Genomic DNA, 115,343 nt, shown 5'->3' with positions numbered 1-115,343 from the left:
GGTCGCCGGGGGCGAGGACGGGCGCGAGCAGCGCCAGCAGTGCGAAGACGGCGAGCAGGCACAGGCCAGACAGTGCCTTCTTGCTGCCGAGGAGCTGGCGTGCCAGTCCGCGTCGTCGGCCCGGCCCCTGCGCGGTGGGCGCGGCCGGCGGGGTTGCGGCCGGGGTCTTGCCCGCGATGTCTACGGCGGTCATGTCTCGTCGGCTCCCTTCAGCGGACGCGCACGCGCGGGTCGAGGCGGACGTAGATGATGTCGACCAGGAAGTTCGCCAGGAGCACGGCTGCCGTGATGGTGAGGAAGATGCCCTGCATCAGCGGGTAGTCGAGACCCTGCACGGCTGCCAGCAGCTGGAAGCCGATGCCTGGGTAGGCAAACACGACCTCGGTGAGCAGAGCGCCGCCGACGACGAAGCCGAGGCCCATGCCGAAGTTGGTGACGGAGGGGAGCAGTGCGTTGCGGGCGGCGTAGCGGAACATGATCCGCGAGGGGCTCAGCCCCTTCGCCTCCGCCATGGTGATGTAGTCCTCGGCTGCCGTGGCGATCATGGTGTTGCGCATGCCGAGCATCCAGCTGCCGACGGTGACGGCCACGACGGTGAGGGCCGGGAGCACGAGGTGGGTGCCGGCGTTCGCCAGGAACTCGGCGTTGACGCCGGGGGTCAGACCCGCGTCGTAGGCGTGCCGCAGCGGGAACCAGCCCAGCGTCACCCCGAACAGGTACAGCGCGCCCATCGCCAGCCAGAAGTACGGGAACGAGCCGACGAAGATCAGGAGCGGTGGGAAGGCGGAGTCGAGGACGCCGCCACGCCGCCATGCGGCGACGATGCCGAGCAGGTTGCCCACGACGGCCGCGATGACGAGGGCGGTACCGCCGAGCAGCAGCGTCCAGCCGATCTGCGAGCCGATCACCTCGGTGACCGGGGTCGGGAAGCGGGAGATGGAGATGCCGAGGTCGCCGGTGAAGACGCTCTTGACGTAGGAGACGTACTGCTCCCACAAGGGACGGTCGTCGAGGCCGAAGAGTTTCCGCAACTGGGCTATCTGCTCGGGCTGCATCCCGCCTGCCTGCTGCGCGAACATCCGGGAGACCGGGTCGCCCGGCATGAATCGCGGAAGCAGGAAGTTGAGGGTGATGGAGGCCCAGAAGGCGAGTAGATAGAACCCCAGGTTGCGCAGGATGAGACGCACTGCTCGTGCTCCCTGTCGGTGGGGGTGAACGGGGATGCGGTGCGCGGGGGCGGCCGTCCAGGTCGGGGAGGAGGACGGCCACCGGTCCGCGCGGACTCGCGTCAGCTCTTGACGGGCTTCAGCGACGTGAGCACGAGGATCGTGCTGGAGTTGCGGTTGCCGAGGGTGGCGTACGGGTTGTCCGCCGACGGCCAGCCGGTGAAGCGCTTGTCGGTGTACGCGCCGAACTCGGGTCCGGTGAACAGGGGCACCGCGGGCGCGTCCTCGTTGTACAGCCTCTGCAGCGCGTCGACCTGCTCGCGCTGCTCGCTCTCGTCCGTGGCGGCGGCGAAGGCGTCGATGAGCTTGTCGGCCTTCTTGTCGGCGAAGCGGTGGTAGTTCTGGGTGGCCTTCTCGCCGACGGGCTTGAGCATGGCGCTCGACATCACGTCGCGGAAGTACTCGTACGGGGTGGCGCCGTTGTTGCTCCACACGATGCCGGTCTCGAAGGTGCCCTGCTCGTACGAGCTGACCACGGCCCCCCAGTCGGGCGTCTTCACCGTGGCGGTGATGCCGACCTTCGCGAGGTTCTGCTTGATGATGTTGGCGGCCGAGATCCAGTCGGAGGAGGCGGAGCCGACGGAGATGTCGAGCGTGAAGTCCTTGCCGTTCTTCAGCTTCCGCTTACCGCCGCTCTCCCTGTATCCGGCCTCGTCGAGGGCTTTGGCTGCCGCGTCGGTGTCGTACTTCGTCCAGGTGCAGGACGCGGCGAGGTCCTTGTCGCGCCACTTGTCGTACGTGCGGGCCAGGCCCGTGCAGTCGGCGGGCTCGGCGTAGCCGTTCATCGCGACCTTGGTGATCTGGTCGCGGTCGACGGCCATGCTGAGCGCCTTGCGCAGGGCCGGGTCGTTGAAGGGGGCCTTCGTGGTGTTCAGCTGCCAATTGATCATGGCGCCCGCGGGCGGGTTCCAGTAGTGGTTGTGCTTCTTGTCCTTGGTCACGAAAGACTTCTCGATGTCCGGGATGAACGACTGCGTCCAGTCCGCTTCACCGTTGGTGAAGGCGAGGTTGGCGCTGTCGTTGCCGGAGAAGGCGAGCATCTGGATACCGGCGATCTGCGGCTTGTCCGGCTGCCAGTAGTCGGGGTTCTTGCGCAGCTCGTACGACTGGGCCTGGAACTTCTCCAGCTTCGTGTACGGGCCGGTGCCGACCGGGTTCGGGTTGGTGAACTTCGCCGGGTCCTTGACCTTGGACCAGATGTGCTTCGGCATGATCTGCTGGCCGGCGATCTCGAAGAAGCCGGGCGAGAAGGGCTTGTTGAAGGAGAACTTCACCGTGTGCGCGTCGACCGCGGTGACCTTGTCGAGGTACTCCAGGCCGCCGAGCACCTTCTTGCGCAGCTCGAAGGTGTAGACGACGTCATCGGCGACGAGCGGCTTGCCGTCCGACCACTTGACGCCCTCGCGCAGTGTGAAGGTGAGGGACTTGCCGTCCTTCGCCTCTTCCCACTTGGTGGCCAGCCACGGCGTGTCCTTGGCGTTCGCCATGCTGTGCACGACCAGCGGCTCGTAGATGGCCTCCTTGGTCATGGGGGCGGCCTGCGGGGAGAGCGGGTTGAAGTTGCGCGTGAACGTCGCCAGATCCTCGCGCGGGATGGTGAGCAGCTGGTTGCCGGAGGTGTCCCCGGCGCCGGAGGTGCCCGAGCCACCCGTGCAGGCGGACAGGAGCAGGGCCGCGGCGGCGGTCGCGGTGACCGCTCTCAGGACGGCTCGGGGCCGCCGTGAAGGTATGCGGGAGGGTGCCATAATGGAGACTCTTTTCCTTTCTTCAACACACAGGGCGAAGACGGGATGGGATTCCTCGGCGGACTGATTAGCGGTCAGACCGACGAGCGTTCGAGCAGCGGGCAGTCGATCGTCACCTGACGGGTGTCGAGCGGCTGTCCCGCTGCGAGAGCGGCGAGCATGTCGATGCCCTTGGTGCCCATGGCCTCGAAGGGCAGGGCGAGCGTGGTCAGCTTCGGCCGCAGATAGGCGGCGATGAGTTCCTGGTTGTCGAACCCCACCACGGCCACGTCGTGCGGGATGCGCAGCCCACGTTCCTTGATCGCGTCGTACGCGCCCATCGCCATCCGGTCGTTTCCGCAGAACAGCGCGGTCGGCCGGTCGCCGGCCGGGCGGTCCAGCAGTTCGCGGGCGGCGGTATAGGCGCTGTCTGCGGTCGCCCAGCCGGGGACGACGAGGGAGGGGTCAGGGATGATCCCGGCCTCGCGCAGGGCACGTTCGTATCCTTCGCGCCTGCCGACGGCGGCCGGGATCGCCGGGTCGAGGTTGATGAACCCGATGCGGGTGTGACCTGCGTCCAGGAGCCGGCGGGTCGCCTTGTATCCGCCCGACACCTCGTCGGGCAGGATGCACGGCAGCTTCCCTTCCGCGTCGTAGCAGTTGACGAGCACCGTCGGGACCTCCCGGGCGGCCTTGGGGAGCGTGACGGCGCGGTGCCAGGTCGTGGCGTACAGGAGCCCCTCCACGCGGTGCTCCAGCATCTGGTCGAGCGCGGCAGCCTCCTGGGCGGGGTCACCCTCGCTCGCGGCGATCAGCAGGAACCTCCGGTCACCCCAGGCGCGGCTCTGCGCGCCCGTGATCACTTCCCCCGCGAAGGGACCGGTCACGATCTCGGTGATCAGTCCGAACCACCCGCTGCGGTTCGCGGCCAGCGCCCGCGCCCCGGCGTTGGGCCGGTAGCCGAGCTCGTCGATCGCCTCCAGGATCCGACGACGGGTCTCCTCGGGGATGGCCGCGCCGGGCTTGTCGTTAAGGACGAAGGAGACCGTTGTCCGTGAGACACCCGCGTGGCGGGCCACATCACTCATGGTCACGCGATGCGTCCTGTTCGTGGCCACTTCCAGTCCCTTTCGGCCGGGCTAAGGCGAGGTAACGTCTCGGGTTACGCGCTTTAATAAAGCGCGTTACTACCTTGTGGCAGGGAAGTTACGTCCGTCTTGAATGGCATGTCAATACCTGCGCAAGGACTGCATCTGGCCACCAGTCCGGTGCCGTTCCCCGGTGCGGACGCGGGGCGACCCGCCCAGCAGGAGCCACGTGAAGGCGGCAGGCCACACCCTTTTTGAGAGAGGCAGACAGCGACCATGGCCCGACCGGGTTCTCCGGGAGCGTCACCGTCCTCGGCGAGTGTGTCGCCGACGCCTTCACCGGCCCGGCCAGTAGCCGACCTGGGGCCGCGCCGGCCGCCGCATCCTTGAGCGCGTCTTAGCCTTCACGTAGCACGTAGACGTTGCGTGAGTCGGTGAGTCGGTGAGTCGGCGGGAGCGGATGGGCGGGACGCCCCGACGGGGCCCGGTGCTGGACACCGGGCTCTACCGCGACCTGCTGACCCGTGATCAGCCGGCCGGAGTGAACGTCTGGGCAGCTGAGTTGGTGCAGGGCTGCTGCGACAGGCGAGCACGGTTGGCGGTGGAGCCGTTGTCGACGGTGAGGCACTTGCCGCTGTGGCGGGCCGCGAAGGGGTACTGCCCGTTGGTGCCGCCTTCGAAGCTCCCGTGGCCGCCTGTTCCGCCCCGAAGGGAGAGGAAGGATGGGCTGTCGGTCGTGACGCTCGTTTGACGCTCTGGGTGCCGGCGAGCGGGACAGCGAGCCTAGAAACAGGCCATGACCTGGTCTTTTCCGAGTCTCGCTCAGGCGGACATCTTTCCGATGACGCACCACGTGGAGTGCGTGGCGATCCTGGAGCCGGACAAGAAGGGTGCCTGACCTGCGGTTTCGTAGTTGACCTCACGGGTTCGACGTGTTCTCGTCCCCGCAACAGGTCTATCCGCCCACATGGCCCGGCCTGCGTGTTTCCTCTGGTCGGGGGCGCTGCGGTGCGCGACGGCGCCGTCTTTTCGGAAATCTTGGCGCTCGATTGACGCTCGGATCCCGGCGGATCATGGGGCCGTTCAGGGGAGTGACCGGTGCGAGGCAGGGTCGGCTGTGGAGAGGAGTGCGCCTACGGATGCCTGCGCATCGGCACGGACAGCGGTATCTCACACTGTTGTGGCCTTGGGCCGGATAGCCGGACGTCCTCCTTAACAGGTCTGCCTGTACGGATCCTGTACAAGTAGACTTATACATCCTGCGATGCAGCGGACCTGTCCCGATGTGGGGTTTCTCTGATGAACAAGAACCTGCCGCTCAAGCCTGAAGATGTGGTCGACCGGGACCGGGAGTGGGACCTGCTGGCCGAGTTCGTCACGGATCCGGATCCGGCGATGCGCCTGGGCATCGTGTCGGGGCGCAGGAGGCACGGGAAGTCGTATCTCTTGCAGGCGTTGTGCGAGCGGGTGGGCGGCCTCTATGTCACCGCGGTGCGGGAGGAGGGTCGGCTGCCAGCAATTCGGCGGTTCGGCGACGCGGTCGCGGCCCACGCCGGTCTGCAGCCCGGCACGCTGCGGCTGTCCGACTGGCGCGAAGTCCTGACCAACGCCCTTGATGTAACCGTTCGCTCGGGTGCGCCGCTGCTGGTGATCGACGAACTGCCGTATCTGCTCCAGCACTCGCCGGAGATCCCCGGGCTGCTCCAGCAGCTCTACGACGAGCGCCAGCGCGGAAGCGGCACCGGCGTCTGCCCCGGCCCGCGGCTGATCCTCTGCGGCTCCGCTATGAGTGTCATGCACGAACTGCTCTCGGGCACCAAGCCTTTGCGGGGCCGTGCCGTGATCGACCTCCGGCTGGGTGCCTTCGACTACCGGGCCGCACGCGACTTCTGGCGGATCGACGATCCGCTGACCGCCCTGCAGGTCCACGCCGTCCTGGGCGGAGCCCCCGGCTACCGGCCGGTGGCCGCCCGCCCCCACCCGAACGACGGCTTCGCCGCCTGGTTGACCCGCACACTCCTGGACCCCGGCCGGGCCGTCTACTCGCGCACAGAGACCGAGTACCTGCTGCGGGAGGACCCGCGCATCACCCAGCACACCCTGTACTACGACATCCTCACCGCGATCGCCCAGGGTGCCTCGACCCCGACGAAGATCGGGGCAGCCCTGGAGCGTCAACGCAACGCCGTCACACATCCGTTGGACGTTCTGGAGTCCACCGGTTACATCCAGCGCGAGCAGGACATCCTGCGCCCGCGCCACCCGGTCATCACGCTTGCCGACCCCGTCATCCGCTTCAACCAACTGATCACGCTGCCGCAGGCCGCCATCGTCGAGCAGGGCTTCGCGGAACAGGCGTGGCAGGCCGCTACGACGACCTTCAACTCCAAAATCCTGGGACCGCACTTCGAGGATCTTGCCCGTACCTTCACCCGCCGCTACGCCCACACTCTCCTTCCCGGCGGTCTGCCGGGCCCCGTCGGCACCACCGAGGTCGCCGACCCGGCGGCCCGCACCAAGCACGAGGTCGACGTGCTCGCCCTCGCCCTGGGTGAGCGTCCGCAGGCGCCGCGCGCCCGGATCGCCCTGATCGGTGAGGCCAAGGCCACCGCCGCCCGCCGCGGCACCGGCGACCTGCAACGCCTCGAGCACATCCGGGGCTTGCTCACCGGCCAGGGCTACGACACCACAGGCGCCACGCTGGCCCTGTTCTCCCTGCACGGTTTCTATCCGGACCTGGTCGAATTGGCGGCCAGACGTGATGATCTCCTCCTGGTCGACCTGCCGGGTCTCTACGGGGGCGGTTGACCTCAGCAGGGATGTTGCCCGTCAAGTCGATGGTCGGCGTAGAGGGGGAAGAGATCAGGCCCTGACACTACCTCCGACCAAACTCGTGACGGGAGCACGGGAAACCCATCACGTGGAGTGTGTCGCCGTCCTCGAACCGGCCGCAAAGGACTCCTGACGCGTCATGAGGTCCGGTTCAGGGCTGTTGGGGCAGGGCCGGCTGCCCGGTGGTCGTCGAGGCCGCCGGGTACTTGGTCTGTCAGCGGTCACGCTGTGCCATCGACGGAGCTGAGGGTGACGGTGTAGCCGGGCTGGTTCAGAGCGGTGATCGCGCGGCGCGTGGCGCGTTCGGGTCGCGCTGGGTGAAGCAGGCGCCGCCGAGTTCGCGGTGGGGGACGTTGCCGGTGAGCATGTGTCAGATCGCGGTCCGGTACCTCACCGAGGCCGTCGAGACCCTGACCGCTTGCGCACCGACCCCCGCGAAGGCGCTCCGGACGGCATCGTCGAAGACGTTCGTACCGCTGGACGGGACCCTGCTGCCTCCACGCCTGTCCGGAGGCTCGGGCGTTCCCCAGGGCGTGAGCTCGGTCCGATGCCGCGGCGCCCTTCGGTGCCCACAGGGGTCGGTCGGCCGGTCGTGGGCGGTGGATCGGTCCGTCGCCGCGATGTTTCGAATGTATTGACGAGAGGGGTGCGGATCATTACGTTCGCTCCGAGCACAGATGTTCGCCCAGCGGTCACCTGAGGCTCGGTGCGAGGCGGCACCGGGCGAACACGATGCCGCCACACCCCTGTCAGCACTCCCCAAGGAGAACCTCGTGCGTCGTCTTGTCTCGTCTGCGTCGGCGGCCGTAGCCGTCGCCCTCGCGCTCACTCTCACCGCGTGCAGTGGCTCGTCAACGGACGGGGAGTCCACCTCGGCAGCCTCGGGCAAGGCGGACGGCAAGTTGACGCCCGTCAAGGTCGGCGTCATCCCGATCGTCGATGTCGCGCCCATCTACCTGGGCGTCGAGCAGGGCTTCTTCAAGGACGAGGGCCTCGACGTCAAGCTCGAGCTCGCCCAGGGCGGCGCCGCGATCGTCCCCGCCGTGATGAGCGGCCAGTACCAGTTCGGCTTCAGCAACACCACGTCGCTGCTGCTCGCCTCGAGCCAGGGGCTGCCGCTCAAGGTCCTGACCGCGGGCGCGGTGTCGACCGGCAAGGCGGGTGCCGACTTCGGCGCGGTCGTCGCGATGCCCGACTCGGGGATCAAGAACGCCGCCGACCTCGCCGGCAGGACGGTCGCGGTCAACACGCTCCAGAACATCGGCGACACCACCGTCCGGTCGGTCATCGACAAGGCCGGCGGCGACGCGGACTCGACCAAGTTCGTCGAGATGGGCTTCCCGGACATGCCGGCCGCGGTCAATGACGGCCAGGTCGAAGCCGCATGGATCGTCGAGCCGCACCTGACCCGGGCCGTCCAGGCGGGCGCCGAGGTCGTCAGCTGGAACTTCGCCGACACCGACCCCGACCTGCTGGTCGCGACGTACTTCACCTCCCAGCAGCGTATGGCCGAGGACCCGGAGACGGTGAAGAGCTTCACCGCGGCGATGAAGAAGTCGCTGGAGTACGCCCAGGCCAACCCGGACGCCGTGCGCGCCGTACTGGACAGCTACACCGAGATCGACCCCAAGGTGAAGGACGCCATGAACCTGCCGCGGTTCGTGCCGGACGCCGACCCCGCCGCGATCAAGCGCCTGGCGGACCTCGGCCTCGAGTACGGCATGTTCGACAAGGCCGTCGACACCTCGAAGCTGCTGCCGTGACGTCTTCCTCACGCCGCACCCTCCCCGGCTGGGCCCTGGGCCTGGCCGGGGTCGCGACCCTCCTCGCCGTGCTCGAACTGATACCCCGGGCCGGCCTCGTCGACCGCCGGTTCCTGCCGACGTCGTCGGAGATCATCGCGTCACTCGCGGACCGTGTCGGCACCGGAGAGTTCTGGGTCGCGCTACGGCAGACCGTGACGACCTGGGGGACCGGGCTGGTGATTGCGCTGGTCGCCGGCGTGGTGCTGGGTGTGGTGATCGGTATGGTCCCGTTTCTGCGCGCCGCGACGGCCTCGACGATCGAGTTCTTCCGCCCCGTCCCGTCGGTGGCGCTGATCCCGGTGGCGGTGGTGCTCTACGGCACGGGGATGGCGTCGACACTGCTGCTGGTGGTGTACGCGTCCTTCTGGCAGGTCCTGGTCCAGGTGCTGTCCGGGGTCCAGGACGTCGACCCGGTGGCCTCCGACACGGCTCGCTCGTACCGGTTCTCCCTGTGGACCCGGGTGCGGACCGTGATCTGGCCGACCACACTTCCCTACGCGATGACCGGCCTGCGGCTCGCGGCGTCGGTCGCGCTGATCCTGACCGTGACCGGTGAGCTCCTGATCGGCACGCCCGGCCTGGGATCGCTGATCTCACGTGCTCAGTCCTCGGGCGCGGTGACCTCGATGTACGCGCTCATCGTCGTCACGGGCCTGCTCGGGGTCGCCCTGAACCTGCTGGCCCGGGTCGTGGAGTCGAAAACCCTGTTCTGGCACCCGTCGATCCGAGGGGAGGCGGCGGCATGACCCGTGTCATCCGTCAGGTGCTGTTCGTCGTGGCGCTGCCCGCGGCCCTGCTGTCCGCGTGGTGGCTGCTGACCGTGAACAGCACGTCGTTCTACAACCCGCCGCTGGCCACGATCCTCGGAAAGTTCGACGACACGTGGTTCTCACAGCCGTTCGGTGAATCCCGCTTCGTGCACGACGTGCTGCCGTCGGTGGGCCGGCTGCTCGCAGGCTATGTGCTGGCACTCGTGGCCGGGATCACCCTCGGTGTGGCGATCGGTCTGTCGCGTGCGCTGCGTGCCTACTGCGAGCCGGTGCTGGAGTTCTTCCGGGCGATACCGCCGCCGGTGATGGTGCCGATCCTCATGCTCTTCTTCGGCATCGGCACGTCGATGCGTATCGTGGTCATCGCGACCGGATGCCTGTGGCCGATCCTGCTCAACACCATCGAGGGCGTACGGGGCATCGACCCCGTCCTGCGTGACACCGCGCGGGTCTACCGGCTCGGGCGCGTCTCGACGGTGCGCCATCTGGTGCTCCGTGCCGCGAGCCCGCAGATCGTCACCGGCGCCCGCCAGGCGCTCTCGGTCGGCATCATCCTGATGGTGATCTCCGAGATGTTCACCGCCCGCGACGGTCTCGGCTTCACCGTCGTCTCCTTCCAGCGCGGCTTCGCCATCCCCGAGATGTGGTCCGGCGTGATCATCCTCGGTCTGATCGGCCTGCTGCTGTCCCTCGTCTTCACGGCCGTCAGCAAGACGGTCCTGGCCTGGTACATGGGGTACCGGGCCGCTCAGCGCGGAGGTGCCTGACATGACCAGCCCTGCCGGCACGGCCGAGCACGGCGCACGCCTCGACGTGCGCCGCCTGCGGAAGGTGTACACCGGTCGCGGTGAGCCCGTCGAAGCCATTCGGGAACTGACCTTCGAGGTCAAGGCCGGTGAGCTGGTCTGCGTCGTCGGCCCCTCGGGTGCCGGCAAGACCACGCTGCTGCGCTGCATGGCCGGGCTGATGCCCGCCACGGACGGTCAGGTCGTCCTCGGGGATACGGCGATCTCCGGGCCGCCGCGCGGAATGGCCGTCGTGCTCCAGGAGTACGGCCGGTCGCTGTTCCCCTGGATGACGGTGGCGGAGAACGTCGAGCTGCCGCTGAAGGAGAAAGGACTGCCGAAGGGCGAGCGCAAGCAGAAGGTGAGGGACGCGCTGGAGGCCGTGGGGCTCGCCGACGTCCCCGGCTCGTACCCCTGGCAGCTCTCGGGCGGTATGCAGCAGCGGGTGGCGATCGCGCGAGCCGCGGCGTACGAGCCGCAGGTGCTGCTCATGGACGAGCCGTTCGCCGCGGTCGACGCGCAGACGCGCTTCGATCTGGAGGATCTTGTGCGGTCGCTGTGGCAGCGGCTCGGAGTCACGGTCGTTTTCGTCACGCACGACATCGACGAGGCCATCTATCTGGGCGAACGCGTGCTGGTGTTGTCCGCACGCCCCACCGTCATTCTCGAGGAGGTCCACGTCGACCTGGGGGCCGAGCGCACCCAGCTCACCACGCGCTCGGACCCGGAGTTCGCCCAGCTGCGTACGCACGTGTACGAGCTGGTCCAGGCCGCCAAGCGTGGCGTCCGGACCGTAGAGGAAGCCCACCTCACCCACCCCGCGCACATCGGCGGTGACGCGTGACGACCGAACCGGCCGAGGACGCCGGCGCCTCCCACGGCTCCGGGTTCGTTCAGTCCCTGGAACGCGGCCTCGCCGTGATCCGCGCGTTCGGCGCCGAGCGGCCCACGATGACGCTCAGCGAGGTCGCCCGCGAGACGGGGCTGTCCCGTGCCTCGGCGCGGCGGTTCCTCCACACGTTCGTCGAACTCGGCTACATGGCGTCCGACGGACGGGAGTTCCGGCTCCTGCCCTCGGTCCTCGATCTCGGCTACGCGTACCTGTCGAGCCTGACACTGCCCGAGATCGCGACCCCCTCCCTGCAGGAACTGTCGCGCGCGGTGGACGAGTCGACGTCGGTGGCCGTCCTGGACGGGTCCGACATGGTCTACATCGCCCGCGTGGCCACCCGCCGGATCATGAGTGCCGCCATCCACGTCGGCACACGCTTCCCCGCTTACGCGACATCGATGGGCCGGGTGCTTCTGGCGTACGCCGAGCCGGCTCTCCTGGACGACTATCTCGCGCGGACGCCGCTGGAGCGGCTCACCGCCCGCACGATCACCGATCCCGCCGGTCTGCGTGCGGAGCTCGTGCGCGTACGCGAGCAGGGCTGGGCGCTCGTGGACCAGGAGCTGGAAGAGGGCTTGCGTTCCGTGGCGGCGCCGCTGCGCGACGGCTCGGGCAAGGTCGTCGCCGCCGTGAACGTGTCCGCGCCGGTGCGCCGGGGTGAGGTCGAGGAAATCCTCGAGCACATCCTGCCCTCGCTGCTCAAGGCGGCCGGGGCCATCGAGGCCGACCTGGCCCGACTGCGATAGAGGGACATCATGCAACACGCGTTCGTGTACGACGCCGTCCGCACACCCTTCGGCCGGTACGGCGGCGGCCTCGCCGGCACCCGGCCCGACGACCTCGCGGCGTTGGTCGTGGGGGAACAGGTGCGGCGAGCTCCGGACCTGGACCCGGCAGCCGTCGCCGACGTCATCCTGGGCAATGCGGGCGGAGCCGGGGAGGAGAACCGCGACGTGGCCCGGATGGCCGTGCTGCTCGCCGGCCTTCCGCTCTCCGTCCCGGGGACGACGGTCAACCGGCTGTGCGGTTCGTCGCTCGAGGCCGCGGTACAGGGCGCGCGTGCGGTCGAGTCCGGTGACGCCGACCTCGTCGTGACCGGCGGTGTCGAGTCGATGTCCCGGGCGCCGTGGGTGCTGCCGAAGCCGGAGGGGCCGTATCCCACGGGCGACGCCACGCTGGTCTCGACGACACTGGGCTGGCGCCTGGTCAACCCGCGCATGGACGCCGACTGGACCGTCTCTCTCGGCGAAGCCACCGAGCGGCTTCGGGAGAAATACGGCATCACCCGTGAACGGCAGGACGACTGGGCGCTGCGCAGCCACCGACTCGCGCATCAGGCGTGGGAGGACGGGCGGTACGACGATCAGGTCGTACCCGTCCCCGGAACGACGCTGACCCGCGACGAGTCCATCCGTCCCGGCACGTCCGCCGAACGCCTCGCGGGGCTTGCCCCCTCGTTCCGCACGGATGGCACCGTCACCGCCGGCAACGCGTCACCACTCAACGACGGTGCCGCTGCGGCGCTCATCGGCTCGGAGGCGGCAGCGGCGCTCACCGGCCTCGAACCGCTCGCGCGCATCGCCGGCCGCGCCGTCGTCGCCGGGGAGCCGGTGTACTTCGGGTACGCCCCGGTCGAGGCCGCACGGATCGCGCTGGCCCGGTCGGGGATCACCTGGGCGGACGTGGCCGCCGTCGAGCTCAACGAGGCGTTCGCGGCCCAGACACTCGCGTGCACCGACGCATGGGGTGTCGACGTCGGCATCGTCAACGCGTGGGGTGGCGCACTCGCGCTCGGCCATCCGCTCGGCGCCTCCGGGACGCGTGTTCTCGGCACGCTCGCCCGGCGGCTCGTCGCCACGGGCGACCGCTGGGGCGTGGCAGCCATCTGTATCGGCGTCGGGCAGGGCATGGCCGTCGTGCTGGAGAACGTACGGAACGGAGAGGCTTCGTGACGCACACCGACTTCACGACGACACCCGCCCGGGCCCTGGGCGAGGTCGCCGACGGCTCGACGGTGATGATCGGTGGCTTCGGCCCGGCCGGTCAGCCCGTCGAGCTGGTGGAGGCGCTGCTGGAGCAGGGAACCACCAACCTGGTGATCGTCAGCAACAACGCGGGCAACGGCGACGACCCGCTGGCGCGGCTGATCCAGAAGGGCCGGGTGCGCAAGATCGTGTGCTCGTTCCCCCGACAGGCCGACTCGTGGCACTTCGACACCGCCTTCCGCGCCGGACGCATCGAGCTGGAGCTCGTGCCCCAGGGCACCCTCGCGGAGCGGATCCGCGCGGCGGGGGCGGGGATCGGCGCGTTCTACACGCCCACGGGCTTCGGCACGCCACTCGCGGCGGGCAAGGAGACCAGGAATATCGCCGGCGTCGACCACGTCCTCGAGCTTCCACTGCATGCCGATGTCGCACTCGTACGTGCCCACCGCGCGGACGGGGCCGGGAATCTCGTGTACCGCAAGACGGCGCGGAACTTCGGCCCGGTCATGGCGGCCGCGGCACGGCGCACCGTCGCTCTGGTCGACGAGGTGGTCCCGACCGGCGGGATGGATCCGGAGGCAGTGGTGACACCCGGCATCTACGTCAGCTCCGTCGTCGCCGTCGGAGCCCGTCTGTACGAGGAGGTACCCGCATGACCTCGACCACGACCGGAGCGCTGACGAAGCACCAGCTCGCCGCACGCGTTGCCGCGGACATCCCGCGAGGGTCCTACGTCAATCTCGGGATCGGCCTGCCGACGCTGGTGGCCGACCTGCTCCCCGCCGACGCCGGGATCACCCTCCACACGGAGAACGGCATGCTCGGGATGGGGCCCGCGGCCCGGCCGGAGGAGGTCGACCCCGACCTGGTCAACGCGGGCAAGATCCCGGTGACCGAACTCCCGGGGGCGTCGTACTTCCACCAGGCCGACTCGTTCGCCATGATGCGCGGCGGACACATCGACGTGTGCGTGCTGGGGGCCTTCGAGGTATCGACGACCGGCGACCTGGCGAACTGGTCGACCGGTGAGCCGGACGCCGTGCCCGCCGTCGGCGGAGCCATGGATCTCGCCGTGGGCGCACGCCGCACCGTGGTCATGATGACCCTCCTGACCAAGAAGGGCCGGCCGAAGATCGTCGAGAACTGCACCCTGCCGCTCACGGGCGTGCGGTGCGTCTCGCGCGTCTACACCGACCTGGCGGTGATCGACGTCGGCGACGAGGGGGCCCGCGCCGTCGAGACCTTCGGAATCACACCGGCCGAACTCGAGGACGTGCTCGGCCTAACCCTGGGGAGAACTGAGTGAAGACCGAGCGCACCCGCGTCGCCGTCGTCGGCGGCGGCCCGGCGGGACTACTGCTGTCCCGGCTGCTGCACCGTGACGGCATCGAGCACGTCGTGCTCGAGGCCCGTTCGCGCAAGGAGATAGAGAACACCCACCGTGCGGGCATCCTCGAGGCCGGGGCGGTCGACGCGCTCGTCGGCGCCGGGGCCGCCCGGGTACTGCGCGACGGAGACGAGCACGAGGGCATCGTGCTGCGCTTCGACGGGGAGGACCACCGCATCGACCTCGTCGGGCTGACGGGACGCAGTGTGTGGCTCTACCCCCAGACCGACGTGTTCATCGATCTCGCGGACCGGGCCGCGAGCGAGGGCGTCGACGTGCGCTGGCTGGCCACCGTCACCGACGTCCTCGACCGCGACGGCCGCAACCCGGGCGTACGCTGGACCGACGCGGACGGGGTGGAGCGTGAGCTGCGGGCCGACCTGCTGATCGGCGCGGACGGTTCACGGTCCGTACTGCGGCACACGCTGCCCGAGTCCGAGCGGCGCACCTACGCACACGCGTACCCGTACGCGTGGTTCGGCGTCATCGTCGAGGCTCCGCAGAGCGCCCCGGAGCTTGTGTACGCCGCCTCCGACCGGGGGTTCGCACTCATCAGCCAGCGCACCCCCACCCGGCAGCGCCATTACTTCCAGTGCGATCCCGACGAGAACCCGGACACGTGGGACGACGCACGGATCTGGGGGGAGCTGCAGGCCCGCGTTGCCGGACCCGACGGCTTCACACTCGCCGAGGGACCCGTCGTCGAGAAGACGGTCCTGCGGTTCCGGTCCTCCGTCGTCGAGCCCGTGCGGCACGGCCGCAGCCTGCTCGTCGGTGACGCCGCGCACACCGTCCCGCCGACCGGCGCGAAGGGTCTCAACCTGGCCATCGCCGATGTCGTCGTGCTCCACGACGTGCTGACCGACTGGTTCCGCACGGGCGACGACGCCACGCTCGCCGCGTACGGCCGGCGTGTGTCGGAGCGGGTCTGGCGGGCGCAGCACTTCTCGTCCTGGATGAGCCGCATGCTGCACTCCGCAGCGGACGAGTCACCGTTCGAGGCCCGCCGCCGGGTCGCCGAATTGCGCACGCTGTGCGCGTCGGAGGCCGGACGGCGACACCTTGCCGAGGGATACACGGGCTGGGGCCCGATCACCGTACCGAAGGACCGATGAGCGACGAGGGCGTCCCGATCAGCGCCGTGCCGGACGCCTCCGCCGACAGCCGGGACCGGATCGGCAAGGAGGTCCAGGACGGCACGAGGCGTACGCGGACGGCCGCTCGCGGGGCGAGGCCGGAGGAGCTCTCTTCGCTCGCCCGAGGGATGTCGATGCTCGCGCTTCTGCAGCGCTGTGCCACGGGCAACGCCGCGCGAACGGACAACTTCAGACGTCGTCTCAGTCGATGTGAGGGCTGCGCCGCTCGACCAGGACTACCCCGCGTCGGCGGCCGTGCTGCTTGCCGATGCGCTCACGGGTGCCCAGGACCGCGGACGCCGGCCCGCTCGTGCAGCGCAGGGCCGGCCGTGTTCTCGGGGAGGATGCCGACTGGATCGTCCGGATCCCGTGCGCCTCGGGCGACCCGATGAGCGCCTTCGGCAGCGACGACGCGACGCCACGCCCGCGGGCGCCGGGGCGGACGTGGACGTGGACGGAGTGCTCAACGATCCCGGCGTACGCGCACCGGCCGGAGACCTTCGTCGCCGCGACCCGGCCCAGCACCGTGGCGTCCTCGTCCACGCCCGGCGAAGCGGTGGGCAGGCCGCTTCGCGGCGTCGAACGCCTCCCAGCCGGGCGCGCTGGTTTTGAACGTGGTGTTGCCCTCGTCGATCCCGGCCCGGTAGATCGCCAGGACCTGTGCCGCATGCTCGGCGGTCAGCGGCACGATCGCGGCGCCGGCCGCACCGCGCTCGGTGTTCGTGCCGGTCATGCGGCGGAGCGCAGGGTCAGCAGCTGCCCCATGGCGGCGAGCACGGACGGCTCGACCCGGTAGTACACCCACGTGCCGCGCCGCTCGGAGGTGAGCAGCCCGGCCTCCTTGAGCTTCTTCAGGTGGTGGGAAACCGTCGGCTGCGACACCCCCACATCGGAGATGTCGCAGACACACGCCTCCCCGCCCTCGTGCGAGGCGACGAGCGAGAACAGACGCAGTCGCACCGGGTCACCGAGAGCCTTGAACATGCGGGCCGCCGTCTCCGCCTCCTCGGCGGAGAACGGCCGCTCGGTCAGGGGCGGGCAGCACGGCGCGGCGCCCTGTCCGGCGGGCTCGATCAGCGGCAGCGCCCTCGTGTTCGACATACATCTATGTTGGCACACGTCGAAGCAGGTCGGGGAGGTCGGTTCGCGGGAGATGCGCCGTCAGGCGGCGGGCGATCCGGGCGGCGTCCCGTCCCACTGTCTCCCCCCGGTGTCGCGGGCGACCCGAGGTGTCCAGGGTGCCGGGCGGTTGGCCGGACAGGGAGGATCGGGACCGGCTCGCGGTCGGCGACCGCGGCGCGGGTGATGATCGCGAGTTCGGTGGCGATCCGCGCAGCGGCGTTTCCCACCCCTGCGACGACCACCCGCCGACCGGCGAAGGGATCGGCGCGGTCGGTGGGTCCGTCAGGGCGGCGCGGCCGGTGGGTCCGTCAGGGCGGCGGGGTGCTCAGATGGTGACGACGAGCTTGCCCAGGGGGTGCCCCTGCCTCAGGTGGCGGATGGCCATGGGCGCCTCGGCGAGGGGGTAGGTGCGGTCGACGACCGGGGTGATCCGGGCTTTCTCGGTGAGGTCCTTCAGGGTCAGGAGGTCCTCGCGGCGGGTGAGGGAGACGAGGTTGCGGAGGTTCTGGGCGGTGAAGGGGGAGAGCAGGACGGCCCGCAGGCCACGGCTCATGCCGCCGAGGAAGCCGCTTCCGCCCTCGCCGCCGACGATGACGAGTGTGCCGCGTGGGGTGAGGGCGCGGCGAAGTACGGGCAGTGGCCGAAGTCCCGCGTTGTCGACGATGATGTCGAAGCGGTGCGGGCTGTCGGTGATGTCCTCGCGCGTGTAGTCGATGACGTGGGTGGCGCCCAGGGACCGGACGAGGTCCGCGCCGGCGGGACCGCAGACACCGGTGACCTCGGCGCCGTACATCGTGGCGAGCTGGACGGCGTACGTTCCCACGCCGCCGGACGCGCCGATGACGAGGACGCGCTGGCCGGGCCGGGGGCGGGAGGTGCCGCTGAGGGCCTGCAGGGCGGTCATGCCGGAGACGGGGAGGGCAGCGGCCTGCTCGAACGTGAGGTCGGCGGGCTTGAGTACGATCCTGTCGGCCTTGGCGCGCGCATACTCGGCGAAGGACCCCTCGCAGTTGCCGAACACCTCGTCCCCCGGCTCGAAGCCGGTCACCTTCGCCCCGACCGCTTCGACCCGCCCGGCCCCGTCCCAGCCCCGGACGGGATTCTTGGGCCTGCGCAGTCCGAGAGCGATCCGGGCCACGTACGGCTTGCCCGTCATCGTGTGCCACACCTCGGGCCCCACACCGGCGGCGCGCATCTCGACGAGCACCTCGTCGTCGCCCGGTACGGGAACGCCGATATCACGCAGGCTCAGGAGACCCTCCGACCCGTACGCGTCCTGAACGATCGCCTTCATGGTCATAGCTCCCCTTCGCGGTCCCCGACGCCGTGCAACCGGTGTTGCGCTGAGCATCCCGCTCACTCCGAGCATCCCGACGGATCGGAGGTCTGCCCAGATTCCTGAGAACGGTTGTGGGTCCGGGCGCGATGAGTTTTCCTACGGCGGACGCCCGACAGATCGACGACACGGCGTGCGTCGGCGTCGGCTGAACCCGAGTTCGACCGACGCCGGCGACGATGACGACGGGGCAGTCCGGTCTCGCCCCTGGTCAGTTGGCTCCGCGCCGAGCGTATCGGCGCTCGAAACGCTCGACTCGCCCGGCGGTGTCCAACGGGTAGGGGGTCGGGGGCGGAGCGGCGGGAGGTCAGCGTTCCTCGCGGAAGTCGACGTGGCGCCGGGCGATCGGGGCGTACGTGCTGCAGCACCCCGCGGTCGGGGTCGTTGCGGCGGTTCTTGCGGGCGACGTCCGTGCAGCCGGTTCCCGCGGTGGGGCGGAGTCTGATGATCGGGCGTACTTCGTTGCGAGCCATGAGGACCTCCGGGTGTGATCGGTGAGCGAGGCGGACGATGTAGGAAAATGGATGTCATTGAGATGGGAGCCCTCGCGCGGGCCTGCTCGGTGGTGCCGGTGCTCGCCGCGACGGATCCTGGGGGCATGGAAGACGTCCTCGCGTATGTCGCCGCCGGCCTGGTGGGGCTGTGGGGGGTTTCGCATGCGATCCCGGTCCGGGCCGTCGTCGCCGGATTCGGGGAGATCTCTGCCGACAACCGTCGCGTGCCGGGCCAGGAGTGGCTGGCTGAGGCGGTGACCATGTGGTCTCTCGCCGCGTTGGTCATCGTCGTCACCGCGGTCGGTGGCGGGACGTCCACGGCCGACTGGGCATACCGTGTGATTGCGGGAACGCTGCTCGTCCTCGTGGCCTTGACGGCGGTTACCGGCGCCCGCACGAACGTCGTCTGGTTCAAGATCTGCCCGGTGCTGCTCACCGTCTCGGCGGTACTCCTGCTGGTTGCCGGACTCGGACAGACCGCGGCCCCGCAGAACATCACGGTGGCTCGCCGTGTCACGCGCCTTGGGCTTCAGGCCCCCGCAGGGGGCGCTCCGTGCAACGGGAGCAAGGATGCGACGCATTCTCGTCATCGACAGTCACCCGGACGTCGGCAGTTGCTGCCACACGCGTACGTCGGGGTGTGGGTGACCGCTGACGGCTTCATCCGCCAGGAACTGCTGCCGAACGGCCGTTACGACGAGGCCTGGGGCGCCCCCCGACAGCCGCCGGAGCGCCTGCACCGGCCGTTACACCGTCACCGGCAGCCACCTCGACCACGTCGACGACACCGGCTTCACCGCCACCGGTGACGTCCGCGACGGTGCTCTTCCACGAGCACCTCGTGCTCTACCGCGAGGTTGACCCCCGCAGGCCAGGCGGGGGCCCGACCGTGACCGCAGCGGGCCGCAGGTGACCTGAGTGGTCACCAACAGGCCGGCTGGGCGAGCTGGTCTGCCACCAGGGGCCGTACGAGTTCGCTGTGAGCGGATCGTCGAGCGCGGACGGAGTGGGGGACGACCCGGAGGCCGGTGCGAACTGGCGCGAGAAGGTCCTCACCGAGCCGGTACGCACCCTGAGCGCCCGCATGCCCGGCCCGTCATGACGGAGGCCCGGCACGCGGGCGGGGAATCAGCCCGCACACCGTCGGCACCCGGTGCGGCAGGGCGCCTGACGTGCCTGTCGAGCGCGAGGGTCGCCGCCGTCACGGCGGCGACCCGGGAGCGTCAACGAGGTCTTCCCGGAGGGGCGGGGGACGACGCGCCGTGGGCCGTCATCGGTTCCGCCCCTCCGTTGGTGGCTGGTCCCCTCAGGCGCGGGTCCAGCGCTGGTTGCCGCCGTTCGTGCAGGAGTAGAGCTGGATCAGGGTTCCGTTGGAGGTGCCGGCTCCGACGGCGTCGAGGCAGAGGCCGGACTGGACGCCGGTGATGGATCCGTCGGAGTTGAGGCGCCACTTCTGGTTGTCGCCGCCCCAGCAGCTGTAGATCTGGACCTTGGCGCCGTTGCCGGTACCGGCGGCGTCCAGGCACTTGTTGCCGTAGACCCTGAGCTCACCGGAGTCGGTGTACGTCCACTGCTGGTTGGTGCCGGTGTGGCAGTCCCACAGCTGGACCTGGGTGCCGTCGGTGGTGCTTGCGCTGGGCACGTCCACGCAGCGGCCCGAAGCCACGCCCTTGATCGTGTCGCCGTCCCCGGGCGGCGGTGTGGTGGAGCCGCCGCCGTTGAGTGCGTCGAGGACGGCGGTGTAGGCGGCCTTCTTGCTGCCGTCGTTGTTGAACAGCAGCGGTGACTGCTCCGATCGCCAGGAGTCGCTGTCGCGCACACCCCAGACGGTGATGCCGAGGCAGCGCGGGACGGCCAGGCAGTCGTTGGTCACGTTGGCGTAGGTCGAGGCCGGGGCGCCCTGGATGTCGAGTTCGGTGATGGCCACGTCGACGCCGAGGGCGGCGAAGTTCTGCAGGGTGGTGCGGAAGTTGCTGTTGTAGGGGCTGCCGCTGTTGAAGTGCGACTGGAAGCCGACGCAGTCGATCGGCACGCCGCGCTGCTTGAAGTCACGGACCATGGAGTACATGGCCTGGGTCTTGGCCCAGGTCCAGTCCTCGACGTTGTAGTCGTTGTAGCAGAGCTTGGCCGCCGGGTCGGCGGCACGCGCGGTGCGGAAGGCGACCTCGATCCAGTCGTTGCCGGTGCGCTGCAGGTTGGAGTCCCGCCGGGCTCCCGAACTGCCGTCGGCGAAGGCCTCGTTCACGACGTCCCACTGGGCGATCTTGCCCTTGTAGTGGGCCATCACGCCGTTGATGTGGTCGATCATCGCCTGGCGCAGGGTGCTGCCGCTGAGGTTCTGCATCCAGCCGGGCTGCTGGGAGTGCCAGGCCAGGGTGTGGCCGCGCACCTGCTTGCCGTTCTGCACCGCCCAGTTGTAGACGCGGTCGGCGGCGCTGAAGTTGAACTGGCCGCGCTGTGGTTCGGTGGCGTCGATCTTCATCTCGTTCTCGGCCGTCACCGAGTTGAACTCACGGTTCGCGATCGAGGTGTACGTCGAGTCGCCCAGTCTGCCCGAGGCGATGGCAACGCCGAAGTAACGGCCGCTCTGCGCCGCCGCGGCGCCGAGCGTGCTCTCGGCGGCCTGAGCGGGTGGCGGCGCGACCAGCGCGGTGACCAGGCCGAGGACGCCGGCGACCAGCGCCAGCAGCAGGCCGCGGATCCTCCGGCGGACAACGGGTGGCCGGGGAAGGGCGTACGAGCCCATGACTGTGCCTCCAAGGTAGACATCACGGAAGGACTGATGGTGCGGGGGAGTGCGTCGTCCGCCGTCGTGCGGCAACGGACGGATGGAGCGGGCCGGAGCCCGGGCAGCACGGCATCACCGGACACCGCGGTCATGGGACCGGGACGATCTGGTTCGACATATCGATCTGTGGCCGGTTGTTCGACAGGAATGATTGAGGTGTTGAAGATGCATCGTCAATACTCGTCGCAGAAAAACTTTCTGCCTGTTATTCGAAACTTTCGCCCGCGTGGGGGGAGTTGGGCGGTAAACCGCCAGTGGCGCACCCGGCGGGCGTCGTAGGGTCGGAGCCGGGATCATGGACGTCTCGCCCTGTCTTTGGTCGGCATGAAGTGCGACGTCCGCTGCGTAGGTTCCAGTGAATGTTTCGGCATCAACATCGACGCATGCGTGAGGTATTGACGTCGTTCACCGGCTCCCTATCATTCAGGATGCTCGATACGTCGACCTTTGTTCGACATGACGAACGAGTCGCGTTGCTCCATCGCCCAGCAGGGCACCTCCAGGTCGTTCGGATCGCACCACTCGAACGCAGAGCCGCAAAGGAGTCGCATTCCAGGCATGTGTCATGAGCTCGACAATTCCTGGCGTCGACCTCTTCGACAGTCCGGGCAACCTCCGACGAGGCCGGCCGGAACCGCCACTCAAGGTTGAGGAAATTCCCATGCGCAGAGGAAGTCTCACCCGCGGGCATCCGTCCGCGGTGCTCGCCGCCGTGGTCGCGGCACTGGCCGCACTGGCGGCCATGCTCGTCGCCACCCCGGCTCAGGCAGCCACCACTGGCGCCTTGCGCGGTGTCGGTTCGGACCGGTGTCTCGACGTGTCGGGTGCCGGCCAGACCGACGGCACCTACCTGCAGATCTACGACTGCTGGAACGGAACCAACCAGCAGTGGACCTTGACGGACGCCAACCAGCTGACCGTGTACGGCAACAAGTGCCTGGACGTACCCGGCCACGCCACCACGGCCGGTACCCGGGTGCAGATCTGGTCCTGTTCCGGCGGCGCGAACCAGCAGTGGCGGGTGAACGCCGACGGCACGGTCGTCGGTGTGCAGTCCGGTCTGTGTCTGGACGTGAAGGACAACGGCACGGCCAACGGCACGGCGGTGCAGCTGTGGACGTGCAACGGCGGCAGCAATCAGAAGTGGAGCGGCCTGACCGGGACGCCGCCGACGGACGGCACCTGTGCCCTTCCGTCGACGTACCGCTGGAGCTCGACGGGTGTGCTGGCGCAGCCGGCGAACGGGTGGGCCGCGGTGAAGGACTTCACCACCGTGACGCACAACGGCAGGCACCTGGTCTACGCGTCGAACGTGTCGGGCTCGTCGTACGGCTCGATGATGTTCAGCCCCTTCACCAACTGGTCGGACATGGCGTCGGCCGGCCAGACCGGGATGAGCCAGGCCGCGGTGGCGCCCACCCTGTTCTACTTCGCGCCCAAGAACATCTGGGTGCTGGCCTACCAGTGGGGTGCGTGGCCCTTCATCTACCGCACGTCGAGCGACCCCACCAACCCCAACGGCTGGTCCTCCCCGCAGCCGCTGTTCACCGGAAGCATCTCCGGCTCCGACACCGGCCCGATCGACCAGACCCTGATCGCCGACGGCCAGAACATGTACCTGTTCTTCGCCGGTGACAACGGCAAGATCTACCGGGCGAGCATGCCGATCGGGAACTTCCCCGGGAACTTCGGCTCCTCGTACACGACGATCATGAGCGACACGAAGGCCAACCTGTTCGAGGGCGTACAGGTCTACAAGGTGCAGGGCCAGAACCAGTACCTCATGATCGTCGAGGCGATGGGCGCGAACGGGCGTTACTTCCGCTCCTTCACGGCCTCCAGCCTCAACGGGTCGTGGACCCCGCAGGCCGCCAGTGAGAGCAACCCCTTCGCGGGCAAGGCCAACAGCGGTGCCACCTGGACCAACGACATCAGCCACGGTGACCTGGTCCGTAACAACCCCGACCAGACCATGACCATCGACCCCTGCAACCTGCAGCTCCTCTACCAGGGCAAGGACCCCAACGCGGGCGGTGAGTACAACCGACTGCCGTGGCGGCCGGGTGTCCTCACCCTGCGACGCTGACCTTCCCGACACCGGTGAGCGTGAGGAGGTGCGGCCCGCAGGAGCAGCGGACGACGCGGGACGCACCTCCGGCACCCGCTTCAGGTGGACGGGCGTGGACTGTTGCGGGCATTGCCTGGCCGCATGACGGGGCCGTCCGACAAGATGTGTTCATGCCTGATGCACTTGAAGTCGAGTTGGCGGGAGCGGTGTTACGGCTGGAGCTGTCCGATGTGGGGGAGCCCGCGCCGGATGCCGGCCCGTTGGAGGACGACGAACATGCGCCGGATCTCCCGGAGGGTTTCGGCACGGTGACGCCGGTGTCCGCGCGGCGCGGTCGCGCCGCGGTGGTGGCCACCGAAGGGCTGCGGCTCATGCTCAGCCCGCTGGGGCCGTTGCTGGAGGAGGTGCACCGTGCGGTCACCTGCGTTCCCGAGCCGCCCCAGCAACTGTCGGTCACCTTCGGAGTCCAGGTGGGGCAGGACCTCAAACTGGGCATCGTGGGCGCGAACGGCCATGCCACGATGACGGTTTCGGCCACCTGGGACGCCGGCGACACCCGGGGGAACTGACGGATGGGGTGGTTCCGCCGGTCGGGAGACAGCCTGCCGACGCTGGTATCGGTGTTCGGGGCCGGAGCGTCGTCCGCCGCCGGCGCCGGAGCACTGCTCTCCCCGCACTACGTTCTGACCTGCGCACACGTGGTCACCGATGCTCTGGGAAAAGAGCAGACGGACACCGGGCCACCGGCGCGGTCCGCGCGTCTCGGCGTCGAGCTGCGTCAGGGCGCGCGATGCCACCGGAGCACCGCCCGACCGGTGGTGTGGGTGCCTCCTCGCCGGAGTCCCGGGAGCAACTGGGGGGAAGGCGACCTGGCAGTGCTGGAACTCGACGAGCCCGCCGTGCCCTCGATGCCCGCCGTGGTGTGGCAGGACATGACGGAATGGCTGGAGGTACGGGCGTACCACGGCGGTGGTGACCCCGGCACCTTCGCCGATACCAGGGTCAAAGCCCGCGACACCTGGTACTACTACGCCGACGCCGACCTGAGCGGCGCCTCCATCCAGCACGGTTACAGCGGCGGTCCGTTGTTCATGCAGCGCGATCTCACGGTGGCCGTGGGACTGGTGACCCATCACGTCATGAACGACAGACTGTCGTCGGACAGACAGGTGATGCGGCGCACCCTGACGGTGCCGTGGCAGCACATCCGCGACGAGCTGGGTCGAGCGGGAGCGCGCGATGTGGTCAACGCTCTGTCCGAATCCGTCACCGACGCGGGCAAGGTACCGGAGGGCGCGGTCGACCGCCTGCAGGAGTTGTTCGACAGCGAGGACCGACTGAGAACCGCGGCGAACCGGCTGGCGGGAAGACTCGGCCTGCACATGACCGCCGAGGAGTCGGCACCGGCCGTCCTCCAACTGGAAGAAGAACTGGCAGCCCTCCTGTTCAGCGAAGGACGCGCACTCGCCACCCTGGACGAGTTGCTCACGGACAAGGTGGACGGGAGACGCCGGACCGCACTCAAGCGACTGGTGGCGTACGGACGGGAGGGGGAGGGTGTCCGCCTCCTTTCCGTCGGGGAGCACGAGAGGCTTCTCGGGCTGTTGACAGCCGTCAACACCGCCCACCCCCGCCTCCTCTGCCAGGCGGCCCGCCAGGTACTGCAGTTGGCCGACCATCTGCCCGAATGGATCGACGACGGCACCGTGCCGGAGGAGCGTCTGGCGGCGGCGGTCGACGATCTCGACCGGGACAGCGCGGACATGATGCCGCCGTTGCTCCGGCTGGCCGTCTTCCTGTCCGCCGCCGTCACCGACAAGGCGATCAGGAGCGAACTGGACGCCTGGTGCGACGACGTCGGCCGGCGTCTGGACCGTGACCCGTCCCTCCTGGCCGAATATCGTGCGCAGGCCTCGCGGTGGGTCAGGACACGGCGTCGGCCGGTGACGCGGATCGTCGTCGACCTGTCCCGCAACGACGCGGTCGGCGAGCCGTACTCCTGCCACTTCTGGCGGGTGAGTGAGGGCCGGGCACCGGCGGCGACGGGCATGTCGGCCGGGCCGTACACCGCGGAGGAGATCGGACGGACGATCCACAGGCTGGCCGGAGAGCAGGGCGACGGGGAGCATCAGCCCTTTCCCTTGATCGACGTGGTGGTCGGAGCGCAGCATCTCCATATGCCGGTCGACGGCTGGACAGCGTCCCCCGGGCAGGAGGAGTTCGCCAGGTTCGGGATCTCGGCCGCCCGGGACTTGGTGCTGGGGGCGGAATACCAGGTGACGCTGCGACTGCGGGAGTTCTACCCGGACACGGAAAGCGAGAAGGACCGGTGCGCCACCATCGAGCGGCGTTGGGCAGCCGGTCGCACAGATCCTCTCGTCATCAAGGACGGCACCGAACTGCGCATCGTCTACCGTGCGCTGAGGGACGAACACCGTGACGCGTCATGGGTCGTTCTGCACGGTGGGCGGGAGTTCCGCGAGGACTTCCTGAAGCTCTGCGTGGCGCTGGGAGTCCCCGTGGTGCTCTGGGACCGTGAGGCCGCGCACGTGGAACACGCGCAGCGGCTCGACAGCATCGTCGGCGGCGTGGCGTTGCCCGATCTGCCGGAGGCGGTCCGAAGCTTCCGGCATGGCGTGTACTACGAGTCCCGGACGGACGCCGCACGCCCCGCCGTGGTGTGGGACGACCCCGGCGTGGTCATCCCCACGCCGCCCGACTACGACGACCCCCCCGACGCTGTGACGAACTCCGGAAGGATGGCTGCCAGGTGACCACGAAGGACGTCGGAGACGACTGGCGGCTGTTCCGGGGCGACGGCCGGGTACGCGAGGCGAACCTCCCGGCGGCACCGCCATGGCGCCGGTTCGGCGGCGCCGCGCCAGGGGCGGGACGGCGCCGTGAGCGTCCGTATCTCATCGGGTCCGACGAGGCGGACGTGGTCAGCGCGGCCCTGATGCTGCGGCGGCCCCTCCTGGTCACGGGGCAACCGGGAACCGGCAAGTCGTCGATGGCGCACGCGGTCGCCCACGAGCTGGGTCTGGGCCGCGTGCTGCACTGGCCGGTCAACAGCCGGACCACGCTGCAGGACGGCCTCTACCACTACGACGCCATCGGCAGGTTGCGCGAGGCGAGCCTACGGCGTGACCGGCACGACGAGCGGGGCGCGGCGCCCGGGGAACCGGACATGGGCTCCTACATCCGCCTGGGACCGCTGGGGACGGCTCTGCTCCCAGGAACCCGGCCGCGGGTTCTGCTGATCGACGAACTCGACAAGGGGGACATCGATCTGCCCAACGACCTGCTGACCATCTTCGAGGACGGCGAGTTCGAGATCCCCGAGCTGGCCCGGCTGACCGGGGAGCAGGACCGGGTCCGGGTGGTGACGGCGGACCCGGAGGGCCGGGCGGACGTCGAGCGCGGCTGGGTCCGCTGCGAGGAGTTCCCGGTCGTCGTCATCACCAGCAACGGCGAACGGGACTTCCCCCCGGCGTTCCTGCGCCGCTGTGTCCGACTCGACCTGCCCGAGCCGGACGAGGAACGACTGCGGGCGATCGTACGGGCGCATCTGGGCGGCGACGGGCCGGAGGCCGAAGGGCTCGAAGAGGCCGATGAGCTCGTGCGCGCCTTCCTGGCCCGGCGCGCGAGCGGCGAGCTGGCCACCGACCAGCTGCTCAACGCCGTCTTCCTGCGCCTCGGCGGTGTCGGTCTGGATTCCGAAGGCCTCCTGGACGCCGTACTGCACCGCCTCAGCGGGACGGTGTAGCCGAGCGTGTTCGAGCGGGTGCGGAATGCCCTGGCCGACTGCGGAGCGGAACTGTCGACCGAGGAGTTCCTCGACGCCCTCTGGCTGGCCACCCGGCTGCCGCCGGCCCCCGCCGCCGCGCCGGCGTCCGGGACACTGCCGGACGACGGCCCCGAGGAGGGCGACGAGGGTGAATCGACGGAGCCGACGACCGCCGGCGGTCCCGCCCCGTACGCCCGGTCGGCCGGCCCGTTCCGGCGCCCCCGGCGCGGGCGAGGCGCCCTGCGGGGCGGCGCGGCTCCCGCAGCGGACCCCGACCGGGCGTTCGCCGTGCCCCCGGGAGCCCCGGCCGTATCGGTGCGGCCTCCCGGCGAGAAGGCCCTCGGCGCGGCGGAACTCGCCCTCGGGCGCGCGCTGCGCCCGCTCCGTATGCCCCGGCCGGATCCGCGCCGCCTGGAGCTGGACATTCCGCGGACCGTGGCAGCCATGGCCGAGACCGGGCTGCCCGACGTCGTGCTGCGGCCGGCCGGCGGGCACGGGCTGGAGCTCGCGATCCTCGTGGACGACGGAGTGTCCATGCTGCCCTGGCAGCGCCTCGCCACCGAGGTACGACTTCTCATGGAACGCAGCGGTGCGTTCGGCGTCGTCCACACCTTCAGCCTGGACACCCGGAGCCCGGACGGACCGCTGCTGGGCCACCGCCCGTTCGGCACGGCTCCCGCGACGCTCCCGCCCTCCGCCGTCGCCGACCCTTCGGGCCGCACGCTGCTGATCGTGGTCAGCGACGGAGTGGGCCGGGCGTGGCGGGACGGCCGCATGCACCATCTGCTCGACCGGCTGGCGAAGGTGAGCCCGGTCGCCGTGCTGCACACCCTTCCCCGTCGGATGTGGGCCGGCACCGGCATCCGGGCGGAGCGCTGGCAGGTGACCACGCGCCGCCAGGCGGCGGCCAACGCGACGTGGGACATCGCGGATCCCGTACTGCCGTCCGACCTGCGGCCGTTCGACGGCACACCCGTCCCCGTCCTCACCCCCACCCCCGAGGCGGTGACGGCCTGGACCCGCCTGGTCGGCTCGGCGGGTACCACCGCGCTGCTCCCGCTGCTGGGGCCCGCGCCGCGGAGCATCCCGTCCGACGCGCCGAGCGCCGCACGTCCCCGTCCTCCTCAGGAGCCGGAGTCCGAGGTCCTGCGGTTCCGCTCCTTCGCGTCGACGGAGGCGTACCGGGTCGCGGTGCACCTGGCGGCGGTCGCGCCCCTGCCCGTGCCCGCGATGCAACTCGTCCGGCAGGCACTGGGCGCCTCGGTGGACTCCGGACACCTCGCGGAGGTCTTCCTGAGCGGCCTGCTCCGCCGGGTCGGCGACATCGACCGGCCACCCCAGCAGTGGCAGTTCGACTTCGCCGAAGGGACGCGCCGGATCCTCCTTGGAGCGATCCCGCCGCCCCAGCTCCTGCGGACCACCCGCGCGATCTCCAGCCGCCTGGCCGAGTTGAGTGGCAGCGCGCCCAGCTTCCTCGCCTGGCTGCCCCACCCGGACGGCCAGGACCACATCGACACAGGTCAACGCGCGCTCAGCTGGGTGGACGAACGGGTCATGCGCCGACTGGGCGTTCCGCTGCCGGACACGACCGCCGCCCCACCGCCGCGGTACGACCTCGCCATCCGGACCACCCAGTCGCCGCCGGTGCCGCCCGGCCTGGCGGCGAAGGAGGTGCTGATCCCGTGGGACACCGGGGCGGAAGCGAACCCGAACCCGGAGACGGCGGACGCGCTGCGGGCGGGTGGTCTGTCGGCGAGTGACGTGGCCACGAGGATCGTCTTCATCGCTCCACCGGGACGGGCGGCCGCCCTGCCGGTCTACACCGCGGTGGTCGGATTCACCCACCGGTGGGTGGACGCCCACGCCGATGGCGGCACGCTGGACATGGCCGGCCTCCAGCTCTTCACGGAGCACATCGGTGACGTGGCACGGCCGGAGGCGCATCTGCCCTGGGCCCAGGCGGGCGGACCACCCGCGGACGGCATGCCCACCGTGCCCTTCGCCGCCGACCCGGACGCGCGACTGGACGAGACCACCCTGCGGGCGGTGCGCTTCGCGGCAAGGCTGCGCATGGTTCCGCCGGACTCGGCGGCGGCTGCCCTGACCATGCTGGCCAGGGTCGCGGCTCTGCGGGCCAGGGGGGACACCGAGTGGCGCCTGCCGGTCCTGTCCACCGGAACCGAGCCGCCGCCGGTGGGCAAGTCGACCGAAGACCAGGGCATCGACCTGGAGTTGATCAGGAAGGCGGCGGACCGGTTCCGCAAGGAGGCCGTGAAGGGACGGGAGACGACGGAGGTGATGCCGGTGCCCGCGTTGTCGCCGCTCAACCGGCGTATCGCGGAGGCGAACGCGGCGGATCCGACCGTGCTGCTGCGCCGGCTCGGGGGCACGACGGAGGACGGGGCGGTGTGGACGTGCCCCCGTGACCGGGGTGACCACGGGGACGCGGTCATGAAGGTCACCTCTCAGGGGCAGGTCTCGTGCAAGCACTGTTATCCGAGCAAGGTCGGGTTGGTGCGGCTCGCCGCGGACACTCTCGGCCTGACGCCGGACGAGGGGGCCGCGTTCATCCTGAACGACTCCGGCGGCCGCCTCCCGGGACCCGGTACGGCGGTGACCGCGCGGATCACCGGCCGGACGCCGGAGACGTACCGGTGCACCGTCCACGATCCCGTCACCGGGCAGGCGCATCAGGCGGTCCTTTCGACGCGCGAATTCCGGGAGTCCCCCAGGGACCAGCCGTTCTCGCGCCTGACGAAGGGCGACCACGTGGTCGCGCTGGTCCTCGACGAGCCGTGGGACGGAGCCCTCGCGCTCTCCCTCACCTCCCCGGAGCTGGTGGAGCGCGTTCTGGCCGGGTTCGTGCCCGAGCTGACGACCGGCGATGTCGTGATCACCCGGATCGCCCGGGTCGCCGGAGCGCTGACGAAGATCGCCGCCGCCCCCACCCGGGCGGCCTCCAGCGTCAGGGGAGCCTTCGTGGGAAGGGACGCCGAGCGGATCAGGGGTGCCCAGCGCCTGCTGTCAGGGGGGAGGACCAAGGAGAAGTTCGAGGTCATCGCCCATTCCAGCGATCAGCGCACCCTCCTGGTCAACGCGCTCGTCTACGCGGAGCCGACGGGCATCCTCATCGATCGGCAGCGGGCCGTCGTCGCCGTTCCGCGCCACCAGGTCCGCAGCGCCATCGGACGCGGTGGTCTGAACGCCGAGCTCGCCGGACGGCTCACCGGTCTGTACGTCCGGATCGTTCCCGCCGGAAGCGACCTCAGGCTGGAGATGGACTCGGCGTTCGGCGGGTAGGCGCTCTCCCGGCCCCGGCCCCGGCACGACGGCTCACGCGCCGCCCGGCTCGCCGGCGACCGCGTCGAGCACCGGGGGTCCGGTCCTGGCCCTGACCTCCTCGGCGGTGACGTCCGGGGCGAGCTCGACCAGGCGCAGGCCGTCGGGGGTGACGTCCAGGACGCACAGGTCGGTGATGATCCGCTGGACGACTCCTCTGCCGGTGTAGGGCAGGGAGCACTCCTCGACGATCTTGAAGCTGCCGTCCCGGGCCACGTGCTCCATGAGGACCACGACCTTCCTGGCGCCGTGCACCAGGTCCATGGCCCCGCCCATGCCCTTGACCATCTTGCCGGGGATCATCCAGTTGGCGATGTCCCCGGTGGCGGAGACCTGCATCGCGCCGAGGACGGCAGCGTCGATCTTGCCGCCGCGGATCATCCCGAAGGACGTCGCTGAGTCGAAGAAGCTCGCGCCGCGCCGTACGGTCACCGTTTCCTTGCCGGCGTTGATCAGGTCGGGGTCGACCTCGTCCTCGGTCGGGTAGCGGCCCGTGCCGAGGATGCCGTTCTCCGACTGGAGCACCAACTCCACGTCGTCGGGGACATGGTTGGGGACGAGGGTCGGCAGACCGATGCCGAGGTTGACGTAGTCGCCGTCCTTGAGTTCCCGGGCCGCGCGCGCGGCCATCTGCTCACGCGTCCAGCTCATGCGCGTACACCTGCCGTGGTCATGGCCGTACGGTCCTCTTCTCGATGCGCTTGTCTGCGGCCTGTTCCGGGGTGAGGGCGACGACCCGGTGGACGTAGACGCCCGGCACATGGACCTCGTTGGGGTCAATGTCGCCGGGGTCGACCAGGTGCTCGACCTCGGCGACGGTGGTCCTGCCGCACATCGCCGCGAGCGGGTTGAAGTTGCGGGCCGCGTCCTTGAGGACGAGGTTGCCGTGCCGGTCGCCCTTCCAGGCCCGCACCAGCCCGAAGTCGGCCACGATGGCACGTTCGAGCACATGGTCGAGGCCGTCGAAGGTCTCCACCGGCTTGGCCGGGGACGCCAGTTCGACGGTGCCGTCGGCCGCGTACTTCCAGGGGATGCCGCCCTCGGCGACCTGGGTCCCCACGCCGGTGCGGGTGTAGAACGCCGCGATGCCGGAGCCGCCGGCCCGCATCCGCTCCGCGAGCGTGCCCTGCGGGGTCAGTTCCACCTCCAGCTCCCCGGCCAGGTACTGCCGGGCGAACTCCTTGTTCTCCCCGACGTACGAGGCCACCACGCGCCGCAGCCGGCCCGCGCCGAGCAGGATGCCCAGGCCCCAGTCGTCGACGCCGGCGTTGTTGGACACCGTCTCGAGCCGGTCGGCACCGGCCTCCAGCAGGGCCTGGATCAGCACCGCCGGGATACCGCACAGACCGAAGCCGCCCACCGCGAGCGTGCTGCCCGAGAGGATGTCGGCGACCGCCTCGGCGGCCGAGGCCACGACCTTGTCCATCACGCCACCCCCGTGGCCGGGGCCAGACGTTCCCGCAGCGCCCCGGGGACCGGTGCCGGGCGGCCGTCGGCGTCGACGTGCACGACGGTGTGCTCCCCGCGTACGCAGACACCGGCCGGGCCGGTGACCGTCCAGGCGTAGGTGATCGAGCTGTTCCCGATCCGGTCGAGTCCGAGGTCGACCGTGTACGTGTCCCCGGCCGTGAGCGGCCGCTCGTACGTGGCCGACGTGGCACGGCGGGGGAACCTGCCGATGTCGATGCCCGGCAGCACCGAGCGGTGGAACGCGTGCTCGGTGTTCTCCGCCCACCGGTACGCGGCGGTGAAGTGGAAGCGGCCGGAGGCGTCGGTGTCGGAGAAGGCGACGACGCCGGACATGCTGTGGACGCTCATGCCGGCACCTCGTCGAGCTGCTTCAGCCCCAGCATCTCGCGCGCCTCGCTCGGGGTGGCGATCTCGTACCCGAGTTCGCGGATGATCCGCACGGCGCGCTCGGCGAGCTCCAGGTTGGTCGCGAGCCGGCCACGGGAGTAGTAGAGGTTGTCCTCCAGACCGACCCGCATGTGGCCGCCGAGGAGCAGGCCGTGGGTCGTGGCCGGGAGCTGGGTCGGCCCGATGCCCGACACCCCCCACACGGTTCCCTCGGGAAGGTGCTCCACAAGCAGCTGAAGGATCTTGGGGGTGTACGGCAGGCCGCCCTGGAAGCCGCGCTGGCCGCCGAGCACGATGTTGCAGTAGTACGGCCGGGAGTCCAGGCCCTCGGCGGTCAGGGAGGTGAAGTCGGACAGGATGTGCCCGAGGTTGAACACCTCCCACTCCGGCTTGATGCCGCGCCTGGTCATCTCCTCCAGCAGCCAGCGGGAGCGCTTCGGCGTCGTGGTGACGAGGTACTCCCGTTCCGGGGTGCTGGCCGTGATCGTGTGCGAGTCGAGGGTGGCCATCTCGCAGCCCACGCCCTCGATGCCCTTGATCCGCTCGGTCCAGTCGAGTTCCCAGAGCTCGTCGGTGAGCCGCACCGGCAGGTCGCCGTGGATGCCGCCGCCGGTGGAGTTGTTGATGACGATGTCGGTACGGGCCCGGATCAGCGCGTTGATCTCGGAGTAGACCTCGGGGTCGCAGGTGGCCAGGCCGTCCGCGCGGCGGGCGTGGACGGCCACCACACTGGCGCCGACCTCCCAGCAACGGGCCACGTCGTCGGCGATCTCCCGCGGGGTGACCGGCAGGTGGGGGCTGTGCTCCTTGGTGGCCATGCCGCCGGTCGGGGCGATGGTCAGGATGATCTTGCGGCTCATCGGGTGCCTCCCGTGGTCGTGCCGGTGTGGTCGAGCGAGGCCAGGTCGAGGTCGAGGTCGTGGAACGGCTCCTGATCGCTCAGGTGGACGTCGACCGCGAGCAGGGACCCTGTCCGCGGGCAGGCCCAGCCGGTGACCGTCAGATCGGAGTGGAGGGGCGCGCCGACGGACGGCGGCAGGGTCAGGGCGAAGCGATGGGCGCCCTCGCGCCACCGGGTGGAGCCGGAGGAGAGCACCACGCCCTCGGGGGTGCGCACCTGGAAGTGCCCGGTGTCCGCGTCCCGGACGAGGAGGAGCCGGTCGCCCAGCCGCACCGCGTCGTCGGGAACCGCCCCGGTGACCGCCACCGGGTCCACGACGGCGGCCGGGTCGACGCCCAGCCGGGCGGCGCGCAGGTTCCGGCGGGCGGTGGCGGTGGCGGCCGCGTTGACCGACGCGCCGTTCCCGACGGCTCCGGAGAGGACCACGCCGTAGGTCTCCTCGGCCTCCTCCGGCGTGACCAGCCCGTAGTCGACGTCCTCCAGGACGTCGGCGGGGTCCCGGTCGAGCGGGTCGCCGATGCCGCCGCCGCCCTGCCAGGTCACCTCGAACAGGTCCGCGGGGGTGATCGGGAAGGAGCCCGGCTTGGGCCCGAGGTCCCGGGGCTGTTCCCCGCCCGCCCGGAAGCGCTGGCTGACCATGGCACCGGGCAGGCCGCCGCCGAGTCCGACGGAGTTCGGCACCTCGGCGCCGTGCGTCATCACCAGCGCCTCGGCCCGCGGCACGGAGACGGTGATGCCGACCTCGGCCGCGAGACCGCCGCGGCGGCGGCCGGCGCCGCCGGTGCCGGGGGCGAGGCGACGGTAGTGGTAGAAGAGCGGGGTCTTCTGCTCGTTGACCTCCACGTCGGCGATCGACGGACACGGGGCGTTGATCGGTCCGGCGGCGTTCTGCCCGTCGTGGTCGGCGAAGGCGCCGAAGCCGCCGGCCAGCGGGTCCATCAGGTGCAGGCCGAACACCTTCCCGTGCCGGTCGCGTCCGGAGAGGTTGAACGTGGCCATCGTGCCGCTGCTGACGGCCTGGGCGCGGTGCGCGTACGCCGGCGAGGCGAGCAGCAGCCGGTTCAGCGCCGCGGAGACGACGTTGCTGACCGTCCAGACGGCCTCGACGGTGGCGGACCCGACCGGGGCCGGGGGGACGGCGGTGCAGACGAGTCCGTCCGGCGCCGAGATCTCCACGGGGCGCAACAGGCCCTCGTTCCACGGGATGCCGAAGCCCAGGGTGGGGATCACCGCTCCCGCGACACCGCCGGCGAGGCCCGCGCGGGAGGAGTTCACGAAACCGTTCGCCTGCGGCGAGGAACCGGAGAAGTCGAAGTGCAGACGGTCACCGCGCTTCGTCAGTACGCAGTCGATGACGAAGAGGAGGTTCTTCTTGCCGTCGTGCTCGAGGAAGTCGCGGGTGTGGACGACTCCGTCGGGCAGTTCACGCAGACGCGCCCGCATCAGGGCCTCGGCGTCGTCGACCATGGTGTGCATCACCGACAGCACCGTGGCCTTGCCGTAGCGGCGGGAGAGTTCGGTGAGCCGCTCGGCCGCGACGTTCAGGGTGGCGATGAAGGCCCGGATGTCCAGGCCCACCTCGGCCGGCAGGCGCGAGGCGGTGAGGATCATCTGGAGGACGTCCTCCCGCAGTTCACCGCCGTCGACCAGCTTGACGGCCGGGATGCGCAGACCCTCCTGCCACACCTCCGTGGCCTTGGGCGACCACGAGGCGAAGTCCATGCCGCCGATGTCGGTCTCGTGCGCCATCACACCGGCCCAGCCGAGCAGTTCGCCGTCCACGATCAGCGGCGCGCACATCTGGACGTCGTTCTGGTGCAGCGCCCCGATGAAGGGGTCGTTGCCGATGATGCGGTCGCCGTCCTTGAGCCGGGTGCCGTTGCCCAGCAGATGCCGGATGAGCGATCCCACGGGGGGTGCCTCGAAGGTCACCTGGTGCCCCATCGTGACGAAGGAGCCGTCGGGCAGGTAGATGCCGGTGAAGAAGTCGCTCGCCTCGGTCACGGTCGGGCTGCCGCTCACCGACTGCAGGGCGAGCCGCATCTGGTCGGTGATGGCGACGAGGCGGCTGCGGACGACCTGGCGGATCACCGGGTCCGTGCTCGCGCCCTCCAGGGAGACGGGGGCGACATCGATTGCGGTGGCCATGTCAGTTCACCTTCACGTGGATGAGGCCGAGCTCGTCGGTGGTGGCGACCCCGTCCGGGGGAATCACCACGACGCACCCGGGGAGCTGGACGAGCGCGGGACCGGCGATCTCCTGACCGGCCGCGGGCCGGCGGACGGCGTACACGGCGGTCTCGTCGGGCTGCTCGGGGTCGTCGAACACGACCGGACGCGTCCCGATCCGGGTGAAGAGCTCGCCCGTGCCGCGGCCCTCCACCCCGGCCGCGGGCAGTGCCGCCACCGAGCGGACCGAGAGGATCTCGAATCCGGCTTCCCGGAAACCGGATCCCTTGCCCCACAACTGCTCGTACTCCTTCTCGAAGACGCGGAGGAGTTCCGCGAGGGCGTCCTGGTCGGGTGCGGCGGCCACGGTGACGTCGACGTGGTGGGCCTGGCCGAAGTAGCGGATGGACGCCGTGTGGGTGACCGTGCCGAGTTCGGCGTCGGGAAGGGCCGCGAGGGCACGCGCGCGGGTGTCGTCGAGCGCGTCGGCGACGACCCGCGCGTCCTGGGCGCTCGGGTCGGCCTCGGCGAGCACACGCCGGTAACACGTGCGGGAGGACGTGGTCTTGAGGTCCGAGGTGCCGGCGCCGAAGGCGGACTGCGCCGTCGCGGTGGGCGGCACGATGAAGCCCGCGAGACCGGCCTCACGGCACAGGGCCCACGCGTGCGACGGACCCGAACCGCCACCGGCGACCAGGGTGAACTCCCGCGGGTCGTGGCCGCGTTCGATGGTGACGGCGCGCAGCAGGTCGGCCATGGCGTTGTCGAAGACGACCCGGATCGCGCGGGCCGCCTCGACGGCGTTCAGCCCCAGCGGAGTTCCCACCTTGTCCGCGATGGCCCGCATCGCGGCGTCGCGGTCGAGGACGATGCCGCCGCTGCCGAACTGCTCCGGGTCGAGCACCCCGAGGACGAGATCCGCGTCGGTGGTGGTCGGCTCGGTGCCGCCCTTGCCGTAGCAGACCGGACCGGGATCGGCACCGGCGCTGCGCGGCCCGACGCCGAGCACACCCCCATCGACCGCCGCGATCGAGCCGCCGCCGGCGCCGATCGAGGCGATGTCGATGCTCGGCACCCGCATGTCGGCGCCGCCGAAGGTGACCTCGTCGCTCATCAGCGCGACGCCGCCCGCGATGACGCCGACGTCGAAGCTGGTGCCGCCGACGTCCATGGTCAGCACGTTCGGGGTGCCGAGTTCCGCGCCGAGCTTCTGGCCGGCCACGACGCAGGACGCCGGACCGGAGAGCAGGTTCGACACCGGCCGCTCGGTGACCGTCCGCGCCGGGACCACACCGCCGGCGCTCGTCGTCATCATGATGGGGGCGGTCATGCCGAGGGCGGCCAGCCGCTCTTCGAGCAGGGTGAGGTAGCGCCCCTGGACGGGCCCGAGTGCCGCGTTGGCCACCGTGGTCGAGGCACGGGCGTACTCGCCGACCGAGGGCGCGATCTCGTGGGAGAGGGAGAGGAAGACACCGGGCAGCTCCCGCTCGACCAGGTGAGCGACGGCGAGTTCGTGGGCCGGGTTCTCGGTCGCCCACAGCAGGCAGACGGCGACGGCCTCGACATCGATGTCCCGCAGCCGGCCGATCGCGCCGAGCACGCCGGCCTCGTCCAGCGGCGTGCGTACGACACCGTCCGCGTCGATCCGCTCCGGGATCTCGACGACCTGGGTGCGGGGCACCAACGGCGGTACCTGGCCGCGCAGATGGTAGTCGCCCAGGTCCAGACCCTGGAGGCCGGCCGTGCCGCGGCGCAGCCTGCCGATCTCCAGGACGTCGCCGAAGCCGGCGGTCGTGATCAGCCCGGTCCTCGCCGAGCGTCCGGTGAGCAGGGCGTTCAGGCCGACGGTGGTGCCGTGCCCGAACCGGGTGACCCGGGAGCACAGCTCGCCGGTGTCCATACCGACGGTCCCGGCGGCCAGGTGCACGGCGTCGATCACGCCCGTCACCACGTCGGACGTGGTCGGGGACTTGCACACCCAGGACTCGCCCTCCGGGGACCGCAGCCACAGGTCGGTGAACGTGCCACCGACGTCGGTGCCGATCGCCCAGCCGGAAGTGGGGGATGGAGTGGTCATGGCTCCCTTTCAGAGTCGGTCGGCGACCCAGTCGGCGATGTAGTGCGCGGGAACGGCTTCGTTGTCGGCGCCGGCGTGCGACGATCCGCCCTCGGCGCGGGTGAACACCTTGAAGTGGCGGTCGGGACTGCCCACGGCGTTCTCGTACTGGGGCACGGCGAACTCCATCGGGATCTGCCGGTCGTCCTCCCCGTGCGTGACGAGGAAGGGGACGGTGATCCGCTCGACCACGCCGTCCAGCGTCATGCTCGGGGCGAAGGCCATGAAGTCCTCCAGGCTGTCCTTGCCGAACACCCACTGGACGTGGTCCCAGTAGTGCGGCACCGGGTTCTCGCCCTCGCGCTGCAGGCGGCGCTTCTGGAGTTCGCCCCAGTTGTAGTTGGCCCCCCAGACGGCGCAGATCTTGAAGCGCTTCTCGAAGGCGGCCGCGCGCGGGGCGTAGTAGCCGCCGAGCGACACCCCGCTCATCCCGATGCGCGTCGCGTCGACGTCCGGCCGGGTCTCCAGGTAGTCGACCGCGGCACTCGCCCAGCGCTCGCTGTCGTGGACCGCGTGCAGTCCGCGCTCGCGCAGCGAGGCGCCGGTGCCCGGCTGGTCGACGCAGAGCGTCGCGATGCCGCGCCGCGCCAACTGATGTGGCAGGCCCAGCCGGAACAGCATCTCCTTCATCGAGTCCAGCCCGTTGCAGAACACCATCACCGGGTAGCCCCCCGCCGGGGGCTCGCCCTCGGCCGGGACGAACAGCGCCGGGTACGAGGCACCCTCGTAGGGGACCTCGACGAACTCGGCGCGCTCACCGCCGTGTTCGATCGCGAGCCGGCACGCCTCCACGGACTTGCGGTAGGCGGCCTCGCGGGGCGTGTAGTGGCGGCTCTGCATGCGCTCGGCGACCAGGTAGTAGACCGAGGCGCGGGAGTAGCGCGCGGCGGCCGACAGCGGGTGCCCCTCGGCGACATCCTGTTCGGCCTGCCGGACGAGTCCGTCGGCGAAGTCGCACCAGGACCGGAAGAACTTCTCGGTGCCGGCGTCGTCGCCGTCCCTGGCCGCGTCCACGAGCGGAGCGCAGATCTGGTCGATCTCGCCGATCTGGCCACCGCAGTTCATGGCGATGCCGACCGACAGGCTCCAGACGTAGTTGGTCGGGAAGTAGCGGAACACGGTCACTTCCCCACGCGGTCGGCGGCACCGTTGCTGATCACGGCCCGGTTGAACACGCCCTGGTCGGCGATGACCGTCTGGCCGGTCATGGTGGTGTTCTTGCGGGACGCGAGGTACGCGTAGAGCGGCGCGTAGTCCTCCGGCGTCGGCAGGGTGGGGAGCAGGGCGAGGGTGAGGAACTGCGACTCGAAGTCCTCCTTGGGTATGTCGGACTGCTTGTTGTTCTCCAGGCCGAGCGCCCGCGGTCCGCGCAGCTGGCTGTTGGCGATGCCCGACGGGGCGACACCGTTGACCCGCACCTTCGGCGCGAACTCGAACGCGAGCTGGTTGACCACGCTGCGCACCGCGCCCTTGGCCGCGGTGTAGAAGAGCCCGCCGCCGTCGGCGGCGTAGGCCGCCGTGGAGGAGGTCAGCACGATGGAGCCGCTCGTCTTCTCCAGATCGTCGAGGAAGACCTTGGCGGACAGGATGTAGCCGAGGGTGTCCACATGGAACACCTCGTCGAACAGCGAGGTGACCCGGTCGAGGGGGACGTCGCGCAGCGGGATGTTGCCGTCGAAGATGCCGTGGGCGCCGACGAGGGAGTCGAGGCGGCCGAAGCGGTCCAGGACCGCCTGGCGGCAGGCGAGGAGATCCTCGGTACTGGTGACGTCACCCTGGACGAGCAGCACATCGTCGCCGAACTCTGCCTTGAGATCGGCGAGTTTGTCCGCGGAGATCTCCAGGATGGCGACCTGCGCGCCCTCGCCGATGAAGTGGCGGGCGATCCCGAGGCCGAGGCCGGAGCCGCCGCCGGTGATGAGGACGACGTGGTTGTCGAGCAACTGCATGGTGGTTCCTTGGTGGGGGAGTCGGCGGAAGGGTCAGGCGGACGCCGCCGCGCCCAGGGCGTCCTTCAACGAGGCGCGGGCACGCAGCAGCTTCCGGTACGTCCGCAGGGCGCGGACGCGTCCGCAGACGGTGACACCGTGCAGCTCGTCGCCGGAGCCGTGGACGACGACGAACTCGCCGGTGCCGAGGGAGCCCTCGACGACGGTGTCGGTGTCGCCGGCCCGGCGCTCGCCGAGCATGTGGAGGGTGATTCCGTACTGTTCGGTCCACACATAGGGCACGGCCTCGTGGGCGACGGCTTCGCCCCGGGCGATGTTGAGCCCGACCTGCCGGCCCTGCTCGATGGCGTGCGTCCAGTGCTCGAAGCGCCGGGGCCGGCCGGGGAGCGGGCCCCGGCGGGCGGCGATGTCACCGGCGGCCCACACCCCCTCGACGTTCGTCCGCCCGGCCGCGTCGACGACGACGCCCTGGTCGAGCTCGACGCCGGAACCGATCAGCCAGTCGGTGGCCGGCTGCGTACCGACCCCGGCGAGCACGCTCGTGGCCGGCCGTGTCCGCCCGTCGGCCAGCCGGATGTCGTAGCCGTGTGCGGTCTCCTCGACGGTGGTGACGGCGTCGCCGAGGCCGAAGGAGACCCCGTGGGTGACGTGCAGGTGGTTCAGCCAGCCGGCGACCTCGTCCCCGACGACCGTCGCCAGGGGCAGTTCGGTCGCGCACAGCAGGGTCACCTCGACGCCGTGCGAGCGGAGGGCGGCGGCCGCCTCCAGACCGATGAACCCCCCTCCGATCAGCGTCACCGGACGGCCGCTCGTGGCGAGGCGCCGGGCGGTGGCCAGATCGGCACGGGTGCGCAGGGTCGGCAGGGCGGTGCCGCCGGCCGTCACGACCGGGCGGGCCGTGACGCCGGTCGCGATGACGACGTGCCGCCACCCGATCGCCTCACCCCAGTTGGTCACCACGAGACGGCGGTCGATGTCCAGACCCATGGCTCCGTGGCCGGCGAGGAGATCGATGTTCTTGGCGGCCAGTTGCTCCTCGCTCCGCAGCGGAGCCGGCCCGGCGTGCTCCTCGGTGGCCAGCAGGCTCTTGGAGAGCATCGGCCGGTCGTACCCCGGCTCGAACTCCTCGTCGAGCACGGTGAGGGGTCCTGTGTAGCCGCCCTCGCGCAGGCCGTCGGCGGCGGAGAGGCCCGCCGCCGACGCGCCGACGATCACGACACCGTCGTTGACACGAGCCACCGGTCAGCCCTCGACCAGACGCAGGGCCTGGGCGGGACAGGCCCGGACGGCCTCCCGGACGTCTTCCAGGTCGTCCTCGGTCAGCACGTCGCGGGTGACGACCGCGAACGGGCTGCCGGCCGGAATGGCGAAGACCTCGGGATGGATGCCGACACAGATGCCGTAGGCGGTGCAACGCCCGGGGTCGACGGTCACGCTGGTCACAGGAAAACCCCCAGGTTGGCGGTCTTGAGGCTGGTCTCGGTCAGGATCACTTCGCGGGACAGGAGCCGCGGGCCGGCGTCCGTGAGCCGGACCCGGTCGTTGCGGCGGCACGGGACGAGGTCGAAGTGGACGTCGATCCCGCGCTGCCGGTAGAGCAGCAGCGAGCTGTACGCCTCGACGACGCCGGGCTCGTCCGTGGTCCGTACCTCGACGCCGCCGACCAGCCGCATGGTGCGCGACGGCGGCACCTCGGAGTAGGCGTGCCCGGTGTTCGTCCGGGCGATCCGGGTCCGTATGTGCGCCTTGGTGTCCCGGATGCGCCACGCGGTGCGGTCGACCTCCATGCTGCGCGGTTCGGTCGACCGGCGCGCCGGCACGGTGTAGAGCAGTTCGTCGTCGAGCAGGGCGAACCACTCCTCCTCGCGTCCCTCGTCCAGCAGACGCGCCTCGTGCGCCAGGAACTGCGCGACCAGGGTGTACGTCGCGGGGTCCACCGCGAGGGTGTCCGGGGCTTCGGCGGCGGTCATGACTGCGTCCCTTCGGTGGCCTGGTCGTCGGTGGCGGTGCCGTTCTTCATCTGGCGCAGCCACTGGCGGAGGAAGTTGAACTGCACGTGTTCGCCGTAGCCGGTGTTGCGGTGGACGCCGGGTCCCCGCCAGTCGGGGTCCGGAGCGTCGTCCACGGGCGAGTTGAGACCCTGCTGGTAGTGGAACTTCAGGTCTTCCTTGCGCATCCACGGGCTGGCGGCGGCGCGGGCCACGCCCTCCCAGGCGACGGTGTCGTCCTGCTCGTAGAGCCCGGCCGAACCGAAGCAGTACTGGCCGCCGACGTAGTCGCGCTGTGCAGACTCCTCGTCCTGGAAGTTCCACACGAACTGCCAGTTCCACAGCTCCAGCTTGCCCGGGGCGACGGGCTGCCACTGGCGGAAGCTGGTCATGACGGCCGGCGGGCCGTCCGGGAGCGGTGAGAAGATCCGGATGAAGCTGAAGTTGGGGAAGATCGTTCCCACGGTGGGAGGCTGGTGGTCGACCACGAAGCGCTGGGTCTCGTCCAGGCCGCTGAGGTCGAACTTCTCCTTGTACTCGTCCGGGTAGCCCCACAGCGTGAAGCCGGGGTGGATGGCCTGGGTCCAGGCGTGGCCGATGAAGGTGTGCCCGTTCTCGAACTCGTAGGTCCGGCCGATCTCGCAGGTGCCCTGGATGCCCTGGATCAGGTCGACCTCCTGGATGCTGGCGTGCAGGGTCGGCAGGTGGTAGACGTCGCCGGAGAAGTTCTCCGCGGCCGTCTTCCAGTCGCCGTTGACCGTGTAGCGCTCGGGGGGTCCGGCCACGCGCATGCCGTCGGGGTGGAGCTGGGTGATCAGGTCGAGCATCCAGCCGCCGCCGCCGAGCCACTCCTCCAGCTCGGGCACGTCCTCGGACAGCGAGGCGAAGATGAAGCCCTTGCGGTTCTCGACCCGGGGGGCGCGCTTGAGGCTCCACTGATTCGGGTCCAGCGGCTCGCCGTACGCGCGGTGCATCAGCGGCGTACCGACCAGCCGCCCGTCGTTGGCGTAGGTCCAGCCGTGGTAGGGGCAGGTGAAGAAGCGGGAGTTGCCCGCGTCGGTCTGGCAGACCTGGGTGCCGCGGTGCCGGCAGTAGTTGGAGAGGACGTTGACGCCGCCCTTGCCGTCGCGGGTCACGATGACCGGGTCGAGCCCGATTCTGCGCTGGACGAAATCGCCGGCCTCGGGGATCTCGCTCTCATGGGCGACGAAGACCCATGTGTTGGTGAAGATCCGCTCCATCTCGGCGCGGAAGACCTCGTCGCTGTTGAAGATCTCGGCGGGGACGAGATCCTCCCGCATGTCCTGCTCGACACGGTCGAGCAGCACGTTCAGCGGGGTCGAGAACGGCGCCGACGACTGGGGTCCGTTGGTGAGAGTCATCGTTGACTTCCTGTCCACGAGTGGTTAGAGCGGGGGCGCGACGAACACGCCGCGGTCGGGGTCGTTGAACTGCTGCTTGGCCACGAACTCGTTCATCTGGTTCGCGGTGCCCCACTGGTCGATGAAGTCGGGCTTGGTGACGTCGTAGACGGACGGGTGGTGCCGGTCCCAGTCGACGGTCTCGAGTTCGGTGGTGTACTCGACGCAGTTCCCGACCCGGTCCAGGAAGTAGGAGTAGGTGTTGTCGCCGGCCTTGTGACGGCCGGGACCCCAGATCTTCTGGGCGCCCTCACGCAGCATCCGGCCGGTGGCGCGCATGTACTCGTCGATCCCGCGCATCTCGAAGGAGATGTGGTTGACCGCGACGTGCGGAGCGCGGGAGACCGCGAAGGAGTGGTGCCAGTCGTTGCAGCGCAGGAACCACATGAAGTCACCGCGGGCGCCGAGGCAGAGGGTGTCGGAGAGCTTGAAACCGAGGTGCTTGACGTACCAGTCGACGGTCGCCTCGGGGTGGTCGGAGTTCACCACGAAGTGCGAGAGGCGGACGGGGATCGACTCACGGGCCTCGATCACCCGGTGCTCCCGGGTGGAGACGTCCGCGGAGACCTCGACCACGCGTCCGTCGCCGTCGAAGAACCGGAAGCCGTAGCCGCCGCCGGGGGTGTCGAGCGTCCGCGGGTCGTGCACGATCCGAACGTCCTGCCCGCCCAGCCGCGCCGCGAGGGTGTCGACGTCCGCCGGGGAGCCGGCTCCGAAGGAGACCAGGTCGAGCCGCTTCTGATCGTCCTTGCGCAGCCGCACGATGTACTGCTCGGGCGATCCCTCGGCGGCCAGGAAGTGCACGCCGGTCTCGGAGGCGACGGAGGTGAGGCCCCAGAGGTCACGGTAGAAGGCCAGCTGGCGGTCGAGGTCGGGGGCCGCGATCGCCACGTGGCGCAAGTGGGTGATCAGTGGCTTCGTCACGTTTTCTCCTCGTTGAGTGCGACGACAGCGAGAGGGAGGAATGGGCGCCTTCATCCGCTGTTCAGGTGAACGTAATGACGTTTGACACCGCGCACAAACAATTCCTGGCAATGCCTGGCATCGACGAAATCAATTACTGTGGCGCCATGGACCTTCGCCGTGTCGACCTCAACCTGCTGGTCGCTTTCGACATGCTCATGACCGAGCGGAGTGTGACGCGTGCGGCGGAGCGGCTCTCGATCGGACAGTCGGCGATGTCGTCGACACTGTCCCGCCTGCGCAGACTCTTCGACGACCCGCTGCTGACCCGGGAAGGGCGTGGGCTCGTCGCCACACCGCTGGCCGAATCGCTCGCCGGGCCCGTGCGCGAGATCCTCACCGGCATCGAGATCGTGCTCGCCCAGCGCGAGGCGTTCGACCCGTCCACGGCCGAACGCACCTTCTCGGTGATAGCCAATGACTACTTGACGATGACGTTCCTTCAGCCGCTCATCGCCCGGCTGTCCGTCGAGGCGCCCGGCATCCGGCTGAACATCTTCCCGACCGGCGACGACTTCGCCGACCAACTCCGCAGCCACCGGGCCGACCTGCTGGTGATGCCGAGGGAAGCCTTCGAGGAGCACGAGCAGTTCCCGCACCGGGTGCTCTTCCGGGACCGCTATCTGGTCGCCGTCGACAAAAACCATCCAGAGGTGGGCGACGAGATCACCCTGGAGCAGTTCACGACCCTCCCGTACCTGGCCGCGTCCTCGGGGCATCTGCGCGGGCTGTCGGAGATGCAGCTCGACTTCCTGGGCGTGCCGCGCAACGTCGAGATCACCGCGGGGTTCGGTATGGCGCCCTTCCTGCTGAGCGGTACGCGACTGATCACGCTGGTCCACGAACGGCTCGCCCGCAAGATCGGCGAGGCCGCGGGGATCCGCCTGCTCGAGCCGCCGATCCCGCGGCTCCAGCCCATCACCGAGATCATGGCGTGGACCAATCGGACCGACCGCGATCCCGGACACCGCTGGTTCCGCCAGTGCCTGACCGACCTGGCCGAGGAGGAACCGGCGAGCCGGACCTGACCACCCGGGCGGAACCTGTCGACGGACAGGGCCGTCGACAGGCAGGGCGTTGTCGCGCTCCGTGGCGACCGGACGGTCAGCGGCGGGGCCTCCGCCCGGCCGGACGCACGCCCTCGCGTTCACGGGCGCCGATACGCGAGTGGTGACGCCGGGCGGGAATCGATCGAGCGGCTCCGGCAGGTCCGTGCCGCGGCTGCCCGGGCGGGCGAGAGGTGGGCAGGCCCCGTGCGGGACGGGCGGCGGTACGGACCCGTGGGCTGCGGCAGGGCTCGGCAAGGCGCGCTGAGTCGCTGGTCAGGAAGGCGCGCGGCAGCGGGAGTGAGCAACCCTTCGCCGGACAGCGACCCGCGCCGGTCGGCGTAGTGCCCTCAGACGTCGTGTGCCGGCCCGGTGGGCTCGGTGTCGTGCTGGGCGAGGCCGGCCTGCAGGAGGAGCAGGCGGGCCAGGTCACGTGCCTCGCCGGGAGTGAGTGCCGCCCATGTGCCCGGTTCGCCGCCCTGGTCCCGGCCGACGTCCAGGGCGATCCGGTTGATGGGCCGGTCCGTGGACGCGAGCCGTAGACGCCGTACGGCGATCCTGCGCCCGCACCTGGTGACCATGTCGCCGCCCTCATGTGCGGTGGGCCGGTTGAATCCTGCCGTCGTCATCGCTCTCACGCTCCTTCGCCGGGGGCCGGTGACGGTCGTCGCCACGGGTGTCGGCCGCGGCCCTCGACCCGGCCGGGTACACGGAACAGCATTCCGCGAGGCCGTCTTGTTCCGCGCCGCCGATGTCGTCTCCGGACGGCCCGGACGAGCGCCGCCCACCGATGCCGCGTGGCGCCCGGCCGCTGACCGGCGTCACCGGTGCGGCCGGACCGACCGGGGCCACGCTCGCCGGGGTCACCACGGCCTGACCGGCGTCACCGGTACGGCTGGACCGACCGGGGCCGCCGTGGTCACCGCGGGGCTGCTCGCCGCACCTCCACCGCGTACGCGGTGGAGTCGCACGGCCCGTCTGGCCGATCGGCCGCGGCTTCATACTCCTCGTCACCTGGGGCCGCCGCGCGTATGCGGTCAAGCGGCCCAGCACGTCGGCGCGGCACCACCGGGCCGGATCGTCCAGGTGGACGAGCCGCACCCGGACGCCGAGGTGCGCACCGCACCATGCGTGCACGGTGTCGGCCGGCTACGAGGCGATGCGGCCCGCGGCCGGCACGGTCACCGCGCGGCCGTGTTCCACGGGCGTCGGCGACGGCGAGGGGGTGTGGTCCGCTGGAGCAGTGGACGACGCGGGGCGCACCTCCGGCACCCGCTCCACGTGGGCAGCCCTGGCCTGTTGTGGCATTGCGTGGCCGCATGACGGGACGGTCGGACAAGATGTGTTCATGGCTGAGTCGCTTGAAGTCGAGTTGGCGGGAACGGTGTTACGGCTGGAGCCGGTCCGTGCCGGGAGCAGCGTGACGATGTGACATGAGCACCCTCCGTGACGGTTGTGGTCCGACCACATGACATGTGTGACATAGTCGTTCCAGGGCCTTTGATCCGGAGGGAAGTGCGTCATGTCCGTCGAGTGGGAGCCCGTCCGGCAGTCCCGCACCCATGAACTCGTGCTGGAGACCATCGAGGCACGGGTGCTGGCCGGCGAGCTCAAGGCCGGTGACCGGCTGCCGCCCGAGCGGGAGCTGGCGCCCGTGCTCGGCGTCAGCAGGTCCGCTCTGCGTGAGGCGCTGCGCGTGCTGGAGACGATCGGCGTGCTGGTCGCCCAGTCCGGCAGGGGACCGGACGCCGGGGCGCGGATCGTGCGGCACCCCGACGACGCCCTCGGCAGACTGCTGCGGCTGCACTTCGCGCTGGGCAGCTACAGCCTGGAGGACATCCTGGAGGCTCGGGTCACGCTGGAACGTTCCAGCTTCCAGGCCGCCGCCGGGCACGCCTCGCCGGAGGAGATCGAGGAGGCGGAGACTCTCCTGTGGCGGATGCGGGAGCCCGGTGTGGAGGTGGCGGAGTTCAACGACCTCGACACCCGGTTCCACGTCCTGATCGCCCGCAGCTCCGGCAACCGGCTGACGTCCACCCTCACGTCGGCGGTGCGCGAGTCCGTGCGGCCCCTGATCCTTCGCGCCCTGGAGGCGGTCGACGACTGGCCGGCCGCGGCCGGTTCCCTGAACAACGAACACGCCGAACTGCTGCGTCTGGTCCGGGCCGGCGAGGGCACGGCAGCGGCCGACCTGGTCGAGAAGCACATCCGAGGATTCCACGGCACCCTGGTCGACGACCAGCAGCCGGGGCCCACCGGGCAGTAGCCGCGGCCCTGCGGCAGCATTCAGGAGAGCGCGACCGTGGCTATGGCCGTGCGCATGTTCTTCAGGGTGCGGCCCGCGGCGAGCAGGCCGGTGCGGGCGGACATCGGGAAACGGTCGCCGTCGCTCGTGAGGCTGTAGATGAGCGTCACCAGCAGGCCGGAGTCGATCAGCAGGGTGCCGGGATTGCCGAGGATCTCCAGTTTGTAGATCGCACTGGCGGACGGGGAGCCGTCGCCGGCGACCAGGTTGCCGTACAGACCGGGCCACTGGAGCTCGATCTTGAACCGGCCGAGCAGCGCGGGGACGTCGAGTCCGCCGGCCTTGAGCTCGGCCAGCGCGAAGACCGCGATCACCAGCACGTACGGCAGGACGGCCAGGCTGACCCGGCGCGGGGTCAGCGGCTCTGCCTCGACCTGGGAGCGCTGGTCGGCGGGGGTCTTCGGCGCCCAGAACCGCAGCATGATCACGGCGGCTGCGAAGCCTGCCAACGCGGAGACCACGTCGGTGAGTTCGTACGCGAAGTGGGACGCGCACCAGAACTGGGCCACGGCGAAGACGAGTCCGGTGACCAGGGCGATGGGCCACAGCTGCCGGAAGCCGCGGGCGCCGTCGACGAGGAAGAGCGGCAGCATCGGGACGAAGAGCGCGATCAGCGGTGTCTGCCGGCCGACGACGGCGGCGATGTCCTCGGGCGCGATGCCGGTGAGGTTGCCGGCCGTGGTGATCGGGATGGCCATGGCGCCGAAGGCGACGGGGGCCGTGTTGGCGACCAGCACGGTCACGGCCGCCTTGAGTGGCGGCAGGCCGATCGCCATGAGCATCGCGGCGGTGATGGCGACGGGTGCGCCGAAGCCGGCCAGTGCCTCCAGGAGGCCGCCGAAGCAGAAGGCGATGAGCATCGCCTGGATGCGCAGGTCGCCGCGGCCGACGGCGCTCTGAAGCGGGCATCAGTAGGACACCGATGACCTCACATGTCAATAAGGTCGGACCGAACTCTGGTGGTCGAATCGGTCGATGCCTAATATGGTCCGACCGAATAAGGGAGGCTCCATGCGCATCGGACTCTTCGCCACCTGTCTGGGGGACACGCTGTTCCCTGACGCGGTGAAGGCGACCGCCGTGCTGCTCACCCGGCTGGGCCACGACGTGGTGTTTCCGCCTGAGCAGACGTGCTGCGGTCAGATGCACGTCAATACCGGCTACCAGCGCGAACCGGTCCCACTGGTGCGCGGCTTCGCCGAACAGTTCGGCGACCCGTCGATCGAGGCCGTGGTCATGCCGTCCGGTTCCTGTGCGGGCTCGGTGCGCCACCAGCACCGGATCGTCGCCGAACGGTACGGGGACGCGGCCCTGGTCGACGCCGTCACCACCGTCAAGGCCAAGACCTACGAGCTGTCGGAGTTCCTCGTCGACGTGCTCGGCGTGACCGACGTCGGCGCCTGGTTCCCGTACCGGGTGACCTACCACCCGACCTGCCACTCGCTGCGCATGCTGCGGGTGGGGGACAAGCCGTTGCGCCTGCTGAACGCGGTCGACGGCATCGACCTGGTGGAGCTGCCGGAGGCCGACGCCTGCTGCGGTTTCGGCGGCACGTTCGCGGTCAAGAACGCGGACACGTCCACCGCCATGCTCCAGGACAAGGTGCGCGATGTGCTGTCCACGGGGGCGGACGTGTGCACGGCCGGCGACTCGTCCTGCCTGATGCACATCGGCGGGGGCCTGTCCCGCATCAAGGCCGGGACCCGCACCCTGCACCTCGCGCAGATCCTCGCCTCCACCCGCACCTCACCCTGCGTCCTTCCGGAGACGGAGGCCACCGCCCGATGAGCAGCACCTTCCTCGGCCTGCCTGCCCTCCCGCCCCGCTCCCCGTACGGGACCGGCAACCTGCGCGGCGAGCGCACGTTCCCCGCGGCCGCCCATGACGAACTGCGCAACGAGCAGCTGCGCGGCAACCTCCGCAAGGCCACCCACACCATCCGCGCCAAGCGGCTCGCCGTCACCGGTGAACTGCCCGACTGGGAGCGGCTGCGCGACGCCGGCTCGGCGATCAAGACGGACACCATGAACCGGCTGCCCGAGCTGCTCGAACAGCTGGAACGCAAGGTCACCGAGCACGGCGGCACCGTCCACTGGGCGCGCGACGGCGCCGAGGCCAACGCGATCGTCACCCGGCTCGTCGAGGAGACCGGAAGCGACGAGGTCATCAAGGTCAAGTCGATGGCCACCCAGGAGATCGGCCTCAACGAACACCTCGCGACCCGGGGCATCACCGCGTACGAGACCGACCTCGCCGAGCTGATCGTGCAGCTCGCGGACGACAAGCCCTCGCACATCCTGGTCCCGGCGATCCACCGCAACCGGCACGAGGTCAGGGACATCTTCCGCGCCGCCATCCCGGGCGTCGACCCCGGTCTCGACTCCGTGCCGGCCCATCTGGCGGCCGCGGCCCGGGTCTATCTCCGGGAGAAGTTCATGACGGTCCCGGTGGCCGTCTCCGGCGCCAACTTCGGCATCGCCGAGACCGGCACGCTGTCGGTCGTCGAGTCCGAGGGCAACGGCCGCATGTGCCTGACCATGCCGGACACCCTGATCACCGTCATGGGCATCGAGAAGGTGCTGCCGCGCTACCGGGACCTGGAAGTCTTCCTGCAACTGCTGCCGCGCTCCTCCACCGGTGAGCGGATGAACCCGTACACGTCGCTGTGGACCGGCGTGACCCCGGGGGACGGCCCGCAGACCTTCCACCTGGTGCTCCTCGACAACGGGCGCACGGCGGCGCTCGCCGACCGGATCGGCCGCGAGGCGCTCAACTGCATCCGCTGCTCCGCCTGCCTCAACGTCTGTCCGGTGTACGAGCGGGCCGGCGGCCACGCCTACGGGTCGACGTATCCCGGACCCATCGGCGCCGTGCTCACCCCACAGCTCGCCGGGATGCACGCCGCGAAGAACGACCCGAACAGCTCGCTGCCGTTCGCCTCCAGTCTGTGCGGCGCCTGCTTCGACGCCTGCCCGGTGAAGATCGACATCCCGTCGCTCCTGGTGGAGCTGCGGCACCAGCACACCGAGCAGGCCGGCACCACCGCGGAGAAGCTGGCGATGAAGGCGGCCGCGACGGTGATGAAGCGGCCCAGGCTGTTCACGGCCGCGCAGAAGACCGCCGGCCCCGGCGGCCGGCTGGTGGCCGGGCGGGACCGGAAGATCTCCCGCCTCCCGGCCCCGTTCGACGGCTGGACCGACAGCCGGGACGTCCCGGCCCCGCCCAGGCGGACCTTCCGCGACTGGCTGGCGTCCGAGGAGGGCGAGGCCACCCTGCGGGCCGCCGCCGAGGAGGGCGAGGCCACCCTGCGGGCCGCCGCCGAGGAGGGCGAGGCCACCCTGCGGGCCGCCGCCGAGGAGGGCGCCCGGACCGCAGACCACCCCCACGAGGAGGAGAACCGGTGACCGCGACCGCACGCGAGGCGGTGCTCGGACGTGTCCGGGACGCCCTCGCCCTCGCCCGCCCGGCGGAGGTGACGATCCCCCGCGCCTACCGCACCGGCCGTACGCTGCACGATGACGAACGGCTGGCGCTCTTCGTGGACCGCCTGGTCGACTACAAGGCCCAGGTGCGCACCTGCACCGCCGACCGCGCCCCGGCCATGATCGCCGAGGCGCTCCACGAGCACGGGGCGCGCCGGGCCGGCGCGCCCGCCGACCTCGACCCGGCCTGGCTCGCCGCCTACGACGGCGAGGTCCAGTGGGACTCCCCGGACATCCCGGCCCGCCGGCTCGGCGAACTGGACGGCGTGGTCACCGCGTCCGCGGCCGGCTGCGCCGAGACCGGCACGATCTTCCTCGACGGAGGCCCCGGACAGGGCCGGCGCGCCCTGTCCCTCGTCCCCGACCTGCACGTCTGCGTCGTCGACCTGTCGTCGGTGGTACCCGGAGTGCCGGAGGCGGTCGCCCGGCTGATCCCGGAACGCCCGACCACGCTGATCAGCGGCCCGTCGGCCACCTCCGACATCGAACTGGAGCGCGTCGAGGGGGTGCACGGTCCGCGCACCCTGGTCGTGGTGATCCGCACGGACTCCTGAGCGGCACCCGTTCCCGCGCCCGCGCCGGGTCCCCGCCCGCGCGGTGGCGGAGGCGGGGAACAGGGCCCGCACGCCGAGCGGGACCGTCGCGTTGCTCCGGTCCGAACGGCCACCGAACGGTCTTGGGCGAGCTGCTCCCCGGCGTACTCGAGCGTCAGGCGTCACCCACCCCCTGGGACATCTTCCCCGGGGGTGGTTCCCGTCGCGGCGGCGGCGCCGGGAGCGGACCGGGTCGCCCGCGGTGCGGCCCTGGGCAGCCGGACGGTCATCCGGACCCCGCCCTCCGGCCCGGAGTCCACGGCGACCGTGCCTCCGTGGGCGGTGACCAGCTCCTTGACGACGGCCAGGCCGATGCCGCTGCCGCCGCCCGCACGCGCACGCGCCCCGCGCCACAGCCGGTCGAAGACGTGCGGCAGCTCCTCGGCGGGGATGCCGGGCCCGGTGTCGGCCACCTCGACGAGCGCCTCGGAGGACGTGGCGGACGTCGTGACGGTGACGGAGTCGCCGGGACGGCAGTGGCGGGCGGTGTTGCTCAGCAGATTGCCGAGCGCCTGGTGCAGCCGGTCCGCGTCCGCGCGGACCAGCAGGGGAGCCGGACCCGGGACGGTGCGCACGGTCAGCCCGGCGGTGTGCAGCTCGGCCTCCCGCTCGGCCACGGCGGCCCCGGCCAGCTCGGTCAGATCCACCTCGGCCAGGTGCAGGGCGAAGCGGGCCGACTCGGCCTCCGCGAGTTCCCCGAGGTCGTCGACGACACGGCCCAGCCGCAGCGCCTGGTCGTGCAGGGAGGCGAGACGCCGGGCCGACGGATCGGCGAGGCCGTCCCGCAGTTCCTCCAGACCTGCCCGCAGCGAGGCCAGAGGCGTGCGCAGCTCATGTGCGACGTCCGCGGCGAGCCGGTGACGCGCCTGCTCGGCGCGGCCGACGTCGTCGGCCATGGCGTCGAAGGCGCGGGCGAGGTCGCCCAGCTCGCCGGGTGCCTCGACCCGGGCCCGCGCCGAGCGGTCACCGGCGGCCAGCGCACGGGCGGAGGCCGCGACACGGACCACGGGAGCGGTCAGGCGCCGGGTGACGTACCAGCTCACGGCCAGAGCCAGGGCCAGCGCACCGGCGGTGGCCGCCGCGATCCACCCCCAGGCGACCGACAGTCCCGCCGACCCGGAGCCGGGGGAGAAGACCAGGCGGACGGAGCCGACGGTGCCACCGTCGACGACCACGGGCGCCTGCGCTCCGGGCCCCGTGCCGGCACCCCGCTCACGACGTTCGCGATCCGGGCCGCCGCCGTTCTCGTTCGGTCTCGCGAATGCACCGGACACCACCTCGCCGTCCGCGTTCCGCACGGTGAGCACCGCGTCGGCACCGGCGGCGACGGAACGCGCCGTCGAGAGGTCGGCGGCCGACCAGCCGTCCGCGGCGCGATAGGCGTCGGCGGCCGCCGCGGCCACCCGAGCAACGGTGCGCTGCCGGTCGGCCCGGTGGGCACTGCTGAGCCCGCGGTCGGTGCCGACGAGCGCCGCGGCCGTCAGCAGCGCCACGGACGCCAGCACGACCACGGCGAACGCGGCGAACAGCCGCCGGCCCAGCGGGCCCAGCCCGCCGGGGCGTGCGGCACGGGGCTCAGGGGTCACGGGACCACCCCAGCCGGTAGCCCACGCCCAGCACCGTCTCGACCAGCTCGGGGCCGACGTCCCCGAGCTTGTGCCGCAGGTTCTTCACATGCGAGTCGATCGTCCGCTCGTACCCGGCGAACTCGTAGCCGCGCACCCGGTTGACCAGCTCGTAGCGCGAGTACGCACGGCCCGGCACCGAGGCGAGCGCGGTCAGCAGACCCCACTCGGTGGGTGTCAGTTCCACCGGCACCCCCGCCAGGGTCACCTCGTGCCGGGTCTCGTCGATCCGCAGCCGTCCCCCGCCGTACGACACGACCGGCGCCGCCCCCGCCGACGCGCCCCGGGCCCGCTCCAGCACCGCACCCACCCGCAGCACCACCTCGGTGGGACTGAACGGCTTGGTCACATAGTCGTCGGCCCCCAGCCGGAGCCCGTGGATCCGGTCCTCGACGCCCGTGCGCGCGGTCAGCACCACCACCGGCACCCGTCCGTGTTCGCGGGCCTCCCGCAGCACCTCCTCCCCGTCCACGTCGGGCAGGCCGAGGTCGAGCAGGGCCAGGTCGACGCCACCCTCGCCGAGCAGCCGTACGGCCTCGGCGCCCGACCCGGTGGTGAGCACCCCGTACCCCGCGCGCTCCAGATAGCGGCGCAACAGCTCGCGGATCTCCTTCTCGTCCTCGACGACGAGCACCGTGGCGGCCATATTCCACTCCTACCCGCCGGAGCGGGTCCCGGCGAGGGCCGAACGGGCCGAACCCGCCCGTCGGGTCCATCTCCATCCCGTCTCCACACGCGGCCCACGGCGACTGCAGGGCCCGGCGCGAGGGTGACGGTGCGGGAACAGAGAAGGTTCCCGCGGTCCCGAGGAGGTTCATCATGAGGCGCAACATCAAGATCGCGACGGCGGTCACCGCGAGTGCTCTCGCCATCGGTGGCGTGCTGGCCGCCGGCCCGGTGGCCGCGGACCCGGGCGGTGCCGCCGGGACGGTGGCCGCACAGACCACGTCCCGCAGCGCGCCGCCGAGCGCAGAGGACCTGCAGCGCCAGGGAGACCGAGGGCACCAGCAGGGCCAGGGGCATCAAGGGGGACAAGGAGAACAAGGGCAGCACCGCGGCGGCGACGCGGGCCCCCGGCAGGGCGGCGGCGGGGACTGCGACGGGGGCGTCCTGGCCGAACAGGGCACCCTGACGGCCGAGCAGAAGGACACCCTGGCGGGCATGGCCGAGGAGGAGAAGCTCGCACACGACCTCTACACGGCGTTCGGCGAGCGCTACGACGTCCGGATCTTCGAGCGGATCGCGGAGTCCGAGACCCAGCACCTGACCGCTGTCCGCACTCTGCTGGACCGCTACGACGTCACCGACCCGACCGCCGGGAAGCCGGCCGGCGAGTTCGCCGATCCCGACGTCCAGGCCTCCTACGACCGGCTTCTGGCGCAGGGCGAGGAGAGTCTGTCCGAAGCCCTGAAGGTGGGGCGCACGTTCGAGGCCGATGACATCGACGCACTGACCGAGGCCCTGTCCGGACTCACCGCCCCGGACGCGCGCCAGGTCTACGGCAACCTGCTCGCCGGCTCGGAACGGCACCAGGAGGCGTTCGACCGCTGGATCACCGGCGAGTAGACCAGGCCCGTACCGGCCGGCGCAGGCCCGGGACCGTCGGAGCGTCGGCCGGCCCGGCTCGGGCGGCCGGGGGCCGCCGCCGGGGATCCTCTCCAGGCCCCGCGCCGGCCACCCGCCCACCTCCGGGCGGCGCCGGCTGCCGACGGCGCACCCGGCCCGGCATCCGTCGAGTGCTCCTGCGGGCCGGGCAGGTCCGTCCCGTCGGCGCTACCCTGCCGGACATCACCGGAGACCAGGCGGCGCTCCCTCCCACCGCACGCCGTGACCAGCCGGAACGTCGTACGCAGCACGATCGAACTGCCGTGCGCGGATCCCACCTGGACAATGGAAGAGGTGCTCGGCCGCCGGTGACCGGCGGACGAGCCGGTTCCGCAGCCGTGCGGCACGCCGGGGCCGCCTCCTCGCATGCGGCGGCGGCCGGGCGAGCGAGGAGGTCACCATGGCCGGCATCACCCAGCGCATCACCACCCTGTTCCGGGTCAAGGCGGACAAGGCACTGGACAGGGCCGAGGATCCCCGCGAGATCCTGGACTACTCCTACGGGCAGCAGCAGCAACTGCTCCAGCGGGTCCGGCGCGGGGTCGCCGATGTGGCGACCAGCCGCAAGCGGGTCGAACTGCAGCTCAGCCGGCTCCAGCAGTCCACCGACAAGCTGCGGGACCAGGCGGAGCGGGCGCTGGCCGCGGGGCGCGAGGACCTGGCCCGCGAGGCGCTCACCCGCCGTACGGCCGTGGCCGCGCAGATCACCGATCTGCAGGCCCAGCACGCCTCGCTGAAGGACCAGGAGGACAAGCTCACGCTGGGCGCGCAGCGTCTGGAAGGGAAGGTGGACGCCTTCCGGACCCGCAAGGAGACCATCAAGGCCGGGTACACGGCGGCCGAGGCGCAGACCCGCATCACCGAGGCCGTGACCGGCATCGGCGAGGAGATGGGCGATGTGGGCCTGGCCATGCAGCGCGCCCAGGACCGGACCGAGCAGTTGCAGGCACGCGCCGGCGCGCTGGACGAACTCATCGACTCCGGTGCGCTGGACGACGCCACCCTGCCGCCCGGCCGGGACGACATCCAGGCCGAGCTGGAGCGGGTCACCGCGGACCAGGACGTGGAGCTCGAACTGGCCAGGATGAAGGAGGGGCTTCCCGCGGGGGCCGCTCCGCCGGCGGTGGACGCCGCGCAGGCCCGCCCGGAACAGGAGGAGAAGTCATGATCATGCGCATCCTGGGCGAAGGCCAGTACGACGTCGCGGACGAGCACGTTCCCCGGCTCAACCAGCTCGACTCCACCCTGCAGGCAGCCGCCGACGCGGGCGACGAGACGGCGTTCGCCGCCGCGCTGTCGGCCCTGCTGGATGCCGTACGCAGCCTGGGCACACCGTTGCCGGCCGAGCGGATCACCCCGTCGGACCTGGTGCTGCCCGACGAGACGACCGGCCTCCCGCAGGTGCGGGAGCTGCTGTCCGACGAGGGCCTGATCCCGGGCTGACGGGGGGACGACGATGCGTAGCCGTTTCGCACCCGACCGGGGGCTGACCACCCGCATGGCGGTCACGATGTTCCTGCTCGGCCTGCTGTACGTGGCGTTCGTCGCCGCGCTGATCGCCCTGCTGAAGTCCGTCGTCCTGGTGATCGTCATCGCCGCCGCCCTGCTGGCCGCCCAGTACTGGTACTCCGACCGGATCGCGCTGTACGCCATGCGCGGCCGCATCGTCACGCCCGAGGAACAGCCCCTGTTGCACGGGGTGGTCGACCGGCTGTGCGCCACCGCGGACATGCCCAAGCCCCGGGTCGCCGTCTCGGACATGGACCTGCCCAACGCGTTCGCCACCGGCCGCAACGCCGACCACGCCGTGGTCTGTGTGACCACCGGGCTCATGCGCCGTCTGGAGACGGAGGAGCTCGAAGGCGTCATCGCGCACGAGCTCTCCCATGTCGCCCACCGCGACGTGGCGGTGATCACCATCGCCTCGTTCCTGGGGGTGATCGCCGGGCTGGTCGTCCGCTTCGCCTTCTACTCCCAGTTGCTCGGCGGACGCAGCCGGGACCAGAACGCCGCTGTTGTGTTCATGGCGGTCATCGGCGTCTCCGCCCTCGTGTACGCGATCAGCTTCCTGCTGATCCGGGCCCTGTCCCGCTACCGGGAGCTGGCCGCCGACCGGGCCGCGGCCATGCTGACCGCCAAGCCCTCCGTCCTGGCCTCGGCACTGACCAAGGTCACCGGCGACATCGCCCGCATCCCCACGAAGGACCTGCGGACCGCCCAGGCGTTCAACGCGTTCTTCTTCTCCCCCGCCCTCGGGCCCGGTACGACGATGGCGAAGCTGTTCTCCACCCATCCCACCCTGGAACGCCGGCTGGAGGCGCTCGCGGATCTCTCCGCGGAGCTCGGCGACACGGGCGGGGCGTGAGGAAGGAGGTGGGACCGTGGGCTTCTGGGACACCCTGCTGGGCCGCAGCACACCGGCCCGGCCCGACCTGGACCAGCTCTTCGCCCTGCCCTCGGCGGCGATCACCCTCCAGGCCGGCCTCGGCCTCACCCCGACCGGTGCGGGCTCGGTCTGCTTCGCCGCGATCGAAGGCGGCGCCTTCGCGCAGGTCCAGCAGGAGGTGCGGGCCCTTCTGGAAGCCGACACGGAACGCGGTGACGCTCCCGTGGAGTTCAGCCGCGACAGCTACGGCTACGCCTGGCTGCTCTCCCGCCGCCCCCCGGACGATCTGCCCGCTCTCGTGAGCGACCTGCACGCGGTCAACACCGCCCTGCAGGACGGGGGCTTCGGCCCGCATCTCCTCTGCTCGCTGGTCACCTTCCAGGCCGGCCGGCAGTCCCTCGCACTCGTCTACCTCTACAAGCGCGGCAGCTTCTACCCGTTCGCCCCGCTGCCCGGCAACAAGCGCGACAATCCGCTGGAATTCCAGGTCAGGGCCGCACTCAGGGACGACCTCCGGGTCGAGCAGGACCTGGGCCGCTGGTTCCCGCTCTGGGGCGCCCCGGGCCTGTGACCCGGCACGACCGCCGGGCCGGCGGCCGGCCGTCCGGCATCCGGCACGGACGACGCGACGACGTGGCCGGCCCGCGGGTCGTGCCGCTCGCCGGACCGCTCGGCCCCCTGGCCGCGACTCCGAGGCGCTGACACCGGTCGGCGCCACACGCGGAGCCGCTCTCCGTGACCTCCGGGCCCGGCTGATCTTCCAGCCGGGCCCGGAAGGTGATCCCCCCGCCAAGGCCCCTGGTCGGGAGGTTCTGGTGGCCGGGGCGGCTCCGGTCCGGTCTCCGGTGCCGGAGCCGCCCCTTCTGTCACGGGTGGGTCAGTTGGCGTCCACCAGGTGGTGCGGCGGGACCGTCACCGTGCGGGCGCCCTTCTCGCCGCCCAGGACGACCTTCCGCAGCGCGCTGTTGTTGCTGTGGTCGGTCTCCTTGAGCCGGTTCTCCGGGTTGGCGAGGACCTGGATGTAGTACGTGCCGTTCGGCAGGTCCGTGATGTCGAAGGACTGGCCGGGCAGGTCCTGGGTGTAGGTGTCACCCGAGCCGACGTCGAGCACCTCGCGGACGGAGATGGAGTTCTCCTCGCCGCACGAGGTGGACAGGTCCGTGCTGTCCGGGTGCCAGTCCGCGTTCTTCACCGTGTAGTCGACGGCGTCGGTGTTGGCCAGGCAGAAGGCCTCCTTGCCGCTGCGCACCGTCTCCTTCTGGTCGGCCGTCAGCAGCCGGTAACTGGCGAAGTCCAGGAAGTGCCAGTGCTCGTGGCCGGGACGCGGGTCCCACTCCATGTTTCCGGTCGGGGTGTATCCGACCTGTGTGCCGTCGGCGTCGTAGAAGTACTGGTAGGCGTCCATCTGCTCCTTGCCCGGGGAGCGGAAGCCGTCCACGACGAGCCTGGCCGGGCCCGCGTTCCACACGTTGGCGCTGAAGGCGAGGTAGTCCTTGCCGGGTACCTCCTCGTAGCCGTCGCTGACGGTGATGCCGAACGCGGGAAGCGAGCGCAGGTCGGGCTTCGGTACGTCGGGCACGGTCGCCTTGCCGGTGGGCCGCTTGGCGTTGGGCGCGGCGCCCGGCGCCTGCCGCGAACCGTCGGTCTGCCCGGTGCCGTCACCGACCTCGGCGGTGGTGAAGGCCTGCCGCCCCAGCGCCTTCCTCTTCAGCGCCCACGGCAGGGCGGGCGGAGCCGACGGGTAGGGTCCGTGGCCGGCGTTGTACGAGGGGCCGGCGCCGCTCGTCGTGGGGGCGGGGGCGTCGGTGCCCGCCGCGGCCCCGTGCTCCGCGTGCGCGTTGTGCTCGGCGTGCGCGTTGTGCTCCGCGTGGGCCCCGTGACCGGAGGTGGCGGTCTTGGCCGCGCTGCGCGAGGCGACGCCCGAGTCGTCCTCCCAACTGCGTTCGCGGACGACCACCTTGACCGTCCGGGGCTCGTCGGCGATGCCGAAGATCTCGCGGTACTTCTCGGTCACGTTGATCTTCGCGGTGTAGGTGCCGGCGTCCAGCTGGACCGGTTCGCTGTAGAACCCGGCGTAGGTGTTGGAGGCCCAGCCGTTCTCGACGCCCCACACCGAGCCGAGGGTGAAGGGGTTCGTCGGGCAGCTCTCCGGATACTTGGAGTTGGCGGGGGCGTCCGGCCGGACCCGCCCGGAGGCGTTGTTCGGGCAGAACGCCTCGGTCTTGTCCAGTACCGTCTCGCCCGCCGCGTCGGTGACGGTGATGTGGGTGAAGTCCGGCAGTCCGGTGAAGTCCTTCACCAGCCCGGCGGGTAGCGTCCTGGTCCGGGTCTTCTCCCCGTCCCGGAGGATCTGCTCGGCGACGACCGGGTGGCGGTAGGACTTGCGGGTCACCTTGAGTTCCAGGGCGCCGTCCTCGGAGGTGAGGTACGTCCCGAGGTCCAGATAGACGCCGGGATCTTCCTTCCACGAGTCGAGCGTGACCGACGTGGAGGCGGCGATCAGGCTGAGCTTCGGCTTCGGCTCCTCGGACCTCGCGTCGGGCGCGGCGGCGACGATGCCCGCGGTCACGGCGAGGGCCGCGGCGGCGGCGACGGAAGGGCGGATCAGACGGTGGGGAAGGCCCTGCTGGAGTCTGGTCATCAGTCCTCGTGCTTTCGGCTTTCGAGTGCGTGAGAGAACGTGGACGATCAGCACGACCCCGACCGGTCTGTGGGGGCGCTGTGTCCGGCGTATGAGAGACCAGCGACGCACTCCGGGTTGTCTGTGCCCACCCGGACGGGCCTCAGTTTGTCCGAAAAGTGCCCACCGGCTTCCGGACTTGGCTCACGTCCCCACCACTCGGCCGAGACCCCGAAACGGTGTCGCCGCCGCTCGGGACCGTTGTCGCCGTGGCTCTGACGCTGCCAACTGCCGTTGACCGAAAAGGGAGTGGGGAACCCCGCGCCCGCTTCGGCTCGGCAGCCAATGCGGGGAGGAAGTGACACCGGGCGTCGACGGCCGGTCGCGGTCCGCGCCGGAGCGGGCGGGGCCGCCCGGTGCGGGCGGGGCCGCCCGGTGCGGGCTTCAGGTCGTGCAGGGCGTCTCGGGCGTCGGTGAACCGGGCACGTGGGGAGCGCTCACCGTCGCCCGGGCGCGTGACCTACGGGTGACCCGGTGCGGCGAGTGTGACGGGGCCCCGGCCGGCGACGCCGGGCCCGCCCCGCGTGCGGCCGCGCCGGTGGTGTCAGGTCCGTACGGCGTGGACGAGCGCGTCCAGTGCGGTGTGGCTGTCGCCGTCGGGGCCGGTCACCGGACGGGTGACCGTCTCGGCCCGCAGGATGTCGGCGTGCGGCCGCCAGAGGGCGGCGACCTGCTCGGCGGTGTAGAGCACGCCGGGGTCCTGCGGGCCGCCGTGGCCGTGGTCGAGGTTGGCGGCGTCGTGGCCGACGAGCAGCAGGGTTCCGCCCGTCCGTACGGAGGTGGCGGCGCGGGTGAGCACCTCGGCCATCCGCGGCCACGGCAGCTGGAGATAGGCGATCAGCGCCAGGTCGTACGTCGCGGCCGGGGGCGCCCAGTCCATGAGGTCGGCGCGGACGGTGTGCAGCCGCGCTTCCACCCCGCGTTCGGCGGCCAGCCGCGCGGCCTTCTCCAGGGCCACGGCGGAGAAGTCGACGGCGTCCACCTCCCAGCCCCGTTCCGCGAGCCAGACCGCGTTGCGTCCTTCCCCGGCGGCGATGTCCACCGCCCTCCCCGACGGCTCGGGCCCGGCCAGCTCCTGCGCGACGAACCGGTTGGGTTCGGCCTTCCAGACCAGTTCGCTGCCGCGGTACCGCTCGTCCCAGTCCGCTGAGTCCATCGTGCGTACCTCATTTCCTCGGGTGCGTGGCTGCCGAAGGGATGGCCCTCACCCGTCGGGCCGAGTGGATTCCCCTCACCCATCAGACAGCACCGGGGCGGGCGGCGGCCGGTATCGCGGCCGCCGCCCGCCCCGGTGTGTGCGGCCGGCTCAGACGTCGGCGGCCGCGGGCAGGGCGAGCCAGGCGCCGTAGCCGCCGAGCAGGTCGGAGACGTCGGCGCGGCCCTTGTGGCGGAGCAGGGCGGCGGCGATGGAGGAGCGGTGGCCGCCCGCGCAGTGCACGACCAGCGAGCGGTCGGCGGGGACCTCGTCCATACGGCGGGCGAGTTCGGCCAGCGGGATGTGCAGCGAGCCCTCGATGAAGCCCTCCTCGCGCTCGGAGGTGTTCCGCACGTCCAGGACCAGCGGCGGCTCGTCGCCGTCCATCAGCCGGCGCAGCTCGTCGGCCGTCAGGCGGCTGGCCTGTGCCATCTCGTCGGCCAGGCCCGGGAAGGCGCCCTCGGGCTCGCGCAGGTAGCCGCTGACCTTGTCGAAGCCGATCCGGGCGAGCCGGGTGACGACCTCCTCCTCGCGGTCCTGCGGCGCCACCACGACGATCTCCTGCTCGGGACCGACGACGGTGCCCGCCTGCTCGGCGAACCGGCCGTCCGCGGGCACGTTGAGCGAGCCGCGCAGATGACCGGGCGCGAAGTCCTGCGGCGAGCGGGCGTCGACCACGACCGCTCCCGCCGCGCGCCGCTGCATGAACTCCTCGACCGACAGCGGCCGGTGCCGGGTGGCGTCGAAGAGCCCGTGCTCCTTGCGGTTGAGGATGGCGTCGTAGACGAAGTACGCGGGCGCGGAGGGCTGCCCCGCGGTCACCAGCTCCACGAACTTCTCCTCGCTCATGGGCCGGCAGGCGTAGTTGGTGGCCCGCTGCTCGCCGATGGTGGACTGGCGCTGGGTGGAGAGGTTCTTGCCACAGGCGGAGCCGGCCCCGTGGGCGGGGAAGACGCGGACCTGGTCGGGCAGGGCCATCAGCTTGTGCTGGACGGTGTCGTAGAGCATCTTGCCGAGTTCGTCGGCGGTCACGCCGATCGAGGCCAGCAGGTCGGGGCGGCCCACGTCGCCGATGAACAGCGCGTCGCCGGTCAGGACTCCGTAGGGGACGGTGTCCGCCGCGTGCTCGTACACCAGGACGCTGACCGACTCGGGGGTGTGCCCGGGGGTCTCGAGGATCTGCAGCTGGACGTCGCCCAGGCTGATCCGCTCGCCGTCGGTCAGTTTGCGGATGGGGTACTCGGCCTCGGCCCGCTGCCCGTAGCCGATCCAGGCTCCGGTGCGGTCGGCGAGCTCCAGGTGGCCGGCCAGGAAGTCGGCGTGGAAGTGGGTGTTGATGACCCCTTCGATGGTGAAACCGTGGGTCTCGGCGTCGGCGAGGTACTCGGAGACGTCACGGCGGGGGTCGACGACGACGGCCCGGCCGGTGCTCGGGTCGGCGATCATGTAGGACGCGTGGGACAGGCAGTCGAGGTAGTACTGGGCGAAGAACATGGCGGGTGGCCTCCATATCGAGGAGTGGGGGTAATACCTCAGGGGGTATATAGGCGGTTCTGCTCCGCCCTGGCCGGAGGACGAGGGCGGGGCCGGGGGGCCGGCCCGGGCCGGGGGAAGCCCGGGCCGGCGGTCAGAGGCGGCCGGTGAGCATGCCGTGCCAGTACACCGGCGGGAGCCCGTACCGCTTGAACGCCCACATCGTGCGCCGCTCCTTGAAGGGGTCGATCAGCGGGAAACTGGGCGTGGGGTTGAGGTCGTAGTCGAACTCGGCGAGCAGCATCCGGTCGCGGGCCGTCACCAGCGGGCAGGAGGTGTAGCCGTCGTAGCGGTGCGACGGAGCGCGCCCGCTCATGACGTCCAGCAGATTCGCCGCGACCACCGGTGCCTGCTTGCGGACGGCCGCCCCGGTCTTGGAGGTGGGCAGGTTGGCCACGTCACCGACCGCGAAGACGTTGTCGTACGTGGGGTGCTGCAGGGTGTGCTTGTCCGCGGCCACGAAGCCCTGCGGGCTGGCCGGGTCGGCGAGCGGGCTCGCCTTGACCCAGTCGGGGGCGCTCTGTGGCGGCACGGCGTGCAGGAGGTCGAAGCCGACGGTCTCCTTCGTGCCGTTCGCGTGATCGGTGATCGTGACCTCGCGGCCGGCGCCGTCGACGGCGGTCATCTCGGAACGCAGCCGCACCTCGATGCCGTACCGGGCGACCACCTGTTCCAGCACCCGCGTCCAGGCGGGCACCTTGAACAGGGTCGGATCGGGGATGACGAAGATGATCCGGATGTCGTCGAGGACCTTTTCCCGGCGCCAGTAGTCGGCGGCCAGATAGGCGATCTTCTGCGGGGCGCCGCCGCACTTCAGCGGGGACGCCGGGTGGGTGAAGACGGCCGTGCCCGAGCGCATCCGCCGGATCAGCTCCCAGGTGCGCGGGGCGTACTCGGGCGCGTAGTTGCTGCTCACCCGGTCGTGCCCGACCGCCTCGGCCAGTCCGGGAACGCCGTCCCAGTCGAGCTGGATGCCGGGCGCCATCACGAGGTGTTCGTAGGTGAGTGCCTCGCCGCCGGACAGCTCCACCGTGCGGGCCTCGGGGTCGACGGCCAGGGCGCGGCGGCGGATCCAGCGCACCCCGTCCGGTATGACCGACCCCTCGGGGCGGCGGGTGGTGCGCAGGGGCGCCTGGCCGCCGCCGACCAGGGTCCACAGCGGCTGGTACCAGTGGGTGTCGGAGGGCTCGATCAGGGAGATGTCGGTGACGCCGGCGCGGCGCAGGCGCGCCGCCACACTGATGCCGGCGCTGCCGCCGCCGATGACGGCGACCCGGTGACGGCCGGAGATCGGGGTGTTGGCGGGGGATGGGGTGGCGACCACTTCGGAGTTCCTTTCCGGTGGGGGGGGTGCGGCTCTCGGTGGGGATCAGCCGGAGTGCGGCTGCATCCCGGCCGTGACGGGGCGGCCCCCGCGGACCCAGCCGCCGGTGCCGCCGGTCACGGAGTAGGCGTCGATGCCGCGGGAGTTCATCCAGTCGGCGGCCGTCTTGCTGCGGTTCCCGCTGGCGCAGATCACGTACACGGCCCGGTCGGTGGGCAACTCGTCGCAGCCTGCGGGCACGGTGCGCAGGGGCATCAGCCGTGCGCCGGGCACATGTCCGGCCGCGTACTCGTCCGGCTCCCGCACGTCGACGACCGGGGCGCCGTCGGCCCAGTCCACCGCGAACGCGTCCAGCGTCACTTCACGGGCCATCTCGTTGCCTCCTCAATTACCCTGGGGGGTATCCATGAGGCGAGAGTACGGCTGCTCGACGGGTTGCGTCAAATACCCCAGGGGGTATGTATTGCGAGGTTCGCCGGGTGCAGACGCCCCGCGATGGGCCCGGGCCCGGGCCGGGGCGGAGAGGCTGTGACGTAGTACACGTCCCTGCCGCCCATCAATCCGTGCGGGCCGCCACGATGACGGCCTGGACCCTGCGGGCCGTCGTGGTCACGGTGGGGATCCTGCGGGCCGTCGTGGTCACGGTGGGGATCCTGCGGGCCGTCGTGGTCACGGCCCGGTCCGCACGGACCGCCATGGTCACGGCCCGGAGCATGCCGGCCGACCAGGACCCCGAACACCGACCGCCTCGACGATGGCCTGTATGGCCGAGGCGCTCGGCATGCAGCTGCCGGGCCCGGCGGCCTGGCCCGCAGTCGGCTCCCGGCGGATGGAGACCGCGCAGGCGGCGGGGCAGCACCGGTCCCGGCCGTACCCGCCGGCCTGACCGGCCTGACCGGCCTGACCGGCCTGACCGGCCTGACCGGCCTGACCGGCCTGACCGGCCTGACCGGTCAGGCCGAGGAGGGGCCGGTGAGTCGGGTCCGGCCCTTCTCGGTCCGCTGTCGGTGCATGTCAGCTCGTCGGGCCCGGTGGGCGGGGGAAGCCCGCCGGCTCGGCCGGCGAGTTCCCGGGCCCGGTGTTGCGGACGGCCAGGAGCGCCGCGCCGATGTGGGCCACCGCTCGCGGATCGGACAGGGAGCGCTGTGTCAGTTCCTCGACACGGCGCAGCCGGTAGCGGACGGTGTTGGGATGGACGAACAGGCGCCCGGCCGCGTCCTTGGCGGAGCCGGAGGTGGCGAACCACTGCTCCAGGGTTTCCAGGAGGCGGGCACGCTCCGCGGCCGGGAGGCCGAGGACCGGCCGGAGTGTCACGTCCACCAGGTGCGCGGCTTCCGCGGGCGCGGCGGCGACGACCATGGCCAGCGGGTCGTCGTCGAACCGCGCGACACCGGGCCCGGTGTGCCGCAGACCGGCCAGGGCCAGCCGCGCGAAGCGCAGGGCCTGCGGGGTGTCCCGTAGCGACTCGAAACAGGGGCTGACGCCCACGCGGGCGGTTCGGGCGCGGTTCAGGACGCGCAGCAGGGCGGCCTCGGCAGCCGGTGTGGACAGGGCCACAAGGCCGATCTGCTGGTCAGGCAACAGCCGCCAGGCAGAGGGGAGTTGTGCCTGGCGCAGTGCCGACTCGATACCGGTGAGCGGTTCCTCGCCCGGTGCGTCGGCGACCGCCGCGGCGACGGCGTAGGGGCCGCGTTCGGGCAGGCCGAGCTCACGGGCGGCGTCCCGCAGGGTGGTGCGGTCGGCGATGACGCCGGTGAACAGCGCCTCCGCCAGCGCCGAGCGCCGGGCCTCGCGCTGCGAGGTCAGCTCGGCGGAAGCCTCCCGGTGGGCCGCCGCCACCGACTGGGCGTACTGGCCGAACAGCGCCCAGATCTCCGCCGACCGCGACACCAACTCGGCGTCCGAGACCTCGGGACGGGCCCGTGCCTCCGCGAGGATCTCCGACCACAGGAACGCGAAGCCGATCCGGTACGCGTGCAGGGTGTCCGCCAGCGGCATGCCCTGCTCGGCACGGGCGCGGCCGGTCTCACGTGACGGGCTCGGGTCCGGATCCGCGGCGTCCGCACGGCCGAGGCGGTCCAGCACCAGGGTCGCGTTGGAGGTGGTCGAGTGCACCAGTGAGTCGAACGGGGTCAGGGAGTCGTCCTTGTAGGCGTCGACCTGCGCCCGGATGTGCAGCGCCATCTGCTCACCCAGCTCCGGCACCCGTGCCCGCAACGCCGCAACCACGTCCGACATGTCCATTTTCCCAGCGTAACGCGCCGGTTTTGTTCCCCGGAACAAACCGCCCGCCGATTCGCTGTCCCGCCGGCCATAGGACCTCGCCCCGGTACGGCAGCACCATGGCGTCCACATGAACAGCGGATTTCGACGATGACATGCGTGGAGGCAGGCCATGGCCAATCTGGCACAGTTCCTGGTCGAGACGGCACGACGGCAGCCGGAGCGGCCCGCCCTTCGTCTCGGTGAGCAGGTCACCGGCTATGCGGAACTGGACGAGCGCAGTGCCCGCGCCGCCGCGCTGCTGCGCGCCGAGGGGGTACGGCCCGGTGACCGGGTCGCCCTGATGCTTCCCAACGTTCCCGAGTTCGTCGTCCTCTACTACGGTGCACTGCGTGCCGGAGCGGTCGTCGTACCGCTGAACCCGCTGCTGAAGGCGCGGGAGACCGCCTTCCACCTGAGCGACTCCGGAGCGGTGCTGCTGTGCGAATGGCACCAGGCGCCGGGCGAGGGCGCGAAGGGTGCGGCCACCGCCGGGGTGCGGCACCTGGCTGTGGAGCCCGGCGACCTCGCCGCCCGGCTGTCCGGGCACGAGCCGCTCGCCGAGGTGGCGGACACCGGCGACGAGGACGTGGCGGTGCTGCTGTACACCTCCGGCACCACGGGCCGCCCCAAGGGCGCCTCCCTCACCCACGGCGGGCTGCGGCACAACACCGAGGTCAACATGGTGTCCGTGCAGCGGATGACCCCGGACGACGTGGTGGTCGGCTGTCTGCCGCTGTTCCACATCTTCGGCCAGATCTGCACCATGAGTGTGGCCGTTCTCAGCGGTGCCTCGCTCACCCTGATCCCGCGCTTCGACCCGCAGGCCGTCCTGGACGCCATCGCCCGCGACCGTGCCACGGTCTTCGAGGGCGTCCCCACCATGTACGCGGCACTGCTCCAGCACCCCTCGGACGCCGACATGTCGACCCTGCGGATGTGCATCTCCGGCGGGGCGTCGCTGCCGGTGGAGATTCTGCACGGCTTCGAGCGGCGCTTCGGCTGCGTGGTACTGGAGGGTTTCGGTATGTCCGAAACCAGCCCGGTCGTCACCTTCAACCACCCCGACCGGCCGCGCAAGCCCGGCTCCATCGGCACCCCGATCCAGGACGTGGAGGTGCGGGTCCTGGACGACAACGGCCGGGACGTGCCGCGCGGCGAGGTCGGCGAGCTGGCCGTCCGCGGCCCCAACGTGATGAAGGGGTACTGGAACCTCCCCGAGGAGACCGCGGCCGCCATCCCGGACGGCTGGCTGCGCACCGGGGACCTGGCACGGCAGGACGAGGACGGCTACTTCTACGTCGTCGACCGCAAGAAGGACATGATCATCCGGGGTGGTTACAACGTCTACCCGCGCGAGATCGAGGAGGTGCTGCACGAGCACCCCGCCGTCGCGCTGGCCGCCGTGGTGGGCGTCGGACATGCCCACCTCGGGGAGGAGATCGGCGCCGCGGTGGTGCTGCGCCCGGGTGCCGAGGTCACGCCGGACGAACTGCGGGAGTTCGTCAAGGAGCGGGTGGCGGCGTACAAGTACCCGCGCGAGGTGTGGATCACGGACACCCTGCCGACGGGCCCCAGCGGCAAGATCCTCAAGCGGGAGATCACGGCGCCGGCGGAATGAACCGGCGGGTCCGACCTTCGCGCGGCGCCCTGCACCGGACGGTTCCGGTACAGGGCGCCGCGCGCGCAGGACGGTCCCGGACGGCGTGGACGACGAATGCGTGTATGCCCGGCCGGACGTGCGAGGTACTGCGGGTGACGGGTACCTCCACACACGACGGGGATGGCGTCGACATGACCGTCCGTCGGACCCCGTCAGCCCTGGGCGGTGTGGGTGACGAAGCCGGTCCAGGCGGTGGGGGAGAGGGCGAGCTCGGCGCCGTTGTGGTCCTTGGAGTCCCGGACGTGGACCGCCCCCGTGCCCTGTGTGCCCCACGCGACCTCGACGCAGTCGTCGCCGTCGGAACCGCTGTAGCTGCTCTTGAACCAGACCCGTTCGTCGATGCCGCTCATGGCGCTCCTCGCAGTCGCTTCAACAGGCTCCGGGAGTCGTCGGAGGTGAGAGCCTGCGAGCGCAGTCTCGCATACCGCTGAAGCATGATGCTGACCTCTTTCGGGGTCATGACCAGCATCCCGCCACGCTGCCCCTCCGCATAGCCGAACCACTTGTGCTCCGGGGACTCCAGGAGCCTCAGCGGCCCGTCGAACCCGGCATGGTCCGGCTGATGGGTCGGCATGATCTGCAACTCGACGTTGAACTGCGACGACCGTTCCAGAAGGCTGTCGAGCAACTCCCGCGTCACGTCCGGGCCTCCGGTGCCGCGCTCCAGCAACGCCTGCTCGACGATGAAGCTGAACGTGATCGCCGGCCTGCGGTCGAACAGCCGCTGACGCTCCAGGCGGGCCGTGACCTGCTGGGTCACCTGGTCCTCGTCCTTGACCGGTGGGACGCTTTCCGTCACCGCCCGCGCGTAGCGTTCCGTCTGCAACAGGCCGGGAACCACCCGGCAGTCGTAGGTCCACAGCGTCACCGACCGGGTCTCCAGCCGCGCCCACTGCCGGAACCAGCTCGCCAGCCCCACCTGCCGCGACAGATGCGGCGCTGCCCTGCGCAGCGCGCCGGTGTTGCCGGTCGCCTCCTCCGCGCGTTCCACGAAGCCCCGGTCGGGCATGCGGCGGCCCAGTTCCACCGAGGCCACCGTGTGCCTGGAGAAGCAGACCAGGGTGGCGAAATCCTCCCGGCTGAGGCCCGCGTGCTCCCGTAAGGCCTGGACGACCGCGCCGAAGGTGCGCATGCTGTCCGAGACCCCGGGCTCACCACAACTCCCGGTGCGCGCCCCGTCGTCCATGTTCTCATCGGCCACCGTCGGCCACCTTCCCGCGCACATACCGCGCCGTACCGCTTCTTACCGGGCACCATCGTCACCCGGCGCGGGGCGTACCGTCCACAGAGTGTGTGCGTACGCTGACATTGCGTACACGTACCGGAGTTGGTGATCCGGCGCAATTCCGGTCGCCGGCGAGGGGAGGGGCCGCGTCGCACCCGTCTGCACCGGCTGAGGGATCGGCGCAATGCGATGTTGGTCATGCCGTCGCCACGTCGACTACGGCGGGAAGTGGACCTACCGTACTGCCACGGCTGCTGGTTGACCGCCGGGGATCGCCGCGGAGTGGGGGACGCCGGGGTTCTTCCCGGAACGAGTGGCCGGGGCGCACGCGGGACCATCGCGTCCCTGCACACCCCTATGGCTGACCACGAGACGAAAGAGCCGAGCATGCTCATTGGAGTGACCCGGGAGACCAGACCCGGGGAGACCCGGGTCGCGGCCACGCCCGCGACCGTCAGGCAACTGACCGCACTGGGCTACGACGTGGTGATCGAGACCGGGGCGGGTACGGGTTCGAGCATCACCGACGAGGCGTTCACCGAGGCCGGTGCCACGATCGGCACCGCGGAGGAGGCGTGGCGTGCCGACCTGGTCTTCCGGGTGAACGCCCCCGAGATCACGGAGGTGGAGCGGCTCAAGGAGGGCGCGACGCTGGTCGCCCCGCTCGCGCCGGCGGCCAACGGCGACCTGCTCACGGCGCTGGCCGGGCGCAAGGTCGACGCCTTCGCGATGGACGCCGTTCCGCGCATCTCCCGGGCGCAGTCGCTGGACATCCTCTCCAGCCAGGCCAACATCGCGGGGTACCGCGCGGTGATCGAGGCGGCGCACCACTTCGGCCGGTTCTTCACCGGCCAGGTGACCGCGGCGGGCAAGGTGCCGCCGGCCAAGGTGCTCGTCGCCGGTGTCGGCGTGGCGGGTCTGGCGGCGATCGGCGCGGCCGCCTCCCTGGGCGCCGTCGTCCGTGCCACCGATCCCCGGCCCGAGGTCGCCGACCAGGTGAAGTCGCTCGGCGGCGCGTACCTGCCGGTGGACGTCGAGGTCGAGCAGTCGACCGACGGCTACGCGAAGGCCACCTCCGAGGCGTACGACCGGCGGGCCGCCGAGATCTACTCCGAGCAGGCCGCGGACGTGGACATCATCATCACCACGGCCCTGATCCCGGGCCGGCCGGCGCCGAGGCTGATCACGGCCGCCGACATCGCCGCCATGAAGCCCGGCAGCGTCGTCGTCGACATGGCCACCGCCCAGGGCGGGAACGTCGAGGGATCGGTCAAGGACCAGGTCGTCACGACCGCCAACGGCGTGACGATCATCGGCTACACCGACCTGCCGGCGCGTCTGCCGGCGCAGTCGTCACAGCTGTACGGCACCAACCTGGTCAACCTGATGAAGCTGGTCACCCCCGCCAAGGACGGGCGGCTCGCCCTCGATCTCGAGGACGCCGTGCAGCGCGGACTGACCGTGGTCCACCAGGGCGACGTGCTCTGGCCACCACCCCCGGTGCAGGTGTCCTCGGCCCCCGCCACGACCACTCCCGCCACCCAGCCGGGGAAGACGGGCGAGAAGGCGGCCACGGCGGAGAAGAAGCTCACCGCGACCGCCAGACTGGCCCTCGTCGGCACCGGATCGCTGGCGCTGTTCCTGCTCAACGCCGTCGCCCCCTCACAGATCACCCAGCACTTCACCGTGCTGACCCTGGCGATCGTGGTCGGCTTCTACGTGATCGGCCACGTGCACCACGCGCTGCACACGCCGCTGATGTCGGTCACCAACGCCATCTCGGGGATCGTCGTGGTGGGAGCGCTGCTCCAGCTGACCGGCAGCGACAACGTGGTGCTGGTGCTGGCCGGAGTCGCCACGCTGCTCGCCTCGATCAACATCTTCGGAGGCTTCGCCGTCACCCGCCGCATGCTCTCGATGTTCCGGAAGGCGTGACGTGACCATGGACATCCTCTCGATCTCCGGCGCGGCCTACCTGGTCGCCGCCCTGCTGTTCATCCTGGCGCTCGCCGGGCTCTCCAAGCACGAAACCGCCTCCCAGGGCTGGCTCTACGGCGTCGTGGGCATGACGCTCGCGCTCGTGGCCACGGTCCTCCGGGTCACCGACGCCGGTTCGGCCACCTCCGTCATCGTCCTCGTGGCCGCGGTCGCGGTCGGGGCGGTCGTCGGGCTCTGGTGCGCGAAGCGGGTGCAGATGACCGGCATGCCCGAACTGATCGCGCTGCTGCACTCCTTCGTCGGTCTCGCCGCGGTGCTGATCGGCTGGAACGGTCACCTGGAGGCGGGTGCGCACGCCGACGGCATCCACTACGCCGAGGTCTTCATCGGTGTCTTCATCGGCGCGGTCACCTTCACCGGCTCCATCGTCGCCTTCCTGAAGCTCTCGGCGCGGATGAAGTCCGCACCGCTGATGCTGCCGGGCAAGAACGCCATCAACGTCGGGGCCCTGGCCGGCTTCGTGATCCTCACGGTGGTCTACGTCATCACGCCGTCCCTCGGACTGCTGACCGCGGTCACCGTGCTGGCGCTGGCCCTCGGCTGGCACCTGGTCGCCTCCATCGGCGGCGGCGACATGCCCGTCGTCGTCTCCATGCTCAACAGCTACTCGGGCTGGGCGGCCGCCGCCTCGGGGTTCCTGCTGGGCAACGACCTCCTGATCGTCACGGGCGCGCTGGTCGGTTCCTCCGGTGCGTACCTCTCGTACATCATGTGCAAGGCGATGAACCGCTCCTTCTTCTCCGTCATCGCGGGCGGCTTCGGTATTGAGGCGGGTCCGTCGGGTGACCGGGACTACGGCGAGCACCGTGAGATCTCCGCCTCGGACACCGCCGACCTGCTCCTGTCGGCCTCGTCCGTCGTCATCACCCCCGGCTACGGCATGGCGGTGGCGCAGGCGCAGTACCCGGTCGCGGAGATGGCCCGGCTGCTGCGCGAGAAGGGCGTCGAGGTGCGTTTCGCCATCCACCCGGTCGCCGGGCGGCTGCCCGGGCACATGAACGTCCTGCTGGCCGAGGCGAAGGTGCCGTACGACATCGTCCTGGAGATGGACGAGATCAACGACGAACTCGCCGACACGGACGTGGTGCTGGTCATCGGCGCCAACGACACCGTCAACCCGGCGGCGGCCGAGGACCCGGACTCGCCGATCGCGGGAATGCCGGTGCTCCGGGTGTGGGAGGCCGGGAACGTGGTGGTCTTCAAGCGGTCGATGGCCGTCGGCTACGCCGGCGTACAGAACCCGCTCTTCTTCCGGGAGAACTCCCAGATGCTCTTCGGCGACGCCAAGACACGCGTCGACGAGATCGTGGGAGCCCTGGCCCGGGTGCCGGCCTGAGACGGACGCCGGTGCGGTGGTGGTGACACCGCACCGGCACACCGCCGTCCCTGCGGGAGATCAGCGTCGGGGCCTTGACGAGGCCGTGCGTGCCAGGGGAGTCGATCCGGGAGCGTGCCGTAGGAGCCGCGAGGCTCCTTTTCGCCTTCTCTGATGCGCCCGGCCCGCCGGAGGGGCGCGAGCCCTGCCGCCCGGTGGTCGGAGGCATCCGTACCGGCTGCGGAATGTGTGCATGGCTGATATTCCGTACGCGAATCGTCGTCGCGGGTGAGTTGTCCACAGGCCCCGGCGGACGGCGGGCGGGGCGGTGATGATGGAGCCATGGTGGAAGAACTGACCCGCGTCTCCCGCGGTGAGCGGTCGGCCGGGAGGCCGGGGCGTGCGGTGCTGCCCCCGGCGCTGCGGGCGTGGCTGGGGACGGTCGCGGTGCTTGCCGCGCTGGTGACCGGCGCACTCGGAGTCGTGTACGCCGGCGGCGGCGAGCCGGGGGGAGTGGACGCGTGGGTCCCGGTGGGGTCCTCGGGGCGGGATGCCGCTCTGGCCGTGGACTTCCTGGGGGAGCCCGTGGGAGCGGCGGTGCTGGTCCTGGTCGCCGTGACCGGCTGTCTGCTGGGCCGGTGGGCTCGTGCGGCGGTGCTCGTCGTCGCCGGGACCGGTCTGGCCGTGGGGATCACCAAGCTGCTCAAGCCGCTGGTGGGGCGCACCATCCACGGTGACGCCAACCTGTCCTACCCGAGCGGGCACACCGCCTTCCTCACCGCGTTCGCCCTCGTGGGGGCACTGGTCGTGACGGGCCGGCTCGGCCTCGGCAGGACGGCCGGTCTGTCACTCGTGCTCGCCGCCGCGCTGGTCGCCGGGGGAGCCATGGGCTGGGCGCAGGTCACCCTGGGCGCGCACTACCCGACGGACGTCCTCGGCGGCTGGTGCACCGCGCTGGCGGTGATACCGGTGACCGCGTGGGCGGTCGACGCGGGGTGGCGAAGACGGCTCTGACGTCACGTCACGCCCGGGGGCGGAACACCGGCTTCACCGGACGGCCGCCCAGCCACGGGGTCGGGTCACCGGCGTCCAGTGCCTTCCGGTACACCGCGCACGCCTGGGCCACCACGCCGACGGTGTGCTCGATGTCCGCGTCGTCGAGCGCGGCGCTCACCACGAACGACGGGGCCAGCACCCCGCCCGCCAGGAGGTGGCGCAGGAACAGGGTGCGGTACTCCTGCGAGGGCCGGCCCTCCTCGTCCAGGGTGGCGAAGACCAGATTGCTGGCCCGGCCCCGGACGACCACGTGGTCGCCGACGCCCATGCTCGCCGCCGCGTCACGGACCCCGGCGGCCAGCCGCTCGCCGAGGGCGTGCAGGCGCGCGGTGACCCCCTCCTCGACGTAGGTGGTCTGTACGGCCATCGCGGCGGCCAGGGAGTGGGTCTCCGCGCCGTGCGTCGTGGAGAGGAGGAACACCCGGTCGCCGGAGTGGCGCAGCCCGCCCCGTTCCATCAGCTCGCGGCGCCCGGCCAGCGCGGAGACGGCGAACCCGTTGCCCAGCGCCTTGCCGAACGTGGAGAGGTCGGGGACGACGCCGTACAGGCCCTGGGCGCCCGCCTCGGACCAGCGGAAGCCCGTGATCATCTCGTCGAAGACCAGGACGCAGCCGTGCCGGTCGGCCAGTTCGCGCAGACCGGCGAGATAGCCGGGCGGCGGCTCGGTGTGGGTGGCGGGTTCGAGGATGAGGCAGGCGATCTCGTCCTGGTGCCGGGTGAGGAGTTCTTCCGTGGCGGCCAGGTCGCCGTAAGGGAACCCCACGGTGAGGTCGGTGGTCGCCGCCGGGATGCCGGCGGACATCGGAGTGGTGCCGATGAACCAGTCGTCGACGGAGAAGAACGGATGGTCGGCGCAGAGGGCCACCCGGGGGCGCCCCGTGACGGCGCGGGCCAGGCGCACCGCCGCGGTGGTGGCGTCGGAGCCGTTCTTCGCGAACTTCACCATCTCGGCGGTGGGCACCGTGGCCAGGAAGCGCTCCGCGGCCTCGGCCTCCAGGAGGGACGGGCGGACGAAGTTGCTGCCGCGGTCCAGTTCGCGTCGTACCGCTTCGAGTACGCGGGGGTGGGCGTGGCCGAGGCTGACCGAGCGCAGGCCGGAGCCGTACTCGATGTAGCGGTTGCCGTCGACGTCCCATACGTGGGCGCCGCGGCCGTGGCTGATGACCGGGGCCAGGAGTTCGGGGTACTGGTCGTCGCCCTTGGCGTAGGTGTGCGCGCCGCCGGGGATCAGGGCGTGCAGCCGCTCGTTCGCCTCCCGTGAGCGGGGCAGGCGGAATTCCTCGGTGGTCACGCCTCAGCTCTCCCTCTGCTTCAGAACCTCGGCCAGGCTCGGCGCCTCCCGGTCCCGCCGGGACATCGAGGTGACGGGCAGGGGCCAGTCGACGGCCAGCTCCGGGTCGTCGAAGGCGATCGTCACGTCCTCGGCCGGGTCGTGCGGGCGGTCAATCCGGTACGAGGTGTCGGCGGTGTCGGTCAGCGCCTGAAAGCCGTGTGCGCACCCCGCCGGGATGTACAGGGTCGCCTGTGTCTCGCCGGACAGTTCGAAGGTGGCCCGGCCCAGGTAGGTCGGCGAGTCCGGCCGCAGGTCCACGACCACGTCGAAGATCCGCCCGTACGAGCACCGCACCAGCTTCGCCTCCCCGGCGCCGGAGCGCAGGTGCAGGCCGCGCAGTACGCCCTTGACCGAACGGGACAGGCTGTCCTGGACGAAGGCGTCCGGGTCGAGACCCACCGAGCGGATCACGTCGGCGTCGAAGGTGCGGCAGAAGAAGCCGCGCTCGTCGGCGTACGGCGTCGGCTCGAAGAGGTACGCCCCGGCGATCTCCGGGACTTCGGTCGCTTTCATGAGGTCTCCCGCAGGGCGTGGTCGGTCGCAGGGAACAGGGCCGCCGTCAAGGCGGTGAACGCGTCGTCGAGTCGTGCGGCGGTGACCCGGTTCCGCTCGGCCAGGATCTGCCGCAGCTCCGCCGAACGCTTCTCCAACTCCCGGAACTGCTGCAGGAGTCGGTCGGCGTCGATGTCCCGCGCCGGGTGGCTGTAGCCCTCCAGGCCCATGCCGGCCATCAGCGCGTCGCTCTTCGCCGCGTAGCTGAGCGCCAGCGTCGGTGTGCCGGTCCGCAGCGCGCAGACCAGGTTGTGGTACCGGGTCGCCACCACGGCGTCGGCCGCCGCCGTCTCCCTCATCAGGTCGGCCAGCGAGGCGACTTCGGCGGCGGTGACCAGCGGCGAGTCCACCGCGTCGATGATCGCCGCGGCCACCGGGGCGTCGCACGCGTCGCCGGTGAGCAGCCGGACCGGCCTGCCCTCCCCGGCCAGCGCGCGCACGAAGCGGATCACGCCGTCGAGGTAGCGCCGGTGGATCTCCCCGGCCCGGGCGCGGTCGTCGTCGCCGCCGTGGAAGTCCATGACGCCGACGCAGACCGGGCCCGGCCGCCGGCCCTCGCCGGCCGGCGGTACCGGCAGGGCGAACGCGAGGTCCGGGTGGACCTCGTCGCGCGCGGTGTCCACGCCCATCGACCGCATCGCGTCCCGGGACAGGGCGTCCCGGTACGACCGGTACGCGGCCAGCCGCGCCGACCGGCGCACCAGGGCCCGGGTCGGCCGGCTGCCGATCGGGGCGGCGCCGACGCCGACCAGCGCGACCTTGGTGCGCAGCAGCCTGCCGCTCGCGCAGAGCAGGAACAGCGCGTACGGGAAGCCCCACGGCCGCAGCGGCAGCGTGGCCTCCAGCACGCCCATGCCCGGCACGATCACCACGTCGTGCCGGCGCACCCAGGCGGCGGTGCGGACGACGTCGACGAGTTTGCCCACGCCCTTCCCCGCGACCGTGCCCGCACGCGACGCCGTCCGGTACTCCCCCCGGTACCAGTGCAGCCGCGTCGCGGGGATCCCGTAGCGGGCCGTGACGACCTCGGGCCCGCCGCACAGCGCGTCCACGGCCGCCTCCGGGTGGGCGGTGCGCAGATATCCGAGCACGGCCTCCAGCGACCCGTCGTTGCCGAGGTTGCCCGAGCCGAGCAGCCCGAACACCCCGACCCGCACCGCGCTCACCCCCGCCGTCCCTCACGGCCGGCGACCAGCGCGTCGACGGACACGGTGAGCAGGTCCGGGTCGGCCGGGGCGCGGTCCTCGACCCGCTCGCCGGCGCCCGGCCGGACCCGGCTGGTCATCCACGCGGCCAGGTGGCGGTAGCACGCGCGCCGGTCGGCCGGGGACAGCGGCGCCCGCCGGATCGCCGAGACGAAGCCCCACACGTACTCGGCGAGCAGCCGGGGCGTCGGATGCAGCGGGCCGGCCCGGCGCGGGTCCAGGTTGACGCACCGGGAGCGCTTGGAGGGGTTCGCCCGCTCGGCGCGGGTGGGGTGGTCGCGGCGGAAGTACAGCAGCTCCGGCACCTGGTGGAAGGGCCCGTGCAGGGTGATCTCGGCGACGAACACGCGGTCCGCGTGGTGGTAGCTGTCGTGCGGCTTCACCTTGCGCAGTACGTCGGCCCGCATCACCCCGTAGAAGTCGTCGCCGCCGGGCTCGAACAGCAGGCTGCGGAAGCGCTCCGGCGCGTGCGGGGAGTCGGTGGCGAGCCCGTACGCGTAGGGGACCTTCACCGCGCCGTCGCCGTCGATGACCGCCTGGCCGCTGTGCGCGAGGATCACGTCAGGACGCTCGTCCAGTGCCTCGACGCACGCCCGCAGCAGGTCCCGGGCGTACAGGTCGTCGTGCGAGGCCCACTTGAACAGCTCGCTGCGGCACTCGGTGAACACATGGTTGTGGTTCGGCGCGGCGCCGATGTTCCGGGCCAGCCGGACGTACCGGATGCGCGAGTCGCGCGCCGCGTACTTCCGGCAGATGTCCTGGGTGCCGTCGGTCGAGGCGTTGTCGGAGATGACCAGTTCGAAATCCTCGTACGTCTGGCCGAGCAGGGCGTCGAGCGACTCGGCGAGGTACTCCTCGCCGTTGTAGACGGGCAGGCCGATGCTCAGCCTGGGCTGCGCGGTCATGGTGTCCTCACTTCGGGGATGGTGTTCCGGTGGTGCTCGCGCAGGGCGGAGCGCAGCTGCAGCCACCACACGGCCGAGCTGCAGACGGTCGCGGCGGCGACGCCCCAGGCCGAGCCGGCGGTGCCGGCCCAGACCGCGCCGCCGAGACCGCCGGTGACGTAACAGGCGGAGGCGAACAGCTGGCTGCGCAGGCTGCGCCGGGCCGCGCCGAGCGCGCGCAGCCCGGCCGCCGCGCCGGTGCCGAGCCCCGCGCCCGCGACGCCGAGCGTGACGGGCACCACGAGCTCCGCGGCGGCGCTCCAGACGCCGCCGAGCATGAGTTCGCCGAGCCGGTCCGGCACCAGCAGCAGGGCGCCGCCCCAGAGCAGCGCGGCGAGGGCCTGTCCGCCGCCGAGGAGGAGGCAGAACGCGCCGAGGCGGTGCGGGGCCCGCCGCAGTATCCGCGCCGCCTCCGCGACGGTGACCAGGGACAGCCCCATCAGCAGGGCGAGGAACGGGCCGAGCAGCAACTCGGCCCCCCGGATCACGCCCACCGCGCCGATCCCGACGATCACGCCGAGCCCGTACGCCCGCAGCTGACTCGCGCCGCTGTTGCTGACGTTCTCGACCAGGTAGCGGTAGCCGAGGTCGCGGTGCGCGCGGATCCACACGCGCGCACCGGACAGGTGGGGCCGGATCCCGGACTGGAGGCAGCCGTACAGGGCGGCCACCGCGGCGGACCCGCCCCAGGCGAGCACGAAGGCGGACACGCTGCCCACGCGGGCCGCCACCACCATGGCGGGGACGAGGGCCACGCCCCACACGACGTCGTTGACGAACGCCTTCCGCCCGGTGCCGGCGGCGAAGAATGCGAACCGCCACGCGTCCTGCAGCAGCAGCCCCGGCAGGACGACGCCGAGGCAGACGAACGCGGGGCCCAGGCGGCCGCCGAGCGCGAGGCCGGCCCCCACGGACGCCGCCCCGAGAGCGGCCCCGACGCCGAGCGCGGTACCCGACGACCGGGCCACCGCGCCCCGCCAGGACGCCTCCGGTACTCCGCTGAAGCGCACCACGAGCGGGTCGGTGGCCAGTCCGCGGGAGACGTTGAGCACCACGCCGTAGGTCACCCAGGCCAGGCTGAACACGCCGAACGCGGTCACTCCCAGCGAGCGGGCGACGTAGACGCCCACCACGAAGTTGGACACGCTGGAGGCCGCCTGGTCGGCCAGTCCCCACGACAGCCGCCCGGCGAGGGCCCGCCGGGCGGACCCGGCCGGCGCCCTCGTCTCCTTCGTCTCCCCCTCGGTGGGCACCGGCGTCACGCCTTGATCAGTCCGGCGCCGCGCAGGGCTCCGGCCGCGTCGGCGACGGTGTCGAACGGCAGCCCGGCCCGCTCGGCGACGTCCAGCAGGCTGTGCTCCCCGTCGGAGAGGCTGAGGACCCAGAGCATGGCCAGCTGGGCCTGCTTCGCGTCGCTGCGGCCCCCGAGCGAGTCGTACAGTCCCCGCCGCCCCAACTGCGGTTCGCCGTAGGGGCTGAGGTTGACGTACCGCCGGTTGCGGTCGAGGACGCCGAACGCCTCGCGGCAGACCGCGAGGGTGTCCGCCATCGCCTCCGGGGACACGAAGTCCGGGTTGTCCGCCGAGGTGTGGTACTCGGGGTACCCGGCGTACGGGGTCCGGGTGAGCGAGCCCACGCCGAGGTCGAACCCGGGGGAACAGTACTGCCGCTCGTCGTAGCCGTACGGGGTGAACTCCGTGATGCGGTGCGGGCGTCCGGACGCGGTCAGGACATGCCGCAGCACCCGGTCGATCTCCGCGTCACCGCGCCTGCTCCGCTTGTACGTCAACTGCCCCCGGTCGCCGGCGCAGGCCAGCACCAGGCCGTGCTTGACCCGGTCGACCCGCTCGGCGTTGCAGGCCAGCCAGGTGATCGCCCCGATGGTGCCGGGGGCGAAGATGAACCGGTAGGTGTAGTGGGGCTGTCGCTCCGCCAGCTCCCGGGCCAGGAAGACCGCCACCGCGATGCCCGCCAGGTTGTCGTTGGCCAGTGACGGATGGCAGACATGACAGGAGACGATCACCTCGTCGGGGACCTGCCCGGGGACCACGTGCTCGGCGTAGGTGAGATGGCCGTCGGCGAGCGTGGAGTCGATCCGCACCTCGTACGGGCCGTCCGGCATCGCGTCCAGGGTCTCCTGGGCCAGGCAGAACCCCCACGCCGGCTCGTAGTAGCTGGTGCGGTACGGCACCCAGGACGGACGGTCCGGCAGGGTGTGCAGGTGCGGGCGCAGCTCGGCCAGGGACATGGTCGCCGACACCGGCACGCTGTAGCCGAGCACGTGCAGACTGGACGCGGCGAAGTCGACGACCCGCCGGCCGGAGGCGTCGGCGATGTACGCATCCCGGATGTTCCACTCCTGCGGCACCGTCCAGTCGAGCACCTGGGTGCCGGTCGGCACCTCGTGCACCCGCAGCGGGAGGTGACCGCCGACGATGTCCAGGGTGGCGCGCACCCCGTCGCCGGTGATGCTCCGGCACAACGGGTACAACCGCTCCACCAGCGCGTGCATCTCCTCGCCGACCTCGGTCACCGGCGCCACCGCAGGGTGTCGTCGACGGCCCCGGCCTCGGACGCGGCGCGCAGGACGGCGAGCCGGGTGAAGCGGCGCTCGAAGTCCTCCCGGGTCAGCCCGTGCGCGCGGTAGGCGTCGGCGAGTTCGAGCGCGCCCCGCTTCACCGTCCACTCGCAGTCGAAGCCGGGTATCGCGGCGCGGAACCGGGAGAAGTCCACCCGGTACGACCGCGGATCGGCGCCGGTCTCCCCGGTGATCACCACCTTGGAGCCGGACACCGCCTCGGCGACCTGCCCGGCGATCTCCGCGACCGTGACGTTGTTGATCTCGCTGCCGATGTTGAACGCCCGGTCGTGCACCGCCGTGCGCGGAGCGACCAGCGCGGCCGCGAACGCGCGGGCGATGTCGGCGGCGTGCACCAGCGGGCGCCACGGGGTGCCGTCGGAGAGCACCAGGACCTCGCCGGACAGCAGCGCGTGGCCCACCAGGTTGTTCAGCACGATGTCGGCGCGCAGCCGGGGCGAGAATCCGAAGGCGGTGGCGTTGCGCAGGTACACCGGGCTGAAGTCGCCGTCGGACAGCGCGTGCAGATCGTCCTCCACCCGCACCTTGGACTCGGCGTACGGCGTCACCGGGCGCAGCGGGGCGTCCTCGCCCACCAGTTCGTCTCCGCCGGCGGCCCCGTAGACCGAGCAGGTCGACGCGTACAGGAACCGCTGGACCCCGGCGTCACGGGCCAGCCGGGCGAGGCGCACGGACGCGTGGTGGTTGATGTCGTAGGTGAGTTCCGGGGCCAGCGATCCCAGCGGGTCGTTGGACAGGGCGGCCAGATGGATCACGGCGTCCACCCCGGCCACGTGGTCGGCCGTGATGTCGCGCAGGTCCACCCGGTGCCCGGGCGGGTCCGCGGGCGCCGGTCCCAGCACGCAGTCGGCGAACAGGCCGGCGTCCAGTCCGACGACCTCGTGCCCGGCGGCGGCGAGCACCGGGGCCATCACGGTGCCGAGGTAGCCCTGGTGTCCGGTGAGCAGTACGCGCAAGGTTCAATCCCCCAGGTCGAGAGTGAGTTTGGTGACGGCGAACGCCTCGGCGTAGCGCGCGTGGCATTCGATACCGCGGATCCGGGCCAGCCCGAGGAAGGCCTCCCGGTCGTACCAGGGCCGGTGCCGCTGCGAGGGGTAGTGCTCCTGCAGCAGCCGCACCTTCCGTTCGGCGAGGTCCGGCGACAGCGGCTGGTAGGCCACCGGGCGGCCCAGATCGCCGTCCCACTTGACGATCTCGTAGCCGAGCACGAGGTGGTCGCGGAACGCGGTGGTCATCAGCTCCGCCAGGCCGCGGTGGTCCTGGTGGGCGTCCTCGGTGCGCGGGGCCAGGACGAGATCCGGCTCGGTCCGCGTCCGCAGTTCCTCGACCGCGTCCTTGGCCTCCTCCCAGTGCGCCGGTATCCGGCCGTCCGGCAGCTTGAGCACGGTGAGCCGCAGGTCGGCGTTCGGGCAGAAGGCGGCGAGCGCGGCCCGCTCCTCCTGCTCCCGCTCGCCGCCACCGCCGGAGAGCACCAGCGCGTCGACGCGGATGCCCGGCTGGGCGAGGCACAGCGTCAGCAGGGTGCCGCCGGCGCCGATGGCGATGTCGTCGCAGTGCGCGCCCACCGCGACGACCCGGTCCAGGGGCCCGGTGCCGAGCCGGATCACGCGTCGGCTCCGACGCTGTCCCGTTCCCACACGGCCCAGGGGCGCTCGCCCCGTGCGTAGGCCTCGTCGAGCGCGGCCCGCTCCTTCACGGTGTCGGTCGGCTTCCAGAAACCGCGGTGCCGGTGCGCCACCAGACGTCCCCGCTTGGCCAGGTGGGCGCATCCGTCGGCGACCAGGTCACCGCCCTCGGGAATGTGGTCGAAGACCTCCTGGCGGAGCACGAAGTAGCCACCGTTCTCCCACAGCGGCAGCTCACTCACCGGAGTGATGCCGCCCACCAGACCGTCCTGGCCCAACTCCACACAGTGGAACGAGGACTGCGGCGGCACCACCATCATCGACGCACCGGCGTCCCGCCGCGCGAACCGGTCGATCATCTCCGGCAGCGGGGCGTCGGTGAGCACGTCGGCGTAGTTGGCGAGGAACATCTCGTCGCCGTCCAGGTGGTGCCGTACCCGGCGCAGCCGTTCCCCGATCGGTGACTCGATGCCGGTCTGCGCGAAGGTGATCGTCCAGTCCGAGATGTCGGTGGACAGCAACTCGGTCCGCCCGCCGCGCAGCACGAAGTCGTTGGACGTCGTCTCCTCGTAGTTGAGGAAGAAGTCCTTGATGTGGTGCGCCCCGTAGCCGAGGCACAGGATGAAGTCCGTGTGCCCGTAGTACGCGTAGTAGCGCATGACGTGCCAGATCAGCGGGCGCGGGCCGACCATCGCCATCGGCTTGGGCACGTCGTCGGAGGTGCCGCTGCGCATCCGCAGCCCGTAACCGCCGCAGAACAGTACGACCTTCATCGCTCGACCTCGACTCGCTCGGCCCCGACAATGCTCAGTTCCGGTATGGGGAAGACCAGCCGGCCGCCCCACTCGTGCACGAAGGACAACTGCTCGGTCAGCTCGGCCCGCAGGTTCCACGGGAGGACGAGGACGTAGTCCGGCCGGTCCGCCTCGATCTGCTCGGGCGGCAGGATCGGGATGCGGGTGCCGGGGGTGAACCGGCCGTGCTTGTAGGGATTGCGGTCGACCGTGTACGGGAGCAGGTCGGGCCGGATGCCGCAGTGGTTGAGCAGGGTGTTGCCCTTGCCCGGGGCGCCGTAGCCGACGACCGTCTCACCGCGCTCGGCCGCCTCGATGAGGAACCGCAGCAGGTCCCGGCGGACCTTGGCGACCCGGGCCGAGAACTCGGTGTACCCGGACAGTTCCTGGAGCCCGGCGGCCTTCTCCCGGTCCAGTACCTCGGCCACCCTCCGGGACGGCTCACCGGCCACCCCGTCCGGCCGGGCCCACAGCCGGATGGAGCCGCCGTGCGTGGGCAGCAACTCGACGTCCACCAGCGTGAGTCCGCCGCTCGCCAGCGCCCGCGCGGCGGACGCCACCGTGTAGTACTGGAAGTGCTCGTGGTAGATCGTGTCGTACTGGTTCTCCTCGATCAGCGTCAGCAGGTGCTGCACCTCGACGGAGACCCAGCCGTCGTCGGCGACCAGGGCGCGCAGCCCCCGGGTGAAGCCGACCACGTCGGGGATGTGCGCGTACACGTTGTTGGCCACCACCAGGTCCGCCGGGCCGTGCTCGGCGCGGACGTCCGCGCCGGTGGCCGGGTCCAGGAACGCCGTCCGCGTGGGCACGCCCGCCTCCCGCGCGGCGGCGCCGACGTTCACCGAGGGCTCGATGCCCAGGCAGCGGATCCCGCGGTCCACCACATGCCGCAGCAGATACCCGTCGTTGCTCGCGACCTCGACCACGAAGGAGTCGGCGCCCAGGCCCAGCCGCGCCGCGGTGTCGGCGACGAACGTGCGCGCGTGCTCCACCCAGGAGGTCGAGTAGGAGGAGAAGTACGCGTACTGCGTGAACGTCTCCTCCGGCGTGATCAGCGGCGGGATCTGCGCGAGCCAGCAGTCGGTGCAGACCCGCAGATGCAGCGGGTACGCCGGTTCCGGCCGGTCCAGTTCGTCCGCCGCGAGGAAACTCTCGCAGGGCGGGGTCGCCCCGAGATCGACGACGCTCTCCATCGCCGTCGAGCCGCAGAGCCGGCATCGTGTCGTCAACTGCCCCATCAACTGCCCCCATCCCGCCCGCGCGGGTGCCCCCGCCGCGGGCCAGTGTGTTCGTCCCCTGCCGGCGGCGGGCCGTCCCCGCCGCCGGACCGTCCCGCGATCGCGTCGCGGTACCCCTCCACCAGGCGCTCCAGCCCGACGGCCGGGCTGAAGCCCTGTTCGTAGCGGCGCCGGGCCGCCCGGCCCATCTCCCGGCCCAGGGCCCGCCCGGCCGTGATCCGGCGCAGGCAGGACGCGAGTGAGGCGGCGTCGCCCGGCCGGTGCAGCAGTCCGGTCCTCCCGTCCTCGACGAGTTCGGTGAAGGCGCCGTGACCGGCGGCGACGGCCGGGACCCCGGCCGCCATGGCCTCCACGACCACCAGACCGAACGCCTCCAGCCAGGTGGAGGGGGCCACCACGGCGACCGCCCGCGCGACGGCCCGGCGGCACTCCGCCCGGTCGTAGAGGCCGACGTACCGTACGTCGTCCCGGCCGGACGCCCACGCGGCCACCTCCCGCTCCAGCGGTCCCGTGCCGGCGACCACGAGCGGCACGCCCACACCCCCGCCGGCGGCGATCTCGTCCCACGCGGCCATCAGCAGCCGTACACCCTTGGCCTCGGCGAGCCGGCCGAGATACAGCAGATGTTCGCCGTCACCCGCCCGGCGGACCTCCGGATCGGGCACGAAGTTGTGCTTCACCGCCAGCCGTTCGGCCGGCATGCCGGCCCCCACCAGGACGTCGCGCTGTGCGGCGGAGATGCAGAAGAACCGTTCCACGCCGGTCCACCACCGCCGCCGGTTGACCGCCAGGCTGACCGCGAGCGGCACCGTCGCCAGCCGGGAGTTCCGGTAGCAGCCGTGCCGGACGGCGGGCAGCGGCGCCGTCCCGACGCACTCGGTGCACGGCCGGCCGTCGCGCTGCAGCGTGCCGGGCGGGCAGACCTGGGTGTAGTTGTGCAGCGTGGCGACGGCGGGCACCCCGGCGTCGGCGCAGGCGGCCAGCACGGCGGGCGACAGCAGCGGGAAGACGTTGTGGATGTGCACCACGTCCGGCCGCTCGCCGCGCAGCCGGGCGGCGAGCTCCCTGCGGACCGCCGGATTCCACGGCACCAGCAGCGGCAGCGCGGCCTTGCCGGGCAGGGACCGGCCGGCGATGTCGTCGCTGCGCCGCTCGAACAGCCCGACCCGGTGGCCGGCCCCGCGCAGCAGCGCCACCTCCTGGTCGACGACGCTGTTCTCCCCACTCGGCTGCGCCGAGGCGTAGCGGTTGTGCACCACGAGGATGTGCATGCTCAGGTCACCTCCGGGGTCCGGGCCCATCGCGGGACGCGCCGCCGGGGGGCGTCGGGCGCCGGGAGGGCGGGCGCGGCGGCGGGTGCCGCGAGGAGCGAGGCCGCCACGGTCAGATGCAGCAGATACGGCGAGGCGTCGCCAAGACCGGCCTCGGTGTACGAGGCGATCGCGCAGTAGCTGATCAGGAAGAGCGCGCAGGCCCTCGACAGGGACGGCGGCCGCAGCAGCGCGACCCCGCCAAGGATCGTGATCATCACCGCGACCAGGACGACGCCGGTCGCCCCCTGTTCGTGGTAGACGGCCAGCCAGCTGTTGTCGATGGGCAGCCCGCCGAACGACTTGTCTCCCAGGCCCACCCCGAACAGGTGCTCGAACGTCGTTCGGGGGGCCGCCAGCAACGCGTCCCAGACCTTGGCCCGGCCGGTGAGACTGGTGAAGTGCTCCTGACTCTGCCCGCGCAGGAACCAAGCCCGCAGCACGGAGCCGAAGCCCACCGCGGCGACGGCCGCGCACAGCATGGCCCAGGTGAAGAACCGGCGGGCGGCGGCGCTGGTCAGGACGAGCGAGCCGATCGCCACCGTCAGCCCGGCGATCAGTCCGATCGTGGCCGTACGGGTATGGGTCAGCGCGAGCAGGACGAGGGACGGCACGACGACCAGCGCCGCGCTGCGCCCATCGGTCCGGCCGCCCAGCAGAAGCAGCACGGCAAGACCGATGATCACCGCCGCGTACTGCCCGATCTGCGGCGGGGTGAGCGGCCACAACGCGCCGACCAGCCGCCCCCCGTAGAGCTCGGGCAGGGCGGTACCCGGCGCGACGACCAGGCCGGCGGCCACCGAGCAGAGCACCAGGAAGTACATCCGGATGTGGTACCGGACGAACGCCGTATCGCCGTCCCACCAGCGGCTGAGCAGCCACAGCGTGCCGACGAAGAGAGCCAGCCGGGCGCAGCGGAACAGCGCCCCGAACCCGGACTCCAGGCTCGCGCTGGAGAGCACGCTCGGCACCAGCAGCAGGGTGAGCAGGAACAGGAAGGCACTCGGCCGGACGCGCAGCCGGGGATTGACCGCGAGCGCCAGCGCGAACGCGGCGACCAGCGCGCCCATGGTGACCATCTGGATCAGCGAGCGGGGCAGCACCACGATGGTCTCCGCCCCGGCGGAGCCGAGCGTGTTGAGGACCAGCAGTCCCCAGGCCGTTGCGACGATCTTCGGCGGGCGGTCCGTGCCCGTCCCAACCACCGTGCCCATCTCAGCCACCTTTCCGTGCGCGGAAGGTGCTGCCCGCGTCCTGCCGGTACGGCGCGCCCTGCCACTGCCCGGCGTCCAGCACCCGGCTGGGGTCGTGGGCGACGAACGTCCACGGCCCGACGTAGACGTTGTCGTACCAGCGGTTGTGCTGCCGGAGGGTGATCGCCTCGGCGACTCGCTCGCCCTGGTACGGCGACCAGTCCGGGTAGGTGCCGTAGTTGGCCAGCACCGCCATGCGGGCGCACTGCGCCGCGCAGCCGACGACGGACCTGTCCAGCACGAAGCGGTTGTCGTGGATGTCCACCCGCTGGGTCTTCCACCGGCAGTCGCCGTAGAGCGGGGCGGTGGCGATCCCCGGCCGCGCGCAGCGGTCGGTGTCCTCGACCAGCAAGGTGCAGTCGCCGGACGAGGTGTTGGCCGGGCTGTTGCAGAACCGGTCGGCGTTCTCCCACAGGGTGATGCCGGACCAGTTGTTCTCCAGCACGTTGCGGTAGATCTCGATCCGGTCCGTGCGGGCCGGGACCCGCGGTTCACCGCCGGACTCGGAGAGGTAGACGGTCGCGAACGGGAAGGTGTCGCCGCGGTCGGCGTACTTGCGGCCCTCGACCCAGTTGTTGCGCCGGATCGTGTTCTCGCGGACCACCGCGTTGTAGCTGGTCTCGTAGATCAGCGCGGCCCCGTCGTTGGCCTCGATCACATTGCGCTCGACGCGGAAGTCGTTGTTGTTGGTGTCCGCCCACAACCCCGGCCCGCGATTGTCGTGCACCCAGTTGCCGCGGACGTCCGCGCCGTCGACGGACCAGAACTTGATGCCTCCGGTGCAGCCGCAGCCCGGCCGCTTCCGCTCCCAGTCGCCGGTGTTGTTGCCCGTGATCTCGTTGCCCTCGACCACCAGGTCCCGCAGGGGGCCGCCGGCCTTGTACGCGTTCATGCCGTACTGGCCGTTGTCACGCAGGCAGTTGGCGCGGACCTGCTGGCGGGCACCGGCCATCAGACCGGCGCCGGAGTTGTTCTGGATCACCGCGTGCTCGATCACCCATCCGTCGGCCGAGTCGTGGTTGACCACGCCCTCGTTGTGGGGTGCGACGAAGTTCTGCACGGTCAGATGGCGGAGGGTGACGTCAGGGGCGGTGCCGCCGAACGCGTACTGGTTGGTCCCGCGGCCGTCGAGCACCGCGCCCGGCGCGCCGAGATAGGTGTTGCCCTTCTTGGGGAGTATCTGGGCGTAGCGGTCAGGGGCGAGGGTGTGCCTGCCGGGCCGGAGCCAGAACGTGGTGTTCGGCGGGCTGCTCTTGGTCTTGGTGGCCAGGTCACCGGCCACCGCGGGGTCGACCGTCACCGCGCCCGCCGGCGCCGTGGCCGGACCGGCCTCGGGCTCGGCGCACACCCGGGCGACGGTCGTGGACGGCGACCCGGTCGGCTCCGGCCGCGCGTCCGACGGGCCCTCACAGCCGGTCACCGCCAGCAGGACCAGCGCAGGCGGTAACGCCCGGCGCCGCCACGTGCTCCCCACGTACCCTTCCTCCCCTCAGCCCTTGAAGCCGAGCACGGTGGTGAAGCCCTCCGTGCCGTCGGTGAGGCCGGTGCCGACCAGCGTGGTGGCGGGTTCCTTGCGGCCGAAGCCGGGGGAGTACCAGCCCAGCGGCGGTTCGCTCTCGCCGCGATGCGCCCGCCAGGACAGCTGCCCGGGCAGATCGAGCTCCGCCGAGCGGTCCTCGCCGTCCCGGGTCCAGGTGAGCACCGCCCGGTTCGCCACCAGGTCCGCGGTGATCGCCGGGCCGAGGTGGAAGGCCAGGCGCACGGTCCGGCGCGGGCCGCGCACCTCGTCGACCACCCGCAACGTCCGCTCGGCGTGGTGCAGTTCGACCCGGCGGCGGTGCACGGAGCGCCCGTAACCGTCGTGCTCGGCGGACCAGCGGGCCACCCCCTCGCCGGAGGTGTCCACGGCAAGCACCCGGCTGCGGGCGTGCCGGGTCCACAGGAACGGGCCACCGGAGACGGACTGGTCCTCGCCGTCCAGTTCCAGCGTGTTGTGGCCCAGCGTCGACCGGAAGTACCGCCGCCACTCGGGCTGCCCGTGGTAGCAGTACGTCCCCGGGTCGGCGAGCACGTCGACCCCGTCGTGCCGGACCTCCACGGACAGCGCGTCCGCGTGGGCGTGCGCGGCGATGGACAGGAACCCGTGCGGACCGCCGTCGCAGCGGCACCAGATGCCCTCCGGGCCGCGCAGGACGGTGAGCCCCGCGTCGGCGAAGTGGCCGGGCCGGCTCGCCGGGCGGGACACGGCCGGGGGCGAGGCCGACGGGACCTCCCCGCCGTCCGGGAGACGGGCGGGCGCCGCGGGGTCCGGTGCCAGCCCTCGGCGGGCGGTACCGCCGGTCATGCGGCGGAGCCGGCTGTTCAGTGCGGCCGTTGGGCGAGGGCGCGTGCCGGTCACCGGGCGGGACACGGCCGGGGTGGAGGCCGGCGGGACCTTCCCGCCGTCCGGGAGACGGGCGGGCGTCGCGTCGTCCCTGAGACGGGTGGGCGCCGTGTCGTCCGTGAGACGGGTGGGCGCCGTGTCGTCCGTGAGACGGGTGGGCGCCGTGTCGTCCGGGAGACGGGCGGGCGTCGCGTCGTCCCTGAGACGGGTGGGCGCCGTGTCGTCCGTGAGACGGGTGGGCGCCGTGTCGTCCGGAACCTGCTCCCGGCGGGTGGCGTCACCCCTCACACGGCGGAGCCAAAGGGCCGGTGCCGCCATGCGGCGAGGGTGTGTGCCGGGGGCCGGGTGGAGCCGTTGGTCCTGCGGTGCGGTGCGGCCGGGGATCGCCCCGGGCACGGCGCGGAACCACCCGCTCAGGGACGCCGTGCGGCGAGGGCGTGTGCCCGGCGCCGGGGTTCGGGCGGGAGGCAGCGCATCGGCCCCGGGCCGGATGAGGGCGGCCAGCAGCGGGGTGCGCACATCGATGCCGGTCACCTCCGGCCACCAGTCGAGCCGGCCGAACACGGCGTCCCCGGTGGCCAGCAGCGAGCCCCAGCGGTCGGTGCCGGCACCGTCCACGACCAGACCGTGCCCGTCGTCCGCGTCCCCCTGGCGCGGCGGCCGCAGCCGGTCGTCCACCACGGCGGCCAGCGCGTCGGTCATCCGCAGCAGCACCAGCCGGACGGACCGGGGGACCGGCACGCCCGCAGCGTCCGCCTCGGCCACCGCGGCCAGACCGAGCTCCAGCACCAGTCCGTGGTACTCGGTGGCCAGCTCACGGTTGAGCCCGGAGCCGAACGTGTTGTTCCGCAGCTCCCGCTCCAGCGACCGCAGCGCGCCGGCCCGCAGCCGCGCCGACCCGGGGAACCACCCGAACGCGCAGGCCGCGGCCAGCTGCCCGGCGGCCTCGGCGATGACGTGGTTGTTCGCCGAGGACCCCCGGCTGGGGAACGCGGCCAGCCAGCGCTGGTGGTGCCAGATCTGGTTCAGCGCCACCGGGTTGTCCTCGAACAGCGCGGCCGCGCCCGGCCAGCCGTCGAGCAGCCGGCGGATCCACACCCAGGACAGCAGCCGGATCCCCAGCTCGATGCCGCTGGTCCAGTGCACCCCGCGCAGCGGCCCGTTGGCCGCCCACCACGACCGCAGATGCCCGGCCACGCGCTCGGCGTACCGCTCGTCCCCGGTGACCGCGTAGGCGGCGGCGAGCACGGTGAGGTACTGGTGCCGGGACGGCTCCCAGATCTGCTTGATGTCCCCGACCGCGTCCTCGTCCCGGTACGGCACGTCGAAGGCGTAGCCGCCCGGCGCCCGGCGCCCGGTCTTCGGGTCGTACCACCAGTCCGGGTCGGTCAGATCGTCCCGCTCCACCCCGAAGAACACGGCGTGCCCGGCCATCAGCCGGTCCGCCTCGGCCACGAGACGTTTCGCGGCGTCCGGCGGCACCGCGGCGATCGCCCCCGCGGGCAGGACGGCGGTGAACCGGGCGCCGGTCACGTCCGGGCAGGTGGGTGGCGGCGCCGACCGCCACCGCCGCCTGCGCACCGCGTCGCCCGCCCGGCCGCCGATCTCCCGCGGCCCCATCCGGGACAGTCGGCGCAGGTACCAGCCCGGACTCCCCGAGCTCGCCGTCATCGCGCCCCCGCCAGCGTCACCGGCACGCCGCCGGCCGCCCCGGCCCGCACCGCGAGGGTGGCCGCCGTGGTGGCCACCAGCGACTCCAGCGGCACCGGCATCGCTCCGCCGGTCCGTACCGCCTTGACGAACGCGGCCAGTTGGGCTTCCTGGCCCTTGTCCCGGGCCTTGGGCAGCCGCGAACTGACCCACCGCTTGCGGCCGTCGTACACCGAGGCACGGACGAAGTCGTCGAGGCGCAGCGCACGGCCGTCCGCGACCAGGTCCAGGGTCTCCTTCGGGAAACCGGACGGGCCGTTGGTGACGTAACCGATCGTGGCGGTGGACCCGTCCGGGTAGCGCAGGACGACCTGGAGGTCCTCGTCACCGGGGGTGGTGAGCGCGTACACCGAGACCGGATCGGCCCCGAGCAGCCGGCTCGCCGTGTCGATGAAGTGCCCTCCCTCGCCGGTGAACCGGGACCCCTCGGTGCCCTGCCGGAGGTACCAGCTGCCGTGGTCGAGACGCCCCGCGTTGACCAGGTAGCGGACGTGCCCCGGCCCGCTCCGGGGGCCGAACCGCTCCGCGGCCTCCCTCAGCAGCGGGGCGAACCGACGGTTGAAGCCCACCTGGAGCCGGTCGTTGCCGGACTCCTCCACCGCGGCGAGCACACCGGCCAGCTCGTCCTCGGTGAGCGCCAGCGGCTTCTCCACGAACACCGCCTTGCCGGCCAGCAGCGCCTTCCGGGTCAGTGCGGCGTGCGAGCTGTGGCGGGTGACCACGAACACGGCGTCGACGGCCGGGTCGCCGAGCACGGCGTCGAGATCGGTGGTCGCCCCGGCGAAGCCGAACTTCCGCTGCGCGTTGGCCGCGGACAGCGCCGTCGTGGTGACGACCGTGGACAACTCGACGCCGTCGCGCCCGGCCAGGTGCGGCAGCAGCATCGACGTCGCGTAGTTCCCCGCGCCGACGAACGCGAGCCGCACCGGCGTCCCCGCGGCCCGGACCGGGGCGGACGCCCGCGCGTCGCGCCGTACCGCGGGCACCGCCACCACCGGCGCCTCCGCCTCCGTCTCCGCCCCGGCCTCCTGCTCGGGGTAACGGAACAGCACGGCCACGGCCTTCAGGCCACCGTCCTTCAGGCTCCGGTAGGTCTCCACGGCGTCGGTGAAGTCGGCCGTGTGGGAGATCAGGGGCTCCACGTCGACGCGGCCCCGGGCGACGAGATCCAGGAAGCACGCCAGATTGCGGCGCTCGGTCCAGCGCACATGGCCGATCGGGTAGTCGCGGCCCTCCAGTTCGTACTCCGGGTCGTAGCGCCCGGGACCGTACGACCGGGAGAACCGGACGTCGAGCTCCTTCTCGTAGTACGCGTTCCACGGCAGGTCCAGACGGCACTTGCCGATGTCGATCACCCGGCCCCGGTCCCGGCTCAGCCGGGCGGCCAGCTCGACGGGCTGGTTGCTGTCGCCGCCGGCGGCCAGATACACCTGGTCCACGCCATGGCCGCCGGTGAGTTCGGCGACGGCCTGCTCCACGGCAGGGGAGGCGGGATCGCCCCAGGCCGCCGCGCCCAGCCGCTCGGCGAGCTCGCAGCGCACCGGATCGGGGTCGACGCCGACCACCCGGACCCCCGACGCGGCCAGCAGTTGCACCACCAGCTGCCCGATCAGCCCCAGGCCGATGACCAGCGCCACCTCGCCGAGCCGCGACTCGCCCTGGCGGACACCCTGCAAGGCGATCGACCCGACGGTCCCGAAGGCCGCGTGCCGGGGCGCGAGCCCGTCCGGCACCGGGGTGAAGAGGTTCTTCGGCACCCAGTTCAACTCGGCGTGCAGCGCGTGCTCGTTGCCGGCGCAGGCCACCAGGTCGCCGACCTTCACCTCGTCGATCCCGGCGCCGACCTGCTCGACCACCCCGCACAGCGAATAGCCCAGCGGCGTATAGGAGTCCAGCTTGCCCATCACCTTGCGGTAGGTGGCGGGCACCCCGTTGACGGCCACGCTCTGCACGACCTTCGCCACCTGGTCCGGCCGCGAACGGGCCTTGCCCAGCATCGACATGCCGGCCTCGGACACCTTCATCAGCTCGGTGCCGGTGGAGATCAGCGAGTAGGAGCTGCGGACCAGCACACCGCCCGGCTTGCACCCCGGCACCGGCACGTCGAGCAGTGCCAGCTCGCCGCTCTTGTAGTTCTGTACGACCTGTTTCACCCGAAGTCCTCTTGCTTTCTACGCCGTCGGTTCACGCCGTCGGTCTACGCCGTCGATGAGTTCTGGCCGGACCCGGAGGTCGCGCCGCGGTACCAGTACTCGAGGGTCAGCACATGCCACAGATGCTTGGAGAAGTCCTGCTGCCCGGCGGCGTCCTCGGCGACGAGCCGCTGGAGCGCGTCACGGCGCAGGAACCCGGAACGGACGAGCTCGCCGTCGTTGACCACCTCGCGCACCAGCGGTGCCAGATCCCGGCTCATCCAGGCCCGTAGCGGGGCACTGAACAGACCCTTGGGCCGGTGGACGATCTCCCGCGGCAGAACCGAGGTGGCCGCCTCCTTGAGGACGGCCTTGCCCTGCCGCCCGACGATCTTGCGGTCGCCGGGCACCGCGAACGCCGCCTTCACCACCTCCACGTCCACGTACGGCACCCGTACCTCGGTCGACGCGGCCATGCTGGAGCGGTCCGTGTACGTGAGGTTCAGGCCCGGCAGGAACATCCGGGAGTCGGCCAGACACATCCGGTTGACGAAGTCGTCGAGGTCGTTGTCCCGGTAGACGTCGGCGTGCTCGGTCAGCACGTCCTCGACGGTTCCGGCCAGGTCCGGGTCGACCAAAGCGAGCAGTTCCGCCCGGTCGTACATGGTGTAGCTGCGCCGGAACGCGGTCTCCTCCGGCAGCTCGGCGAAGGACAGGAACCGCTTCGCGAAACGCACCGACCGGTACCCCCGGCGGGCCGTGGCCACCGGCAGCAGACCCACGGCGCCCGCCACCCCGCGCCGCAGGGGCCGCGGCACGCGCTGATAGCGCAGCGCGAGCGTGTTGGCCAGGTGCTTGCGGTATCCGGCGAACAGCTCGTCGGCGCCCATCCCCGACAGCATCACCTTGACCCCGGCCTCCCGGGCGGCCGAGCAGATCAGGAACGTGTTGATCGCGGCGGGGTCGCCGATGGGCTCGTCCAGGTGGTACGTCATCCGCGGCAGCAGGTCGAGCACGTCCGGGGCGATCTCGATCTCGCGCAGGTCGACACCGAACCGTTCGGCCACCTGCCGGGCGTAGCGCAGGTCGTCCGGCATCGCCTCGAACCGTGCGTCCTCGGCACGGAACCCGATCGTGTACGCGGAGATCCCGGGCCGGTCGCGGGCCGCCAGCGCGGTCAGGTAGCTGGAGTCCAGACCGCCGGAGAGGAACGTCGCCACGGGTACGTCGGACAGCAGATGGCGCCGGGTCGACTCCTCCACGACGGCGGCGATGTCCGGTAGTTCGCCCGCCAGGGCCCGCTCCCGGCCCTCGGCGGCGACATCCCTCAGGTGCCAGTACCGGCCGCGCTCCACCGAGCCGTCCGGCCGGCACCTCAGCCAGCTCCCCGGCGGCAGCTTCTCCGCCTCGCGGAACGCGCACCGTGAGTCCGGCACCCAGTAGTACAGCAGCGAGGCCACCAGCGCCGCGTGGTCCACCTCCAGCGACCCGCCGGTCACGGCGGCGAGCGCCTTGAGCTCGGAGGCGAACACCAGACCCTCGCCGCGCCGCAGCAGGAACAGCGGTTTGATGCCCAGCTGGTCCCGGGCGAGCACCAGTTCACCGGTCCGTTCGTCGAAGATCCCGAACGCGAACATGCCGCGCAGCCGGGGCAGGCAGTCCGTGCCCCAGCGCCGCCACGCCTCCAGCAGCACCTCGGTGTCGGAGGTACCGCGGAAGCGCACCCCGGCGGCGGCCAGTTCGGCGCGCAGCTCGGGCGCGTTGTACAGCTCGCCGTTGTACGTCAGGGCGAGGCCGCCCGAGACCATCGGCTGGGCGCCGGTCCCCGACAGGTCGATGATCGCCAGCCGGCGGTGCCCGAGCTGCACCTCGCCGTCACCGACGCCGTGGCTGTACCGGCCCGCCCCGTCCGGGCCGCGGTGCGCGAGGATGTCGGTGAGCCGGTCGGTGACGGCCTTTCCGTCCGGCCATCGGTAGGTGCCTGCGATGCCACACATGTGCTAGCGCGCCTCCTGGTCGCTGTCCGGGACCCGTGCCGCCGGCGTGGGCGGCCGCTCCGTCCGGCGTGGTCCTGTCCCGTTCCGCCCTGCCGGCCGCCCGCCCTGGCCGCGCCGCGCGGTGTGCGGCCCGTCCCACAGCGTGCCGTCGGTCCGGTCACGCGGGTCGGGGTCGATCAGCACCACGCCGATCACCTCGACGCGCTGGTCCGCGAGCTGCCGCGCCACGGTGTGCAGCCATGCGGCGCTGCCGTGCCCGGCCCGTACCACGAGCACGGTCCGGGTGCCGAGGTGGCGCAGGTCGGTCCAGGCGGTACCGGGCGCCACCGAGCCGACACCCAGCCGGAGCCCGCCGGGTGACACGCCCGGAGCATGCTCACGGCCCGCCACGGCGGGACTCCGTGCGCCGCCGGCCGTGGCCGGGTCTCCCGGTTGCGGGCGAGGGCCGCGCGGTTGCGGACCCGTCGGATCGTCGGCGACGGCCGCGATCTGTTCACGGCCGGCCGTGGCCTGGTCTCCCGGTTGCGGGCGAGGCCCGCGCGGTTGCGGGGCGGGCAGGCCGTCGAGGAGCGCAGGGGTCCGTTCGCCGCCGGCGGCGGCGGGGTCTCCCGGTTGCAGGCGAGCGCCGCGAGGCCCCGGACCGGGCAGATCGTCGGCGACGGCCGCGACCTGTTCGACGCCGACCACGGTCGGCTCCCCGGGCTTCGCGCGGCGGCGCCCGAGCTGCGGGCCCGGCAGACCGTCGACGACGACCACGGGCTCCTCCTCGGCCAGAACCCGGGCGAGGTCCAGGGCGAGCACGCTCGCGGCGCGCGCACAGCCCAGTTCCAGCAGCGACACGGGTTCGGCGGAGCCGCGCACGGTACGGGCCAGGGACGTGGTGAGCCGTGCCCGCGCCGCCCGGCTCCGCCGGCGCCGCCACAGCCGGGCCGGCCGGCGGGGCAGCTCCGCGAGCACCGACGCGCCGAGGTGCGCCGCGATGTCCCGGCGCAGCACGGGACGGTCCGCCACCACCGAGACGACCGCGGCCGCCGCGAGCCCGAGGGCGAGTCCGAGGACGAGACCGATCGCGCCGTCGGTGACGGCGGTCCTGGGCAGCGAGTGCCGCACCACGCGCGGCGCGTCCACGATCTGCGTGCCGGCGACGAGCTGGGGCGTGCCCACCCGCGCCTCCGCGGCACGCTGCGCGAAATCGGTGATCCGCGAGGTGAGTTCGGCCCGGCGGGCGAAGAGCGACTCCATGCTCGCCGAGTCCTCCGGAGCGGCCTGCGACGAGCCGTCGCCGATCGCCTCGTTGACCCGGTCGAGTTCCTCCCGCATGCGTTCACGCTGTTCGAGCAGGGTCTCGGCCTCGGCGTCCGCGGCTTCCCGTATCCGCCGTACATGGTCCGCGACGAACGCGTCGGCCAGTGCCCCGGCGCGGGCCACCGCCTCCGTGTCGCTGTCACCGGTCACCGTGATCTGCAGCAGATTGTTGGTCAGTCCGAGGCCCTCGTAGTCCTCCATGAAGTCCTCGGGTTTCTCCGGGGAGTTCAGCGACCGCAGGGCCGCACCGGCGATCCGCGTGGTGTGCAGCAGCGCGGCATCGGTGCGGATCAGTGTCCCGGGGTCGTTCGGCTGGTCCTGCTGATGCGCGACCAGCACCTTGGTCACCGCGGTCGGTGGCGGGGGCAGCAGGACGGCCACCGCCGTGCCGAGGAGCAGCCCCAGCACCGCCATGGAGGCCCACAGGCGGCGTCGCCTGCGCACCGCCACCACCAGTGCCTGCAGGTCCAGCAGGGGCGCGGCGGCCGGAGACGGCGATGTCGCGGATGTCGTCATGCCGGACCTCCCTTCGCGGTGCCGCCCACGAGCGCCGGCGCGGCAGCATCCCGCGGACGGCCGGCGGACCGCGCCGGACGGTCCGGGACCGGCGCGGCGAGAACGACCCCGACGATCTCGTGGCCCGCGTCCCGGCACGCCCCGGCGATGCCGGTGAGCTCCTCCGCGGTCCGGCTGCCGGTGCCGAGCACGACCAGGACGCCGGACTCGTCCTCGCGGTCCGGGACCAGCGGCCGGGACACCGAAACCCCCACCATCCGCAGCCGCGGATCGTCCCCGGCCTCGACCGCCTCGGCGACGAGCCGCTCGGCGGCCCCGCGGGCGGTCCCGTCGTCGTCCGGGACGACGACCAGCAGCCGCCGGGGGGCGGGCAGCCGGTCCCGGAGACGGGCGCACACCCGCCGGTAGCGGATCCGCCGGCCGGCCTCGTCGCCGGACGCCCGCGGGGCGGGGACGTCCCACCGGACCCCGAGACCCAGCAGCCGGCGGATCCGGGCCCGCGGACCCCGGTCCCGCGGCCGGATCGCGGACGGTTCACCCGGTACCTCGACCGTCCCCAGCAGCGCCGAGCCCAGCGCCGCCGCGATCTCCGGTTCACCACGCAGCCGGCGGCTCCTGCGCGCCGCGGCGAGCTGACCGACGACCGTGAGCAGGAAGAACAACAGCGCCCCCGCGCCGACGAGTTGCGCCCTGGTCGGCGGTGCCTCGCCGTCCGGCCGGGCCGCCGGGCCCAGGACGACCATGCCGGCCCGGCCCGCGGCCGGGTCGGCCCGGTCCAGCTTGGCGATGGCCTCCTGCAGCGCGGTGCGCAACTTCGCGAGCTCGGTGCGGGTCTGCACGCTCTCCACGGTCTGCCCCGGATCGGCCGCGTCGGCCAGCTCGGTGATACGGCGGCTGGTCCGCACCACCAGCTGCCGCAGTTCCTCGGGCCGCGTCGCCGCCTCGGAGTCGGCGGTGTCGCCCACGATCTGCGCGGCGAAGGTGACGAACTGCTCGACCATCCGGTCGGAGAGCCGCTGTGCGCGTTCCGGGGTGCCGGCCGTGCCCGAGATCTCGATGATGTTCCCCTCGGCGGCCCGGGCGCTCACCCGGTCCCGCAGGTCCCTGCCGTCGACCCCGTCCCAGCCGAGCTCGGCGGCCGCGCGGTCGAGCACCACGGAACTGGTCGCGAGCTCCACCTGGGTCAGCAGTTCCCGGTCCTCCCACGCCCCCGGCAGGAGGACCGAGGCGGACGTCGTGTAGCGCGGCGGGAACAGGAAGGAGGCGCCGAGGCCGGCCAGCGCGCCCACCAGTGTGAGGACGGTGAGCAGCCGTCGGCGCCGACGGATCAGCCGGCCGATCGTGACCAGACGTATCGTGTCCTCGCTCAACGGCGCGGCCTCTTCCCTGCCCGGTACGGTCCGCGCGCCGCCACCGGCGGCCGGTCACGGCAGGCGGCGGCATAGGCGGCGAGCAGTGACGCCTGCGAGTTGCGCCAGGCGAGCGGCCCGTTGATCCTCTCCTGGCCGATCCTGCCCATCCGGGCCCGCCGCTCCGGGTCGTCCAGCAGCAGGGCGATGAGCCGGGCGAACTCGGACTCGTCGTTGGCGGGCGCGTACAGGGCGGCGTCACCGGCGGAGACGCGCGCCTCCCGGAGATCGAACGAGACGAGCGGCCGGCCCATCACCATGTACTCCAGGACCTTGTTCATGGTCGACACGTCGTTGAGCGGATTGTGCGGATCGGGGGAGAGGCACACGTCCGCGGTGGACAGATAGCGCACCAGATCGGCGTCCGGGATGCGCCCGGTGAACTGCACCTGGTCGGAGAGCCCGAGCCGCCCCGACAGTTCCACCATCGCGTCGAAGGTGTCGCCGCCGCCGACGAACACCGCGTGCCAGTCGGTCCGCCCGACCTCGTCGCGCAGCTTCGCCAGCGACCGCAGGGCGTAGTCGACGCCGTCCTGCGGTCCCATGACGCCGAGATAGCACAGCAGATGGGGCTTGCCGCGCTTCAACTCCGGCTCCGGCGGCACGGGATGGAACCGGCCGGTGTCGGGTGCGCTGCGCACCACGAAGACGTCCTCCGGTTTGCGGCCGCCGCGGCGCACCGCGACGTCCCGGTAGCTCTCGTTCGTGGCGAGCACGATGTCGGCGGCCCGGTAGGTCATCCGTTCCAGCGCGCACACGGCGCGGTACAGCAGGTCCTCGCCGCGGCCGAACCGGGAGAGGTACAGCTCGGGCACCAGGTCGTGCTGGTCGAAGACGAACCGCGCCCCGCGCCGCTTCAGCCACCGGGCCGGCAGGAACAGCAGGTCGGGCGGATTGCAGGCGTGGACCACGTCGACCGGGCCGACCTTCCGGGCCAGCCGGGCCGTGTGCCACAACGCCGATCCGTACTCCCGCAGATAGCCGGCCGGGCCCCCGGTGGCCGCGCGCAACGGGTAGCGGTGGATCCGCACCCCGTCGATCTCCGCCTCCGGCTCCGTGTCCCGTTTGCTCCCCTGCGGGCAGATGACGTGCACCTCCCAGCCCGCGTCGCGCAGCGTCGTGCACTCCTGCCACACCCGCCGGTCGAACGGCACCGACAGGTTCTCCACGAGGATCAGCGCACGCCGTCCCGGCCGGTCGCCGCTTGCCGTGTCACCGGACGACGCGTCCGAGGACGACGCGTCACCGAACGTGTCGTCACCAAGCAAGGCCCACGTACCCTGGTTCGGCCCGGCGCGCCTCGGCGTCGGGAAGGCGGACGAGGTCGACGATCACCGGGCCGCCGGCACCATGGGGCAGCGCCGACAGCACGGCCGGGTCCCTGGTTCCGACCAGGCACACCTCGGCGTGTTCGAGTACGTCCTCGACGGAGTCCGCGAGCAGCTGCGCGAGGTGCGGCAGCCGGGTCTCGATGTACTCGCGGTTGGCGCCGAGCAGCCGGGAGAGGCTCACATTGGCGTCGTGGATCCTCAGGTCGTACCCCTTGCCGAAGAGCCGCTCCGCCAGTTCGACGAGCGGGCTCTCACGGAGGTCGTCGGTACCTGGCTTGAACGACAGCCCGAACATCCCCACCCGGCGCTTCCCGGTGCGCTCCACCAGTTCCACCGCCCGTTGCAGATGGTCGGCGTTGGAGGGCAGAACATGGGAGAGGATGGGCACCGAGACATCGGCCCGCTGTGCCGCGTACACCAGGCTGCGCAGGTCCTTGGGCAGGCAGGAACCACCGAAGGCGAAGCCGGGCCGCAGATAGGCGGGGCTGATGTTCAGCTTGCGGTCGGCCAGGAACACGTCCATCACCTGGTGCGAGTCCACCCCGAGCGCCTGGCACACCGCGCCCAGTTCGTTCGCGAAGCCGATCTTGAGGCCGTGGAACGCGTTGTCCGCGTACTTGATCGCCTCGGCCGTCGGGACCGGCACCCGGAACACCTCACCGGGCAGGTCCTCGTACAGCGCCGCCACGACGTCACCGCTCGCCGCGTCGAGTTCGCCGATGACGGTCTTGGGCGGATCGAAGAAGTCCCGCACGCTGGTGCCCTCGCGCAGGAACTCCGGGTTGACCGCGACCCCGACGTCCACCCCGGCCGTGCCGCCGACGTACTTCTCCAGGATCGGCACCAGCAGGTTCAGACAGGTGCCGGGGAGCATGGTGCTGCGGAACACGACGGTGTGCCGCCCGCCCCGCTCGGCGAGCGCGGCGCCGATCTCCTCCGTGACCCGCTCCAAGTACGTGGTGCACAGGCTGCCGTTGGGCTCCGAGGGGGTACCCACGCAGACCAGCGACACCTCGCTCTCCCTGATCGCCTCGCGGACGTCGACGGTGGCGCGTAACGCCCCGCTCCGTACGGCCCCGGCGACGAGCTCGCCGATCCGCTCCTCGACCACCGGGGCCTTGCCGTCGTTGACCAGGTCGACCTTCACCCGGTTCACGTCCACCCCGACGACCTCGTGCCCCATGTCGGCCAGGCACGCCGCCGACACACAGCCCACATAACCGAGCCCGAACACGCTGACTCTCACAACCTGTTCCTCCCCCCAGGCAGGCCCTCCCGGCCCGCGGTCCGCGCGCCGGCCGGTGTGCGGCCCCAGCGCATCAGTAGGCCCCCTGCCCGTGGAGCACCGCACGCAGCGTCTTCCACAGGATCACCGTGTCCAGGGCGAGCGACCAGTCCTCCACGTACCGCAGGTCGAGCCGGACCGCCTCCTCCCACGACAGGTCGCTGCGTCCGCTGATCTGCCACAGTCCGGTGAGACCGGGCTTGACCAGCAGCCGCCGCCGGATGTCCGGGCCGTAGGCGGCCGACTCCTCCGGTAACGGAGGCCGCGGACCGACGAGCGACATCGATCCGGTGAGTACGTTGAAAAGCTGCGGGAGTTCGTCGAGCGAGTACCGGCGCAGCACCGCTCCCACCCGGGTCACCCGCGGGTCCCTGCGGAGCTTGAACAGCAGCCCGGCGCCCTCGTTGCGGTCGGCCAGCGCGTCCCGCGCCCGGTCCGCCCCGGCGACCATGGTGCGGAATTTCAGAATGGTGAACTCGCGGCCGTCCTTGCCGACCCTGCGCTGGCGGTAGAAGGCTCCGCCCCGGCTGTCCGCCACCACCAGCAGCCCGACGAGCACCATCAGCGGCGCGAACAGCACCAGCAGGAGCGCCGCCCCCAACCGGTCGACCACCCCCTTGACCGCCCGGCGCCCCCCGGAGAAGGCCGGCATGCTGACCCGCAGCAGCGGGATCCCGAGCACCGCGTCGATGTGCAGCCGCGGGCCGGCCACCTCCATCAGCACCGGGGCCACCACCATCTCGGTGTCGCCGCCCTCCAGACTCCAGGCCAGCCGCTGCAGCCGGTCCGGTGACCAGTGCGGGTCCGGTGTGACCGCGACGACCCGGTAACCGTCGCGGTGGACGTGGACGGCGACGTCCGCCAGCCTGCCGACCACCGGCACCCCGTCCAGCCGGTCACCGTCGAGTTCGGCACCGTGCGTCGTGCACACCGCGTCCACCCGCCAGCCGAGATGCGGGAACTTGCGGGTCCGGGTGATCAGGTCGCGCACGGTGTCCGGGCTCCCGGCGGCGAGCACCGGTCTCAGACAGCGACCCTCCTTGCGCTGCCGGTGCAGCCACAGGCGCAGCAGATACCGCTCGGTCATGGTGACGACCGCGATCGCGGGGACCGCCACGAAGATCCAGAGTTTGATGTTGCGCGAGGTGAGGGCGATTCCGCCGAGCGCGAGGACGACGGTCGCCATGAACAGTGAGCGTCCGAGCCGGCGGAACTCCTCCGCGCCCTGGCCGAGTACGGCCGGTGCCCAGGCCCGGCTCACCGCGAGTGCCCCCAGCACCAGCAGCCAGGTGCCGAAGGCGAGAATCCCCCATTTCTCATGCCAGTTGGCCGCGTCTCGCGCCCCGAAGAAGTTACCGATCGCCGCCACCACGACGGCCGTGGCCACGGTGTCGCCGGTGATCACGGTACGGCGGTACCGATGCTCCCAGTCGGCCGCCGACTGGCCGTCCCCCCCGTTCGCCACCCGTCCGCGCTCGGACGGGAACGGACGTAACAATCCCCCCTGCTGCACAGAACCCCCCAGGTCCCCAGCGGTTCGACGTGTTCGCCTAGCACTGTTCCGCCCACCCTCGGGAGGCCCCCGCCTCCCGTGCCGCGCTGTTCCTCCCGCGGAAGGCCCCCGCCTTCCGCGCATGACTGTTCGGCTGTTTCCGCGGTGCTCGTTCTGTGGTGCTCGTTCCGTGGTGCTCGTACAACTCGCCCTGGCGACGGGGTGCTTCACGCACCCCCCGCACCCCCCGGGGCCCTTCTCGGGCCCCTGGAACCGATCGTCCCCACGTCTGGTGCAGGGGACGCGACTGCTGGCTTTCCGTAGCGCCGGACCTATAGATCGTTAACGGTCGCCTCGTGTTCGAACAGCTGAAGCACGGTCAATCTAGACCATCGAGGCCGGTATGTAGAGGGCGTGTGTGTAATTCGTGTTCACGGTTGAGGCGGGATCCATCCATCGGTGGCCGTTTTCGGACGCGCGGCCCCGTCGCGCGCACCAACGGGCCGTCTGCGGGGGCGAACGGCGTGCGCGCCGGACCTACGAGCCAGGTCTTCGCTGGATGTAGCGTGCGGAAATGACAAGGAGTGAGCGACTCGCGGACCAGTTGGACCGGCACTGGCACAAGAACCTGCGGCCGCGGCTGCACGGTCTTGCCGATGAGGAGTACTTCTGGGAGCCGGTGCGCGGCTGCTGGAGCATCCGCCCACGTGGCACGTCGGCCGCACCGATGTCGGCAGGTTCGGGAGCGTGGACGATGGACTCCGCGTCCCCCGCCCCGGTCCCGGCGCCGGTGACCACGATCGCCTGGCGGCTGGCGCACATCGTCGTCTCCTGCCTGGGCTATCGGGTCGGATGGCACTTCGGCGGCCAGGACGTCGACTCCCGGACCTTCGCCTACGCGGGGACCGCTGACGAGGCGCTGAAACAGCTCGATGAGATGTACGGGAGATGGAACGCGGGGGTCCGCGCGCTCTCGGACGCCGACCTGGAGAATCCGCCCACGGTGGGTCCCGAGCGGTTTCCCATGGAGGGCATCGTTCTGCACGTCAACAGGGAGCTGATCCATCACGGCGCCGAGATCTCCCTGCTCCGCGACCTCTACCACCGGCAGGACGAAGCCGTACCGCGCCGGACGTGACGTCCCGCCAACCGGCGATGGAGCTCCGGAAACCCGCGGGGGACCCCGTGACGCTCCGTGGCTGGCCCGCAAGGCCATCACCCGCGATCTCACCCACCTCACCACGCCCTCTACCGCCAGGTGATGCGGGTCAGGGAGCGGGGTGATCGGACGGCGTGGCCGGGACCGCCCGCGCGTTACGAGGGAACGGGTTCCAGCTTGCAGCGGAAGTGGCGCAGGAGCGGGGGCTGTTCGATCACGCGGTAGCCGGGGATCCGTTCCTTGGCCTTCACGGTCGCCGCCAGGACCTCACCCACGTGATTCAGGTGGCCGAGACCGTAGGTCCTGCGGGGGAGTGCGAGCCGGACCAGTTCGTAGGGGGCTGTGGTGACCGGTGCGCCGTTCTCGTCCTCACGGCCGAGGTAGAGCGAACCCAGTTCCACCGAGCGGATGCCGCCTTCGAGGTAGAGCTGACAGGCGAGCGCATGGCCGGGGAAACGATGCGCGGCGATGTGCGGGAGCAGACGGCCTGCGTTGAGATAGAGAGCGTGCAGGCCGGGGGGTTCGACGATGCCGATGCCCGCCTCGCGGGTGAGGCGGGCGAGGTGCTGGGCGTCGTCGGCGCGGGACCGGAGGTAGGAGGGGTCGGTGACTTCGGTCAGGCCTTGGGCGACCATGTCCAGATCCCGGCCGGCCAGACCACCGTAGGTGGGGAAACCCTCCGTGGCGATGAGCAGCAGCTCGCACCGCTCGGCGAGGGCGCGGTCGCGCAGGCCGAGGAAGCCGCCGATGTGGACGATGCCGTCCTTCTTCGCGCTCATCAGGCAACCGTCCGCCAGCCGGAACGCCTGCTCGGCGACCTGCCGCGGACTCCGGTCGCGGAAGGCCGGCTCCCGCCGGGTGACCAGCCACGCGTTCTCCGCGAAGCGCGCGGCGTCGAGGAAGAGCGGCACCGAGTGCTTCCGGCACAGGGCGGCGGCCCGGGTGAGATTGTCCATGGACACCGGCTGGCCGGCCGCGCCGTTGTTGGTCAGCGTCATGAGGACCAGGGCGATCCGGGAGGCGTCGGGGCCCCGCAGGGCTTCCTCCAGCCGGTGCAGGTCGATGTCGCCCTTGAACGGCTCGTCGCTGTCGAGGTCCCCGGCCTGCGGACAGGGAAGATCCACCGCCTGGCAGCCGGCCAGTTCCACGTTGGCGCGCGTGGTGTCGAAGTGGGTGTTGCTCAGCGTGATCCGGCCCGGAGTGAGCAGGGCGGAGAAGAGGATGCGCTCCGCCGCCCGGCCTTGGTGGACGGGCAGGACACAGGGGTACGAGGTCAGTTCGCGCACCACGTCCCGGAAGCGGTGGAAGGACCGTGACCCGGCGTAGGACTCGTCGCCGGTGATGCCCGCGGCCCACTGCGCCGCCGACAGAGCACCCGTCCCCGAGTCGGTGAGCAGGTCGATCGTGACCTCGTCGGCGCGCAGCCCGAACAGGTTGTAGTGCACGCGCCGCAGGGCCCGCTCACGCTCCGCTCTCGTGGTCACCGGAATCGGCTCGACGACCTTGATCCTGTACGGCTCCACAACCCTCACTCCTCCTGCCGCGCGGTCTGCGCGGTCTGCGTGGTCTGTTCGGTACCGGCTGTCATCGGGTGGTACGAAGTCGGCGCGCACCGTGCGGAGGACGGACCTCGTAGGCCTCCGGTGAGAAGTACACGTTCACGCGAGGCGGCTGCCAGGCGCTCCGCACGAGGGATACATAGGCGATCAGGCCGACCCCGTCGGACGGCTGACGGGACGTCACTGCGGCCAGCGCGCGGTCGATGACGGCGGCGTCCATGCCGTAGCGCCGGAGAACGGCCACCGCGCGGTCCCGGGCGACCCCGTCGTCCCGTGCGTAGTCGCGTACGGGTACGTGGACGGTGTAGCCACTGGGGTGCTCCCTGTCGCGCTCGGTGTAGGAGAGGCAGGACACCAGGGGCCGGTGGGCGAAGCGCCCGGGGTTGCCTCCGACCATGCGGCAGAACTCGCCCACCCGCCCGGCACGGTCGTCCGGCAGCAGGCGGGAGACGGCGTGCGTGTCCGTGGCGGTGATGTCGTGGTGAGCGACGTAGACCTTCACCCGTGGCGTGTGCCACCGGCCCAGGTCCAGGGCGAAGAACAGGATCCTGTCCCTCTCGGGGCCGCGTGACATGGCTCGTGCCCGAAGCGCGGGCCATGCCCGGCCGAATCCGAACCGGCTCAGTGCCTCCTCCACGACCGGGGCGGCCCGTTCCGGCCCGTGGGCCCGCGGATTGACGTACACCTTGATGCCCGGGGGCCGGCCCTGCCGCAGGTCCATGGCGCACCACAGGGCGAAGGAGCCGTGGATCGTCGCCGGGAAGAAGAGGTCGTCCACCCGGCGCAACGGTTCGGTCGAGAAGTCCTGGCGCGAGGCCAGTGCCTCCAGGGCCCGCAGGCCCAGGCGGCCGTTCTCCTCCAGCGTGGCCGCCGTGCAGCCGGGTTCGGCCAGCACGCGTACGGCCGTCTCGCTCCCCGCGGTGAACGCGAGGGAGAACTCCACCGGGGAGTGGTCGTCGCAGACGAACGAGAGGGAAGGCGGGCCGGCGTCCAGGGGACGCCGAGCCGCGGGACCGAGCAGCTCCAGCAGATCGCGGAGCGGGTCCCCGCCGGCGGCGTCCGGGTCCGCGAATCCGGCCGCACGGCACACTCCGCGCAGTTGCTCCCCGATGCGCTCGCCCAGGGTCACGCCGGTGACGGCCTGTGCGGACGTCGTCTTCGCGGCAGCGGAGTTCGGCTGCCGGCGGTTGCTCAGAACCATGTGCGGACTCCAGGACGGTGTGCCGTGACTACCGGGCTCACCGTCCCCGCCATGGACGTCGCACCGGTCACTTCCGGCTCACGCGGTGGCTACAATGGGTGCCTGGACGGTCACTCCGAGTTCTCCTGTCGTGGTCGTCCGGCGTCGGCGACCGGGGGAGCGGTGAGTACGCGGTACGAGTTCAAGGTCCTGGGACCCCTCGAAGTCCGGCGCGACGGGCGGCCGGTGCACATCGACGCGGCCAAGGTCCGGCTGCTGCTGGCGGCTCTGCTCGCCCAGGCCAACCACGTGGTCACCGTGGAGACGCTGGTGCACCGGCTGTGGGGCGAGCATCCGCCCGGCCGCGCGCGCAACACGCTGCAGAACTACGTTCTGCGCCTGCGGCGCGCGCTCGGCAGTCCGCCGGGCGGCGCGCCCGTCCTCACCCGCCCTCACGGGTACGTGGTCGAGGTCGCGCCGGACGCCCTGGACGTGCACCGTTTCACCGCCCTGGTCCGCCAGGGCCGCACGGCCCTCGACGAAGGCGCGGCGGTGCGTGCGGCCCCTCTGCTGCGCGAGGCCCTGGCGCTGTGGCGGGGGGACCCCCTGTCCGACCTGCCCGCGCACCTCCTCCAGGGCGTCGTACCGGCGCTGTCCGAACAGCGCCTGGACGCCTTGGAGTCGCGGATCGACGCGGACCTGGCCCTCGGCAGGGCGGCCGACGTACTCCCGGAACTCCGGGGCCTGGTGGAGGAGTACCCGCTGCGTGAACGCTTCTGGGCTCAGCGGATGCTCGCGCTGTTCCACTGCGGGCGGCAGGGCGAGGCGTTGGAGAGCTACCGTGTGGTCGCCGCGTTGCTCGCCGACGAACTGGGTGTCGCGCCCGGGGCCGGGCTGCGCCAGGTTCACCAGCGGCTGCTGGCCGCCGCCCCGAACCTGGACGAGGTGCGGGGAGTGAGGGCGGCGTCACCGTCCCGGGAAGGTGAGCTGCCGGTCGAGATGACGACGTTCGTCGGCCGCGAGGCCCAACTGGCCGAGTTGCGACGCCTGTTGGGGGCCGCCCGGATCGTCACCCTCACCGGAGCGGGAGGTGTCGGCAAGACGCGGCTCGCCCTGCGGGTCGCCGCGGAGGTCGCGCCGCCCTTCGCCGACGGTGTCCGGCTCGCGGACCTCGCCCCGCTGAGCGACGCGGACCTCCTCGACCGGGCCGTCTCCGAGGCGCTCGGACTACGGGACCAGTCCGCACGGCCCGCCGCGGACGCCATCGTCGGCCATGTGCGCGACCGGTGCCTGCTGCTCGTCCTGGACAACTGCGAGCACCTGGTGGAGCACGTCGCCGCCCTCGTACTGAGGCTGGCGCGCGCGGCACCGGGACTGCGCGTCCTGGCCACCAGCCGGCAACGTCTGGGCGTGCCCGGAGAGCACATGCTGACGGTACCGTCGCTCACGCTGCCCGGCGCGGAAGGGCAAGGGGGCGACACGGACCGGCTGGAGAACGCCGCCGGGGCCGACGATCCGCTGCTTCGCTCCGAGGCCGTGAGACTGCTCGTGGACCGTGCCGCCGGCTCCGCCCCGGCCTTCCGGCTCACCGCCCGCAACCGTGACGCCGTCACCCAGCTGTGCCGACGGCTCGACGGCATGCCGCTCGCCATCGAACTCGCGGCGGTACGGCTGAGCACGATGACGGCCGAAGAGATGCTGGAGCGCCTCGATGACAGGTTCCGTCTGCTGTCCGTGCCGCGGCCGCGGACGTCGGCCCGCTACAGCCATACGCTGCGGGGCGTCGTCGACTGGAGCTACGACCTGTGCACCGAAGGGGAACGACGGCTCTGGAACCGGTTGTCCGTGTTCTGCGGCGGCTTCGACCTGGAGGCGGCGGAAACGGTCTGCGCGGGCGAGGGCGTGGCGCGCGAGGACGTGCTCGACCTGCTGGCGGGGCTGGTGGACAAGTCGATCGTCGTGGTCAACAGCTCGGGGGGCCGTGCCCGGTACACCATGCTGGAGACCATCCGCCAGTACGGCCGGCAGCGGCTCCGGGAGGAAGGCCGTACGACACCGCTACAGGTCCGGCACAGTGACTTCTACCGGATGACGGCGGTCCGGGCCGGCCAGGAGTGGTGCGGGCCACGTGAGGTCGACTGGCTGATCCGGCTGCGCACCGAACTGCCCAACCTGCGGGCCGCCCTGGCCTACTGCGCGACCCGGCAGGACCAGGTCGCGGCCGGCGTCGAGATCGCCGTCAATCTGACGCGTACCCGGTGCTGGTTCTTCTGCAGCACGCTGGGGGAGGGGCGGCACTGGCTGGAACGCCTGTCGGCCTCCGGCCCGGACGGGGCCCGCGCGACGGTGGTGCCGGACGCGTCGGGTACCGCGACCGCGGGGACACCGGGGCTGGTCGTCGGGGCGCTGGTGATGAAGGCGTGGATCGCGCTCTGCCAGGGTGACAACCCGGCGTCCGAGAGGTTCCTGGCGGAATGCCGTGCTGTGGCCCGGGAGTTGCCGGACGACCCGTCGGCGGCGCCGGTGACGTACATCGAGGGAGCGCACGCGATGCTGGTACGGGGCGACCCGGCCGGCATCGCGCTGCTGGCCGAGGCGCGGGACGGGTTCCGTGCGGCCGGGCAGGCGGGCGACGCCCATATGGCGACGATGCTGTGGGCGATGGCGGAGGCGTTCTTCGGTGATCGTCTCTCGGCCTGTGCGGCGCGTGACGTGTACGTCGCCGAGGCGGAGGCGAGCGCGGCCGAATGGGCCCGCACCTGGGCCCAGTGGTGTGCGGGGCTCGTGGAGCTGAGACACGGCGAGGCGGAGCGTGCCCTGGCCCCCTTGCGTGAGGCGCTGGCGCGGCAACGGGCCATCGGGGACAGCTGGGGACCGGTGTGGGGCCTGGAGACGCTCGCCTGGGCGGTGGCGGCCACCGGCGACTGCGGCTGGGCGGCATGGCTCCTGGGCGCCGCCCATCGCCTGCGGCAGGACACGGGGGTGGCGCTGACCGGTCTGCGGCCGTTCCACGAGGCGCACCTCCTCGTCGAAGGCCGGGTGCGCGCGTCCCTGGACGCCGACGCGTACGAGGCGGCATGGTCCCGGGGGGCGTCCGCCGAGGACGGTTTGCGACTCGCGCTGGAGGAGGGGGAATTCCGGGGGTGAGGCGTGTGAGGCGGGGGAGGGAGGACACGGGCGGTCGTCCTGTGGGACGCGGCCGGGTACGAGGGCTCACTCCGGCGGGGCGGGGCGGCTCCAGGCGGTGACGTAGCCCTTGTACGTCGGGAGTCCGTCGGGGCCCTCTCCCGGGATGATCCGGGTGATCTCCGCCTCCGCGACGTTGTCGTTGCTGGTGATGGCACACAGGACGGTGCCCACCTTCACCTGTCGGCCCAGGCGGAGTTCGGCGGCGGGCAGCGGATGGGACAGCACGGCGGTCTGCTGCTCCTCCGTGCAGACGGTCTCGCGTTCCCCGACGACCACGAGGAGGCTGCCCAGCCAGCCGTCGGAGTTGTACACGAGTTCCGCCGGCCCGGGGAGGGCGTCGCGTTCCAGGTACGTGGACCGGGGGATGTCGAGGTCCAGGTGGTTGGCCTGGCCGTCGCCCGGGGGCGGGGTGAAGGTGAAGGGTTTGTTGGCGAAGATCAGTCGGTAGTCCTGGGGGGCGTACGGCACGGGACGGTCCGTGCCGCCGTCGTTGTCGTCGCTGTCGTCGCTGTCGTCGTTCTTCGGCGAACGCGGCTGTGCGGTCGACGGGGAGCCGGTGCCGGTCCCCGTGGGGTCCTTCGCGCGGTCGGCCCCCTCCGGCCACATCGAGGCGACGGCGCCGGCCACGGCCCCCACGGCGAGGGCGGCGAGCACGGCGGTCAGCACCCGTCTGCGCCGTACCGTCCGCGCGGGGTGGGGCACCGTGGGCATGAGCGGTGGCGGTCCGAAGCCGGCGGGCACGGGGGGCGGCGGCGGGACGGGTGTCCCCGTCCCCGCGGGCGGGGTGGCCGCCGTCATGCGTGCCGTCACCTCCGCCACCTCCCTCTCCACCGTCGCCACGGCCGAGGCGACGGGATCGGGCAGCCAGCTGTCGAAGTCGGTCAGCGGCCGCCCGGCCGTCTCCTCGCACAGCGCCGCCAGCCCGGCCGCGTCCGGCCGCCGGCCGGGGTCGGCGGCGAGAGCGGCCCGCAGGATGTGCCGCAGCGGGGCCGGGTAGCCGTCGAGGACGGGCGGACAGGTGTCCGTACCGGCGATCGCCGCGGCGATGCCCATGCCGTCGCCGTCCCCGTAGGGATGGCGTCCGGTCGCCGTGACCGCGGCCAGCAGACCGAGGGAGAACACGTCGCTGGGCGGCCCGGGTTCCCGGCCGCGTGCGTGTTCCGGTGACATGAAGCGGAGCGTGCCGACGATCCCGCCGGTGCCCGTCAGATCGGTGGAGTCGGCGGAGCGCGCGATACCGAAGTCGATCAGCCACGGGCCGTCCGCCCCGATCAGGACGTTGCCGGGCTTGACGTCCCGGTGCACGTATCCGGCGGAGTGCACGGCGTGCAGCGCCCGCGCCACGCATCCCGTGATCTGCAGAGCGGTCGCGACCGGGAGCGGACCGTGCGACTCCAGTACGGAGCCCAGGGACGGGCCCGGCTGGTACGCGGTGGCGATCCAGGGCTGCTCGGCATCGGTGTCGAAGTCCAGCACCGGGACCAGGTGGTACCCGGCGACCTTCCGGGCCGCCTGCGCCTCCCGTGCGAAACGCCGCCGGTAGTGCGGGTCCTCCGCGTACTCCCGGCGGATGACCTTGAGCGCGACCGGACGGTTCCCGCGCGTGCGCGACAGATAGACCGTCCCCATGCCGCCCTCACCGATACGGGCGTACAGCGGGTAGCCGCTGATCTCCCGGGGATCGCCTGCCCCGAGCTCCCCCAGCACGCCCGCCCTGCCGACCGGCCGCATACCGCCCCGCCTCCCCTGACCGCCGTGACCGTCTCCTGCGGCGGCAGCCTAACCACGGTCCCGGCGCGGCACATGGGTACGGAAACTCATTTCGCACGCTCATCGCCCCGGCCCCGCTGGGCACCGGCACGGGGCGATCACCTGGTCGCCGGCTCACCGCCGTCGGCGGCCCGCCGGGCGGAACGCGGGGCAGCGCGAGAGCGGTGTCCCGGGCCGGTCGTCCGCGCGGGCGTGACACCGGCCCCGGGCCACCCACGCCGGGGTACCGCGCCCGGACGCCCTGCGGGTGCGGTCCGGCTCGCCGGGCGATTGGCTGAGGTTAACCTTCCCGGTTCCGTGGACGGAGAAGGCACCGCCCTGGTTGAGAGCGTTCGAGGAGGGCACTCGGCCGCGCATGAGTCGTACGGTCACCGGTCCCGGCGAAGAGGAGGCACGCCCATGAGCGTCATCGAAGGCGCGGCCGACATCGACGTCCCGGTCCATATGGCCTACAACCAGTGGACCCAGTTCGAGTGCTTCCCCCGGTTCATGCGCGGCGTGCGCCGGGTGGACCGGTCGCGCTCCGCCATGACGCACTGGGTGACCAGGTTCGGCGGTGTGACCCGGGAGTTCGATGCGGAGATCATCGAACAGCGCCCCGACGACCGTGTGGTGTGGCGCGCCGTGGGGGCGCCCCGGCTGACCGGTGAGGTGAGCTTCCGGGCGCTGGACGAGACCCGTTGCCGCGTCACCTTCCGTGTCGATTTCACCCCGCGTGGCGCGGCCGAGCGGGTGGGGGACGCCCTGGGACTGGTCCGCAGACAGGTCCAGGCGGACTTCGCGCGCTTCAAGGAGTACATCGAGGGCCAGGGCCGGGAGAGCGGGCAGTGGCGCGGAACGATCCGTGGCGGCCACGTCGAACCGGACTCCGAGCGGCTGCCGCGGCAGGTGCCGAACTGGCCGGTCGGCTGAGAAGCCGCCGCGAAGCCAGATCGTCCGTAGGCTGATATGTCATGGAAGACCCTTATATGCCCGCTCCCTCGCTCGGAGCGGTAACAGCCGAGGGGAACAGAGCGGAAGGCGGACGCGGTGCGAGAGTCATCGAACGGTGATCCGGGCGGCGAGCAGGCGAAGATCACCCCGCCGAAGACATGGGCGGCCGGCGTCCCGGCGGTGGCCCACGCGGTGCGGTACTCCCTCGCCGAGACGTCGCCCCGCCGTACGGCACTGAACCTGCACGACCTCAACCAGACCGAGGGCTTCGACTGCCCGGGCTGCGCCTGGCCGGACCCCGCGCCGGGCCGGCGCAGCAAGAACGAGTACTGCGAGAACGGCGCCAAGCACGCCAACGACGACGCCACCACGCGACGCGTCACCCCCGAGTTCTTCCGGCGGCACCCGGTCTCCGAACTGGCCCGCTGCTCGGACCGGTGGCTGAACCAGCAGGGGCGGCTCACCCAGCCCATGGTGAAGCGGCCGGGCGCGGACCACTACGAGCCGATCAGCTGGCACGACGCCCTCGGCCTGATCGTCGGCGAACTGCGCGCCATGGACTCACCCGACGAGGCGGTCTTCTACACCTCGGGCCGGGCCGGCAACGAGCCCGCCTTCGTCCTCCAGCTCTTCGCCCGGGCCCTGGGGACCAACAACCTGCCCGACTGCTCCAACCTGTGCCACGAGTCGAGCGGCGCGGCCCTGTACGAGACGCTGGGCACCGGCAAGGGCAGTGTGAGCCTCCTCGACTTCCACCACGCCGACCTCGTGCTCACCCTGGGGCAGAACCCGGGCAGCAACCACCCCCGCATGCTGTCCGCGCTGGAGGAGACCAAGCGCGGAGGCGGGCAGATCGTCGCCGTCAACCCGCTTCCCGAGGCCGGCCTCATCCGCTTCAAGAACCCGCAGAAACCCCGCGGGGTCGTCGGCCGGGGCACGAACATCGCCGACCAGTTCCTCCAGATCCGGCTCGGCGGCGATCTCGCCCTCTTCCAGGCCCTGAACCTGCTCCTGCTGGAGGCCGAGGACGCAGCGCCCGGGACGGTGCTGGACCGGGAGTTCATCGACCGCCACACCAGCGGGTTCGAGGAGTTCGCCCACCACATCCGCACCACCGTCTCCTGGCCGGACGTCCTGGCGGCCACCGGCCTGACCCGCGGCCAGATCGAGGAACTGCGCGACCGGGTCCTGGCCAGCGAGCGGATCATCGTCTGCTGGGCGATGGGACTCACCCAGCACAAGCACGCCGTGCCCACCATCCGTGAGCTGGTGAACTTCCAGCTCCTGAGGGGCAACATCGGCAGGCCCGGAGCCGGCGTCTGCCCCGTGCGCGGGCACAGCAACGTCCAGGGAGACCGGACCATGGGCATCTGGGAGCGGATGCCCCAGCGGTTCCTGGACGCCCTCGAACGCGAGTTCTCCTTCACCCCGCCCTCCCACCACGGCCTGGACACGGTGAACTCCATCCGCGCCATGCTCGACGACCGCGTCAAGGTCTTCCTCGGCCTCGCAGGCAACTTCGTACGGGCCACCCCCGACAGCGACCTGACCGAGAAGGCACTGCGCCGCTGCCGCCTCACCGCGCACATCTCCACCAAGCTGAACCGCTCCCACACCGTCTGCGGCGACACCGCGCTGATCCTCCCCACCCTCGGCCGTAGCGAGCGGGACTGCCAGAACGGAGAGGAGCAGTTCATCACCGTCGAGGACTCCATGAGTCAGGTGCACGCCTCGTCCGGCCGCCTGGACCCGGCCTCCGAGCACCTGCTCAGCGAAGTCGCGATCCTCAGCAGGCTGGCCCGCCGGACCCTGGCCGACAAGGTGCCCGTGCCCTGGGAGGACTTCGAGGCGGACTACGGCACCGTCCGGGACCGCATCGCACGGGTGGTCCCCGGCTTCGAGAACTTCAACAGCAGGGTGCGCAAGCCGGGCGGCTTCACCCTGCCGAACCCGGTGAACGAGGGCGTCTTCCCCACCCCCGCCGGCAAGGCGCTGTTCACCGTCAACCGCTTCGACGCGCTGAGCGCCCCCCGCGGGCACCTCCTCCTGCAGACCCTGCGCTCCCACGACCAGTGGAACACGGTGCCCTACACCACCCACGACCGCTACCGGGGCATCCACGGCTCGCGTCGCGTCGTGCTCGTCCACCCCGCCGACCTGCGCGCCCTCGGACTCGAGGACGGCTCCCAGGCGGACGTGGTCAGCGTCTGGCCGGACGGCACCGAACGCCGCGCCGAGGACTTCCGGCTCGTCTCCTACCCCACCACCGCCGGATGCGCCGCCGCCTACTACCCGGAGGCCAACGTCCTGGTACCACTGGACAGCGTGGCCGAGACCAGCAACACGCCGACATACAAGGGCATCGTCGTACGCCTGGAGCCCCGCCCGGGCGGCCATGCCCCCCGTTGAACTTCCGTGACGATCCGCTGATGCCCCGGGCCGACGACATAGACCGCCGCAACTCTTTGACTCTGCTGCGCAATTCGCTGTGTAGGCCAGCGGCTGGTACCCCGTCCGGCAACACGGCCGCGACGCAAATCGTCGTCGACTTCGCCCGCAGCGACTGCCGCCCCTGCCCCGCGCGCAAGCAGTGCACCACCTCCCGCCGCAGCGCCCGCATACTCACCCTCCAGCCCCGCGAACTCCACCAGGCCCCCACCGCCGCCCGCACGGAGCAGAAGTCCGAGACCTGGCAGGCCAAGTACGCTCTGCGCGCCGGAATCGAGGGCACCATCAACTAGGCTAGGCCCTCGACGTCACCGGGATCTGCCGCGCCCGCTACCGCGGCCTGCCCAAGGTCCGTCTCCAGCACGCCTTCTCCGCCGCAGCGCTCAACGTCATCCGCCTCGACGCCCACTGGAGCACCGAAGACACCCACCCGCCCTGTCACGCACCAGTCGACTCACCCGACTCAGCTACCGACTCACCGCATGAACGAATAGCGCAGTAGAGTAACCCGGGCCCGGTTGGCGTTGTCCTCGCGGTGGCAGATGTGCACATGCGGCCCGCGGCATTGACCGCACGCGGCCTGCTCGCGCAGGTGCAGGTCGACCAGGCGCAGCCCGCGCAGCTCACCGATCCGGAAACCGCCGTCGGCCAGACACGTGACCACTATCCGGTCCCGCGCGCACGACACCGCCCCCAGCAGCAGCTCCCGGGCGCCCTCGGGCAGCATCTTCGGATGCCGGCGCACCCGCTCCGCCGGGGCCAGAGGGTTCGCGGGTCTGGACACAGGGGCGGTGTCGCTTGAGGATCTGCGGCATTACATGTTCGCTGGTTTTGCTGGGGGCGCACTTTGCGGTGCATCGATTGTCTGCGGTGTGGCAGTCGGTATCGGCGCAGCCGTTACTGCCTATGTGGTCGCGAATGGAAAGCAGTCGACAGCGGAGGGTGCATTGTGGGCGGGCGGGACTGGAGCAGTTGGGGGTGCGGTCGCGGCCAAGATGGGCGGTAGCCCCTACGCCATGCAACTCAAATCCACCCTCAGGATGAAGTTCAGGCTCTGGAAAGTCGACAGGAAGCTGCAGGGCATCAAGCGGGACATCTATGAGTAATGCAGACCGGCGCGCAAGACTGTTGACTCCTTCAAACTGCGAAAGGGGGTAGGAGTGGGCATCTGGAAAATCCTCATGTCTATCGTGTTGATCATCGTCGCTTTCTGGCTGTGTATCGATTTGAGTCCTCCATGGAATACAAGCCTTCCCGTACTTTTTGCTGTCGCTCTGGGGATCACTTTGAGCCCTAAGGGCAAGAGTACGAGGGATAAGCGAAGGGATGGCAGTTGACGTGAAGTGACCTGGATGCACCACGCCGTAGCTGGTCCAGGGAGCTGCCGAAAAATAACTCCTCGATCTTGGTGAGGATCACGGGGGTGTGAGGTCGTGCCCGGCGATCTCGGCGAGCTGTTGGGCCGTGGTCA

Annotated in this window: 93 protein-coding genes and 6 pseudogenes (1 of these 99 running past the window's edge); 38 read left to right on the top strand and 61 right to left on the bottom strand. The window is 71.5% G+C overall.

The window, feature by feature from the left end:
* From ACIF9R_RS28240 to ACIF9R_RS28220, 5 genes and pseudogenes are all read right to left on the bottom strand, one after another.
* Nucleotides 1–193 carry the 5' end (the start) of an ABC transporter permease gene (locus ACIF9R_RS28240; protein WP_125503746.1) on the bottom strand. Its footprint begins 749 nt before the window's first position, so only the first 193 of its 942 coding nucleotides appear in the window; it begins with the start codon at nt 191–193; its stop codon lies off the left edge, out of view.
* A gap of 16 nt (nt 194–209) precedes the next feature.
* Complete coding sequence (locus ACIF9R_RS28235) at nt 210–1,187, bottom strand: ABC transporter permease (protein ID WP_125503745.1); 978 nt, start codon at nt 1,185–1,187, stop codon at nt 210–212.
* A 101-nt stretch (nt 1,188–1,288) separates the two neighbouring features.
* Complete coding sequence (locus ACIF9R_RS28230; RefSeq protein WP_125503743.1) at nt 1,289–2,971, bottom strand: ABC transporter substrate-binding protein; 1,683 nt, start codon at nt 2,969–2,971, stop codon at nt 1,289–1,291.
* Nucleotides 2,972–3,045: 74 nt separating this feature from the next.
* A complete protein-coding gene (locus tag ACIF9R_RS28225) occupies nt 3,046–4,038 on the bottom strand; it encodes a LacI family DNA-binding transcriptional regulator (RefSeq protein WP_164555817.1) in 993 nt (330 codons plus the stop codon).
* Nucleotides 4,039–4,566: 528 nt separating this feature from the next.
* Nucleotides 4,567–4,698, bottom strand: a pseudogene (locus ACIF9R_RS28220) (RICIN domain-containing protein); the annotation flags it as partial.
* A gap of 639 nt (nt 4,699–5,337) precedes the next feature.
* On the opposite strand from ACIF9R_RS28220, the gene ACIF9R_RS28215 reads away from it, so the two are divergent.
* The 10 genes from ACIF9R_RS28215 to ACIF9R_RS28170 all read left to right on the top strand — a co-directional run bounded on the left by ACIF9R_RS28215 (nt 5,338) and on the right by ACIF9R_RS28170 (nt 15,609).
* Nucleotides 5,338–6,846 (top strand): ATP-binding protein, encoded by a 1,509-nt coding sequence (locus ACIF9R_RS28215; RefSeq protein ID WP_399985195.1) that lies wholly within the window; start codon nt 5,338–5,340, stop codon nt 6,844–6,846.
* 797 nt (nt 6,847–7,643) lie between these two features.
* Nucleotides 7,644–8,633 carry an ABC transporter substrate-binding protein gene (locus ACIF9R_RS28210; protein WP_399985194.1) on the top strand — a complete coding sequence of 330 codons (990 nt, stop codon included), beginning with the start codon at nt 7,644–7,646 and terminating at the stop codon, nt 8,631–8,633.
* Complete coding sequence (locus tag ACIF9R_RS28205) at nt 8,630–9,421, top strand: ABC transporter permease (protein WP_399985193.1); 792 nt, start codon at nt 8,630–8,632, stop codon at nt 9,419–9,421. The genes ACIF9R_RS28210 and ACIF9R_RS28205 overlap by 4 nt, the downstream gene beginning before the upstream one ends.
* Nucleotides 9,418–10,212 (top strand): ABC transporter permease, encoded by a 795-nt coding sequence (locus ACIF9R_RS28200; RefSeq protein WP_399985192.1) that lies wholly within the window; start codon nt 9,418–9,420, stop codon nt 10,210–10,212. Before ACIF9R_RS28205 ends, ACIF9R_RS28200 begins: the two co-directional genes overlap by 4 nt.
* 1 nt (nt 10,213) lies before the next feature.
* On the top strand, nt 10,214–11,074 hold the full coding sequence (locus tag ACIF9R_RS28195; protein ID WP_399985191.1) for an ABC transporter ATP-binding protein: 861 nt from the start codon (nt 10,214–10,216) through the stop codon (nt 11,072–11,074).
* Nucleotides 11,071–11,868 (top strand): IclR family transcriptional regulator C-terminal domain-containing protein, encoded by a 798-nt coding sequence (locus ACIF9R_RS28190; protein ID WP_399985190.1) that lies wholly within the window; start codon nt 11,071–11,073, stop codon nt 11,866–11,868. The genes ACIF9R_RS28195 and ACIF9R_RS28190 overlap by 4 nt, the downstream gene beginning before the upstream one ends.
* Nucleotides 11,869–11,877: 9 nt before the next feature.
* Complete coding sequence (locus tag ACIF9R_RS28185; RefSeq protein WP_399985189.1) at nt 11,878–13,074, top strand: thiolase family protein; 1,197 nt, start codon at nt 11,878–11,880, stop codon at nt 13,072–13,074.
* Nucleotides 13,071–13,763 (top strand): 3-oxoacid CoA-transferase subunit A, encoded by a 693-nt coding sequence (locus tag ACIF9R_RS28180; protein ID WP_399985188.1) that lies wholly within the window; start codon nt 13,071–13,073, stop codon nt 13,761–13,763. The genes ACIF9R_RS28185 and ACIF9R_RS28180 overlap by 4 nt, the downstream gene beginning before the upstream one ends.
* A complete protein-coding gene (locus tag ACIF9R_RS28175; protein WP_399985187.1) occupies nt 13,760–14,413 on the top strand; it encodes a 3-oxoacid CoA-transferase subunit B in 654 nt (217 codons plus the stop codon). The genes ACIF9R_RS28180 and ACIF9R_RS28175 overlap by 4 nt, the downstream gene beginning before the upstream one ends.
* Complete coding sequence (locus ACIF9R_RS28170) at nt 14,410–15,609, top strand: 4-hydroxybenzoate 3-monooxygenase (RefSeq protein WP_399985186.1); 1,200 nt, start codon at nt 14,410–14,412, stop codon at nt 15,607–15,609. Before ACIF9R_RS28175 ends, ACIF9R_RS28170 begins: the two co-directional genes overlap by 4 nt.
* A 222-nt stretch (nt 15,610–15,831) precedes the next feature.
* Here the strand turns inward: ACIF9R_RS28170 and ACIF9R_RS28165 are convergent.
* The 4 genes and pseudogenes from ACIF9R_RS28165 to rpmG all read right to left on the bottom strand — a co-directional run bounded on the left by ACIF9R_RS28165 (nt 15,832) and on the right by rpmG (nt 18,561).
* A pseudogene (locus ACIF9R_RS28165) lies at nt 15,832–16,363 on the bottom strand (GNAT family N-acetyltransferase).
* On the bottom strand, nt 16,360–16,731 hold the full coding sequence (locus ACIF9R_RS28160; RefSeq protein ID WP_399985185.1) for an ArsR/SmtB family transcription factor: 372 nt from the start codon (nt 16,729–16,731) through the stop codon (nt 16,360–16,362). The pseudogene ACIF9R_RS28165 and the gene ACIF9R_RS28160 overlap by 4 nt, the downstream one beginning before the upstream one ends.
* A gap of 346 nt (nt 16,732–17,077) precedes the next feature.
* A complete protein-coding gene (locus tag ACIF9R_RS28155; protein WP_399985184.1) occupies nt 17,078–18,046 on the bottom strand; it encodes an NAD(P)-dependent alcohol dehydrogenase in 969 nt (322 codons plus the stop codon).
* Between the two features lie 349 nt (nt 18,047–18,395).
* Nucleotides 18,396–18,561 (bottom strand): annotated as a pseudogene (gene rpmG, locus ACIF9R_RS28150) (50S ribosomal protein L33).
* Between the two features lie 635 nt (nt 18,562–19,196).
* On the opposite strand from rpmG, the pseudogene ACIF9R_RS28145 reads away from it, so the two are divergent.
* Together ACIF9R_RS28145 and ACIF9R_RS28140 are read left to right on the top strand one after the other, a co-directional pair.
* A pseudogene (locus tag ACIF9R_RS28145) lies at nt 19,197–19,495 on the top strand (Atu4866 domain-containing protein).
* Nucleotides 19,496–19,561: 66 nt separating this feature from the next.
* Entirely contained in the window at nt 19,562–19,684 is a 123-nt protein-coding gene (locus ACIF9R_RS28140) for a hypothetical protein (protein WP_399985183.1), read from the top strand.
* Between the two features lie 204 nt (nt 19,685–19,888).
* On the opposite strand, the gene ACIF9R_RS28135 is transcribed toward ACIF9R_RS28140, so the two are convergent.
* Nucleotides 19,889–21,328, bottom strand: a complete 1,440-nt coding sequence (locus ACIF9R_RS28135) for an endo-1,4-beta-xylanase (protein WP_399985182.1) — start codon at nt 21,326–21,328, stop codon at nt 19,889–19,891.
* 703 nt (nt 21,329–22,031) lie between these two features.
* Here ACIF9R_RS28135 and ACIF9R_RS28130 point away from each other — a divergent pair.
* From ACIF9R_RS28130 to ACIF9R_RS28110, 5 genes are all read left to right on the top strand, one after another.
* Nucleotides 22,032–23,456 (top strand): non-reducing end alpha-L-arabinofuranosidase family hydrolase, encoded by a 1,425-nt coding sequence (locus ACIF9R_RS28130; RefSeq protein ID WP_399985181.1) that lies wholly within the window; start codon nt 22,032–22,034, stop codon nt 23,454–23,456.
* A 152-nt stretch (nt 23,457–23,608) separates the two neighbouring features.
* A complete protein-coding gene (locus ACIF9R_RS28125; protein WP_399985180.1) occupies nt 23,609–24,007 on the top strand; it encodes a CU044_2847 family protein in 399 nt (132 codons plus the stop codon).
* Between the two features lie 3 nt (nt 24,008–24,010).
* A complete protein-coding gene (locus ACIF9R_RS28120; protein WP_399985179.1) occupies nt 24,011–26,212 on the top strand; it encodes a trypsin-like peptidase domain-containing protein in 2,202 nt (733 codons plus the stop codon).
* Nucleotides 26,209–27,204: an AAA family ATPase gene (locus tag ACIF9R_RS28115; RefSeq protein WP_399985178.1), complete on the top strand. Its 996-nt coding sequence runs from the start codon at nt 26,209–26,211 to the stop codon at nt 27,202–27,204. Before ACIF9R_RS28120 ends, ACIF9R_RS28115 begins: the two co-directional genes overlap by 4 nt.
* Before the next feature lie 6 nt (nt 27,205–27,210).
* Nucleotides 27,211–30,525 carry an SAV_2336 N-terminal domain-related protein gene (locus tag ACIF9R_RS28110; protein ID WP_399985177.1) on the top strand — a complete coding sequence of 1,105 codons (3,315 nt, stop codon included), beginning with the start codon at nt 27,211–27,213 and terminating at the stop codon, nt 30,523–30,525.
* Between the two features lie 33 nt (nt 30,526–30,558).
* On the opposite strand, the gene ACIF9R_RS28105 is transcribed toward ACIF9R_RS28110, so the two are convergent.
* The 13 genes from ACIF9R_RS28105 to ACIF9R_RS28045 are packed head-to-tail and all read right to left on the bottom strand — an operon-like array spanning nt 30,559 to nt 43,889.
* Nucleotides 30,559–31,215: a CoA transferase subunit B gene (locus ACIF9R_RS28105; RefSeq protein ID WP_399985176.1), complete on the bottom strand. Its 657-nt coding sequence runs from the start codon at nt 31,213–31,215 to the stop codon at nt 30,559–30,561.
* A gap of 19 nt (nt 31,216–31,234) precedes the next feature.
* Nucleotides 31,235–31,990 carry a CoA transferase subunit A gene (locus tag ACIF9R_RS28100; RefSeq protein ID WP_399985175.1) on the bottom strand — a complete coding sequence of 252 codons (756 nt, stop codon included), beginning with the start codon at nt 31,988–31,990 and terminating at the stop codon, nt 31,235–31,237.
* Entirely contained in the window at nt 31,990–32,382 is a 393-nt protein-coding gene (locus ACIF9R_RS28095; protein WP_399985174.1) for an acyl-CoA thioesterase, read from the bottom strand. Before ACIF9R_RS28095 ends, ACIF9R_RS28100 begins: the two co-directional genes overlap by 1 nt.
* The gene (locus ACIF9R_RS28090) at nt 32,379–33,281 is read right to left on the bottom strand and encodes a 3-keto-5-aminohexanoate cleavage protein (protein ID WP_399985173.1); all 903 of its coding nucleotides are present in this window, start codon (nt 33,279–33,281) and stop codon (nt 32,379–32,381) included. Before ACIF9R_RS28090 ends, ACIF9R_RS28095 begins: the two co-directional genes overlap by 4 nt.
* Nucleotides 33,278–35,470 carry a hydantoinase B/oxoprolinase family protein gene (locus ACIF9R_RS28085; protein WP_399985172.1) on the bottom strand — a complete coding sequence of 731 codons (2,193 nt, stop codon included), beginning with the start codon at nt 35,468–35,470 and terminating at the stop codon, nt 33,278–33,280. The genes ACIF9R_RS28090 and ACIF9R_RS28085 overlap by 4 nt, the downstream gene beginning before the upstream one ends.
* 1 nt (nt 35,471) lies before the next feature.
* The gene (locus ACIF9R_RS28080) at nt 35,472–37,568 is read right to left on the bottom strand and encodes a hydantoinase/oxoprolinase family protein (RefSeq protein ID WP_399985171.1); all 2,097 of its coding nucleotides are present in this window, start codon (nt 37,566–37,568) and stop codon (nt 35,472–35,474) included.
* A 9-nt stretch (nt 37,569–37,577) separates the two neighbouring features.
* A complete protein-coding gene (locus tag ACIF9R_RS28075; protein WP_399985170.1) occupies nt 37,578–38,726 on the bottom strand; it encodes an alpha/beta hydrolase family protein in 1,149 nt (382 codons plus the stop codon).
* Between the two features lie 2 nt (nt 38,727–38,728).
* Complete coding sequence (locus ACIF9R_RS28070) at nt 38,729–39,556, bottom strand: SDR family oxidoreductase (RefSeq protein ID WP_399985169.1); 828 nt, start codon at nt 39,554–39,556, stop codon at nt 38,729–38,731.
* A 33-nt stretch (nt 39,557–39,589) separates the two neighbouring features.
* Nucleotides 39,590–40,795 (bottom strand): NAD(P)/FAD-dependent oxidoreductase, encoded by a 1,206-nt coding sequence (locus ACIF9R_RS28065; protein WP_399985168.1) that lies wholly within the window; start codon nt 40,793–40,795, stop codon nt 39,590–39,592.
* A gap of 3 nt (nt 40,796–40,798) precedes the next feature.
* Entirely contained in the window at nt 40,799–40,999 is a 201-nt protein-coding gene (locus tag ACIF9R_RS28060; protein ID WP_399985167.1) for a ferredoxin, read from the bottom strand.
* The gene (locus tag ACIF9R_RS28055) at nt 40,996–41,526 is read right to left on the bottom strand and encodes an aromatic-ring-hydroxylating dioxygenase subunit beta (protein WP_399985166.1); all 531 of its coding nucleotides are present in this window, start codon (nt 41,524–41,526) and stop codon (nt 40,996–40,998) included. The genes ACIF9R_RS28060 and ACIF9R_RS28055 overlap by 4 nt, the downstream gene beginning before the upstream one ends.
* Entirely contained in the window at nt 41,523–42,926 is a 1,404-nt protein-coding gene (locus ACIF9R_RS28050) for a Rieske 2Fe-2S domain-containing protein (RefSeq protein ID WP_399985165.1), read from the bottom strand. Before ACIF9R_RS28050 ends, ACIF9R_RS28055 begins: the two co-directional genes overlap by 4 nt.
* 24 nt (nt 42,927–42,950) lie before the next feature.
* Entirely contained in the window at nt 42,951–43,889 is a 939-nt protein-coding gene (locus ACIF9R_RS28045; protein ID WP_399985164.1) for a VOC family protein, read from the bottom strand.
* Nucleotides 43,890–44,035: 146 nt separating this feature from the next.
* On the opposite strand from ACIF9R_RS28045, the gene ACIF9R_RS28040 reads away from it, so the two are divergent.
* Nucleotides 44,036–44,956 carry a LysR family transcriptional regulator gene (locus ACIF9R_RS28040; protein ID WP_399985163.1) on the top strand — a complete coding sequence of 307 codons (921 nt, stop codon included), beginning with the start codon at nt 44,036–44,038 and terminating at the stop codon, nt 44,954–44,956.
* A gap of 368 nt (nt 44,957–45,324) precedes the next feature.
* Here the strand turns inward: ACIF9R_RS28040 and ACIF9R_RS28035 are convergent, their stop codons facing one another.
* Nucleotides 45,325–45,603 (bottom strand): hypothetical protein, encoded by a 279-nt coding sequence (locus tag ACIF9R_RS28035; protein WP_399985162.1) that lies wholly within the window; start codon nt 45,601–45,603, stop codon nt 45,325–45,327.
* Between the two features lie 893 nt (nt 45,604–46,496).
* Here ACIF9R_RS28035 and ACIF9R_RS28030 point away from each other — a divergent pair.
* Nucleotides 46,497–47,240: a FadR/GntR family transcriptional regulator gene (locus ACIF9R_RS28030; protein WP_399985161.1), complete on the top strand. Its 744-nt coding sequence runs from the start codon at nt 46,497–46,499 to the stop codon at nt 47,238–47,240.
* A 29-nt stretch (nt 47,241–47,269) separates the two neighbouring features.
* On the opposite strand, the pseudogene ACIF9R_RS28025 reads toward ACIF9R_RS28030, so the two are convergent.
* Nucleotides 47,270–48,175: pseudogene (locus tag ACIF9R_RS28025) on the bottom strand (L-lactate permease); the annotation flags it as partial.
* 115 nt (nt 48,176–48,290) lie between these two features.
* On the opposite strand from ACIF9R_RS28025, the gene ACIF9R_RS28020 reads away from it, so the two are divergent.
* The 3 genes from ACIF9R_RS28020 to ACIF9R_RS28010 are packed head-to-tail and all read left to right on the top strand — an operon-like array spanning nt 48,291 to nt 51,315.
* The gene (locus ACIF9R_RS28020; protein ID WP_399985160.1) at nt 48,291–49,067 is read left to right on the top strand and encodes a (Fe-S)-binding protein; all 777 of its coding nucleotides are present in this window, start codon (nt 48,291–48,293) and stop codon (nt 49,065–49,067) included.
* Nucleotides 49,064–50,683 carry a lactate utilization protein B gene (locus tag ACIF9R_RS28015; RefSeq protein ID WP_399985159.1) on the top strand — a complete coding sequence of 540 codons (1,620 nt, stop codon included), beginning with the start codon at nt 49,064–49,066 and terminating at the stop codon, nt 50,681–50,683. Before ACIF9R_RS28020 ends, ACIF9R_RS28015 begins: the two co-directional genes overlap by 4 nt.
* Nucleotides 50,680–51,315 carry a lactate utilization protein C gene (locus ACIF9R_RS28010; protein WP_399985158.1) on the top strand — a complete coding sequence of 212 codons (636 nt, stop codon included), beginning with the start codon at nt 50,680–50,682 and terminating at the stop codon, nt 51,313–51,315. Before ACIF9R_RS28015 ends, ACIF9R_RS28010 begins: the two co-directional genes overlap by 4 nt.
* Nucleotides 51,316–51,476: 161 nt before the next feature.
* Here the strand turns inward: ACIF9R_RS28010 and ACIF9R_RS28005 are convergent, their stop codons facing one another.
* Entirely contained in the window at nt 51,477–52,940 is a 1,464-nt protein-coding gene (locus ACIF9R_RS28005) for an ATP-binding protein (RefSeq protein ID WP_399985157.1), read from the bottom strand.
* The gene (locus tag ACIF9R_RS28000) at nt 52,930–53,625 is read right to left on the bottom strand and encodes a response regulator transcription factor (RefSeq protein ID WP_399985156.1); all 696 of its coding nucleotides are present in this window, start codon (nt 53,623–53,625) and stop codon (nt 52,930–52,932) included. The genes ACIF9R_RS28005 and ACIF9R_RS28000 overlap by 11 nt, the downstream gene beginning before the upstream one ends.
* A gap of 173 nt (nt 53,626–53,798) precedes the next feature.
* Here ACIF9R_RS28000 and ACIF9R_RS27995 point away from each other — a divergent pair, with 173 nt between their 5' ends.
* The 5 genes from ACIF9R_RS27995 (at nt 53,799) to ACIF9R_RS27975 (ending at nt 57,541) form a co-directional block, all read left to right on the top strand.
* On the top strand, nt 53,799–54,545 hold the full coding sequence (locus ACIF9R_RS27995; RefSeq protein ID WP_399985155.1) for a DUF2202 domain-containing protein: 747 nt from the start codon (nt 53,799–53,801) through the stop codon (nt 54,543–54,545).
* 439 nt (nt 54,546–54,984) lie between these two features.
* A complete protein-coding gene (locus ACIF9R_RS27990; protein ID WP_399985154.1) occupies nt 54,985–55,752 on the top strand; it encodes a PspA/IM30 family protein in 768 nt (255 codons plus the stop codon).
* Entirely contained in the window at nt 55,749–56,027 is a 279-nt protein-coding gene (locus tag ACIF9R_RS27985; RefSeq protein ID WP_399985153.1) for a hypothetical protein, read from the top strand. Before ACIF9R_RS27990 ends, ACIF9R_RS27985 begins: the two co-directional genes overlap by 4 nt.
* A gap of 13 nt (nt 56,028–56,040) precedes the next feature.
* Entirely contained in the window at nt 56,041–56,949 is a 909-nt protein-coding gene (htpX, locus tag ACIF9R_RS27980; RefSeq protein ID WP_399985152.1) for a zinc metalloprotease HtpX, read from the top strand.
* Between the two features lie 16 nt (nt 56,950–56,965).
* On the top strand, nt 56,966–57,541 hold the full coding sequence (locus tag ACIF9R_RS27975; RefSeq protein ID WP_399985151.1) for a hypothetical protein: 576 nt from the start codon (nt 56,966–56,968) through the stop codon (nt 57,539–57,541).
* 306 nt (nt 57,542–57,847) lie between these two features.
* Here the strand turns inward: ACIF9R_RS27975 and ACIF9R_RS27970 are convergent, their stop codons facing one another.
* The 6 genes from ACIF9R_RS27970 to ACIF9R_RS27945 all read right to left on the bottom strand — a co-directional run bounded on the left by ACIF9R_RS27970 (nt 57,848) and on the right by ACIF9R_RS27945 (nt 64,405).
* A complete protein-coding gene (locus tag ACIF9R_RS27970; protein WP_399985150.1) occupies nt 57,848–59,611 on the bottom strand; it encodes a lysyl oxidase family protein in 1,764 nt (587 codons plus the stop codon).
* 583 nt (nt 59,612–60,194) lie between these two features.
* On the bottom strand, nt 60,195–60,806 hold the full coding sequence (locus ACIF9R_RS27965) for a class I SAM-dependent methyltransferase (RefSeq protein WP_399985149.1): 612 nt from the start codon (nt 60,804–60,806) through the stop codon (nt 60,195–60,197).
* A 150-nt stretch (nt 60,807–60,956) separates the two neighbouring features.
* On the bottom strand, nt 60,957–62,339 hold the full coding sequence (locus ACIF9R_RS27960) for a rhodanese-like domain-containing protein (protein ID WP_399985148.1): 1,383 nt from the start codon (nt 62,337–62,339) through the stop codon (nt 60,957–60,959).
* A 133-nt stretch (nt 62,340–62,472) separates the two neighbouring features.
* Nucleotides 62,473–63,702 (bottom strand): FAD-dependent oxidoreductase, encoded by a 1,230-nt coding sequence (locus ACIF9R_RS27955; RefSeq protein ID WP_399985147.1) that lies wholly within the window; start codon nt 63,700–63,702, stop codon nt 62,473–62,475.
* A gap of 45 nt (nt 63,703–63,747) precedes the next feature.
* Complete coding sequence (locus ACIF9R_RS27950; RefSeq protein ID WP_399985146.1) at nt 63,748–64,074, bottom strand: rhodanese-like domain-containing protein; 327 nt, start codon at nt 64,072–64,074, stop codon at nt 63,748–63,750.
* A gap of 184 nt (nt 64,075–64,258) precedes the next feature.
* Entirely contained in the window at nt 64,259–64,405 is a 147-nt protein-coding gene (locus ACIF9R_RS27945; protein WP_399985145.1) for a hypothetical protein, read from the bottom strand.
* A 39-nt stretch (nt 64,406–64,444) separates the two neighbouring features.
* Between ACIF9R_RS27945 and ACIF9R_RS27940 the strand changes: the two are divergent.
* Nucleotides 64,445–64,558 (top strand): annotated as a pseudogene (locus ACIF9R_RS27940) (dihydroxy-acid dehydratase); the annotation flags it as partial.
* A 158-nt stretch (nt 64,559–64,716) separates the two neighbouring features.
* Here ACIF9R_RS27940 and ACIF9R_RS27935 read toward each other — a convergent pair.
* The gene (locus ACIF9R_RS27935; protein WP_399985144.1) at nt 64,717–65,946 is read right to left on the bottom strand and encodes a PucR family transcriptional regulator; all 1,230 of its coding nucleotides are present in this window, start codon (nt 65,944–65,946) and stop codon (nt 64,717–64,719) included.
* Between the two features lie 151 nt (nt 65,947–66,097).
* Between ACIF9R_RS27935 and ACIF9R_RS27930 the strand changes: the two genes are divergently transcribed.
* Complete coding sequence (locus ACIF9R_RS27930; RefSeq protein WP_399985143.1) at nt 66,098–67,585, top strand: long-chain fatty acid--CoA ligase; 1,488 nt, start codon at nt 66,098–66,100, stop codon at nt 67,583–67,585.
* A 194-nt stretch (nt 67,586–67,779) separates the two neighbouring features.
* Here the strand turns inward: ACIF9R_RS27930 and ACIF9R_RS27925 are convergent, their stop codons facing one another.
* Together ACIF9R_RS27925 and ACIF9R_RS27920 are read right to left on the bottom strand one after the other, a co-directional pair.
* The gene (locus tag ACIF9R_RS27925) at nt 67,780–67,977 is read right to left on the bottom strand and encodes a DUF397 domain-containing protein (protein WP_399985142.1); all 198 of its coding nucleotides are present in this window, start codon (nt 67,975–67,977) and stop codon (nt 67,780–67,782) included.
* Complete coding sequence (locus ACIF9R_RS27920; protein ID WP_399985198.1) at nt 67,974–68,813, bottom strand: helix-turn-helix domain-containing protein; 840 nt, start codon at nt 68,811–68,813, stop codon at nt 67,974–67,976. Before ACIF9R_RS27920 ends, ACIF9R_RS27925 begins: the two co-directional genes overlap by 4 nt.
* Nucleotides 68,814–69,239: 426 nt before the next feature.
* Here ACIF9R_RS27920 and ACIF9R_RS27915 point away from each other — a divergent pair, with 426 nt between their 5' ends.
* From ACIF9R_RS27915 to ACIF9R_RS27905, 3 genes are all read left to right on the top strand, one after another.
* Nucleotides 69,240–70,787 (top strand): Re/Si-specific NAD(P)(+) transhydrogenase subunit alpha, encoded by a 1,548-nt coding sequence (locus tag ACIF9R_RS27915; protein ID WP_399985141.1) that lies wholly within the window; start codon nt 69,240–69,242, stop codon nt 70,785–70,787.
* 7 nt (nt 70,788–70,794) lie between these two features.
* Nucleotides 70,795–72,186: a Re/Si-specific NAD(P)(+) transhydrogenase subunit beta gene (gene pntB / locus ACIF9R_RS27910; RefSeq protein ID WP_399985140.1), complete on the top strand. Its 1,392-nt coding sequence runs from the start codon at nt 70,795–70,797 to the stop codon at nt 72,184–72,186.
* 321 nt (nt 72,187–72,507) lie between these two features.
* Nucleotides 72,508–73,179, top strand: a complete 672-nt coding sequence (locus tag ACIF9R_RS27905) for a phosphatase PAP2 family protein (RefSeq protein ID WP_399985139.1) — start codon at nt 72,508–72,510, stop codon at nt 73,177–73,179.
* 7 nt (nt 73,180–73,186) lie between these two features.
* On the opposite strand, the gene ACIF9R_RS27900 is transcribed toward ACIF9R_RS27905, so the two are convergent.
* The 21 genes from ACIF9R_RS27900 to ACIF9R_RS27800 form a co-directional block, all read right to left on the bottom strand.
* Nucleotides 73,187–74,512: a glutamate-1-semialdehyde 2,1-aminomutase gene (locus tag ACIF9R_RS27900; protein WP_399985138.1), complete on the bottom strand. Its 1,326-nt coding sequence runs from the start codon at nt 74,510–74,512 to the stop codon at nt 73,187–73,189.
* A 3-nt stretch (nt 74,513–74,515) separates the two neighbouring features.
* Nucleotides 74,516–75,067, bottom strand: coding sequence for a dTDP-4-dehydrorhamnose 3,5-epimerase (gene rfbC / locus ACIF9R_RS27895; protein ID WP_399985137.1), 552 nt, complete (start codon nt 75,065–75,067; stop codon nt 74,516–74,518).
* The gene (locus ACIF9R_RS27890; protein WP_399985136.1) at nt 75,064–76,272 is read right to left on the bottom strand and encodes a polysaccharide pyruvyl transferase family protein; all 1,209 of its coding nucleotides are present in this window, start codon (nt 76,270–76,272) and stop codon (nt 75,064–75,066) included. Before ACIF9R_RS27890 ends, rfbC begins: the two co-directional genes overlap by 4 nt.
* On the bottom strand, nt 76,269–77,216 hold the full coding sequence (locus ACIF9R_RS27885; RefSeq protein WP_399985135.1) for a glycosyltransferase family 2 protein: 948 nt from the start codon (nt 77,214–77,216) through the stop codon (nt 76,269–76,271). Before ACIF9R_RS27885 ends, ACIF9R_RS27890 begins: the two co-directional genes overlap by 4 nt.
* Nucleotides 77,213–78,517, bottom strand: a complete 1,305-nt coding sequence (locus ACIF9R_RS27880) for a hypothetical protein (RefSeq protein WP_399985134.1) — start codon at nt 78,515–78,517, stop codon at nt 77,213–77,215. The genes ACIF9R_RS27885 and ACIF9R_RS27880 overlap by 4 nt, the downstream gene beginning before the upstream one ends.
* Nucleotides 78,514–79,797 carry a DUF4910 domain-containing protein gene (locus tag ACIF9R_RS27875; RefSeq protein WP_399985133.1) on the bottom strand — a complete coding sequence of 428 codons (1,284 nt, stop codon included), beginning with the start codon at nt 79,795–79,797 and terminating at the stop codon, nt 78,514–78,516. Before ACIF9R_RS27875 ends, ACIF9R_RS27880 begins: the two co-directional genes overlap by 4 nt.
* Nucleotides 79,785–80,810, bottom strand: a complete 1,026-nt coding sequence (locus tag ACIF9R_RS27870; protein ID WP_399985132.1) for an NAD-dependent epimerase/dehydratase family protein — start codon at nt 80,808–80,810, stop codon at nt 79,785–79,787. Before ACIF9R_RS27870 ends, ACIF9R_RS27875 begins: the two co-directional genes overlap by 13 nt.
* A 3-nt stretch (nt 80,811–80,813) precedes the next feature.
* Nucleotides 80,814–81,461: a PIG-L deacetylase family protein gene (locus tag ACIF9R_RS27865; RefSeq protein ID WP_399985131.1), complete on the bottom strand. Its 648-nt coding sequence runs from the start codon at nt 81,459–81,461 to the stop codon at nt 80,814–80,816.
* A complete protein-coding gene (locus ACIF9R_RS27860) occupies nt 81,458–82,252 on the bottom strand; it encodes a glucose-1-phosphate cytidylyltransferase (RefSeq protein ID WP_399985130.1) in 795 nt (264 codons plus the stop codon). Before ACIF9R_RS27860 ends, ACIF9R_RS27865 begins: the two co-directional genes overlap by 4 nt.
* Nucleotides 82,249–83,502: a methyltransferase domain-containing protein gene (locus ACIF9R_RS27855; protein ID WP_399985129.1), complete on the bottom strand. Its 1,254-nt coding sequence runs from the start codon at nt 83,500–83,502 to the stop codon at nt 82,249–82,251. Before ACIF9R_RS27855 ends, ACIF9R_RS27860 begins: the two co-directional genes overlap by 4 nt.
* A gap of 8 nt (nt 83,503–83,510) precedes the next feature.
* A complete protein-coding gene (locus ACIF9R_RS27850; RefSeq protein ID WP_399985128.1) occupies nt 83,511–84,782 on the bottom strand; it encodes a glycosyltransferase in 1,272 nt (423 codons plus the stop codon).
* A gap of 2 nt (nt 84,783–84,784) precedes the next feature.
* On the bottom strand, nt 84,785–86,035 hold the full coding sequence (locus ACIF9R_RS27845; RefSeq protein WP_399985127.1) for an O-antigen ligase domain-containing protein: 1,251 nt from the start codon (nt 86,033–86,035) through the stop codon (nt 84,785–84,787).
* A 1-nt stretch (nt 86,036) separates the two neighbouring features.
* Complete coding sequence (locus tag ACIF9R_RS27840) at nt 86,037–87,548, bottom strand: right-handed parallel beta-helix repeat-containing protein (protein ID WP_399985126.1); 1,512 nt, start codon at nt 87,546–87,548, stop codon at nt 86,037–86,039.
* 15 nt (nt 87,549–87,563) lie between these two features.
* The gene (locus ACIF9R_RS27835) at nt 87,564–90,128 is read right to left on the bottom strand and encodes a heparinase II/III family protein (RefSeq protein WP_399985125.1); all 2,565 of its coding nucleotides are present in this window, start codon (nt 90,126–90,128) and stop codon (nt 87,564–87,566) included.
* Entirely contained in the window at nt 90,125–92,320 is a 2,196-nt protein-coding gene (locus ACIF9R_RS27830) for a bi-domain-containing oxidoreductase (protein ID WP_399985124.1), read from the bottom strand. Before ACIF9R_RS27830 ends, ACIF9R_RS27835 begins: the two co-directional genes overlap by 4 nt.
* A 44-nt stretch (nt 92,321–92,364) precedes the next feature.
* Nucleotides 92,365–94,296, bottom strand: a complete 1,932-nt coding sequence (gene asnB / locus ACIF9R_RS27825) for an asparagine synthase (glutamine-hydrolyzing) (protein WP_399985123.1) — start codon at nt 94,294–94,296, stop codon at nt 92,365–92,367.
* 3 nt (nt 94,297–94,299) lie between these two features.
* Nucleotides 94,300–96,117, bottom strand: coding sequence for a Wzz/FepE/Etk N-terminal domain-containing protein (locus tag ACIF9R_RS27820; protein WP_399985122.1), 1,818 nt, complete (start codon nt 96,115–96,117; stop codon nt 94,300–94,302).
* Nucleotides 96,114–97,487 carry a Wzz/FepE/Etk N-terminal domain-containing protein gene (locus ACIF9R_RS27815; protein WP_399985121.1) on the bottom strand — a complete coding sequence of 458 codons (1,374 nt, stop codon included), beginning with the start codon at nt 97,485–97,487 and terminating at the stop codon, nt 96,114–96,116. Before ACIF9R_RS27815 ends, ACIF9R_RS27820 begins: the two co-directional genes overlap by 4 nt.
* Nucleotides 97,484–98,794, bottom strand: coding sequence for a glycosyltransferase family 4 protein (locus tag ACIF9R_RS27810; RefSeq protein ID WP_399985120.1), 1,311 nt, complete (start codon nt 98,792–98,794; stop codon nt 97,484–97,486). Before ACIF9R_RS27810 ends, ACIF9R_RS27815 begins: the two co-directional genes overlap by 4 nt.
* Complete coding sequence (locus ACIF9R_RS27805) at nt 98,784–100,103, bottom strand: nucleotide sugar dehydrogenase (protein ID WP_399985119.1); 1,320 nt, start codon at nt 100,101–100,103, stop codon at nt 98,784–98,786. Before ACIF9R_RS27805 ends, ACIF9R_RS27810 begins: the two co-directional genes overlap by 11 nt.
* A gap of 73 nt (nt 100,104–100,176) precedes the next feature.
* On the bottom strand, nt 100,177–101,655 hold the full coding sequence (locus ACIF9R_RS27800; RefSeq protein WP_399985118.1) for a sugar transferase: 1,479 nt from the start codon (nt 101,653–101,655) through the stop codon (nt 100,177–100,179).
* Between the two features lie 553 nt (nt 101,656–102,208).
* Here ACIF9R_RS27800 and ACIF9R_RS27795 point away from each other — a divergent pair.
* On the top strand, nt 102,209–102,772 hold the full coding sequence (locus ACIF9R_RS27795) for a DinB family protein (protein WP_399985117.1): 564 nt from the start codon (nt 102,209–102,211) through the stop codon (nt 102,770–102,772).
* A gap of 176 nt (nt 102,773–102,948) precedes the next feature.
* Here ACIF9R_RS27795 and ACIF9R_RS27790 read toward each other — a convergent pair whose 3' ends face one another.
* Together ACIF9R_RS27790 and ACIF9R_RS27785 are read right to left on the bottom strand one after the other, a co-directional pair.
* Nucleotides 102,949–104,316, bottom strand: coding sequence for a tryptophanase (locus ACIF9R_RS27790; protein ID WP_399985116.1), 1,368 nt, complete (start codon nt 104,314–104,316; stop codon nt 102,949–102,951).
* 61 nt (nt 104,317–104,377) lie between these two features.
* Nucleotides 104,378–105,553: a tryptophan dimethylallyltransferase family protein gene (locus ACIF9R_RS27785; RefSeq protein WP_399985115.1), complete on the bottom strand. Its 1,176-nt coding sequence runs from the start codon at nt 105,551–105,553 to the stop codon at nt 104,378–104,380.
* Between the two features lie 162 nt (nt 105,554–105,715).
* Between ACIF9R_RS27785 and ACIF9R_RS27780 the strand changes: the two genes are divergently transcribed.
* The gene (locus ACIF9R_RS27780) at nt 105,716–108,679 is read left to right on the top strand and encodes a BTAD domain-containing putative transcriptional regulator (RefSeq protein ID WP_399985114.1); all 2,964 of its coding nucleotides are present in this window, start codon (nt 105,716–105,718) and stop codon (nt 108,677–108,679) included.
* Between the two features lie 66 nt (nt 108,680–108,745).
* On the opposite strand, the gene ACIF9R_RS27775 is transcribed toward ACIF9R_RS27780, so the two are convergent.
* Nucleotides 108,746–110,452: a serine/threonine-protein kinase gene (locus tag ACIF9R_RS27775; protein ID WP_399985113.1), complete on the bottom strand. Its 1,707-nt coding sequence runs from the start codon at nt 110,450–110,452 to the stop codon at nt 108,746–108,748.
* Nucleotides 110,453–110,890: 438 nt separating this feature from the next.
* Between ACIF9R_RS27775 and ACIF9R_RS27770 the strand changes: the two genes are divergently transcribed.
* From ACIF9R_RS27770 to ACIF9R_RS27760, 3 genes are all read left to right on the top strand, one after another.
* Nucleotides 110,891–111,403 (top strand): SRPBCC family protein, encoded by a 513-nt coding sequence (locus ACIF9R_RS27770; RefSeq protein WP_399985112.1) that lies wholly within the window; start codon nt 110,891–110,893, stop codon nt 111,401–111,403.
* Between the two features lie 117 nt (nt 111,404–111,520).
* Nucleotides 111,521–113,833, top strand: coding sequence for an FdhF/YdeP family oxidoreductase (locus ACIF9R_RS27765; RefSeq protein WP_399985111.1), 2,313 nt, complete (start codon nt 111,521–111,523; stop codon nt 113,831–113,833).
* 20 nt (nt 113,834–113,853) lie between these two features.
* Complete coding sequence (locus ACIF9R_RS27760) at nt 113,854–114,165, top strand: transposase (RefSeq protein ID WP_399985110.1); 312 nt, start codon at nt 113,854–113,856, stop codon at nt 114,163–114,165.
* A gap of 182 nt (nt 114,166–114,347) precedes the next feature.
* Here ACIF9R_RS27760 and ACIF9R_RS27755 read toward each other — a convergent pair whose 3' ends face one another.
* On the bottom strand, nt 114,348–114,656 hold the full coding sequence (locus tag ACIF9R_RS27755; RefSeq protein ID WP_399985109.1) for a hypothetical protein: 309 nt from the start codon (nt 114,654–114,656) through the stop codon (nt 114,348–114,350).
* A 7-nt stretch (nt 114,657–114,663) separates the two neighbouring features.
* Between ACIF9R_RS27755 and ACIF9R_RS27750 the strand changes: the two genes are divergently transcribed.
* Complete coding sequence (locus ACIF9R_RS27750; protein ID WP_399985108.1) at nt 114,664–114,978, top strand: hypothetical protein; 315 nt, start codon at nt 114,664–114,666, stop codon at nt 114,976–114,978.
* The last annotated feature ends 365 nt before the right edge of the window (nt 114,979–115,343 follow it).

The organism is Streptomyces sp. NPDC086080, from assembly GCF_044540255.1.
In the GTDB taxonomy this organism is placed as follows: Bacteria; Actinomycetota; Actinomycetes; order Streptomycetales; family Streptomycetaceae; genus Streptomyces.
Note: the sequence above shows the minus strand (reverse complement) of the source record. Positions and strands in the feature narration are given on the sequence as shown.

What these genes read in the sequence shown, in the direction of transcription:
- ACIF9R_RS28230 (WP_125503743.1), bottom strand. Translation starts at nt 2,971, where the DNA reads ATGGCACCCTCCCGCATACCTTCACGGCGGCCCCGAGCCGTCCTGAGA.
- ACIF9R_RS28225 (WP_164555817.1), bottom strand. Translation starts at nt 4,038, where the DNA reads ATGAGTGATGTGGCCCGCCACGCGGGTGTCTCACGGACAACGGTCTCC.
- ACIF9R_RS28215 (WP_399985195.1), top strand. Translation starts at nt 5,338, where the DNA reads ATGAACAAGAACCTGCCGCTCAAGCCTGAAGATGTGGTCGACCGGGAC.
- ACIF9R_RS28200 (WP_399985192.1), top strand. Translation starts at nt 9,418, where the DNA reads ATGACCCGTGTCATCCGTCAGGTGCTGTTCGTCGTGGCGCTGCCCGCG.
- ACIF9R_RS28195 (WP_399985191.1), top strand. Translation starts at nt 10,214, where the DNA reads ATGACCAGCCCTGCCGGCACGGCCGAGCACGGCGCACGCCTCGACGTG.
- ACIF9R_RS28185 (WP_399985189.1), top strand. Translation starts at nt 11,878, where the DNA reads ATGCAACACGCGTTCGTGTACGACGCCGTCCGCACACCCTTCGGCCGG.
- ACIF9R_RS28175 (WP_399985187.1), top strand. Translation starts at nt 13,760, where the DNA reads ATGACCTCGACCACGACCGGAGCGCTGACGAAGCACCAGCTCGCCGCA.
- ACIF9R_RS28160 (WP_399985185.1), bottom strand. Translation starts at nt 16,731, where the DNA reads ATGTCGAACACGAGGGCGCTGCCGCTGATCGAGCCCGCCGGACAGGGC.
- ACIF9R_RS28155 (WP_399985184.1), bottom strand. Translation starts at nt 18,046, where the DNA reads ATGAAGGCGATCGTTCAGGACGCGTACGGGTCGGAGGGTCTCCTGAGC.
- ACIF9R_RS28135 (WP_399985182.1), bottom strand. Translation starts at nt 21,328, where the DNA reads ATGGGCTCGTACGCCCTTCCCCGGCCACCCGTTGTCCGCCGGAGGATC.
- ACIF9R_RS28130 (WP_399985181.1), top strand. Translation starts at nt 22,032, where the DNA reads ATGCGCAGAGGAAGTCTCACCCGCGGGCATCCGTCCGCGGTGCTCGCC.
- ACIF9R_RS28125 (WP_399985180.1), top strand. Translation starts at nt 23,609, where the DNA reads ATGCCTGATGCACTTGAAGTCGAGTTGGCGGGAGCGGTGTTACGGCTG.
- ACIF9R_RS28120 (WP_399985179.1), top strand. Translation starts at nt 24,011, where the DNA reads ATGGGGTGGTTCCGCCGGTCGGGAGACAGCCTGCCGACGCTGGTATCG.
- ACIF9R_RS28105 (WP_399985176.1), bottom strand. Translation starts at nt 31,215, where the DNA reads ATGAGCTGGACGCGTGAGCAGATGGCCGCGCGCGCGGCCCGGGAACTC.
- ACIF9R_RS28100 (WP_399985175.1), bottom strand. Translation starts at nt 31,990, where the DNA reads ATGGACAAGGTCGTGGCCTCGGCCGCCGAGGCGGTCGCCGACATCCTC.
- ACIF9R_RS28095 (WP_399985174.1), bottom strand. Translation starts at nt 32,382, where the DNA reads ATGAGCGTCCACAGCATGTCCGGCGTCGTCGCCTTCTCCGACACCGAC.
- ACIF9R_RS28090 (WP_399985173.1), bottom strand. Translation starts at nt 33,281, where the DNA reads ATGAGCCGCAAGATCATCCTGACCATCGCCCCGACCGGCGGCATGGCC.
- ACIF9R_RS28085 (WP_399985172.1), bottom strand. Translation starts at nt 35,470, where the DNA reads ATGGCCACCGCAATCGATGTCGCCCCCGTCTCCCTGGAGGGCGCGAGC.
- ACIF9R_RS28080 (WP_399985171.1), bottom strand. Translation starts at nt 37,568, where the DNA reads ATGACCACTCCATCCCCCACTTCCGGCTGGGCGATCGGCACCGACGTC.
- ACIF9R_RS28070 (WP_399985169.1), bottom strand. Translation starts at nt 39,556, where the DNA reads ATGCAGTTGCTCGACAACCACGTCGTCCTCATCACCGGCGGCGGCTCC.
- ACIF9R_RS28055 (WP_399985166.1), bottom strand. Translation starts at nt 41,526, where the DNA reads ATGACCGCCGCCGAAGCCCCGGACACCCTCGCGGTGGACCCCGCGACG.
- ACIF9R_RS28050 (WP_399985165.1), bottom strand. Translation starts at nt 42,926, where the DNA reads ATGACTCTCACCAACGGACCCCAGTCGTCGGCGCCGTTCTCGACCCCG.
- ACIF9R_RS28040 (WP_399985163.1), top strand. Translation starts at nt 44,036, where the DNA reads ATGGACCTTCGCCGTGTCGACCTCAACCTGCTGGTCGCTTTCGACATG.
- ACIF9R_RS28035 (WP_399985162.1), bottom strand. Translation starts at nt 45,603, where the DNA reads ATGACGACGGCAGGATTCAACCGGCCCACCGCACATGAGGGCGGCGAC.
- ACIF9R_RS28030 (WP_399985161.1), top strand. Translation starts at nt 46,497, where the DNA reads ATGTCCGTCGAGTGGGAGCCCGTCCGGCAGTCCCGCACCCATGAACTC.
- ACIF9R_RS28020 (WP_399985160.1), top strand. Translation starts at nt 48,291, where the DNA reads ATGCGCATCGGACTCTTCGCCACCTGTCTGGGGGACACGCTGTTCCCT.
- ACIF9R_RS28015 (WP_399985159.1), top strand. Translation starts at nt 49,064, where the DNA reads ATGAGCAGCACCTTCCTCGGCCTGCCTGCCCTCCCGCCCCGCTCCCCG.
- ACIF9R_RS28000 (WP_399985156.1), bottom strand. Translation starts at nt 53,625, where the DNA reads ATGGCCGCCACGGTGCTCGTCGTCGAGGACGAGAAGGAGATCCGCGAG.
- ACIF9R_RS27995 (WP_399985155.1), top strand. Translation starts at nt 53,799, where the DNA reads ATGAGGCGCAACATCAAGATCGCGACGGCGGTCACCGCGAGTGCTCTC.
- ACIF9R_RS27990 (WP_399985154.1), top strand. Translation starts at nt 54,985, where the DNA reads ATGGCCGGCATCACCCAGCGCATCACCACCCTGTTCCGGGTCAAGGCG.
- ACIF9R_RS27985 (WP_399985153.1), top strand. Translation starts at nt 55,749, where the DNA reads ATGATCATGCGCATCCTGGGCGAAGGCCAGTACGACGTCGCGGACGAG.
- htpX (WP_399985152.1), top strand. Translation starts at nt 56,041, where the DNA reads ATGCGTAGCCGTTTCGCACCCGACCGGGGGCTGACCACCCGCATGGCG.
- ACIF9R_RS27970 (WP_399985150.1), bottom strand. Translation starts at nt 59,611, where the DNA reads ATGACCAGACTCCAGCAGGGCCTTCCCCACCGTCTGATCCGCCCTTCC.
- ACIF9R_RS27965 (WP_399985149.1), bottom strand. Translation starts at nt 60,806, where the DNA reads ATGGACTCAGCGGACTGGGACGAGCGGTACCGCGGCAGCGAACTGGTC.
- ACIF9R_RS27960 (WP_399985148.1), bottom strand. Translation starts at nt 62,339, where the DNA reads ATGTTCTTCGCCCAGTACTACCTCGACTGCCTGTCCCACGCGTCCTAC.
- ACIF9R_RS27950 (WP_399985146.1), bottom strand. Translation starts at nt 64,074, where the DNA reads ATGGCCCGTGAAGTGACGCTGGACGCGTTCGCGGTGGACTGGGCCGAC.
- ACIF9R_RS27935 (WP_399985144.1), bottom strand. Translation starts at nt 65,946, where the DNA reads ATGGACATGTCGGACGTGGTTGCGGCGTTGCGGGCACGGGTGCCGGAG.
- ACIF9R_RS27930 (WP_399985143.1), top strand. Translation starts at nt 66,098, where the DNA reads ATGGCCAATCTGGCACAGTTCCTGGTCGAGACGGCACGACGGCAGCCG.
- ACIF9R_RS27925 (WP_399985142.1), bottom strand. Translation starts at nt 67,977, where the DNA reads ATGAGCGGCATCGACGAACGGGTCTGGTTCAAGAGCAGCTACAGCGGT.
- ACIF9R_RS27920 (WP_399985198.1), bottom strand. Translation starts at nt 68,813, where the DNA reads ATGGACGACGGGGCGCGCACCGGGAGTTGTGGTGAGCCCGGGGTCTCG.
- ACIF9R_RS27915 (WP_399985141.1), top strand. Translation starts at nt 69,240, where the DNA reads ATGCTCATTGGAGTGACCCGGGAGACCAGACCCGGGGAGACCCGGGTC.
- pntB (WP_399985140.1), top strand. Translation starts at nt 70,795, where the DNA reads ATGGACATCCTCTCGATCTCCGGCGCGGCCTACCTGGTCGCCGCCCTG.
- ACIF9R_RS27905 (WP_399985139.1), top strand. Translation starts at nt 72,508, where the DNA reads ATGGTGGAAGAACTGACCCGCGTCTCCCGCGGTGAGCGGTCGGCCGGG.
- rfbC (WP_399985137.1), bottom strand. Translation starts at nt 75,067, where the DNA reads ATGAAAGCGACCGAAGTCCCGGAGATCGCCGGGGCGTACCTCTTCGAG.
- ACIF9R_RS27885 (WP_399985135.1), bottom strand. Translation starts at nt 77,216, where the DNA reads ATGACCGCGCAGCCCAGGCTGAGCATCGGCCTGCCCGTCTACAACGGC.
- ACIF9R_RS27860 (WP_399985130.1), bottom strand. Translation starts at nt 82,252, where the DNA reads ATGAAGGTCGTACTGTTCTGCGGCGGTTACGGGCTGCGGATGCGCAGC.
- ACIF9R_RS27850 (WP_399985128.1), bottom strand. Translation starts at nt 84,782, where the DNA reads ATGCACATCCTCGTGGTGCACAACCGCTACGCCTCGGCGCAGCCGAGT.
- ACIF9R_RS27845 (WP_399985127.1), bottom strand. Translation starts at nt 86,035, where the DNA reads ATGGGCACGGTGGTTGGGACGGGCACGGACCGCCCGCCGAAGATCGTC.
- ACIF9R_RS27835 (WP_399985125.1), bottom strand. Translation starts at nt 90,128, where the DNA reads ATGACGGCGAGCTCGGGGAGTCCGGGCTGGTACCTGCGCCGACTGTCC.
- asnB (WP_399985123.1), bottom strand. Translation starts at nt 94,296, where the DNA reads ATGTGTGGCATCGCAGGCACCTACCGATGGCCGGACGGAAAGGCCGTC.
- ACIF9R_RS27820 (WP_399985122.1), bottom strand. Translation starts at nt 96,117, where the DNA reads ATGACGACATCCGCGACATCGCCGTCTCCGGCCGCCGCGCCCCTGCTG.
- ACIF9R_RS27795 (WP_399985117.1), top strand. Translation starts at nt 102,209, where the DNA reads ATGACAAGGAGTGAGCGACTCGCGGACCAGTTGGACCGGCACTGGCAC.
- ACIF9R_RS27785 (WP_399985115.1), bottom strand. Translation starts at nt 105,553, where the DNA reads ATGGTTCTGAGCAACCGCCGGCAGCCGAACTCCGCTGCCGCGAAGACG.
- ACIF9R_RS27775 (WP_399985113.1), bottom strand. Translation starts at nt 110,452, where the DNA reads ATGCGGCCGGTCGGCAGGGCGGGCGTGCTGGGGGAGCTCGGGGCAGGC.
- ACIF9R_RS27770 (WP_399985112.1), top strand. Translation starts at nt 110,891, where the DNA reads ATGAGCGTCATCGAAGGCGCGGCCGACATCGACGTCCCGGTCCATATG.
- ACIF9R_RS27760 (WP_399985110.1), top strand. Translation starts at nt 113,854, where the DNA reads ATGCCCCGGGCCGACGACATAGACCGCCGCAACTCTTTGACTCTGCTG.